The organism is Fundidesulfovibrio butyratiphilus (genome assembly GCF_054657235.1).
In genome coordinates this window covers 507,829-620,088 of record NZ_BAAHXA010000001.1, presented here as the reverse complement: position 1 = coordinate 620,088, position 112,260 = coordinate 507,829, and the positions used below count along the sequence as shown (strand labels likewise).

Genomic DNA, 112,260 nt, shown 5'->3' with positions numbered 1-112,260 from the left:
AAGATCAACTGCAGCGCCATCCCCGAAAACCTTCTTGAATCCGAATTGTTCGGCTACGAGCCGGGCGCTTTCACCGGGGCGAACAAGGACGGTCGCATAGGCCTTCTGGAAATGGCCCACAAGGGCACGGTCTTTCTGGACGAGATCGGCGAGATTCCCCTGACGCTTCAGGCCAAGCTGTTGCGCTTTATCCAGCAGAAGGAATTCTACCGCGTGGGCGGCAAGAAGCTGCGCAAGGTGGATGTGCGCATCGTCGCGGCCACCAATTGCAGTCTGGAGGAAATGGTTCGAAAAAAGACTTTTCGATCCGATCTCTACTATCGGTTGAACGTGCTCAAGCTGGTGATTCCGCCCTTGCGCAAGCGCCCGGAGGACATCATCCCCCTGTCGCAGCACTTCGTGGACAAATTCAACGAGCGGCACAAGCTCAGCCGCCAGCTTTCGCCGGAAGTTCTGCGCGGGCTCCTGGAATACGACTGGCCGGGCAACGTGCGCGAGCTGGAAAACCTGATGGAGCGCCTCATCATCATAAGCGACAAGTCCCTGATCGGCCCGGAGCATCTGCCCGAGTGCATGACCCTGAGACTGCAAGGCAAAACCCCGGAGTCCCACAGCGCGGAAATGACCTACCGCCAGGCTCGCGACGCCTTTGAACGCCGCTACTGGATACGGGCCATGCGCAAGTACGGTTCGTGTCGGCGGGCCGCGGCGGCGCTTGGCGTGGACCACTCCACCGTGGTGAAAAAATTGACCCGCTACGACATCTCGTCCGAACTGGCCGAAAGCGCCGCGAAAGACGCGAAAAAGGCCCGGGCCTGAACGCGAGCGCGCCCCGCCCGGGCTTTTCCCGAACGGGGCGCTTCGGCGTCGGCCGCATGGTCTGGCCGATCGGGCCGGGATGGGACCGCGCCCGTCAGGCCTTTACGCCCTCCACCAGATAGACCGGATCGCTGATTCCCCTTGTGGCCAGAAAGTGCCGGTCGTCGTTGGGACGCCGCCAGTTGCGGGCCGAGGTGGTGGCCAGTTCCGTAAAGCCCTCCCGGTCGAGGAGCTGCTTCACCAGCCCCAGGCGTTCGAACTCGTGCAGGTCCGGCCAGAGGGCTACGACCTTGGCGGGAAACCATCGGTTGGAAAACCCGATCAGCATCCTTCCCCCCGGAACCAGCACCCGGCGGCATTCGGCCAGCACGGCCCGGGGGTCGGTCAGGTACTCGAAGGAAAGGCTCATCACCACGGCGTCGAAACTGCCGTCCGCGAAGTCCAGCTCGGACTTGGCGTTCAGGTCGTGCTCCACCCGCCTGGAAAGCGCGGGATTGGCCGCCATTTCGTCCCGGTTCAGGCCCAGGCCGATCACCCGGAGCTTCATGTCGAACGGCAGATGGGACTGGTAGCCGCTCATGATGTCGAGCACCCTGTCCCCGGGAGACAGGCTTTCCCCGTAGAATTGCCTGAACAGGCTCGACGCCTGCGCGTCCACATGGCCAACCAGGCGGGGGGACTGGTAGAAGGAGGCGTCGTCCCGGCAGTCGTGACGGCACAACGCGCCGGGATGGAAAAAGTCCGTGTCCCGATTCGGCGCGCGAACCTGCATGCCCGGACCGTAATCGCACACCTCCTCCAGCCAGTGGGAAAGCCGTCCGCCGGTTTCGCTGGGCTTGGCCCTGGCTTCCAGAACCGTGGCCCGCAGGGTGAACGCGCGCGAAGCCATGGGGTGGTTGCCGTCGAGAAGCAGGGTGTTCCGATGCTTGTCCACCACGCGCACGGGGCGCATGTCCTGGGGATAGACATCGCCGATCCCGCGGAACATCCCCCTGGGGTAGTAGCGTCCCACCCTCGGGCCGGCCATGATCAAGTCGGGCCGTGGCGGAGAAAAGGTCTTGGCCTTCACCTCCCGGAGCAGGCCCTTGTCGTGTTCGGGAAAGACCTTCCCGCGTTGAAAGTGCATTTCGACCTCCTCGCCGGGCGCCAGCCCTATGAGCTTTTCACCGAGGGAATCCGGCAGGATGTCCCGCCAGAAATTGACCCTTTGGGCCAGAAAAGCCTCTCGATGCCTGGCTCCAGGGCTCTTCCAGGAAAGCTCGAAGCGGATGGACGCCAGGGAGTTGGGACGGATACGCGCCAAAGGACCCTTCTTTGCTCACCCTGAATTGGGTTCAAAGGTTTCGGCCCCCTTGCGGGCCGTTCGCCGAGATGGCCTGTCGGGTAAGGAATGTGCATCATGACAGTTGTGACTACTCAATAATAATTCTTAGTGTCGGCCGAAGGATTGTCAACGCCGATAGGTCGAATGGGTTTAATAGAAAATTTCTATCAATAAGGACTAATGCCCACACGCAATGCGCGTTTTGAAAAAACCGTTCTTTCTGTCGGGAGGTTGCGTCAAGCTCGCCTGCGCGCTGGCCGTGACGGGTTGCGGCAAAGAAACACGCGGGGCGCATTCTTTTCCGGGAGCCTGTACCGAAATCGACAGCCCGGGCGTCCATTGCGCCACGCACGGTTCAGATCAGACGCCCCTGTTCCTGGGACTGCCGGGCGTCTCGCCAGCCCAGCAGGGAGGGCGAGTTCGGATCGTGGGCGCGTCGGTTGGCCGCGCTGCGGGACGGGGAGGCGGTGGCGTAGCAGTAGACGCAACCGGCGGTGCAGGCGTCGTACATGCCGATGTCCACGCTTCGGGCGCACAGGCACGCTTTGCGCTGATGGGGGTCTTTGCCTCGGTCCGGGGGCTTGCCGAACAGACGGCGGATGAGGTCGGCGTCCACGCAGGCGGCGGGTTCGAACCCGAACCGGTCCAGGCCGTAGTCGCTGGCGCAACTGGAGGGGATCATGCCGTGGGACCGGGCCTGATCGGCCATGAAGGCCAAGAGATCGGTCAGTTCGGCCTCGCCCGGGGCCAGGAGGTCCACTCCGGCCTGGGTCAGGCGTTTTCGCGTCTTGCGATACGGTTCGAACAGACTCACGGTCACCCGCCGCGTGGCGCCGGACAAGGTGCGGCACAGGTGGGCGAATCGTTCGCGGTGCAGGGCGGGCGGGGTCAGCGTGCTGAAAACCAACGGGTCGTAGCGCCACAGCACCCGGTCCGGTCCCAACGCATGGGCCGGGCCAGAAAGGCGGACACCGCCTTGTCGGCTTCCAGGCCGGCCGGATGCAGGGCTCTGGGGTAGTCGAGCAGCGTGAACTGGACGTACGAATCCAGTCCCAGGTCCGCCAGTTCGTCCAGGTGGGGCAGCAAGGGTCGGGGGTCGCGGGTCCAGAAGACCACGGCGTCCACGTCCGAAGGAAGGAGACTGACGCGGCTGGCGCGTCTGGCGTCGAAGGGGTTGACCGACACGGCGTATCCGGCCCGGGCTCGGTTCAGGAACCACCGGGCGTACTGGGCCGGAATGTCGGCGCGCCGCGAGGCGCTCACGATCATCGCAGGACGACGGGCAGGCGTCCTCGCAGGGGAATTTCGCCCTTCAGGCCCTTGGCCAGGGCCTCCACCGAGACCGGCGCGTCGCCGTAGGTGGCCACGGCCACCGGAGCGCTGGGAAACAGCGGGATGTCGTAGGGAGCGCCCAGGGCCACGTGGATGACGTCTTGCTGTTTGACCGCCAAAATGGCCCGCACCAGGGCCTGTTGGGCCGGGTTTCGCAGAGCGTCGTAGGTTATGGCCACAATCTTGTCGGCCTTGGCCGCGGCCTGGGCGACCCGGCGGATGTCGTCGGCTCCGGGCTTGGCCGGCAGAAGCATGAGCTTGGCCCCGGGCAGGGAGGCCAGGGGCTCGGTGGGGGCGTTGTCGTTGCGTCTGGGCCAGACGACGAGCACCTCGCCCTTGGACGCGAGGGGCAGCATACGGCGGGTGTCGCGCACCAGGGTGATGGAATCCTCGGCGATCCGGCGGGCGGCCTGGAGATTGTCGGCATTGCCGGCCAGAAAGGCGGACTCGGCAGACAGGTCGGGAATGGCCTTGGCGTCCAGGATGCCATAGGCCTTTTTCACCGTGAGGATGCGGCGCACGGCGTCGTTGATCCGCTCGACGGGCAACTCGCCGGATTGCACCGCGGCGGTAAGGCGGGCGATGGCCGCCAGTTGTTCGGCGGGTTCGTGTCCCACGTCGGCGCCGAACAGCAGGACGTCGGCTCCGGCCTTGGCCGCCAGGACCGAGGCTTCCACGGTGCCCACGGTCTTGTCCAGCGCGCCCATGCCCATGGAGTCGGTGACGATGAGTCCGTCGAAGCGCAGCTTTTTGCGAAGCGTTCCGTCCAGGATCTTGCTCGACAGGGTGGCGGGCGTCGCGGGGGTGGAGTCCAGGGCCGGGGTTTCCACGTGGGCGGTCATCACCGCCGGGGCGTGGGCCGCGAAGGAGGCCTGAAAGGGCGGAAAGTCCACCCGCTCCAGGGTGCGCATGTCGTGGGGGTTGACCGGCAGGCCCACGTGGGAGTCCACGCTGGTGTCGCCGTGGCCGGGAAAGTGCTTGGGCGTGCAGATCACCTTGGCGCGCACGTATTCTTCGGTCATGGCCGCCACCATGCGCGAGACCAGGGCCGGATCGGAGCCGAAGGACCGTATGGAGATGATCGGATTCTTGGGATTGACGTTGACGTCGGCCACCGGAGCGAAATTCGTGTTCACGCCCAGGGCCTTGAGCTCCTGGGCGGTGATGCGGGCCATGGTCCGGGCGTGCTCGCGGTTGCCGGTGGCGGCCACGGCCATCTGGCTGGGAAACAGGGTCACGCCCTGGCGCAGGCGCACCACGGGGCCGCCCTCCTGGTCGATGCCCACGAAAAGCCCGACCTTCTGGGGCGTGGAGGCGGCCACGGCCTGGGCCGCGGCGCAAAGCTTGGCCGTGGAGGCCGCGTCGGACGGGTTGCCCGCTCCGGTATAGAGGATAACGCCGCCCACCTTGTGTGTGGCGATCATGGCCTTGAGTTCCGGGGAGACTTCCGGGCCCTTGAAGAAGACCATGAGCATCTGGCCGATCTTTTCTTCCAGGGTCATTTTGGAAACCAAACGCTCAATGTCCGGGTCGGCCGCCAGGGCGTGGCGACAGGGAACGACCAGGGAGACCAGGGCGACAGTCAGGAAAAGGAAAAGAGCTTTGCGCATGGGGCCTTGTACACGAGGATCGCGGGAAGCGGAATGCCCTGGGGGCAGGCTTCTTCGTTCAATCCTTCCGGTTGGGGTCAGGTTCGGGCGGAGCGCAACGAGCCCAGGAACAGGCCCGCGCCGCCCGCGATAAGCAACAGGATGCTTAGGAGGTCGAGCATGGACATGCCCACGAAGCTGAATCGCACGGAGACGATGAGCCCCACGCAGATGGCCGTCAGGCTGCCCATGGCCAGGAGCCAACCCAGCGGACTTTTGGCCTTGAAAAAGATCATGGCCACGCCCAGGCAGAAGGGCAGGAGCAAGGCGCCGCCGGTCAGCCGCATGGGGCCGTATCGCAACAGCGTGTAATCGAAGCCGAAGACGTTGTAGACATGGACGGAACTCAAAAACAGATACACTCCGCCGAGCATCATGGCGAGTCCGAGAAAGAAGTGACCCACCCCGCCGGGGGTTCCCCCGGCTCCGCGCATGGCCATAGGTTCCTCGCTTGTGGACAGTGTTCGGCCCGGTCCGGGTGTTATCCGGGCGAGCGCTTTTGTAGGGCAGGCCGGTTCCGGGCGCAAGCGTGTCGCGTCGCTGCGTCGGTGGTCTTTCGCTTCGCGGGGGGACGCGGGGAAAGGGCGCGGGAGGTTCTCTCCGCAAAACGGAGTGCCGGCGCGCAAGAGGGCCGCCGGTGGCCGTTAGCAGCCTTTTGAAAAATCCTTGCTGGCTGCGTTGCTGCGAAAAATTCAACTCCTCAACGGATGCCAACTCCGCTTCGGGATTGACTTTTTCTTGCGCCTTGCCAGCATGTTTTTTGAACAGGCTGCAAGAATCGACTTTTTGGGCGGGCTGTTAGGGCATCCGTTCCCGAGTTCGCCCTGCGGGGAGGCTGTGCCGGGCGCTATTGTTTTGAAATAGGCACGTATTTTGCTTGTATCCCGGCGTACCAGCAACAGCGGAGGAGCCCATGGCCATCGATCCCTGGATATACGCATCGGGAGCCCCACCCGCAGCCAGTTCGCCGCCTTATCGCGCGAAGAAGAACGTCCAGTCCCAACAGGGGTTTGCGACATTCCTTCGCTCCAGTCTGGACCAGGCCGTTGCCGTGCGTTCCGCGTCGCGAACCTCCGTCAAGGACCAGACGTCTTCAGGGCCGCACATTGTGCGGGGCCAAGTGGATTTGGCGGCGCGACCGGTGTTTTCGACCGAAACGCAAGGCGCGCAATCCAAGGTGGGGGAGGCGTCTGTTGCCGACCAGGCCGCTTCGACCGACGCGCAAGGCTCGCAATCCAAGGCGAGGGAGACGCCTGTTGCCGAACAAGCCGTTTCAACCGGCTCCGAACAGCAGGCCGCAAAGGGCACGGCTCCGTTTACCGCCGAAGAGGAGTCGGTGTTGCGCGCGGTGGCGGCCTTGCAGGCAAGAAGCGTCAAGAGTTCGTCGACAAAGCCGCATGTCCGGACCGCGGCAAAGACCGTGGACGACACGGAGCAATCTGCGGCAACGGAGGAGGCGAGCGATTCGGGGCCCACGGTGGCCAACCTGGACGAGTTGGCCAAGCACGCCAAGTCCCAGGTGGGAAAGCGTTACATTTTGGGCGGTTCCAGCCCCAAGAGCGGGTTTGATTGCTCGGGCTTCACAAACTGGGTCTATAGCGAGTCCGGGGTGGACATCGCCCGCAATTCGCGCGCCCAGTTCCAGGAGGGAACCCCGGTTTCCCGAGACAAGTTGCAAAAGGGCGATCTGGTGTTTTTTGGAAAGAAGCGCGTGCACCATGTGGGGCTTTACCTGGGAGATGGGCAATTTATCCATTCCACGTCCTCGGGCGGCACGGTGCGCATCAGTTCGCTCGACAATCCGGTCTGGAGCCGCAGCTACGCCGGCGCCAGGCGGGTGGTGGTCCAGTCCGCCGGGCGGGACGGCCAAAAGCAGGGCTGAAGTCGTCAGATGTGACCGCGAGGCGGAGGGCCTGGCCGGCGAAGGCGTGACAGGCGCTGCGTGGTTTTGTCTCCCGGGAACAGGGTCCGTGCTTGCGGACCTGGGTTATGTTTTCTCCTGATCTCTCTCTTCCCAAACAATTTTGAGTGGTTGCCTTGAAAACTGGTTTCACGGAGTGGGACGGGATCGATTTTATATTGACATTGAAAATCATTTTCAATTAATCAGGCTTTGCCTGGGGCGAAACGCCCTGGAGTACAGCGAAAAGAAAGGTGTCCCCATGTGCGCAGCATTGGTCGGCGGTATGGACAGACTCAAGAGGGAATACATAAACACGGCAAAGGATCAAGGAATTACTCTGAAAGTTTTCACCGGACAGGAGAGCAACATTTCCCAACGCCTGGGTGGAGTGGACATGGTCATTGTCTTCACCAACAAAGTGTCACATGAGGCCAAGAAAAAAGCCTTCAAGCTCGCCAAGACGAACAACATCCCCCTTCAGCTTTTGCATGCCTGCGGCGTGTCGACTCTCTCGGAACATTTGCGGGAGGTCGCTTTGGTCGAAAATTCTCCCGTGACCCCTTCTGGAAGGAGATCCTGATATGTGCGCTTGCAAAGCCATCAGCGTCTACAACAAACGTGGAATGGAAGCCTTCCGGCAGGGCCGCATTGACGACGCCCTGAACGACTTGGAGGAAGCGATCCGCCTGGCCGCCATGCGGGGTGGTCCCATGCATGTGGCCAAGATTCGCAACAACCTGGCGCTGGTGCTCCAGGCTTCGGGCCGGCGCGAACAGGCGCGCCAGGAGCTTGGGACGGCCCTGATCGAGGTTGAAGGCCGGATCGGTCGCAACAACAAGCTTTATGACGTCATTTCCCGGAACATGGCCGCAGTGTCCAGTCGGGCGGCCTAGCAGCCTGTTGAAAAAGTCGATTCTTGCAGTCTGTTCAAAAAACGTGCTGGCAAGGCGCGCAAAAAAGTCAATCTCGAAGCGTCGTTGGCATCCGTTGAGGGTTTGAGTTTTTCGCAGCAACGCAGCCAGCAAAGATTTTTCAACGGGCTGCTAGCCGCCGGTTCCTAAAGCCGGCGGACACGGCGCGAACGTGGGCCGAGTCAAGGGGAAATTCCCATGCCGTGCGGGTTTGACTCGCGCGAGACGACGCCGACAGCGAGGATTTTGCAACTGACGGTTCGCTCCGAGCCTCCGTGCACAGGAATGGCCAGCATGTCGCCGAAAGGGACCAGGCAGGCGGACACGCAATCCGTCTGCCTGTCCTGCGTGCGACCGGCCTATCGGTCACAGTATTGTTATTTTCACGCATGCAACAGTCCGTTTTGACATGAAGAATTCTTGGTGTTACAAGATTAAATAATTGTGTGACTGCGTGATGATTGACGTCAAACCAGGCGTCACGAGGGGTGAAAGTTTCTTCCGTCCGTGAGCGCAAGGCTCATGTCATCCGTCCCGTCAGGAGGCGGATGCGCATGCGATGGCAAAGGCCCGGATTTGAGGGTTGGAGTAAAGCTTAATTATGCTGAAGTGTTGCAAATGACCTGTGTTTTCCCATTTCTGTAGGGGATTGCGATGGGGTTGCGAACAATTGACATTTTAGTAAATTTTAAGCATTGTCCGCCCAACAGGGAATGAGATGACCCAAAAAACGGATTCCGCTGGCCATATGAGGGCGAAAGGCGGAGCAAAACTTGAGAGGAGTACTCTGGCGATGAAACGTATTCTGGCTTTGGCGACCTTGTGTATGACCCTATTCGCCGTTACGGCGCAGGCCGCCACCGAGGTCAAAATGACCGGTGACGCCCGCATCCATGCCAACTATTTTTCAAACCTCTTTTACACCGGCTGGAACTCCACCGGCACGCAGACCGCCGATGATTTCGTCATCTGGCAGCGTTTTCGCCTGCGCACCGACTTCATTGCCAACGAAAGCCTGAAATTCCGTCTGGGCATCCGCGTCAACGACATCGCCTGGGGCAACAACACCATGACCGTGGATAACCCGGCCGTGTCCATCGACGTGTACCAGTGCTACCTGCAGTTCAAATGGCCCGGCACCGACGTGCAGTTCACCGTCGGCCTGACCCCCGTTGACCTGCCCGTGTCGTCCGCCGACCTCTTCGGCGCCAACCCGGTCCTCGGCGGCACCCAGGCGGCCATGGCCATGTTCGACGCCCCCATCATGGGCGAGACCGTGCAGGTGGCCGGCGGCTATCTGCGTCTCATGAAGAACAACACCCTGTTCCAGAACACCACCACCACCCAGTACGGCACCCTCGACGCCTTCTTCCTGACCGTGCCCATCTCGGTCGACGGCTTCAAGGCCACCCCCTGGGCCATGCTCGGCGTGCTCGGACGTGACGCCGCCCTGCAGAACGTCGGCGTGGGCAGCAACTTCCCCAGCAACGAAAGCCTGGGCACCAACATGATGGCCGTCATGCCCTATTCCGGCGCCACCACCTACTCCAACCAGTACAACACCTACTGGTGGGTCGGCACCACCCTGGCCGTCACCGTGCTTGATCCCTTCAAGTTCTACGCCGACGTGATCTACGGTTCCGGCGCCAACGGCGACAGAAGCTCCTCCAAGCGTTCCGGCTTCTTTTTCGACGTGGCCGCCGAATACACCGGCTTCGACATGCTGACTCCCCAGCTCGCCTTCTGGTACTCCACCGGTGAAGACAGCTCCGTGACCAACGGTTCCGAGCGCATGCCGGTCATGGTCACCAACTGGGGTCCCTCGACCTCCTTCCTGTTCAACACCAGCCAGGAATTCGCCTACGGGTTCATGGCCACCAACCCCATGGGCAGCATGGGCTTTAGCGTGTCCCTCAACAACATCAGCTTCATCAAAGACCTCACTCATCGTTTGACCTTCACCTACGCCCACGGCACCAACTCCGCCTCGGGTCTGCGCAAGGCCAACCTGATCTCGGGTGTGGGCAACTACCTGCAGATGGGTCGTGACCTGACCGAGAACGAATACACCCTCGGCGTCAACTTCGACCACACCTACGCCATCTACGAAAACCTGTCGGCCATCGTCGAAACCGGCTGGGCTCACGGCGATTTCCAGAGCTCCGTGTGGGGCCGCCGTTTCACCAACCGCGCCCAGGACGGCGACGCCTGGAAGGTGGCTTTCGGCCTGGTCTACAAGTTCTAACCGTTTCGTTTCCAATGCAGTCAAGGCGTCCGTCTTTTGGCGGACGCCTTTTTTCTTGCACACGCCGCCTTGGCCCACGCCCTGGCGTGCCGATGCGAACAGGGACCGCGTTTTTCCCCGCAACCGGCGGCGGCCGCTGTTTACTCGTCCATCGCCTCGGCGTAAAAGCCCCCATGTCGAAACATGACGTTGTCGTTCTGGGGGCCGGAGCTTCCGGACTCTTTTGCGCCTTGCATGCCTCCTGGCGCGGGCTGGACGTGGCCGTGGTGGACCATGGACCCGCGACCGCCAGAAAACTGCGCATAACCGGCGGGGGCCGTTGCAACTTCGGCAACGTCAAGGTGGAGCCCGAGCACTATCTGGGCGAAAACCCGAACTTTGTTCGCTCCGCCCTGGCCCGTTTCGGCCAGGCCGGCTTCCTGGACTTTCTCTCGACGTACGGGCTCACCCATTACGAGGAGCCAAACGGCAAACTCTTCTGCACCCAGGGGGCGTGCGCGGTGGCCGACCTTTTGGAAAGCCAGTGCCGCTCCTCGGGGGTGGTCTTTCATCTGGGGCGTGCGCTGGACAGCGTGGAGCGCGGCCAGGAGTACCGACTGGTCCTGTCCGACGGCTTGCGCCTGAGCGCCTCGCGTCTGGTGATCGCCTGCGGGGGACCGGCGTGGCCCCAGATCGGGGCCACGGATCTGATGGCGCGTTTGGCCGGACAGTTCGGCTTGCGCATGGTGGCCTTTCGGCCCGTGCTGGTGCCCCTGACCATGGGGAAACAGTGGCCCTTCGCCGCCCTGACCGGAATTTCCCTGCCGGTGACGTTCCGCTCGGGGGGCAAATCCTTTGCCGAGGATCTGCTTTTCACCCACCAGGGCCTCAGCGGCCCGGCCGCGCTGCAGGCTTCGTGTCGCTGGAAGCCGGGCCAGTCCTTGGATTTCGATCTGCTGCCGGGTCGCGATCTTCCGGCCGCGCTTCGCGAGCGGGCTTCCGGTCGAACGCTGGTCAAGACCGCGCTTGCCCGACTGTTGCCGGCTCGATTGGCGGAGCTGGTATTGCCCGCCGATCTGGCGGACAGGCCCGTGGCCCAACTGCGCAAGGAGGAATCGGCTCGCCTGTCCCACTTGGTTGCGAACTGGCGGGTGTTGCCTTCGGGAACGGCGGGCTTGAAAAAGGCCGAAGCCGTGGCGGGAGGGGCGGACACGTCCCGAATTTCTTCGAAGACCATGGAAGTCAAAGACTCGCCCGGCCTTTTCATCCTGGGGGAAGCCCTGGACGTGGCCGGACAATTGGGCGGCTACAATCTGCATTGGGCCTTCGCCTCGGCCCAGGCGGCGGCCGAAGCGCTGTAACCGCGAGGGGACACGGTTGGTCGGGAGAAACGAGCGTAGAAAGAGGCGCGAAGCCCGCGCGCGTGCGGCCAAGCCTGGCCAACCGGATACGGACGGGTCGGTCCCTTACTTTTTGCCTTTTTTCGGGTGCGTGGACGAGTCGGCTTTTTCTTCTTCGTCCTTGAAGAGCTTGGCGCGTTTTTTCTCGAAGCTCACGGCGGTACGCAAGGCGGCCAGGGCCATGGCCGTTATGCTCACGATGAGCACGAGTCCCTTCTGCACCTGCCATTTCTGACTCTCCAGCACCCCGGCCAGCCACGTCTGCCCGGTCCTTTGCGACAGGTAGATGATGGCCGGCACGGCCACCAGCGACAGGGCCAGGCCGATGATTTCGAGCCACATGAAGGTCTTGCCCAGAAGCAGCACGAACAAGGTGGAGTCGCGCACGATGCGAAGTGTCACCAGGCGCGCCTTGAGGACCGCTATGGCCGCTTCCACTTCGTCCACGTAGTCCTGGCACTTGCGGAAATTGGCCGGCACCTGGAGTGAGGTGGTACGCATCCAGTTGAGTTTTGTGGCGCAGGCGTTGAAGTCCTTGTTGAACTCCCGCAGCAGCTTGCCGAAGGGAAACCAAGCCGCTTCCTTGTGGATGGTTTTGAGTTCGTCGTAGAGTCTCGTGAGGGTGTTACCCAGGGTCTTGCTGTCCTTTTCCACGGCCTTGCGCAAGTCGGCTTGCAGCAGGTCGTATTCGTTCACCACCCGTTTGAAACAGACGAAATTATCAATTTTTGCCAGATCGGCCAGGACCTTGGACCGTTCCAGGGCATCGGTCAGAAAGGGATGCCCGTCGCGGAACCAGCTCTTGAGGTGTTCCGGCAGGGCGGGGATAGCCTGGGCTTTTTCCTGGGCCGCGGCCTTGGCTTCCTCCCAGGGTTTCCAGAGCGCGCCCAGAATGTGGATGCGTCCGCGTTCCAGCTCCGGATCCATAAGCACGCGGTTGAAGAAGTGGGGGGAATCGTCCACCAGGTCGAGAAATTCCGACAGACCCTGATCGGTGAATCCCATTTTTACGAGGCACACGCCCTGACGATAGGCCGGCTCCACCCATTTGGAGCTTTCGTTTCTGGCCTGGCGGTAGAGATTCATGGCCTGCTGCAATTCGCCCCGCACTTCCAGGGATCGGCCTTCCAGAAAGGCCAGATAGGCCCGTTGCAAGGGGGAGTAGGCCACGCGTCCGGCTTCCTGCCAAAAGTAGATGGCCCGGTCCCAGTCGTTTTGCTCCAGGGAGAGAAATCCCTGCAGGGTGCGCGGCTGGAAGCTGCGGCCCATGGTGTTCAGGGCCTGGGCCAGTTCGGATTCCACCGTGGTCCAGTCGGTCTGGCGCATGGCGGTCAGCCCGGACCAGAGGTATTCGCCTTCGTCGCGCGAGGCCAAGTCGGTAAGCCCGCCGGGCAGGGTCTTGCCCCGGCTGCGCCAGATGCGGTCCAGGGCGCGCAGTTGGCAGGGATAGGTGATTTCAAAGAGCGCGCGCAGCACGGCCCCTTGCCAGTCCTTGCCTCCGAGTTTGGCGGTCACCGTCTGGGCGGAGCCGTCGGCAAGGGCCACGTTGAGCTCCTGCGCCGACTGTTCGAGGGCCTTCATCTCGGCCAAGCCGAGGGTTTCCCATACGCCGTCGTCCATGTCGGCCAGGGTCTTGGAAGGGCAGTCCTTGGGTGTGTGGTTGGCCAGGCCGCAATAGAAGCAGGGAATGTTGGGGCCGGCCAGCAGGTTGGGGGGCAGCTTGAAGGGCACTTCGCCCTGGCTGACCTGCTCGTCGTCCGTATCCAGGCCCACGTTGCACCAGTCGTCCAGGGTCTGCACGCTGTGCGAGGTGCGCACGTCGTTGATGCGAAATCCCTTGCCCAGGTAGAGCGCGGAACGGAAACTCATGTGCGGCAGGTCGGGAGCGAGCTGTCGCCAGTCGAGGTTTATGCGCTTGGGCAGGTCCTTGTTGAAGGTGTAGCCCTTCTTGAGCACGCAGGCCATGATGGTGGGCCAGTACTTCTTGCCCGACTCCGGGTTGCGCAGTTGGTTCTCCAGAAGGAGCACGTCCTTGCAGAAGGTGCGCAGGGAACGCAACGAGTCCAGGGTGAAGATGAGATATCCCTCGTGGGCGATGTACTTGAGGGCCTGGCGCTCGATGAGGGTTTGCATCTCGGAAAACACCGACCGCCATCCATCGGCGGTGTTCTTGTCCAGGGGGTCGCCCAGGGGACGCAACACGAAATACCAGGCCAGGGGCGAGTCCTGGGAAAGCGTCAGGTCGGCCTGCAGCAGGGAGAACTCCGTCCGGACCATGCCCGGAGGCGGAGTGACGGGCTTGAGGCTCAAGCCCGTGAGCCCGCCCACCAGATTGTTGAACTGGGGATGGATGTAGATTTCCATGTCCTGGGCGGGGTCGGCCTCCTGGGCGGTCAGGTCGCCAGCCACGGACAGGGTGGTTTCGTACTTGTAGCCCACCATGAGCGAAGCCGGAAAGGCTTCGATGAACGTGGGGAGCTTGTTCATGCGCGCGTAGCTGGAAAGCCGACCCAGGGCGCGCATGCCCTCTTCGCCGAAGAAAAACCACAAGCTCTGGCTGCTGTCCTTCGCCATGGAGAACCCGCCGAACTCGTTGAAAATCTGGCTGATGACCGCCGAGGCTTTGCCTTCCCAGACCACCCAGACGCCAATGCCCGAGCCGACCAGTTTGGGCTGGCTTACGCCGGGCAATCTTTCCAACAGCTGGGAAAGCTTGTACATGGTATGTCCTCGTCAGCATGTGGCGAAAGCCCGGAGAGCAGTCGCCCGGTCGCCTCGGCCAAAGCCGGGCGCGTATGGTTTACGGTCGTTCGTGCCAGCGGACCAATCCCGGTCCGCACGGCCCGCCACGGCGCGGGTCGCATCGTCAAGGCCCCTCAGGAGGCCGCCATGGACATTACCCAAGCCATCAAACAACTCAAGGCCCAACCCGGCTTCACCGAAAAAGTGGGCATGGTTTTGGCCCACAACGGAGTCGTGCGGGGCAGGCTCCGGTCCGGGACCGGTCAGGTCACCCGGCTGGACGTCGAAGTCGACCAGGACAAGGTGCGCGCCATCTGTCGGGAGCTTTCCGCCAGGCCCGGCGTGTTCAGCGTGACGGCCGAAGCCCTGTCCGGCACGTTCGTTCCGGGCGACGACCTGCTGTTTATCGTCGTGGCCGGCGACATTCGCGAAACCGTTGCTCCCATATTGGTGGAAGCCCTGGGACGCATCAAGAGCGAAGCCATCACCAAACGCGAACATCTGGCGCAAGGCTAGCCTGGCGTCCACGAAGGACGTGCGCAGATGTCCTTCGTGGACGATACCGTGAAATTGTTTATCCTTTGGGCGCGATGTTGGCCAGGGCCAGGGCCAGGGCCTGTTCCACCATGTCGCCCACTCGCTGCGCCTCTTCGGGTTTGCCGTGCAACACACAGCCCCTGCGGTAGATGCGGGCCTTTTCCTCGATCGCCCGCGCGGTCTGCACTCGACGTTCGTGCGGGAGATCGTCCCGGCCAAGCAGTTTCAGGAGGGCTCGCACCCGAAACAGGTCCTGCCCCACCATCATGTGCGAAAGTTGGTCCTGGCGTCCGCCTTCCTTCACGGTGAGGGCCTCGTCCAACAGGCCCACCTCGTGGCGGGGCAGGGTCCGAAGCCAGAGGTCGTAGTCTTCGCATGCGGGCAGGGTCTCGTCGAAGCCGCCCACCTCGTCCAGGAAGGCGCGGGTGAACATGACGCACGAGGGACTGACCAGACATATGGAAAGCGCTCGTTCGAAAAAGTCGCCGTCGGCTTTGGCGTGCTTGGCCATGGGATTGACCCGCCTGCCGCCGCGCATCCAGATTTCCTGGGTCTGGCAGATGGCGTAGCCGTGGGCGCGCATGAACGCCAACTGTCGTTCGATCTTGGTCGGCAAAAAGTGGTCGTCGGAGTCCAGAAGGGCCAGGTAGTCGCCCCTGGCCAGGGCCAGCCCCGCGTTTCTGGCCGCCGAGACCCCCCGATTGTCCTGGCGCGTCACCTTCAGGCGCGGGTCCGCCATGGCCGCGAGCACGGCCGGCGTGTCGTCGCTGGAACCGTCGTCCACCACCAAGCATTCCAGGTCGCGGTGGGTTTGTTTCAGGACGCTGGCCACCGCGCGGCCCACCATGCCGGCCCGGTTGTACGTGGGGATGACGACGGACACGAGCATGGAACCCGTATAGCGCGAGCCGCCGCGCTTGTCAGGAGGGGGAGGGGACGTTTCGGAGCGGGCGGCCAGGCCCGGGGAGAGAGCGACACGGCGCCCTTCCCGCGCCGGGCGATTTTTCTCTCTCGCCGGGCGTTTGCCAGGAGAGGCCGCGCGCGTCTTGTCACTTCGGTGGCCGCGTGGCACAAACCGACCATGGCGCACGCGACGTTTTCGTGCGCAGGCCGGCCAGGTGGTCGGTCCAACCTCTTTTCGAGCCGTCCATGACCGTTCATCTCGATTCAGATCGCTTTTATCGTCAAAGTCTGCGCCCGGGGACGGGAGAGACCGCCTTTCAGGTGGTGGTGGAGCAGTCCGACCTGTGGATCGTGGCCAAACGCGATCTTTCCCGGGATGTGGCCCGCTTTTTGACCGACATACGCGGGGGGCTCAAGAACTACCTGCTGCTTCATCCCGAATTCGTCCGGTCCCTGGTGCCGGTGGATGTGGCGGACGACGCTCCGGCCCTGGTGCGCGCCATGGCCCGCGCGGCCAGGGCCTGCAATGTGGGCCCCATGGCGGCGGTGGCCGGGGCCGTGGCCCAGGCCGTGGCCGACCGTTTTGCTTCCGAGTCGCCGGACATTGTGGTGGAAAACGGTGGCGACGTGTTCCTGCACTCCACGCGCGAGCGTCTGGTGGCGCTGCTGGCCGCCCCGGTGCAGGGGGCCAGGCTCGCGCTCAAGGTGCATCCAGACGGCTGCCCGGCGGCGCTGTGCGGTTCTTCGGCCCGGATAGGGCCATCGCTTTCCTTCGGCTCTGCGGATTTGGTCACGGTGCTGGCCTCGGACGGGGCCTTGGCGGACGCCGCCGCCACGACCCTGGGCAACCTGGCCGCCGGCCCCGAGAGCCTGCCCCTGGTGGTGGAGCGCGCCAAGAGCCTGGCCCGCTCCGGGGTGCGCGGGGTGTTCGCCCAGGTGGGCGGGCGACTGGCCGTGTGGGGCGAGATGGAGCTGGCCGCGCTGGAGTGAGTCTCCAGGCGTCACGTTGTCCCGGGGAGCTCCTGGCGCGCCGTTTGGAACGGTCGGCGGGCGAGCGCCCTGGTCACCGGATTGTGCCTACTGGTTCGTTGGTTTCCGAAGGCGTATGTCTGTGCCTTCGGCCTCACCCGCCAGAGGGCTTGTTTCGGGCCGGAAAACCGCATCCCGGTCCGCCCGGGACAAGGAGATCTCCATGCTCAAACGCCGCACCTTTTTGCACCTCTGTTCGGTTCTTTCCCTGTTGCCGGCCGCGCCCCTGGCCGTGAAGACCGCTTGGGCCGCCGCGTTGCCCCGGCCGAACGTCCCGGAACCGCGTTTTTTCCGCATGTCCCTGGGGGATTTCGAATTCACCGCCCTGTGCGACGGCTACGTGCCCATTGCGCCATCGGTGCTCAAGGACGCCTCCCCGGAGGGTATCGCCGCGCTGCTCAACGCCAGCTTCCAGGACCCGACCCGGCCCGTGCCGACCTCTGTCAACGCCTTTCTGGTCAACACGGGAACCAACCTCGTGCTTGTGGACGCGGGGGCGGGCTCCACCGTCTTCGGGGACAAGGCCGGCCACCTGGGGCAGGCCATCGCGGCCAGCGGATACAGGCCCGAGGATGTCGACACCGTGCTCGTCACGCATATGCACTCCGATCACGTGTTCGGCCTGACGGACGCCGCCGGAAAGCCCGTTCTGCCCGGGGCCACCGTGTGGGTGTCCGAGGCTGAAGCGGGCTACTGGCTCAGTGACGAACAAGCGGCCAAGGTTCCTGAAGCCAAGCGGGTTTCCTTCGTCAAGGCCAGGCAAGCCGTGGCGCCTTACCAGGCGGCCGGGCGGTTCAAGGTCTTTTCGCCCTCGCACCCCCTGTTGCCCGGCGTGGAGGCCCGCCCCCTGCCCGGACACACGCCGGGCCACTGCGGATACCTGTTCCATTCCCAGGGGCAAAAGCTCCTGGCCTGGGGAGACGTGGTGCATTTTCATGCCGCCCAGTTCGCCAAACCGTCCATAACCATCGATTTCGACGTGGATACCAAGGCGGCCGCAGCCACGCGAGCCAAGCTTTTCGCCGAGCTCGCGCGCGAGGGCCTGCTGGTGGCCGGAGCGCACTTGCCGTTCCCGGGCCTGGGGCGAGTGGCCGTCCACGGCAAGCGGTATGCGTTCGTTCCCGTGGAGCATCCCGCCGCTTTGGCCGGATTGGCCCGGTCCTGATTCGCGCTCCGTCCGCTTCCCTGCGACAAAACAAACGGCCGGCTCCCCCTTTCGGGAGGAGTCGGCCGTTTGCGTGCGTCTGCGTCGGCCGACGCAAACGTGTCCCGCGGCGTTCGGGCATCAGAATCTGTCGACCTGCGGGCGAAGGCCTTTCGACGGGATCGTCGAGGCTTTCCGGCAGGGAGGTCTGCGGGCTTCAGGCCGAGCACGCCTCTTTCGCCCGGTATCCCGCGTAGCCCCCGGCCTGGGATACGGCGCGGACGGCGGACAACAGCGCCCGGTCGCGTCCGGGCGCGGCCACGAGAGAAAGACCGAACGGCGCGCCTTCCAGGCTGGCGCAGGGAATGTGCGCCTGGGGCGCTCCCAGAAGTCCCGCCAGGCAGGTGAGGCGCAGGTAGGCGATGCGTCCGGCGTTTTTTTCGTCGGGCGAGGCCCCCTTGAGGGGCGCGGGGCCCAGGGTGGTGGGCAGGCAGAGCACGGCCGTGGGATTTTCGGCAAAGGGCGTATGGCCCAGAAACTCGCGCCACAGTTCCTGCCCGCGCGCTTCGTCCCGGTCGGTGAGAGTCTGCACCCAGGCCAGGCGCTCGGCGATGTCTTGTCCGAAGGCCGGATGGGTGGACCGCACCCAGGCCCCGTGATTTCGGGCGATTTCCCGGCCCTGCACCAGGCGAAAGGCCTCGCGTCCCAGGTCGAGAAGGTCGGTTCCCACCGTGATTGGGTTCGAATGGGCGAACAGGTCGGACAGGACGCCAAAAACCGGCTCCAGGGCGGAACGGGCCTGGGAGGGGGCCAGGGCAAAAAGATTTTCGGCGACGAGCAGGTTTTCCAGCGGCGGCGCCGAGGCGTCCGGGGGCAACAGTTGGTCGCCGGCCAGGGACAGCAGATCGGCCGTGCGGGCGAACCAGCCCACGGTGTCGAAGCTCTGGGCCAAGGGAAAGACCCCGTCCCGGGGAATGGCCCCATGCGTGGTGCGGATGCCGAAGAGTCCGCAAAAAGCGGCCGGAACGCGCACCGAGCCGCCGGTGTCCGAACCCAGCCCGATGTCGGCCAGCCCCTGGGCCACGGCCGAGGCCGAACCGCTGCTCGATCCGCCGGGGATGCGTTGCGGTGCTGCCGGATTGAGGGGAGTGCCGTAGTGATGGTTTTCGCCCATGATGCTGAAGGCGAATTCGTCGGTCACGGTCTTGCCCACAATGGTCGCGCCGGCGCGCGACAGGCGCTCCACGGCCCAGGCGTGGTTCGTTGCCGGAGACTGGGCCGCCAGCCAATCGGGATTGCCCGCCCCCGTGCGTCGACCGGCCACGTCAAAGATGTCTTTGACGGCCAGGGTCAGGCCGGAAAGCGTACCCACGCTGGACGGCTCCAGGCGGAACCGCTCTCCGGGGACGAAGGGATCGTTGGAGGGGCTGGGGGTGGACATGGCGTGCTCCCTTTTCGCAACGGCGTTGCCTGGTCCCGGTCGTGGGGGACAAAGGGCGCGAACCCGGTGGCCGCTGAAGCCCTCTCCGGGTTCGTCAACCCGATGGCGCGAGCCCTCGGCTCAACCCCCGGGCTTTTCTCCCGCGCGGCCCTGTTGGGCGGCCATCGGCCCGAGGCTGTCCCGGATCGTCCGGGTTATTCCGGCCGGGGCTTGATCTCCATCACCGTGCTGGACGGACACGTGTCGCAGGAATGGCAGACCTCGCACCCGCCCCGGTAGGGGTAGGGGGTGAACACGGCGTAGTTGCGGTTCATGCTGCCGGACTCGTTCCATTCCAGGCCGAGCTTCTTGAACTTTTTCTTGGCTTCCCGATCCGGGGTGGGCATGGGCACGCAGCCACCGGCCAGCTCCGGCATGAGTGTCTGGGCCGCGCTCATGACCAGGGTGATGGCCAGGTTGTGGAAGGCGAAACCGTGATGGGTGTTCTCCTCGAACGCCTGCTGCACCTGGTTTTCGGTGTCCTCGTCCAGGTAGACCAGGAGGAAACCGTCGTCGCCGTCCGTGCGGGTGGGTTCCATCCGATAGGCCTGAAGCTCTCTGGTCCAGTCGGTCCAGTAGCGCTCGATAAGTTCCATCAGGTCGTGGTCGACCCTGGTCAACCCACTGATTTCCATGAAATATTCCAAGTCGAAGCTGGGTTCGACGGTCATTTTCTCCAGGCGCATCTTTTCCTTGCCCACGAAACACTCCTTGGCGGTTGGTGGCCGGCTCATAGCCTGTTTGCGACGTGTCGGCAACCTGGGGCGGTGGCGGGGCGTCGGACAAGAAAATCCCCCGGAACGGGCGGGCCGGTCCGGGGGACATCGAGTTCAAGTAGTTCTTGAAAGGCTACAGGCCCAGCTTTTCCCGCTTTTTCTGCCCCTGAATGAGGTGGCGCTTGCTGGCGGAGAGTTCGGACTTGCGCAGCCGGATGGAGAGCGGGGTCACTTCCACCATTTCGTCCTCGCGCACAAAGTGGATGGCGCGTTCCAGGGTCATGGGCCGGACCGGGGTGAGGATGATGTTTTCGTCCTTGCCCGAGGCGCGCATGTTGGTGAGCTTTTTTTCCTTGGTGGGGTTGACGTCCAGGTCGTTGTCGCGATTGTGTTCGCCCACCACCATGCCCTCGTAGACCGGATCGCCGGGCTTGACGAAGAGTTCGCCGCGCGGCTCCAGGTGAAACAGGCCGTAGGCCACGCCCGCGCCGGGGCGGTCTGCTACCAGCGAGCCGGTGAACCGGGTGGGAAAGTCGCCCCGGTAGGCCTCGTAGCCTTCCAGGAGCGAGTTCATGATGCCCGTGCCCTTGGTGTCGGTGAGAAACTCGTCCCGGTAGCCGATGAGCCCGCGCGAGGGCACGGAAAATTCCATGCGCACGCGGCCCTTTCCGTTGTTGACCATGTTGATCATTCGGCCCTTGCGGATGGAAAGCTTTTCGGCCACCACGCCGAGGAAGGTCTCGTCGCAGTCCACGAAAACGCGTTCGATGGGCTCCAGGCGCTGGCCGTCCTTGATCTTGTAGATGACCTCGGGCCGACCCACGGAGAGTTCGAAGCCCTCGCGGCGCATGGTCTCCACCAGGATGGCCATCTGGAATTCGCCCCGTCCCTTGACCACGAAGCTGTCCTGGTCCGAACTCTGCTCCACCTTGATGGCCACGTTGGCCAGGGATTCGCGTTCCAGGCGTTCGAGAATCTTGCGCGACTGCACGTTTTTGCCTTCGCGTCCGGCCAGAGGGGAGGTGTTGATGGCGAATTTCATGGACACCGTGGGCTCGTCCACCCGGATGCGGGGCAGGGCCACGGGAAATTCGGCGTTGCAGATGGTGTCGCCTATGGTCACGTCGTCCAGGCCGGAAAGCACGATGATATCGCCGGGATTGGCCTGGTCGGTCTCGGTGAAACTCGGTCCCTGGTAGGCCTGCAGGCGGGTGACGCGCAGGGGGACGGGCTTGCCGTCCTCGCCCACGCGGACCAGGCTTTCGTTCTGATGCGCCGATCCGTTGACCACACGGCCGATGGCCAGGCGGCCCAGAAAGTCGGAATAGCCCAGGTCGGCCACCAACATCTGGAAGGGCGCGTCGGGATCGTAGCGCGGAGCCGGCACGTGGGCCATGATGGCCTCGAAAAGCGGCCCCAGGTTCACGCCGGGAGTCTCCAGGCTGCCCGAGGCCACGCCCTGGCGGCCAATGGCGTAGAGCACGGGGAATTCGAGTTGTTCCTCGCTGGCGTCCAGGTCGATGAAGAGGTCGTAGATCTCGTCGAGCACTTCCTGGGGGCGGGCGTCCTTGCGGTCGATCTTGTTGACCACCACAAGGATGGACAGGCCGCGTTCCAGGGCTTTTTTGAGCACGAACCGGGTCTGGGGCAGGGGGCCTTCCGAGGCGTCCACCAGGAGCACGGCGCCGTCGGCCATGGCCAGGGAGCGTTCCACCTCGCCGCCGAAGTCGGCGTGGCCGGGGGTGTCGATGATGTTGATCTTCGCTCCGCCCCAGCGCACGGCGCAGTTTTTGGCCGCGATGGTGATGCCGCGTTCGCGTTCCAGGTCCATGGAGTCCATGAGGCGCTCCTCGACTTCCTGGTTTTCGCGGAATGTGCCGGACTGGCGGAACATGGCGTCCACCAGGGTGGTCTTGCCGTGGTCGACGTGGGCGATGATGGCGATGTTGCGGATATCTTCGTTTGATGCTGTTTTCATGGGGAGGTGTTCTCTTTGCTGGATGAACTGGGAGCCACTCCATACGGCCGGGAAGCCGCACAGGCAAGGCCAAAGTAGTCCCTTTTTCGGCCGCCACGCAATCGCCATGAAAGATGACGGCATCTTGGACTTGCGGATCAACCGACTTTTCGAACCTCAGACAAACCCTCACGAGGAGGCCCTATGCGGCCACGCGAAGTTGTCGAGCATTTCGTCGAGGCCTTCAAGCGAGCGGACGTGCCCGGGCTCATGCGCCTTTATGCCGAACAGGCGGTCAACCACCAGGTAGCCAACCGGCCGGTGGAGGGGAAGGCGGCCATAGAGGCCATGTTTCGCGAGGAGTTCGCCCGGGCGGACATGACCTGTCAGGTGGAAAACGTGTTCGAGGACGGCGAGTGGGCCATTTGGGAATGGAAGGACCCGTTGGGTCTGCGCGGTTGCGGGTTCTTTCACGTGGTGGACGGCCGGATCGTCTTGCAGAGCGGCTATTGGGACATGTTGAGCTTTCTCCGTCAGCACGGCTGCCCCTTCCGCTCCGGTGATCGGGCGTCGATCGTTTGCGCTCGGCGCGACAACGGCCTGATCCGGTCTATGGGCTGCGGGCCGATTCGTTGGTAAGGATGCGCTTCAATCGGTGCGCCTTTCGCGCCCGGTGAATCCGGCTGGACAGGCCGGACAGCCGGGGAGCGCCAAGGCACCCTGGCGGCATTCGGCCGATTCCACGGCAAGGGGGGCGGCTTGAACCGTTATGCGGTCGCCACGCGCCGGAACGCGAACAAGAAAAAAGCGGAACCCGAAGGTTCCGCTTTTCTTTCATTATAAAAAGCGTCCGGACTACACGCAGCCGGTGGGCTTGGGCAGGCCAGCCATCTTACAAGCTCCCTTGCCGGGGCCAGAGGGGAACAGCTCATAGATGTGTTTCAGCTTGTAGCCCGTGACCTTGGAAAGGATGCGCACCATGGGGGCGATGCCGTTCTTGCGGTAGTAGTCCTGCAGGAACTCGATGATCTTCTTGTGCTCGTCGTCGAGCTCTTTGATGCCTTCGGATTCCTTAACGTATTCGACCCACTCGGGGCTCCAGTCCTCAAACCGCTGCAGAAAGCCGTCTTCGTCGATTTCGAAGGTATTGCCCTTGAATTCAATCGTGGCCATTCTCCATCCTCCTTGGCTTTACTTGGAGCATCTCTTCAATGCTGCGTGAGATGTTGGACACAGCCCTCCACAAGGAGGGCGCCGATTCAAAACTACCGGTCCGCTAAAATCCGTCTTTGTAGGATTAGGACGGAGACTACCATACCGGAAAAAACCTGCTGAGACAAGATGACATGCCAGTGTCGTTTCACTACGCCACAAGTAACGAATAATTACTCGTCTCTGGCCTGTGTTGTCAAGCCTTTTCGGGGCTTAGCGCCCCCAGAGCCAGCTCCTCGAGTTGGGTGCGAACAAAATCCAGATCCGGGTCCAACTCCAAGGCTTTGCTCAAAAATTCCACGGCCAAGGGCGTGTTGCCCAGGCGCTTGTGACAAAGCCCCAGGTTGGCCAGATCCATGACCGAGCCCGAATCCAGGCGAAGCGCCAATTCGAAATCGCCCGCCGCCCGGGCGTAGTCTCCGGTCTTGAATCGGGCCACGCCGCGCAGGTTGTAGTACTCCTTCACGTCGGCGCTGTGGGCGATGGCCCGGTCCAGAACGTCGAGCGTTTCCGCCCATCGTTCCTGCCGGCTGAGGGAGTAGGCCTGGTAGAAGGCCGCCAGCCCCTTGTCCTCGGCGTCTTGTTGCAGGGGCTCGGCCTGGGCGAACAGATCGAGGGCGGAGTCCAGATCTTCCAGGCGCAGGGACAGCAGCCCCTGGTGAAAGGGCAAATAGGGGGCGTCGGGAAGCATTTCGCGCAGGGTGTCCAGGCCGGCCAGGGCCTCGCCTGGGTCGGACTCTTCGGCCAGCATGCGGCCCACGAACAGCCCCAGGCTGGCCCGCGCAGAACGCTCGCGAAAGGCCAAGCCCGGCGCGAAGCTGTAGTTGGCCGCCACGCCCAGTTCCCGGTTGGTGGTTTCCACCGTGTACAGGGTGTGCCCCTTGGCCGAGAGCCCGCGGGCCAGGTTCAGGAGTTCGTCCAGGATGTCCCCCTGTTCCAGATCGGGCAGGCGGTCCAGCGACACTGCGGGGCCACGGGTCAGCCAGGCGGTTTCCTCGACGTTTTGAAATTTGCGCAGGCCCGAGGCTTCATAGTTGCTGCCGGTTTCGAAGTCGCCGGCCAGTTGGGCCACCTCGGTCAGGGCTCTGACCGCCGCCTTGACCGGCGAAGCCGCCGTGCCAGCCGTGAACACGATTTCGGACCGCTCGGGAAAGGTCGCCGGGTCGTAGGCCAAGGCGGCCACCGTAGGCGCGGGCATGCCCAGGCTGAAATCCTTGAGCCAGAGCTTTACGCCGTTGCGTCCGAAGGCCTCGACCAATTCGGACAGCACGGGGTCGGCGCGGTCTTCGATCGCGAGGGTGGGCAATTCGGGTTCGTCGCGGTCCACCAGGGCGCTGACGTGCCGCTCCACGAGTTCGCAGGCCCCCTGCAGGATGGACTCCTCCAGGCAATTGCCGGCTGAAGCCCCGTTGAATTCGTTGAGCTTTTTGAACCAGTCCAGCGGGACCATGACCTCCCGGCCGTCATGTACGCGCATGGCCGGACAGAAGCGCCAGGCCACCAGGTCCATGACGGCCTCGGCCTTGGCCGGGGCCAGGGGATCGTGGACCGAAAGCAGGATCTCTTCGATGGGGATCACCCGCCCGGGCCAGAGTTTTTGGGCCTGGCTCCAGGTGGCCAGGGTGAAACGGCTTTCGTCTGCCCAGAAGGTGAAAAAACTGTAGCGCTCGGCCAGCTCCATCAAACCCGAGGCTTCGGCCTGGGCCGGGGACGCGCCTTTGCCCATTTGCTTGCGCGTGGGCATGTACTGCCTGGCCTTGGGACCGCAGACGCTCAGGTACACGGGGATGCCCAGGCGACCGGTGTCGGTGCGGCGCAATTCTTCGAGGATGCCGCCCTGGTCGTCGAACAGGGCCTTGACCTTGGCCACGGTGTCCGCCGGGGAGCAGAACTTGTCCGAATCGGAGGTGTAGCCCTTGGGCGTGGAACGCAAGGGACGCATCAGGCGGATTTCCTCAAACGGTAGATGGCGCTGCGGCGCTCCACGCCATCCTCGTCGGTACGCGAGGTCTCCATGCGTCCGATGGAGAACCGCGGCTTGGCCAGGGACATGAAGGCGTCGGGCCGACGGGAGTCGTCGCAACTGAGCAGCACCTGGGCGTTCGGGGTGTCTTCTAAATGGGCGTCGAGAAAGTCGAGCAGGCCGGCATGGGTGTGCGGCAGGTACAGGGCTTCGGACGCGGCCACCGTTTCGAAGCGCTGGCCCAGTCGGTCCACGGTGAAGTCCGTGACCTGGGCCGTGGCCCGGTCGGCCAGGCCGTTTTTCAGGATGGCCGCCTTGATGAAAAGGGCGGCTTCGGGCTCGATGTCGGTGATGACGGTGCGCACGCCGCGCATGGCGGCGGCCAGTCCGCAAAGGCCCACTCCGGCTCCGACCTCGAGCAGGGAGGCTGGAGCGGGGCGCATCTTGGCCAGGAGCACGGCCATGGGCAGGGAAGCCGGCCAGAGCTTGGCCCAAAAGGGCAGGCTCAAGGGGTGGTCGTTGTCGGACGAGGCGGCCAGCCGATCGACATAGGCGGCCATGTCCTCGATCTGGAGGACGTCGATTTCCATGTCGGCCAGGCGCACGGTCTCGAAAACGACGGGATGACGCGCCCCGGCCGCGGCCAGCAGACTGTCGAGACTCGCCGTCGGATCAGCCAGCAGGGCCGTGAAAACAGGGGAGCCGTTCATGCGAATCCTCGAAAAAAGGCCGACCCCGAAGGGATCGGCCTTTGTGCGCGGTGGAGCGGGAGACGGGATTTGAACCCGCGACTTCAACCTTGGCAAGGTTGCACTCTACCACTGAGTTACTCCCGCGCTGGTGGAGGCGGCACCCGGATTTGAACCGGGGAATGGAGGTTTTGCAGACCTCTGCCTTACCACTTGGCTATGCCGCCCCGCCTGAAAAAACAAAGCCTAGTTCAAGCCGCCGACGCTGTCAACGTGGTCGACCTGGAATGAAAAATCCCCCGGATACGAAGGGGGAGTGGAGCGGGAGACGGGATTTGAACCCGCGACTTCAACCTTGGCAAGGTTGCACTCTACCACTGAGTTACTCCCGCTCAGTGCGAGAGGCGCTTTTAAAGGGCTTGGAGCGCGATGTCAAGCGTGGTCGTCATTTTTTTTTATTTTCTCCCTTCCGGGGACTTTGCCGTTTTAAGGAATAGGCGCGGACCATGCGGGGAAGTCCGTCGCGATCTCTTTACCTCGGGACGCAAATCTATTAGAGGGATTGACTTTTACCGGATACCACAAGGGCAGCCCGTGAGTTGCCGGAGGCATAATGGAACAGAAAGACCTGGATTTCTTCCGTCAGTACCTCAACGACGCGCTCCAGGATATTTTCAAGAAAGGCGAGGAAACCATCGAGGACATGACCGACACCGTGGAGGTCTACGCCGACCCGGCGGACCGGGCCACGGCCGAGTCCGACCGCGCCTTCACCTTGCGTCTGCGCGACCGCGAGCGCAAGCTCATTCGCAAGATTCAGGAAGCCATCGAGCGCATCGAAGACGGTTCCTACGGCATCTGCGAGGAGTGCGGCGAAGATATCGGCGTGGCCCGCCTCAAGGCCCGGCCGGTCACCACCCTGTGCATCAAGTGCAAGGCCCGCCAGGAGGCCGAGGAAAACCTGCGCGGGGAATAACCCGCTCCAATGGACGCCGCCTTTTTTCGTTTCCTTGGGCCGGAGATTGGCCGCCTGCTGGGCGGCGCCCGGTTCGAGACCGTGTATTGCCCGGCCCCGGGCTTTTGGACCCTGGCCTTTTCTCCACCCGTCACCGTCGATCTTGATCCGGAAAGCGCGCCTTGCGCGTTCGTTCTTCTGAGAGCCCATCCGCAAAAGGGGGCTCTGTTCCTCTCGTCGGTAAAGCCGGCCAACCCCCCGGCCCCGCCCATGCGGGCCATGTGGCTGCGTAAGCGCCTGCGCTCGCGCCGGGTCTGCGGCCATGTCTGCGATTGGCGCAAACGGACCCTGGCCCTGGAGCTTTGCGGGGGAGGGTGGTTGCTGCTCTCCATGGAGTCCGATCCCGACGTGACGGACGCCTTGCCCGAGGATTTCGGGCATTTCGACGCCTGGCCTTCGCCCGAGGACCTGTTGGCCGACCCCGCCGCGCCGCGCAGTCTGCGCCGGGCGCTGGAACGCGAGGACGAGCCGGATCGGCCTCGGGCCTTGGCATCCTTCCTGTCCGGCCGGGCGGCCGGGTTTTATCTGCCCCAATCCGAAAAACAACCGGTCTCGCCCCTGCCCTGGCCCGAGGGGCGCGAATGTGTGCGCTATCCCTCGGCGCTTCAGGCCGCTTCGGCCCACGGAGACTGGGCTTTTTTTTCGGCCCTGGCCCCGGCCGTCCAGGACGAGGCCAAGCTTCGGGCGCGCGCGGACAGACGACTCAAGACCCTGGACGCCGACGCCAAGCGCCTGGAAGGCCTGGTGGCCCGTCAGGCCTGGGGGGAGGCCATCGCGGCCAATCTTTCGGGGCTCGACGGCCGGGCCAAGGTGGAACGGCTCGAACTGGATCATCCGGAACTCGGACACATGGACTTGGCGCTCGACCCCTCCCGCACGGTGGTGGAGAACATGGAGCGGTTTTTTCGCCAGGCGGCCAAGGGGCGGCGCGGACTCGGCCACGTGGATCGGCTGCGGGCCGATGTCCTGGAGGGGCGTCTGCCTCCGCCCCGGTCCCGGGTCGGCCATGCGGGAGACGCCCGCATGCGCGGCGCAGAAAAAAAGTGTTCCGACAAAAAAGGAAAATCCGGGAAAGGAAAGGATATCCCCCTGCGCCGGTTTCGTACGAGCGACGGGTTTGCGGTCCTGCGCGGTCGAAACGCCGCCGCCAACCACCGTCTTCTTTCGGAGGTGGCCAGGCCCTACGACTACTGGTTCCACGCCCGGGGCGGACCCGGGGCGCACGTGATTTTGCGCCGCGACAATCCCGGCGCGTCCGTGCCCGAGCGCAGCATGGAGGAAGCCGCTGCCCTGGCCGGACTGGCCAGTTGGCAGGCCGGCGCGGCCAAGGCCGAGGTCATTTGGGCCGAGGCCGGAGCCGTGCGCAAGATCAAGGGCGCCCCCCTGGGGCAGGTGCGCCTGGATGCGGCCAGCACAATTTTGGCGGTGCTGGAGCCGGACCTGGAAGAGCGCTTGAGCGAGGATTGACGCCCCTTCGCGCCCCGAATACCCGGTTTGATCGAAGCGGCCGATGGCCGTTTTGTGTTACAAAAACGTTGCAACTGGGAATCGTACGGGGTTGTCAATTCAGAATTGACATTTTCGGAAACTCCTTTCAATCTGTCCTCGCGATGTAGACTTCCCCTTCCGAGGATTCCCATGACAAAATTGTCTTCAAGCGTTGTGTTGGCAGCGACCGCTGCCCTTGTGGTCGCGGTGATGACCTTGTTCGTCTGGTTTTCTCTTGATCCGGCGGACTTTTCCGGCCTTGATCCGCAGGTCGCCGGCAGTCTGGCCGGCGTGCGTTCCGCCGTGGGGTGGCTGGGGCCGCTGGGCGCGATCGTTTTGCTGGTCGGGGGCTGGTTGGCCGTGCTTCGGGACGGCCGGGCGGCCAAAGCGTTGGCCGAACGGGCCCGCGCGGCCGCGGGTTCCGGCCGGACACACCCGGAGCCGGTCGGGAGCGCGCAGGACCTGGAAGCGGCCGTCGACGCCCTGGCCCTGGCCCTGGACGAATCCCGCGAAGCCTTTGCCCGGGCCGATCAACGGGCCAAGTCCTGCACGGCCGACGCCGAGAGCGCCAAGGCCCTGGCTCTGGCCACCCGGACCCGGGCGGAAACGGGCAGCCGGCAGGGGATGCTGGGCGCGGCCGGCACCTTGAAGACCGCCGTGGATCAGATCCAGGGCGTGGCCGACGAACTCGGCGGCGAGGTGGAGAACACCGCGGCCGGAGCCGGACGACTGGCCGACATGGTGGCCCAGACCGTGACCGCCATCGAGCAATTGGACCAGGGCGTGCTGGAAGCGGCCAGAAACGCGGGTCAGGCGGCGAATCTGGCGGCCCAGGCCAAGGAGCGCGCCGAACATGGGGCCACGGTGGTGGAAGGCGTGGTGGACGCCGTGGCCAGCGCCTACCGGCACACCATGGATCTCAAGGGGTCGCTCGAACAGTTGGGAAGCAAAACCGAGTCCATCGGCCAGATCATGACCGTGATTTCCGACATCGCGGATCAGACCAACCTGCTGGCCTTGAACGCGGCCATCGAGGCCGCGCGGGCCGGCGAGGCCGGACGCGGTTTCGCGGTGGTGGCCGACGAGGTGCGCAAATTGGCCGAAAAGACCATGAGCGCCACCCGGGACGTGGCCCAGGTGATAAACGCCATTCAGGCCGAATCGCGCCAGGCCCTCACCGGCATGGACCAGACCGCCGCCCAGGTGGAGCGGGCCACGGGGCAGGCCCGGGAATCCGGCCAGGCCCTGACCGATATCGTGAATTTCGTGGACAAGACCGCCGACCAGGTGCGCGCCATCGCCGCGGCGGCCGAGGAACAGTCCTCGGCCAGCACCCAGATCGGGCGCACCGTGGAGGACGTCCAGACCGTCTCGGGACGGACGCTTTCCGGCATGGACCAATGCGAGGACAGCCTGCGTCGACTCTTCGGCCAATTGTCCACCCTTGCCAACCTGCAGGGCGTGTTTACCATGCTGGGACAGGGCGCCGCCCAGGACCTCATCGACGAACTGGCGCACAGCGACGACCTGCTTTCCCTGGACAGAAGCCGTATCGAGTCCAGGTTGCGACGGGTCATGGCCGGCACGCCGTTTTTGGAATTGGCGTACATGACCGACGCGACCGGCGTGCAGATCATCGACAACATCGCTCCCGCCGGGTTCGCGGCGGCCTATGGCGATTCGGGCTTCGGCAAGAGCTGGGGCACGCGCCCCTGGTTTTTGGGGGCCATGAAAAAGAAAGACATTTTCATTTCCGAGATGTATACGGGGGTCGCGTCACAAAGTCCCTGCATCACCGTGAGCGCCCCTGTGGCGGGTAAAGACGGAAAAATCCTTGGCGTTCTTGGCCTGGACGTCAAGCTGGGAAAATGACGGCCATGAATGCCGACCCCCAAAGCCTACGAACGAAAACTCGAATTCGACGACGCCACCTTGGCGCGCGACCTGTTCGGTCCGCATAACGCCAATCTGGCCTTCATCGCCGAAAAGACCGGCGTACGCCTGAACAGCCGGGGCAATGCCCTGCGCCTGAGCGCGCCCAGCGAGACCTCCCTGACCCAGGTGGCCGACCTCCTGGTGGAGCTCTACGGCATGCTCAAGAAGGGGTTGCCGGTCTATCCGCGCGACATCGAGCCGGCCCTGGCCAAGCTGGGCAAGCCCGGCGGCGAGGAAATGGCCGGGCTTTTCGAGTCCGAGGTGTTCGTGGTTTCGCCCAAGAAAACCATTACCGCCCGCACTCCGGCCCAGCGGAAATATCTGAGCGCCATCCGCGCTTCCGACCTGACCTTCGGCATCGGACCGGCAGGAACGGGCAAGACCTATCTGGCCGTGGCCATGGCCGTGGCGGACCTGCTGGCTCGGCGCGTCAAACGCATCGTGCTCACCCGTCCGGCCGTGGAGGCCGGCGAGAAGCTCGGTTTTCTTCCCGGTGACCTGATGGAAAAGGTCAATCCCTATCTGCGCCCCCTGTACGATGCCCTGCACGACATGCTCACCTTTCAAAGGGTGGGCGAAATGCTGGCCGAAGGTGTGGTGGAGGTGGCTCCCCTGGCCTTTATGCGCGGTCGCACCCTGAACGACGCTTTCATCATTTTGGACGAAGCCCAGAACACCACTCCCGAGCAGATGAAGATGTTCTTGACGCGGCTGGGGTTCGGGTCCAAAGCGGTGGTTACGGGCGACGTGACCCAGATCGATTTGCCTCACGGCGCGCCCTCCGGTCTTTTGCACGCCCGGGCCGTCTTGTCCGATGTAGATGGACTGCGGTTCGTAACTTTCAGCGAGGAGGACGTCATCCGCCACCCCTTGGTGGGGCGGATCGTGCAAGCCTATGAAAGGGCTCCTGTGTCGACTCAGAAAATCGCCTAACTGCAAACAGTTGGCCCCTGGACAGCAACTTCCGCCCCCGCCTCCCGTGAGTTGGGGGTTGGCGGTGTTTCTTGGGGTCATTGTCTGTTCGGGCCTGCTTTCCGCCGTGAAGGTGGACCCCGGCGTGCGCGTGTTCCTGGCCGGGGAAATCGCCACCATGGATGTGGTCGCCGACCAGAGCATGCGCATCGAGGACCGCGAGGCCACCCTGCGCAAGCGCGAGCAGGTGGGCGAAACCCTGCCCCCGGTCTACGACCTGAGTCCCGACGTTTTCGAGAACTTGAAGAAAAACGTCACCGACGTGCTGACCCTGGTACGCAAACCCGATGAAGATCTGGAAAAACTGCGCCTGTCTCTCTCGGAAGACCTGAACGCGGAAATCGGCCGGGACACCATTCTGGTCTGGCGCACCCAGGACTTTCAGGAACTGGTGCTCCACAACCTGCTTCCCTGGCTGAGCGAAGCCTATTCCCGGGGCGTTATCGCCAATTTGGCCCAGCTCGGCAATTACAAGAATGGCCTGCTCCTGCGCGAGCTGCCCACGGGCATGGAAACCCTGCATCTGGAGGCGCGCGACCTGCGCGACCTGGACCAGATCAAGGACGACCTCGACCAGATGCTCAAGCGCGAATACCGAAAGCCCATTCGCGTCCGTAAGGCGGTCTTCATACTGGTCGCGCCCTTTTTGCACGGCAATGTCGTGTACAACAAGGAAACCACCCTGGCCCGCAAGCGCGAGATCATGGCCGCGGTGGAGCCTTCGTATTACGTGGTGAAAAAGGGCGAAATGATCGTACGCCAAGGCGAACGTGTTTCGCCCGAGCAGCAGGTCAAGTTGCAGGCCCTGCATTCCCAGCGTTCCCGGGTGGTCAATCCCTTCGCCGTGCCCGGGCTCATCTTGTTCTCCGCCCTTTTCCTGGTCATGCTGCACTTCGCCCCCGAGGCCAAGAAGGGACTGCGTTCCGTGGGAGAACGCGACTGGCTGATGCTTTCGGTGTTGACCGGACTTTTCATGCTGCTGGGCAAATTCGTGGAGTTGGCGCACGCCACGGATTCGTACCTTCCGCCCCTTCTGCGTTCGGGTTTCATGGCCTACGGACTGCCCGTGGCCGGAGCGGCCGGAGTGCTGGCCATGTTCCTGCCCCGGGGCTTGTGTTCGTTTTCCGTGCTGCTCCTTTCCTTCCTGGTCACCAACGAGGTGGGCGGCGGGCTGCATCTGTTTGTCTACTACATTCTGGTCGGTTTCGTGTACGTCAACATCATCAAGGCCACGGAAAACCGACATGACGTTTTGCGTTCGATCTTTCCCCTGGCCGGACTGTTGCTCATCAGCTGGCTGTCCGTGAACCTCATGGATTTTCGCGGGCTGGACGCCCTGCTGGCCGGCGGCGTCTACGTGCTCATAAACGCCGTGTGTTCGCTGTTGCTCGTTCTGGGCCTGAGCCCCATCTTCGAAATGCTCTTCGGCTATTCCTCGCGTTTTCGCCTCATGGAACTCATGAGCCTGGAACAGCCCCTGTTGCAGGACCTCATGGTCAAGGCGCCCGGCACCTACCACCACGCCCTCATCGTTTCGAACATGGTGGAAGCCGGAGCCCGCGCCATCGGGGCCAACGCCCTCCTGGCCCGGGTGGCCGCCCTGTACCACGACATCGGAAAGCTCAAGAACCCTCAGTATTTCATTGAGAATCTTTTCGGCAAGGAGAACAAGCACAACAAGCTTTCACCTTCCATGAGCGCGCTCATTCTCATCTCTCACGTGAAAAAGGGCGTGGAGCTGGCCCGGGAGCACAAGCTCGGCCAGGATATCGCCGATCTCATCGGCCAGCACCACGGGACGACCCTGATCGCCTATTTCTACCACAAGGCCCAGGAATTGGCCGAGAGCAAGGGCGAGGAGCCCGTGCGCGAGGACGAGTTCCGCTATCCCGGACCCAAGCCCCAGACCAAGGAAGCCGGACTCATCCTCTTGGCCGACGCCATCGAAGCGTCGAGCCGCACCTTGGTGGACCCCACCCCCAGCCGCATCAAGGGGCACATCCAGACCATCGTACGCAAGATCTACACCGAGGGGCAGCTCGACGAGTCCGAACTGACGCTCCGCGACCTGACCCAGCTCTCCGAGACCTTCCACCGCATTCTGACCGGCATCTTCCATCATCGCATCGAATATCCCAATCTCGACAAGCCCAAAAACGCCAAGGACGGCCCGGTTCCCCTGCCGGAGAAGGCCGCGTGATCTTTGTGGAGCCCGGGGCTGGACTGTGTCCGGCCCTGCCGCTGTCGCGTCGGGAAATGACGGTTTTTCTGGTCAGGCTGCTCGGCGCGCTGGGTCTGGAAGGGGCCTCGGTGGAACTGCGTCTGGTGGACGATGCGGCCATGGCCCGGCTGAACCGGGATTTTCTCGGCCTGCCCGGACCCACGAACGTCTTGTCCTTTCCCGCGGAAGACGCCCGGGACCCCGCCTTTCTGGGAGAAATAGCCCTGAGCGTGGACACGCTCTTGCGCGAATCCCGCCTCTACGGACAACCCCCCGAAGAACACCTGGCCCGCCTGCTGGCTCATGGCCTGCTGCATCTGGCCGGGCACGACCATGGTCCGGTCATGGACGAACTCACCGACATGGCCGTGGAGGCCATGCGCTCAGCCTGAGATCAACACGGAAATATTTTGGACCGGAAGGGCAGGCGTCCCGGACGGGGAGACGCCGCTCGGATAGGGCGGGAGGAGGGGGAGAGGGACGCCTGGCGTCGCCGCCTTCCCCCTCGCTGGAGGTTTTCCCCCGGGAGGCGAAAACGTCAGACCGCGGGTTCCGCCTTCACTTCGGGACCGGCCAATCCCGTCAGAAGCTCCATGGCCTTGGGCTCCAGGTCGGCCAGGGTTTCGAGCGCCCCGGCGGCCTCGTCCAGGCAGGCCTGGTCGCGGGTTTCGTGGGCCTGGTCCAGGGCGTTCGCCGCGCGGGTCCAGAGTTCGGCGCTTTGGGCGAACATCTCTCGGGCCTGGTCCACGCGTTCATCTGCCAGGATGGGGCGGCACTGGTCCAGAAAATCCCGATACAACTGCCGGAAGAGCGATCCGCCCGTTCCGCCGCGCTCCATGAGCAGGGCCGTGCGCCTGAGGTGGTCACTTTCGGGCGGACAGTGGGCGAACCACTCCCGCATGTGGGCGGCGGCCTTGAGCAGGCCCGGACGACCGAAATTGCGCGTGGGCGGGCTGAGATAGTCGCGGGCGTTGTCGGCCAGGGCCTGGGACAACACGTCCGCGCGGGTGTCGGCGTTGGGAATGAAGTCCGGCGTCATCTCGAAGGTGCAGGAGAGATTGCGCGAACTCATGACGCCGGGGGCGTTGCGGGCCTCGGCCAGGCTTTCCAGGCTTGTTTTCTGCAAGCCGCCCTGTTGCACGGTCTCGGCCAGGTAGGCGGTGGTGTCGTCCAGGCCGTGGACGCAAACGTAATGGGCCGGGAAGTGAAAAGATTGGTTGAAATATTCCAGATAGTAGCTGTCGAGCTTGACGCCCACCGGCCGGCCTCGGCCCAGGTTGCGCACGAGGTTGGCGAAGGCCCGCTTGGGCGAGGGGGTCTGCTCTTCCGCCAGGCGAAGCCCCAGGGCCTTGGCGATGTTTCGGCTCACGCAGTTGGGCAGAATGCGCCCGCCCACGAAGGGGAACTCCAATTCCTGTTGGTCCCAGTAGATAAAGGCCAAACCGCGCCCCAAGCCGAAGAGCATGGGTTCGGTCAGGTGGATGTCCAGACGGGCGAGCAGGTTGCCGGAAGTGGTGGTTTCGCAATGCTGGCCTTGATAGGGGGTGAAATCGGAAACGAACATGGGGTGCTTGAATCCTTGGGTTGCGGATGCTTTGGGGAATGTACGGCCCTCGGGCCGGCGGAACGCCGCGGACATTGGCGGCGAAAGACGCGACGGCTCAGGTGGGGTCACCATGAACTTTTGGGGCTAAATAGCGCTTGCCGGCCTTGTCCGCAAGAAGCCGAAGGACCGCTCCGGGCGTCCGGGGCGGGCGACGCCCCCTGAAGACGGAGATCGACGAGCCGTTTTCCGGTCTTCCATGGTCCCCGGTATCGCGCGTTGCTTCCCCCTGGGACTGCCGACGAAATTCCCATGGTTTTGCCCACGCCTTCCGAATGCCCCGTATGGGCTTTACAACGCCTTCGCTAGAGAATAACAAATTGCTTTTTTCGAGCAATTCGACATCACTCTTCCGGGGGGACCGCCATGCCAAAGAAATTTCTCGTCATTGAAGACATAGACAAGCCCCTGCTCGGGAGCGTGGTCGCACGGGCTCTCGAAATGAAACGGACCAAACAGCGCTCCGACCTGCTCGCGGGCAGGAATATCGCCCTCGTGTTCGAAAAGCACTCCACCCGGACGCGGGTTTCCTTCGAAATCGCCGTGCGTCAATTGGGCGGAGGCGTGGTCTACATGACCCAGCACGATTCCCAGCTCGGCCGCGACGAACCCGTGGAAGACACCATCCGGGTGCTGTCGCGTTACGTCGACGGAGTGGTCATGCGGACCTTCGAGCACTCCAAGCTCGAACGCATGTGGAAACTGTCGTCGATCCCCATCATCAACGCCCTTTCCGACGATTATCACCCCTGCCAGGTGATGGGCGACATCATGACCATGGTGGAATACGGCCCGAAACTGGCCGACGCCAAGATCGCCTGGATCGGCGACGGCAACAACGTCGCCCATTCCTGGATCGAGGCGGCCTCCTGCTTCCCCTTCGAGCTGGCCCTGGCCTGCCCCGAAGGCTACGATCCCAAGCCGGAGATCGTGCGCCAGGCCATGAATCAGGGCGCGCGCATCACCTTGACCCGCGATCCGGCCGAGGCCCTGGCCCGGGCCAATTACGTCTATACCGACGTGTGGGCCTCCATGGGCCAGGAAGACCAGGCCCAGGATCGCATGGCGGTCTTTCGTCCCTACCAGGTGGATGCGGCCGCCATGGCCTTGGCCGCTCCCGGAGCCAAGTTCATGCATTGCCTGCCCGCACACCAGGGTGAGGAAGTCACCACCGAGGTGTTCGAGTCCGAGGCGTCGATCGTCTGGGACGAGGCGGAAAATCGTTTGCACATCCAGAAAGCCATCCTCGAGTGGGTGTACGGCGACCTGGACTACTCGAAATACTGTCTGGCCTAGGGCCGGCGCGGAGAAGACGAAACCATGAGCGCGATCAAGAAAGTTGTGCTGGCCTATTCCGGCGGCCTGGACACCTCCGTCATCCTCAAGTGGATCAAGAAAACCTACCAGTGCGAGGTCATCACCATGACCGCCGACCTGGGCCAGGAAGAAGAACTCGACGGTCTCGAGGAAAAAGCCCTGAACACCGGGGCGACCAAGGCCTACATAGACGACCTGCGCGAGGAGTTCGCCCGCGACTTCGTGTTTCCCGTGCTGCGCGCCGGGGCGGTGTACGAAGGGCGCTACCTCCTGGGCACGTCCATCGCCAGGCCCTGCATCGGCAAGCGCATGGTGGAGATCGCCCTGGCCGAGGGCGCCCAGGCCGTGGCCCACGGCGCCACGGGCAAGGGCAACGACCAGGTGCGCTTCGAACTGGCCGCCATGGCCCTGGCCCCCCAGCTCAAGACCATCGCCCCCTGGCGCGAGTGGGACTTCAAGGGCCGGGCCGACCTCATGGCCTTCGCCAAGGAGAACGGCATCCCCGTGCCCGTCACCAAGGAAAAGCCCTATAGCTGCGACCGCAACCTCATGCATCTTTCCTTCGAGGGCGGCGAACTCGAAGATCCCTGGAACGAGCCCGGCCCCCACAGCCATTTGCTGTGCCGCCGCCCCGAGGACGCGCCGGACGCTCCCCAGTACGTCACCATCGACTTCGAGGCGGGCAACCCGGTGGCCGTGGACGGCGAGCGGCTTTCCCCGGCCGCGCTCATCAAGGCGCTCAACACCCTGGGCGGAACCCACGGCGTGGGCCGGCTGGACATGGTGGAAAACCGCTTTGTGGGCATGAAGTCGCGCGGGGTCTACGAGACTCCGGGATGCACCATCCTGCATGCGGCCCACCGCGACCTGGAAGGCATCACCCTGGATCGCGAGGTCATGCACCTGCGCGACATGCTCATTCCTCGCTACGCCGAAATGGTCTATTACGGTTTCTGGTTCGCGCCCGAACGCGAAGCCATCCAGGCCCTGGTGGACAAAAGCCAGGAGCGGGTCAACGGAACCGTGCGGGTGAAGCTCTACAAGGGCCAGGCCACTCCGGTGGCGCGCAAGTCGCCCAATTCGCTCTACAACGCCGAACTCGTCACCTTCGAGGAAGATTCGGTCTACGACCAGTCCGACGCGGCCGGGTTCATCAAGCTCCAGGGCCTGCGCCTGCGCGGCTACAAGAAACTCTAGTTTTCTCTTCGTAACACGGCAATATCTTCATCCCCTTCGCCAACTCCGCGAAGCGACATAAAGTTTTTGAAGGAGGGTCCAGGGGGGAAACTTTTTGAAAAAAGTTTCCCCCCTGGCCGCCGGAGGCTCTCCATGTCTTCATCTTCCTCTTCCTCTTCCAAACCCTGGGGTGGCCGCTTCACCGAGCCCACCTCGAAAATCGTGGAGCGCTACACGGGTTCCGTGCGCTTCGACAAGGCCCTCTACCGGCAAGACATCGCCGGATCCAAGGCGCACGCGCGCATGCTGGCCCGCCAGGGCGTGATCGGCGACGACGAGGCGCAGACCATCGTCCAGGGCCTGGACGCCGTGCTGGGCGAGATCGAGTCCGGGGCTTTCGTGTGGAAGGAAGAACTCGAAGACGTGCACATGAATATCGAGTCGCGCCTGACCGAACTGGTCGGCGACGCCGGGCGCAAGCTGCACACGGGCCGGTCGCGCAACGATCAGGTCTGCCTGGACTTCCGTCTTTTTGTCAGCGCACGCCTGGAGACCTGGAGCGACCTTCTGGCCGATCTGGTGGCCGTGTTGACGCAACGCGCCGGGGAGCACGTTCACACCCTCCTGCCCGGCTACACCCACATGCAGCCGGCCCAGCCCGTGAGCCTGGGGCACCATCTGCTGGCCTACGCCTGGATGTTTCGCCGCGATCACGAGCGCTGCCGCGACGCTCTCAAGCGTTCGGCCGTGTCGCCGCTGGGCGCGGCCGCCCTGGCCGGCACCACCTTTCCCCTGGATCCGGCCTCGGTGGCCGAAGAGCTCGGACTTCGCGGCGTCTTCGCCAACAGCCTCGACGCGGTGTCCGACCGCGACTTCGTGCTGGAGGCCCTCTTCGTGGGCGCCACGGTCATGACCCATCTTTCCCGCCTGTGCGAAGAGCTGGTGCTGTGGGCCAATCCGAATTTCGGCTACGTGGCCCTGCCCGACGCCTTCGCCACGGGCAGCTCCATCATGCCCCAGAAGAAGAATCCCGACGTGGCCGAGCTCATGCGAGGCAAGACCGGCCGGGCCTACGGGGCACTTTTCGCCCTCATGACCATCGTCAAGGGCTTGCCGCTGGCCTATAACCGGGACATGCAGGAGGACAAGGAACCCTTCTTCGACTCGGATCGAACCGTGAGCGACTCGCTGGCCATTATGGCCGAGATGATGCGGGCCATGGGATTTCGGCCGGAACGCATGCGCCTGGCGCTCAAGCTGGGGTTTCTGAACGCCACCGAGCTGGCGGACTACCTGGCGGCCAAGGGCGTTCCCTTTCGGGAGGCCCATCATGTGGCCGGTTCGGCTGTGGCCGCTGCCGAGGCCAAGGGAGTGGGTCTGGAAGAGTTGAGCTTGGACGAACTGCGCGCGCTGTCGCCGGCCATTGATCGGGACGTGTTCGAAGTGTTGGCCTACGAGACGGCCATGCGCAGACGAAACACCCCCGGCGGCACCGCTCCCGAGCGAGTGGTGGAACAGATTTCGGCCCTTGAGGCCTGGCTGACCGATGGGGGAGCGCGGCGGATCGGATGATCGTTTGCGAAAGCTCCGGGGCGGACCCGGAATATGTCTCCACGTTCGGCAACGGCCGGTTCACGGGGCGATCCGACACCAGCCTGGACAAGGGCGGCTCGGGCCAGGGATTTCGTCCGCACGAGCTTCTGGAGGCGGCGCTGGGCGATTGCATGGCCATTACCGCGCGCATGTACGCCAAAAAGTACGGTTTGGCCTTGGAGTCGGTGAAAGTCACCGTGGAAGTGGACCGCTCCCGGACCGGTCGGTCGGAGTTCGTCTGTTCCGTGGAGCTCACCGGCGACCTGACCGAGCGCGAGCGGGCCAAGATCGTGCGCGCGGCCGAAAATTGCCCGGTGCGCAAGACCCTTTCCGCGGAGATCGGTTTTCGAAAGGCTTGACCGCCAGGGACGGCCTGCCACAAGGGGATTGCGCTTTCCCGGAGACGCATGGCGTCAGGAAGGGGAGGGCCTCGCCGCCCCGGTCGGCGGTTTTTTCTCGGAAAACGGGATTATGTTTTTCGGGGCAGGCAATAATTCAAATCCATCACGTGTAGCGGGTATGTTCGGCCGCTTTCCCGTTTTGTGGGACCGCTTCGTCCACCAAACCGAACGGGCGGACGTCTGTTTCGCGGGTTGTTTGCCTTCTGGTCGCCTCGCCTGCTTGGCCAAAGCGGTTCCCGGGAATCGGTGACGCAGGTTTTGTAAAACATCGACGGGAAAAGCTCGCGGAAAAGAAAAAACAATGGAAGAGTACGAAAAAAAATGGCGGAAGCGTATAGGAGTCGAACCTACCGGCGGGTATGAGCCGCCCAACGGTTTTGAAGACCGCGCGCCACACCGGTGACGAGACGCTTCCATCCGAGTTTTCCAGCATAGCCGCTTGCGGGCGCGAGTTCAACACCTCACTCATGGACAGGGGGCTTCGGCCTGTGTTACCTGTCCCAGGCCGGGCCAAGCCCGACGGAGGAACGCCACATTGAACAACTTTACCAAGAATCTGACCATTTGGGCGGTCATCTGTCTGGTGATGATCGTCCTTTTCAACCTCCTCAACCAGCAGCCCGCCCAGCACGCCAAACTGGCGTATTCCGACTTCCTGGCCAAGGTGGGCCAGGGCCAGGTTCAGGCGGTGAAGATTCAAGGCTCAAAAATCGAAGGCGTGGGCTCGGACAACCAGCGCTTTACCACCTACGCGCCAAACGACCCCAACCTCGTGCACACGCTCATCGCCAACAAGGTGCAGGTGCGCGCCGAACCGGAAGAGGAATCTCCCTGGTACATGAACCTGTTCGTGTCCTGGTTTCCCATGCTGCTCCTCATCGGGGTGTGGATATTCTTCATGCGTCAGATGCAGGGCGGAGGCGGCAAGGCCATGTCGTTTGGCCGTTCGCGCGCCAGACTCATCAACCAGGACCAGACCCGCGTCACCTTCCAGGACGTGGCCGGGGTGGATGAAGCCAAGGAAGAGCTGTCGGAAATCGTGCAGTTTCTTTCCGACCCCAAGAAGTTCACCCGTCTGGGAGGTCGCATCCCCAAAGGCGTTCTCCTGGTGGGGTCGCCGGGCACGGGCAAGACGCTCCTGGCCCGGGCCGTTGCCGGCGAGGCCGGGGTGCCGTTCTTTTCCATCTCGGGTTCCGACTTCGTGGAGATGTTCGTGGGCGTGGGCGCGGCCCGCGTGCGCGACCTGTTCGTGCAAGGCAAGAAAAACGCCCCCTGCCTGATCTTCATCGACGAAATCGACGCCGTTGGCCGCCAGCGCGGCGCCGGCCTGGGCGGCGGACACGACGAACGCGAACAGACCCTCAACCAACTGCTCGTCGAAATGGACGGCTTCGAGTCCAACGAGGGGGTCATCCTCATCGCGGCCACCAACCGACCGGATGTCCTGGACCCGGCGCTTCTGCGCCCGGGCCGTTTCGACCGCCAGGTGGTGGTGCCCACGCCGGACGTGCGCGGGCGCAAACGCATTCTCGAAGTTCACACCCGCCGCTCGCCGCTGGCCTCGGGCGTGGACCTGGAAATTCTGGCCAAGGGCACGCCGGGCTTTTCCGGGGCGGACCTGGAAAACCTGGTCAACGAAGCCGCCCTCCAGGCCGCCAAGTTGGGCAAGGACCGCGTGTCCATGGACGATTTCGAGCAGGCCAAGGACAAGGTGCTCATGGGCAAGGAGCGGCGCAGCCTCATCCTTTCCGACGAAGAAAAGCGCACCACGGCCTACCATGAAGGCGGTCACGCCCTGGTGGCCAAGCTCCTCAAGGACTCCGACCCCATCCACAAGGTGTCCATCATTCCGCGCGGGCGGGCGCTTGGCATCACCATGCAGCTGCCCGAGGACGACCGGCACACCTATTCGAAAAAATACCTGCTCAACTCCATCGTCATGCTGTTGGGCGGCCGGGTGGCCGAAGAATTGGTGCTCGACCAACTGACCACCGGAGCGGGCAACGACATCGAACGCGCCACGGACATGGCCCGCAAGATGGTCTGCAAGTGGGGCATGAGCGAAAAGCTGGGACCGCTCTCCTACGGCGAACGCGACGAGGAGATTTTCCTTGGACGCGAACTCGTGCATCACAAGAACTTCAGCGAAGACACCGCGCGTCAGATCGATTCCGAGGTGCGCCGTATCGTGGAAGAATCCCACGCCAGGGCCAAGCAGCTCCTGGGCGACAACCTCGAGATTCTGCACGGTATCGCCAAGGCCCTGCTTGAACGCGAGACCATAAGCGGCGCTGACATCGATCGCATCATGCGCGGCGAGCCCCTGCCCGAGCCCGAGGGAAACGGAGGCGGGGCCGCGCCCCAGGAAAGCCCGGCCCCTGGACAAACGGACGGACAGGCCCCAGTGGATTCCGCTTCGGCAACGTCCGCAGACCCGGCCCAGGACGACCAAGCCTCGGAAAAGGCCGCCAACTCGGCTCCGGCGGAGCAGGCCCAGGAAAAAACCGACGCCGCGCCAGACGCAAAAAACCAGGATTCCCCGGAGGGAAAGGCCTAGGCCGATGAGCGCCGAGCATACATGGATACTTGCCGGGGGGCGGGCGCTTGAGCTCGCCCCCTTTGTCGTCATGGGCATTGTGAACGTGACGCCGGACTCTTTTTCCGACGGAGGAAAACACGACGCTCCGGGGGCCGCCGTTGTTCACGCCCGCGCCCTGTTCGACCAGGGTGCGACCATCCTGGACGTGGGAGGAGAATCCACCCGACCCTTCGCCCCGCCCGTGAGCCAGGAAGAGGAAACCAACCGCGTGTCGCCTGTCCTGCGCGAACTCTCCGGCGCGTTGCCGGACGCGTGTCTTTCCGTGGACACCTACAAGGCCGAAACGGCCAGCAAGGCCCTTGAGGCCGGGGCGCACATCGTAAACGACGTCTCGGCCTGCGCCTTCGATCCGGCCTTGCTGGACGTGGTGGCGCAGCACAAGCCGGGCTACGTGCTCATGCATTCGCAGGGGCGGCCCGAGACCATGCAGGTCGAACCCCGCTACGCGGACGTGGTGGAAGATGTGGCCGCCTTTTTCGAATCCGGGCTCGCCATGCTGGTCAACGCCGGACTGCCGGAGGACCGGGTGGTCCTGGATCCCGGCATCGGTTTCGGCAAGACCCTGGAGCACAACCTGGCCCTGCTGGCCGGGTTGGGACGGTTTCTCGGCCTGGGGCGGCCGGTGCTCATGGGGCTTTCGCGCAAATCCCTCTTTGGACAGTTGCTCGGCCTGGAAACCGGTCGACGCGACCCCGCCACCCAGGTGGCCACGGCCCTCGCCTGGGAGCGGGGAGCCCTTGTGCATAGGGTACACGACGTGGCCGGCGCCGTGGCGGCCCTGACCCTGGCCCGGGCCATGGCCGGAGGTCGGGCCTGACCGGGGGGCGGCCGCTGCGTGGGCGTTCGCATGCCCGAGGGGATAGAACGCTTCCGGTTATCGCGTCCGAGGTCCGTCTCGTGGCTGACGCATGCCGCGTCGCGCTTGCAAAAGCTGCAAAACCGATTAAGGAAGCCCGTGTCCTGACAGGAAACCGTCCGAAGCTTGGGCCGGCGCCTTCCTGCCCAGCCCCGCCGGACCGGGAGCGTAGCGCGCACGACAGCACGCGCATGCTGACCGCCATCGCCGAGGTCAGCCACAGACCATGACCTGGAATACCATCCTCGACTATTTGGCCCGCGCTCCCCTTTCCTGGCGGGAGGTGCTCGACATCGCCCTGGTGGGGTTCATCTTCTACCGGTTGATCCTCATGGTGCGGGGCACGCGGGCGGTGTCGGTCATCCACGGAATCGTGGTGGTGCTTGTGGCCTACTACCTTTCCGGGGAGTTCGGGCTCTTTACCCTGCACTGGTTGTTGACCAACTTCCTCAGTTCCTTTTTCCTGGTGTTGGTCATTTTGTTTCAGGCCGACATTCGCAAAGGGCTTTCCGAAGTGGGGCTTCGCTGGTTCGGGGGGAACAAGCGCGTCGGCGTGGCCGCTGAAACCGTGGAAAAACTCGTGGCCGCCCTTCGCATACTGGCCGACAGGCGCACCGGCGCACTGGTGGTGCTGGAACGCGGCGTGCCCCTGGGCGATTTGGCCGCCAAGGGGGTGGAAATGACCGCGCCCGTCAACGCCGACGTGCTGCTCACCCTGTTCAACACCCAGAGCCCCCTGCACGACGGGGCGGTGCTGGTGCAGTCGGGCCAGGTGTCTTCCGTGGCCTGCATTCTGCCGTTGGCCGCGCATCACGCCTTGGCCGCCAACATGGGCACCCGCCACAGAGCGGCCGTCGGGGTGACCGAAGAGACCGACGCCTTGGCCCTTGTGGTTTCCGAAGAGAAGGGCGTGGTCAGCGTCGCCGAGGGAGGTCAGCTTTCCGACCCCCTGGACGACGAGGCCCTGCGGAAGCTGCTTCTGACCAAATGGGCGGGGAAACTGTGAACAGCAACTGGTTCTATCGGGCGTTGGCCCTTTTTCTCGCCGTGTTTTGCTGGTATCTGGTCACCGGGCGCGAGCGCGTGGACAGCTGGGTGCGGGTGAAGGTGGAAATGACCGGACTGCCCGACTCGCTGATGTTGCGCGGGACCTTGCGCGACCACATCGACGTCTTGCTGCGCGGCCCCAAGGGGCTGGTGCGCAAGGTTGAGCCCGGCAGCCTGATTTATACCGTTGACGCCAGACAGGTGACCGCCGGAGTGAACACCGTCGTGGTCGAGCCGGGCAAGCTGCCTGTGGCCAAGCTCTTCGAGGTGGTGGAGGTGCGGCCGCAAAGCCTGGAACTGGTGGTGGAAAAGCGCGGGGCGCGCGCCGTCCCGGTTCGTCTGGTCTTCAAGGACGGCCTGGCGCGCGACTACAAGCTCACCGCCACGGTGGAGCCGCAAACCGTCACCGTGACCGGCCCCGAATCGGTGGTGCAGGGCGTGCGCGAGGCGCCCACCCAGCCGCTGGGGCTTCCGTCCGACCCTTCCGGGCACTTCGACGCCCCGGTCAGCCTGGTCCTGCCGGAGCAGACCGAAGCCCAGCCGCGTACGGTGAAGGCCCAAGTCACCTACCAGCAACTCACGCGCGAAACCTCTGTGGAAGTCCCGTTGCGGGTGTTGTACGCCGGACGCAAGCGGGTGAACGCCACGCCGGATTCGGTCACGTTGCGTATCAAGGCCCCGCTCCTCATGTTGCGCGAGGGGGGCTGGCGCGGGCTTTTCGACGCCTATCTCGAAGTGCCGGCCGAAGCCCCAGCCGGGCGCCAGGAAAAGGGCTACCGCGTGACGCTTCCCCAGGGATTCGAACTTCTCGAGGCCAAGCCGGAAAAGGCCACGATAGTGATAAAATGACACAGGAGCCTCAATGAACAAACGCCTTTTCGGAACCGACGGCCTGCGCGGCCAGGTAAATATCTACCCCATGACACCCGAGGTGGCGTTGCGCCTCGGCCTGGCCGCGGGCAACCATTTCCGCAACGGCAGGGGCCGTCATCGGGTGCTCATCGGCAAGGACACCCGACTGTCGGGCTACATTTACGAATACGCCCTGGCCTCGGGGTTCTGCGCCTCCGGCATGGATGTCTTTCTAGTGGGGCCTTTGCCCACGCCGGCCATTTCGTTTCTCACCCGCAGCATGCGCGCCGACGTGGGGGTGGTGATTTCGGCCTCCCACAATCCCTACATGGATAACGGCATCAAGTTCTTCGACCGCCACGGGTTCAAGTTGCCCGATGAAACCGAAGACGCCATCGCCGCCCGGGTGACGGAAAATACCTGCCAATGGGATTTCCCCGCCCCCGAGGAAGTGGGCCGGGCCTTCAAGGTGTCGGACAGTCCGGGGCGGTACAACGTCTATCTCAAGGGCACGATTTCGTCGGACCTCAAGTTCGACGGGCTCAAGATCGTCATGGACTGCGCCAACGGCGCGGCCTACCGCGTTTCCCCGCTGGTGTTCGAGGAACTCGGCGCCAAGGTGATCAGTCTCGGCGTGGAGCCGGACGGCATGAACATCAACCGCAAGGTGGGGTCGCTCTATCCCGAAGTGGCGGCGCGCGCGGTGCGTGACGCCGGGGCGGACATCGGCATCGCCCTGGACGGCGACGCCGACCGGGTGATCGTGGTGGACGAGAAGGGCAACGTGCTCGACGGCGACCAACTCATGGCCATCTTCGCCCTGGACATGATGGAGCGGGGGGAATTGCCCGGCAACATGCTGGTGGCCACGGTGATGAGCAACATGGCGCTCCAGGTGTTCATGGACGAGCGCGGCGGCCAGCTCGTGCGCACTCCCGTGGGCGACCGCTACGTGTTCGAGCGCATGCAAATCGAAGGGGCCATGCTCGGAGGCGAGCAGTCCGGGCACATCATTTTCAAGAAGCATGCGACCACCGGCGACGGCACCCTGGCGGCGCTTCAGCTCATTCGGATCATGCTGGAGCGGGGCCGGCCCCTTTCCGAATTGGCGCACCTGCTCGAACCCTATCCGCAGGAACTCATCAACGTCCACGTGGAGCGCAAGATCCCCTTCGACCAGGTTCCGGCCGTGCTCAAGACCGTGGCGGCCTGCGAGCAGGCCCTGGAGGGCAAGGGCAGGGTGCTTCTGCGCTACTCCGGCACCGAGGCCGTGGCCCGGGTCATGGTGGAAGGCCGGGACCAGCAACAGGTGCGCCGCCTGGCCGAGGAGTTGGCCGGCTGCCTCAAGGACCACCTGCGCTGAGGAAGTGGCGTACTGGACATTTCCGGCAATTCGTCTCATAAAGCGGTTTGGACGAAATTTTCGTCCTGGTATTCCTCGACAAGGAGAGGGACATGGAAATCAAGAAAGTCGTCATTCCGGTCGCGGGCTGGGGCACGGGATCCCTGCCGGCTACCAAGAACGTTCCCAAGGAAATGCTGCCCATCTACAACAAACCGGTGGTGCAGTACGTGGTCGAGGAAGCCCAGGCGGCGGGATGCACCGACGTGGTGCTGGTCACCAACCGCAACAAGGTCATTATCGAAGACCACTTCGACTACAACCTTGCGCTGGAAGACCTGCTGAAACGCACGGGCAAGAAGGACAAGCTTGAGATGGTGCGTCGGACCGCCGAAATGGTCAATATCATCTCGGTGCGCCAGAAACAGCACCTGGGCCTTGGACACGCCGTGCTTTGCGCCAAGGAGGTGGTCAAGGGCGAACCCTTCGCGGTCATGGTGGGCGACGACCTCATGTTCGGCATGGAGCCGGGCATCAAGCAGCTTATCGCCGTGGCCCAGGCCGAACATATGCCCGTGGTGGGCGTGATGCAGGTGCCGGCGGATAAGGTGTCGAGCTACGGCATCATCGACGCCGAAGAAATCGCCCCCTCGCTCTACCGGGTCAAGGACCTGGTGGAAAAGCCCAAACCCAGCCAGGCGCCCTCGAAACTGGCCATGGTGGGCCGCTACGTGCTCTTCCCGGACATCTTCGAACATCTCGAAGCCCTGAAGCCCAACGAAGCCGGCGAATACCACCTCACCGACGCCCTGCGCGGCCTGGCCAAGAACGGACGCCTGCTGGCGGTGAAAATTCGCGGCCAGCGTTTCGACTCCGGTGACTGGGTGGAGTATCTGACCGCCAACATTTACTTCGCCTTGCAGGACGAAGGACTGCGCTATCCGCTGATTGCCAGGCTCAAAGAGCTTCTTCCCGACGGATAATTCTTCGCGCGGGGGCCGCCCAGGCGGCCCCTCGCGTGGCGCAAACCCGGAATCCGGCGGCTTCTTCCCCACAGGCGGTTTCGCGAACCCCTGGTCCGGGTTTCCGGCAGACAGACAAAGGCCGCCCGGACGTTTCGCGCCTCTTTATGGCCTTCGGGCCAACCCGCGCTTCGCAATCCCTCCCAAGGATCGGTTCTCCATGAACGCCGTCAAGGCCGTGCTGCTCTCGCCGCCGTTCGGCGTGCTCACCTACAGTGTGCCCGCCCTGTTTTCCGGCTGGGACCTGCCGCCCGGACTGCGCGTGGCCGTGCCCGTGGGCGGCTCGCTTCGCGCGGCGGTGCTGGCCGGACGGGACGAACGCCCTCCCGAGGGGGTCTCGCTCAAGGATATTCTCTGGCCCCTTGAGCGCTCGCCCCTGCTTTCGCCCGACTATGTGGCCATGGCCGAAAACCTGGCCGCTCGCCAGTCAATCTTCCTGGGCCAAGTGCTTTCCTCGCTCGTGCCGGCCGGGCTGCGCACGGCCAGGGCGCATCTGACCTGGAGGAGCGGCGGCCGGCGCGTCAAGTTGGGATTGGGTCAGCTGTCCGGCCTGGAGGAGGGGCGTCTGGCCGAACTGGCCTTGGCCTGGCGCGCGGGAGAGGTCGAGCTGGCCTTCGCCGCCATGGACCGGGATTTGGCCTACCGGCTGGGAGTGGACCCGCCCTGGCCGGTGCGTCCCGCGGCCAAGGCCCAGACCGGGGTGCTGGAATGTTTGTTCGCCCGTGGTCCCATGACCGCCAAGGCCCTGCGCGAGGCCCTGGGACCCTCCGCCGCCCAGGCCCTGGTCAAGCTGGAGGCCAAGGGGTGTGTGCTGCTCGGTCCAGCTCCCGACGATCCCGAGGAAACGCCGGAGATCCAACCGCCGGGCGCGCCCCCTCCGCTGACGGACGAGCAGCGCCTGGCCCTGGAGGAAATGTCGCCCCTGGTGGGGCATGGACAAACCCGGCTGGTGCATGGCGTCACGGGCAGCGGCAAGACCCGGCTCTACTTCGAGCTGGCCGCCAAGTGCCTGGAACAGGGGCGTTCCGCGTTGCTCTTGGCCCCGGAAGTGGCCTTGGCCCAGGCGCTACGTTCCCGGGCCCGGGCCTGGTTCGGGTTCGATCCGGTCTTTTCCCACGGCTACCAGACGCCGGCCAAGCGGGAGCGGACCTTTCGCGAGATGGGACGGGAGCGGGGACCGCGTTTGATCGTGGGCACTCGCTCGGCGCTTTTTCTGCCCGTGTCCAACCTGGGCCTCATTGTGCTCGACGAGGAGCACGACGCCTCGTTCAAGCAGGACGAGCGCATGAACTACCAGGCCAAGGAAGTGGCCTACTTTCGAGCCATGCGCGAAAAGGCCCTGCTGGTCCTGGGGTCGGCCACGCCGGACGTGAAGACTTACCACGCGGCCCGCGAAGGGCTGTTGCCCGTGTCCGTGCTGGCCAAGCGCGCCGGTCCCGGCCGGCTGCCCGACATCGAACTGGTGAACGTGGCCGACAAGGACAAGGCCGTGCTTCTGCGCTTTGACGGCCAGCGCGACCGGGCCGGGCTTCTGGTCGAACGCAGTCTCAGGGAACTGCGCGAAACCGTGGACCGGGGCGAACAGGCCATCATCCTGCTTAACCGTCGGGGCTTTGCCCCGGTGCTCTACTGCCTGGACTGCGAAACCATCGTGGGTTGTCCCAATTGCCAGGTGTCGCTCACCTACCACAAGGCGCGCGAGCGTCTGGTTTGCCACTACTGCGGCTTGTCGCAACCGTTTCCCCGGCCGTGCGCCTCGTGCGGGTCCACGAGTTTCCTCCCCATGGGCGAAGGAACGGAAATGCTGGCCGACCAACTGACTGCGGCCCTTCCGCCGGAGGTCGCCCTTGCCCGGCTCGACCGCGACGCCGCCCGTCGCGCCGAACGGGCCGAGGCCATTCTCGACGACTTCGCCAAGGGCCGCACCCAGGTCCTGGTGGGCACGCAGATGTTGTCCAAGGGGCACGACTTTCCCCAGGTGACCTTGGTCATCGCGGCCGATGCGGACCTGGGGCTGAACCTACCCGACTACCGGGCCCGGGAGCGCGCCTTTCAGATGCTCGTGCAGGTGGCGGGCCGGGCCGGACGGGGAGAGCGCCCCGGCAAGGTGCTCATCCAGACCCGCACCCTTCAGGACCCCTTCTGGGAATACGTGCGCCAGGCCGACTACCGAGGCTTTTTCGAGGACGAGTTGGCCAGGCGGCGCAAATACGGTTATCCCCCGTTCGTCAAACTCGGATTGGTCCGGGCCAGCTATCCCCGCGACTGGGAGTGCGGACCCGAAGTCCTGTCCGCCCTGGCCAAGGACCTGCGCGGCGTGCCGGGCGTACGCGTCCTGGGTCCGGCTCCGGCCCCGATTCCCCTGGTGCGAAACCGGCTGCGCTTCCACTGTCTGCTCAAGGCCCAGGATTGGCCCGCCATCCGCCAAGCCTACGCCAAGGCCGTCCATGGGGCCAAAGGGCCGGGCAAGCTGCGTTTGGCCTTGGACCTGGACCCCGTGGACATGTTGTAGACGTCCGTGTTGGGTTCAACTGCATGCAATGATTGTTTTTGTCCTGGAAAAACAGCGGCATGTTTTTCCAGGATGCGGCACTAGAACCGCACCAGGACTTTTTTCGCTCCCCGACTGCCCGCCCGTTCGAACGCCTCCGTCACCTGGCAGAAAGGCAGGGTGGCCTCGATCAGGCCGGTAGGGTCCACCAGACCTTCGGCCAGGGCATGCAACGCCAAGGCGATGTCTCCGCAACGCGACCCCATCAGGGTAATTTCGTCCACCACCACACGGGCCATGTTCAGGCCGGTTTTGGCTTCGGTTGTGGTTTTGCACACCACGGTTCCCTCGGGCCGCACCAGGTTCAGGGCGGCTTCCAGGCCTTCCGGGCGTCCGGTGGCCTCCACCACGATGTCGTACGTTCTTGGCGCCTGGGCAGGGTCATGCAGGGCCGTGGTCACGCCGAATCGCTCGGCCAGGGAGAGCTTTTCCGGGTGGCGACCGTAGAGGGTGATGTTCGGATTGTGGTGGCGAAGCCCCAGGGCGACGAGCAGGCCCAGCTTGCCGTCCCCCAATACGGCCAGGCGGTGTCGGGCGGTGAGGTGGAGCTGTTGCCCCACCTCCAGCGCGGCCGCCAGGGGCTCGGCGAATACGGCCTTTTCGTCGGCAAGGTTGTCGGGGATCGGGCGCAGGTTGCCCACCGGCAGGGTAAAATGGGTGGCGAACACGCCGTCTTTGCCCAGAATACCCAGTGTGGTGCGGTCCGGGCAGTGCCTGGCGTCGCCGGCGCGGCACAGGGGACACTTTCCGCAGCCCAGATTGATGTCCCCCGCCACGCGTCGGCCTTCCAGAGCGGGATGGTCCGGGGCCTTTTCCACCACGGCGACGAACTCGTGGCCCGGGATGCCGGTGAAGTTGTAGTAGCCTTTGAGCAGTTCCAGATCGGTATTGCACACTCCGGCCAAAACGGTGCGCAACAGGGCTTCTCCGGGACCGGGGACGGGCAGGGGACGCTCTTCGAGGCGAAGCGTCTTGTCGCGGATGACGGCGGCGAGCATGAAAGACTCCTTGGCGAGGTGGAACGGGGCAAGGCCAAACGCGGCCGGCGCCATGCGGGCCGGATCGCCGGAAGCTATCGTTTCGCGATCCCCGCCGCAAGGCGCGGTCGCTGGCGCGCTGCGGGGGACGGCCTCGCGACGCCGGCGGGAGTGAAGCCCCGCGGGTGGAAACCTGGCGCGCGGCCGGCCGGGAAAACGGACCGAACGGCCCGTTCCTGGCCATTGACCCGGACGGCGATTCGTTGCATCCAAGGACGGTGAACGCCATGAACCGCATGTCTCGTCCGACGCGTTTGCTCGGGCAGATTTTTTTTGTCCCTCGCGACCCGTTGCGCTCGGCGCTTGCCAGCCGGACGCGTCCGGGCCGTCTGGCGCAAGGATTCGCCGCCCACGTCGCGAACGGTTTGTCCCGGGCCTGCCTATGAGCGAGGAAATCCTGAACGAAACCGCCTCCGGCCCGGCCCGGCTCGACCAGTTCTGGACCGTGGCCCTGGCCCCGCGCGAAGTGGCCCGGGCCAGGATTCAGGAATGGATCAAGGACGGCTTGGCCACGGTGGAGGGGGACGTGGTGCGCAAACCCTCGCACAAGCTGCGCGGGGGCGAGTTCCTTGGCTTGACCATTCCGCGCGTCTCCAGCCTGGCCGGTCCCGAGGCGGGCAGCCTGGCGCTGGCGTACCGCGACGAGCATCTGCTTGTTTGCGACAAGCCGGCCGGACTTACGGTGCACCCCGCGCCGAGTTGCCCGGAGGGGACCCTGGTCAACCGGCTGCTCCACCATTTTCCCCAACTGGGTTCCCTGGCCGGAGAGCGGCCAGGCATCGTGCATCGCATCGACAAGGACACTTCGGGGCTTCTCGTTGTGGCCCTGACGGAACCCGTGCGCCTGCGCCTGGCCCAGGCCTTTGCCAAACGCCAGGTGAGCAAGACATATCTGGCCCTGGTGCACGGAGTCCCCGCGAAAGCGAGCGCGACCCTGACCGGCCCCATCGGCCGCGACCCCAAGCACAAGACGCGCATGGCCGTGTTGGCGGGCGGGCGTCCCGCGCAAAGCACCTACCGGGTGGTCTGGACAAGCCCGGATCGCACGGCCAGCCTGCTCGAAGTCGGCATCGCCACGGGGCGCACCCATCAGATACGCGTTCACATGGCGGCCGAGGGCCATCCTCTGTTGGGCGACGCGCTCTACGGTCCGGCCGAACACGCCAGGCTCAAAAGGGAACGCCCCGTGTTGGCCAAGCTTCTCGGGCGCCAGATGCTCCATGCCTGGAAACTGGCCTTCACCCATCCGGTCACCGGTGAGGAGTTGGCCTTCACCTGTCCCGCGCCCAGGGACTTCTGGCGCGTTCCCCTGGTCATGGGGCGCACCCTGGGCAAGGTGGGCATCGTGGGACTGCCCGGCTGCGGAAAGAGCGCGGTTCTGGCCGAGTTTGGTCGCCGGGGATATCCCACCTGGAGCGCCGACGCCTGCATCGCCGAACTGTACCAGCCCGGCCGCGACGGCTGGGACTTGTTGCGTCGTCGCTACGGGGAGCGCTTCACCCCGCGCGACGACGCCCCGGTGGACAAGGTGGTCCTTTTGGCCGCCATGCGGGCCTCGGACAATTTCCGGCGCGAGGTCATGGAGCTTCTCTATCCCCCCGCGCTGGAGAATCTGCGCGCCTTCTGGCGCGAGCACGCCGGGGACCGCGTGGCATTCGCCGAGGTGCCCATGCTTTTGGAAGCCGGCTGGCTGACCGGAGGCGCGGTGGATTTCGCCATCGGCGTGGGCTGTCCCCAGGACGTGCGCCACGCTCGTCTGAAAACCCGAGGCTGGGACCAGGCCACCATCGATCTGGTGGACGGATGGCAGTGGACCTGGGAGAAAAAACGCGCCGCCTGTCGCTACGGCCTGGACAATTCCGGCACCCTGGAAGACCTGCGCGCCGCAGTCAGCGCGCTGGCCGACACCTTGCGCCGCGAGCGCATCGCGCCCGTGCGCGCCCTGCTGGAGTCATGGCGCGCGGGGGGGCTGGTCGCCGCGCGTCCAGACGTCGAGGCCGAAGGCTGAGGCGGGTTTTGTGATTCCCCTCAAGGACAACATTCCCCGCATTCACCATCCCCTGGTCGTGTGGGCGATCTTTTTCTGCAATCTGGCGGCGTTTCTTTTCGAGGAGGTTCTGCCCCAGGACCAACTGTCCACCCTGATCCAGCTCTACGGCGTGGTGCCGGCCAGACTCCTGGACGCCCAGTACGCCGCCCGGGCGGGCTATCCCGCCGGAGGGCTGGACACTCTGATCACCTACATGTTTCTGCACGGGGGATGGATGCACTTCCTCTTGAACATGTGGGTGTTTTGGATTTTCGCCGACAACGTGGAAGACGCCCTGGGCAAGGTGCGCTTCGTCGTCTTCTACCTGACGTGCGGCGTGCTGGCCGCCGGGTTGCACGTGCTGTTCAACCCCGGTTCCACCACGCCGGTGGTGGGAGCCTCGGGAGCCATCGCCGGGGTGATGGGAGGATACTTTCGGCTTTTTCCGCACGCCCGGGTGGTGGTGCTTGTTCCCATTATCATCATTCCGTGGATTATCGAGGTCCCGTCCCTGGTCTTTCTGGGTATCTGGTTCCTTATCCAGATCCTTTCCGGACTCACGGACACCGGAGACGGCGGAGGCGTCGCCTGGTGGGCCCATGTGGGCGGCTTTCTTTGCGGTCTGGCGCTTGTGCGCTTTTTGGGAGCGCGCGACTGCCGATACTGCTACCTGCCGGAGAACCGCTCCTATCGGCGTCTTTGAGACAAACGGTCCCTGGACAAATCCCCATCGGTGCTTATTTCAAGAATCCCTTACAGATGCGGCCCCTGAGGGCTTCACGATCCGCGCACATACGAGGACGACATGCTTTCCATTCAAAACCTGCACGTGAACATCGGCGACCGGGAAGTGCTCAAGGGCATCAACCTGGAAATCAAAGACAACGAGACGTTCGTTTTGTTCGGTCCCAACGGGTCGGGCAAGACCACTCTGCTCATGACCCTCATGGGCTTCGGCAACTACACCATCACCAAAGGGACCATCACCTTCCGCGGTCATGACATCACCAACGCCCCCATCTACGAACGGGCCCGGTTGGGAATCGGCATGTCGTTTCAGCGTCCGCCCACCATCCACGGTCTGAAGACCCGCGACCTGGTTCGCATGGCCGCCCAGGGAACGCCCGTGGACGTGGACGCCCTGGCCGCCAAGGTGAATATGACCGACTTTCTCGAGCGCGACATCAACGCCGGCTTTTCCGGCGGCGAGATCAAGCGCTCGGAACTCTTGCAGCTCATGGCCCAGCGTCCGCGCCTGGTGCTTTTCGACGAGCCCGAATCCGGGGTGGATTTGGAAAACATGAAGCTCATCGGCAATACCGTGCGCCAACTGCTGGGCGGTCCCTGCGGCGACACGACGGAACTCAGCCGGCGCCAAATCCGCTGCGCCCGTAACACCGCCGGCCTCATCATCACCCACACCGGCTACATCCTCGAATACCTCAACGCCGACCGGGGACAGGTGATGTACGAAGGCAAGCTCTGCTGCGAGTCCAATCCCCGCGACATACTCGACCACATCAGCCGCCACGGCTACCAGGAATGCCTGCGCTGCCTGGCCTAATCGGAGCATATTCAGCCATGAAACCCATCGACCTTTCCGAATTCGACTTCAAGGCCCCGGCTCCCAAGACCGTGGACGACCTGAAAACCCTGGACGAGGTGGACAAGCAGGAACTGCTCATGTCCGGCGTGGACGTGTCCGACCAGTCGGTGAGCGGCTCGTTCATGCAGATCGACCATGGCGCCGTGCATTGCCAGTCCAAGCGCGCGGGCCTGGAGCTCATGGACATCAAGGCCGCCCTGGCCAAGTACGACGGCCTGAAGGACTATTATTGGACCCTGCTCGATCCCGACAAGGACGAATTCACCCGCGCCACCGCCGACAATCTGCACGGCGGATATTTCATCCGCACCGAGAAAGGGGCCAAGATCACCGAGCCGGTGCAGTCCTGTCTTTTCATCAAGGGCGACATGGTGGGGCAGAACATCCACAATATTGTCATTGTGGAAGAGGACTCGGAACTGCACATTCTCACCGGGTGTTCCGTGGCCCATGGGTCCAAGGGCGCGGCCCATATGGGCGTTTCCGAATTTTTCGTGAAGAAGAACGCCAAGCTCACCTTCACCATGATCCACAACTGGGCCGAGAACAGCGTGGTGCGCCCGCGGACGGCCGGCGTGGTGGATGAGGGCGGCGTGTTCCAGAACAATTACGTTCTGCTCAAGCCCGTGAAAGACCTGCAGAGCTATCCCACCATCACCTTGGCGGGAAAGGGATCGGTCGCCCGGTTCAATTCCGTCATGGTGGCGCCTCCCGGTTCCCATGTGGACAGCGGAACACGCATTATTCTGGCCGCTCCCGACACCAGGGGGGAGTCCATCGCCCGCACCATCACCACCGGCGGCACCATTATCGCCCGGGGACACATCGTGGGCGACTCCGTGCCCGCGCGCGGACACCTGGAATGCAAGGGCCTTATCCTGGGCGGCGGCCTCATCCACGCCATTCCCGAGCTGGAAGCCACCAAGGACGGCGTGGAACTCTCCCACGAAGCCGCCGTGGGCAAAATCGCCCAGGAGGAGATCGAATACCTCATGGCCAGGGGCCTGGACGAGGAAGAAGCCACCTCCACCATCGTGCGTGGCTTTCTCAACGTCGACATCATGGGGTTGCCCGAGAAACTGCGCAAGGTCATCGAGGAAACCATCGACGAGACCGGCAAGGACATGTTTTAACAGGGCAAATACAAGACGATATAAAGCGAGCGCAAGGGGGGAGGGGACGTTTGTTCGAAAACGTTTCCTTCCCCTTTGATTTTTTTATTCTTCCTTCCGCGTTCTTCTCTCCTGCTCGCCTTGCCATACGACGTCCGCAATGGTAGCGGCGAATTTATGCCAGGATACAAGGGACATGTGGCTGGGGCGTTGGCCGTCACCGGGGCGGCTCTGGGAGGGGCGTACTGGCTCGGGGTGTACAGGCCCGAGCCCAAAACCATGGCGGTGCTGGCGGTGCTGGCGGTGCTGGGAGCGCTCTTTCCCGATGTGGACACCAGCTCGAAAGGCCGGCACATCTATTACGGGGCCGCTTTGGTGGCCGACGTTGTTCTGATTCTCAAAAATCAATACCGCTATGCGGCGCTTCTGGGGTTTTGCGCCCTATTGCCGGCCATTGGCTCGCACAGGGGGTGGACCCACACCTGGTGGGCCGGACTCATCATCCCCAGTCCGGTCATTCTGGTTCCCATGATGCTTTTGCACATGCCGTGGCCGGGTTTGGTGCCCTATTACGTCGCCGCGGTGTTGGGGTATTATTCCCACCTGCTGCTTGACGGCCAGTTCACATGACGAGCGCTTCGGCGATAAGGCGGGGTGCTAGAACAAAAGAATCAGGCTGAGCAGGATGGCCATGGCCGTGACCATGCTCACCAGCAGTCCGATAAGCAGCGTGTCGGGCAGGGAGGTATAGGTCAGGTCCAGGGTGCTGATCTGGCGGCGAATGGTGAAAAAACGCCAAGCGGCCAGCACCAGGACCACCGAGCCGGTGATGAACGAGGACACCCCCAGGATGCGGGATTCGGCCAGGATTTTGTGCGAAATGGTGGCGTTGCCGAGCAGGTTCATGGCTTCGCGGAGCACGAAATCGAAGCGCAGGGCCACGAAGCTGAAGACGAAAAAGGCCACGGCCGTACGGCACCAGGCCAGAAAGGTTCGCTCGTTGGCCAGGTGGTTGCGCTGCACCGCGAGGAGGGTGGTGGCGTCCCGGGGCAGGTCGGGGCACGTGGACTTTGCGCGGGTCATCGCCGGTATTCGAAAAGGTCGGAGGTGTCCACGCCGTCCAGGTGAAAGAGAAACGGCGTGCAGGTCCCGGAACGGATCACCCGAACGCTTCCCTTGAACCGGACCCCGGGCCGTATGCCGTACCGCTTGAGAAAGTCCGGTCCGGGATCGGCCCCGCTGGTCAGGACCAGGGGGTGGGCGCGTCCCAGGAGGTGGGCCACGTCCGGGGCGCGCCGTTTCGTCTTGAAGGTGAAGAGCGTCCGGTAGGGCCGATAGGGCGGGCTGCCGAAAGCCTCACTTGGCGGGACCGGTTTCACCGACACGACAGTGAACACGGCGGGAACGTCGTCGTACGTGCAGGGACCGCCCACCCGATGCGGTTGAGCCTGCGTTTCCAGTGACGCAACAAGCAACAGCGCAAGAAAACAGCAGACTGAAACAATTGGCTTTTTCATGGCATTTTCTCCGCTAACCCAGCACCAGACGCAGATAGAGGTCGCCCTTCCAGGGGCCGATGCGCCGGCCCAATCCTTTGAGGCGGATGGGCTGGCCCAGGGTGTAGTCCTTGGGCAGGGTGAACTCCACGGTGCGTTGCTCGCTGGAAAGCCCCATGGCGATGCCCACCCGGAGTTTGGAGCCGGGCAGCAGGCTTGTCGGCGGCACCTGCACGGTCTGTTCGTCGTCGAGTTGGCGTTTGAGCGCCGAAGCCACTGATCCGAGAAATCCGCCCGAGAGATTGAGCGACCATTTGGAGTCGCCCACGCTCACGCCCAGGTTGCGTTCGGTCTTGACCTGGCCGGCCGCCTTGCCCTTGCGCAGTTCGTTGTAGATGTCGTCGAACACCTGCCTGGCGAAGGGGTCCTTCAGGATGTCCTGCAAGACGTCTTCGCGGCGGAAATAGTACGATGTCTTGGCCGAGTCCTGTCGGGAGGCCTTTTTGTAGGCGGCCTTGGCCTTTTTCCAGTCGCCTTCGCCGGGTGTTTTTTCCGGTTCCGGGGGGGGCTTGGCCTTGTCCTTGGGCGGCGGCTTGGCCCGCTCCTCGGCGAGCACCTGGCGCAACAGCAGGTAGGCCTCGTTGAGTTTCTGGAAGCGGCGCTTGGCCAGGTGGTCCCCGGCGTTCAAGTCCGGGTGGTGACGAAACGCCTGTTGCCTGTAGCCCTTCTTGACGTCTTCGAGCGTGGCGGAGGGAGCGACGCCGAGAATGCGGTAGGCGTCGGCCAGGTTCATGGTTCGGGTTTCCCGGGAATCGGGACGCCGTGAATGCGCAGGGCGCTCGGGGCGTCGTCGTCCCCGTCGTGGACCAGATCGTTTTCCCGAAGGTAGGCGATCCCCTGGCGCACGAATTCCTCGAAGCCGGCCTCGGGGTTCACGCCGGGACAGTATTCCTGGATCATGGTCCAGCTCTCCCGGTCCAGCAGGTTGCCCCGGAAGAACGGCCAGGCCCGGCAGATGTCGGGGCGGGCGGGATGCACGCCGCAGCCCTGGTCAAAGAACACGCACGCGCCCTGGTCGTTGCAGGCGAGTTGGATCTTGGCGCCGGAGCGCAGGGCGTAGGTGGCGAGAAACCGCTCCAGGTCCAGGCCCAGGTGGGCGGCCAACCGGGCCTGATCCCTGGCGGTGAGCACGATGCCGCCCTCGCCGCTGCAACAGTGGCCGCACCGCTGACAGACGAAGGCCTTCAATGCGGCGGTCATGGTCGGCCTCAGTTGGAAAAAAGTCTGCGATGCTCCACCATGAGGCACCGGTCCTCGATGACGGTCATGGCGGTGGGGGAAAGAAGCTGCCGGGCCTCGTAGCTGTAGATGCCGCTTTGCATCCAGAAAACCTTGGGCAACGTGCCCAGGGCCAGAACTTCCTTGGCGTGGGCCGGACAGAACTCCGAAGCGCGGAACAGGTCGACCACGTCGATGGGATGGGGAACGTCGCCCAGGCTGGGATAGGTGGGCAGGCCCCAGATGTTCTTGCGCACGGGATGCACGGGGTAGACCATGAATCCGGCCGAGATGAGGTAACGCCCCACCATGTCGACGGCGCTGCCGGGTTTGTCCTTTGCGCCGACCACGGCGATGGACCGGCACTGGCTGAGGGTCGTTTTCAGGTCTTGGTCACTGAAGAGCATACGGCGTCACCTTTTTGTTTACAGTCGAATTCGTTGCGTTCTATAGGCGCTGATACCGCTTGGCAAAGTCTTACTAACCGGAAAAACCGCCTGGCCTCAAGCGGAACCTGCCGGGATTCGGGGGTCTTCGCGTCTTTCCCGGATTCGGGCGTGGCCGCGGCCGCGGCCGGGCCGGCGAATCGGGGTCGGACTGGAAAAGGTGAAGTTTCGGACGTTCCGCAAAGGCTCGGCCGTTTTCGGCCGATCGCCGCAAGGCTCAAGAAGCCAACGCACGCACAAGGAGGCTCGAAATGTTCGAATCCATCGCGGTGCTGCCGGCCGAGGAAATGGCCGTCAGGCACGCCAAATGCCGTGACTTCCTGGCGAAAGTCGCCCCAGAAGCCCAGGGCCTCTTCGTCTTTTCCCGCATCGGCATCTACTATCTCACCGGATCGCTCGGCAACGGCGTTTTCTGGCTCCCGCTGGAAGGCGAGCCCGTCTACATGGCCCGCAAGGGAGCAGAGCGGGCCCGGCTGGAATCGCCCCTGGCCAACATCGTGTCCTACCGTTCGTATGGGGACATCGCCAAGATTTTCGCCCAGTTCGGTCAGTCCCTGCCCCAGGTGGCCGCCGCCGAGATGAGCGGATTGCCCTGGTCCATGGCCGGCATGTTCCAGTCCAAGCTGTCGGGGGTGCGTTTCGTGCCCGGCGACATGGTGCTCAGCCGGGCCCAGGCCCTCAAGAGTCCCTGGGAGCTGGAGCGCATGCGCCTGTGCGGCGAGCGGCACCGTCAGGCCATGGAGGAACGCCTGCCCGAACTGATCAAGCCGGGCATGAGCGAACTCGATATCGCCATTCTCATTTCGGACCTGTTTCTCAAGATGGGCCACTACGGCATGTTGCGCATGGCCGGACACGGGGAAGAGAGCTACATCGGACAGGTCAGCGTGGGCGATTCCGGCAACTACCCTCTGGTGAACAACATGACCCTGGGACTGCGGGGCATGCATCCATCCGCGCCGTTCATGGGCTACGCCGGCCGGGTGTGGAAGCCCAAGCATCTGCTCACCCTGGACGTGGGCTTCGTGGTCGAGGGCTACAACACCGACAAGACCCAGGTGTACTGGTCCGGTCCCGAGGCCTCCATTCCCGATGCGGTGCGAAAGGCCCAGGACACCTGCTTCGCCGTGATGAGCCACGTGGCCGAGAACATGAAACCGGGCGCCATACCGTCCCAACTGTGGGCCTGGGCCGTGGAGCACATGGACAAGGCCGGCTATATGGAGGGCTTCATGGGGCTTGGCGGCAACAAGGCCCCCTTCCTGGGGCACGGCATCGGCCTGGTGATCGACGCCTGGCCGGTCATCGCCAAGGGATTCGACGAGCCCCTGCAGGAGGGAATGGTCATGGCCGTGGAACCCAAGATCGGCGTGCCGGACGTGGGCCTGTTGGGCGTGGAGAACACCTTCGAAGTCACGCCTGCGGGTGGGCGCTCCCTGACCGGCATGCGGGCCGGATTTCTCTGCATCGAATAAAGCGGACGCTGTGATGCGAAAACGGGGAGCGCAGGGCGCTCCCCGCCTTGTGTGTGGCCGCATTTCGTCCGCTGGGCCGACGGCGGTTCTTGCTCGTGTTTGCCTCAAGGCAAAGAGGCGAAGAGGCCTTCAGGGACGCGACGCTAGGGCGTGTCTCCCTGGGGGGGCGCGGTCATGGCGTCCATCAGGCTCACGGTCAGGCGCACGAAATCGGCTTCGGTGATGATGCCCACCAGCTTGCCGTCTTCCACCACGGGCAGGCAGCCGTACTTGTGGTCGAGCAGCAACTGGGCCGCCTGACGGAGTTTGGCGTCCGGCGGCAGGGTGACCACGTCGGTGCGCATGACCTCGCGCAGGGGAATGGTCGCCGCCAATTCGTCCTGAACGTTCTGTTCGATCTCCGACAGGATCGACACGGCCAGCGACAAGAGGTCACGATGCGTGATGAGGCCGATGAACGCTCCCTCGCCGTTGACGATGGGGACATGGCGCACCCGGGCCATCTCCATGATCTGCTTGGCCGTGTACAGCGAATCGGATTCGAGCAGGGTGAAGAGCTGCGTGCTCATGAGGTCGCGTACGGTGAGCATGGACGGACCCTCCCGGGTATGATTTCAGGCATTGCACATCCGATCGTCTTTTCTGTCAAGAAAATTGCCGGGTATGGCCAACTTTCATCGGCCAAGGCGAGTCCATGCGGGCTTTTCGGCCCCGAAACGGAAGCTTTTCATAGGGTTGCCCCGCGTTGCGCGTTCAATGGGCCCGCGTCGCCGCCGGATCGCCAAGCCCGACTCGGGCGTTGACTTGGGGGGAGAAATTTGTTTGTGCTCCCAAACCGCTGGCCTAACGGAGGAAACCGTTTTATCTTGAAAGAAACCGATGGGGGGGGCATGCTGGGCCAAGCATGGGGCAAAGTCGACATCGATCCCAGACGCAGCCGGGAACGCATGGTGCGCGAACAACTCGTGAGCCGGGACATCACGTCGAACGCGGTGCTCGCCGCCATGCGTAAGACGCCCCGCCACCTCTTTGTGGAGCCGGCCCTGAGGCCCAACGCCTACGAGGATCATCCCCTTCCCATAGGATTCGGACAGACCATTTCCCAGCCCTACGTGGTCGCCTGGATGACCGAACTGCTCGACGTGCATCCGGGCATGAAGGTGCTGGAGATCGGAACCGGTTCAGGATATCAGACGGCCATCCTGGCCGAGATGGGCGCGGCGGTCTACAGTGTGGAGCGCATAGCCGAGCTTCACGCCATCGCCAAGGAGCGCCTGGCCTCCATGGGATACGGCCGGGTGTGGTGCAAACTCGACGACGGCACCCTGGGTTGGCCGGAAGAGGCCCCCTTCGACCGCATTCTGGCCGCCGCGGGCGGTCCGGTCATACCAGGGCCGCTTTTGGCCCAGTTGGGAGACCCCGGCATCCTGGTCATGCCCGTGGGGACGCGCCAGGGCCAACACCTGGAAGTGGCCCGCAAACGGGGCGGACAGGTTTCGGTGGAGCGCCTGGGCGGAGTGAAGTTCGTCGATCTCGTGGGCCGTTTCGGCTGGCGGCAGACCTAACGTGAAGGAAGTATGATGAAAATCACGCTCAAGAACAAGAAAAAGACCCCCACGGAGGCTCCCTCCAGCTGCGCCAGCTGTTCCCAGGCTTCCTCCTGCAAGACCAAAAACCCCAACGATTGCTCCGAGTCCAAGCAAAAGCTTCAAGACGAGCGCATTCGCAACACCTTGTCCAAGATCACCTACAAGCTTTTCGTCATGAGCGGCAAGGGTGGCGTGGGCAAGAGCTCCATCGCGGTCAACCTGGCCACGGCCCTGGCCGGCATGGGACGCAAGGTCGGCATACTCGACGTGGACCTGCACGGACCCAACGTGCCGAGGATGCTTGGCATTTCTGGAAACCTGGACGCCACGGAAAAGGGCGAAGTCATTCCGAAGTGCTTCGACGAAAACCTGTGCGCGGTGTCGGTGGAGTCGCTTCTGCGCGATCCCGACCAGGCCGTGCTTTGGCGCGGTCCCATGAAAAGCTCGGCCATTCGCCAGTTCATCAGCCAGGTCACCTGGGGCGATCTCGATTATCTGGTGATCGACTCCCCTCCGGGAACGGGCGACGAACACATGACCGTGTTGCGCACCATTCCCGACGCCCTGTGCGTGGTGGTCACCACCCCGCAGGAAGTCTCCCTGGCCGACGTGCGCAAGGCGCTCAATTTTCTGCAGTACGCCAAGGCCAACGTGCTCGGCCTGGTGGAAAACATGAGCGGGTTGGTCTGCCCCCACTGCGGCAAGGAAATCGAACTGTTCAAGAAGGGCGGCGGCAAGGAACTGGCCGAAAAGTACGGCATCGAATTCCTCGGGGCCGTGCCGCTCGATCCCCTTACCGTGGTCGCCGGCGACATGGGCAAGCCCGTGGTGCTCATGGAGACGGATTCTCCCGTGAAAAAGGCCCTCGTGTCCCTGGCCCAAGCCATCGACACGGCCGCCAAGTCGAGTCTTGAGGCGCACGCCTCGATCAGGTCCTGATCGAAAGTCCGCCGGGCGCGCCGTGACGAGCGCGTCCCGGCGGACAACCGGCCGCGGCCAGCAGGCGGCGGCCACACCGAAGCCGGAGTCGCCAATTCATGAATCTGCCCACCATGCTCACCCTGGTCCGCGTCGCGGTGACGCCTATTCTGGTGCTCATGCTCTATTGGCCGGGACCGTGGATGTGTTTTTTCGCCATGCTGCTTTTCATCGCGGCGTCGGTGACGGACATTTTCGACGGCATGCTGGCCCGGCGCATGGGGCTGGTCACCAACCTGGGCAAATTTCTCGACCCCCTGGCCGACAAACTGCTCATCTGCTCGGTGCTCATCATGCTCGTGCGGCTGGACTGGGTGGAGGCGTGGGTGGCCGTGGCCATCATCGGCCGGGAAATGGCGGTGACCGGGCTTCGCGCCGTGGCGGCGGACGAGGGCCTGGTGATCGCGGCGGACAGATACGGCAAGCTCAAGACCATCATCCAGATCGTGGCCTTGTGCCCGATCATGTTGCACTATCCGTTCTGGAAAATTGATCCGGCCCCGGTGGGCACGTCGCTTTTGTACGTGGCCTTGATCCTCGCCCTGGGCTCGGGGTTCAATTATTTTCGGGGGTTTTTCAAGCGGTGGGGCAAGACGGCCGGCTGACGCCCGGGCACTGACGGCATGGCAAGCAATCGTTGCCAAGCGCCCTCAAGTGCCGTATGCTGGCAACGAAAAGACGACTGAACTGAAACAACCCCTACATGTCCGGGCCAACATGTCCATGAAGCAGGTGGAATCAGCCGCGCTCTGCGCGCGAATCGTCAATTGTCTCCAGACGATACTGGAACTCGAACCCGTGTTGCGCCGCATGGAGTTGGGTCACTTCTTGTTGGACGAGTTTCAAGCGCTCAAAGTTTTTTTGAATGATGTCAATAAAATAGAACTCGACGAGCATGACGTGTCCCGCATCGAGAGCGTAACGGAACTTTTTCTTCAGGAACTCAGCGAGCCCATGACCATCTTCGGCTCCGACAACGCCAGCACGGTCACTTTGCAGTAGCCATGCTGTTCCGGCGACTTCTCCTTGCCCTTGTCATCTTCTGCAACCTTATCCTCGTCTACAATCTCATATGGAGCGACAAGGGCGTCTTCGCCTATCTCGACCTCAAGGGTCACCAGAAGGAGCTCAAGGCCCGCTTGGACACCTTGGGTAGCCGGTCCCTGGATGTTAGCCAGGAAATCCGCTGGCTCAAGTCCGACCGGGCCTTCACGGAAAAAATGACCAGATCGCACGGCAATTACCTGAAAGACAACGAAATCATCTACATCTTCCCTGGCGACGGATCAGGAGAAGGCGGCGTGGGCGATGACATCAAAAATTGAACTGTACCGTGAAGTGTTGACGTTGGAGCCCGCCTCGCGCGTGTTCTTTCCTCTGGCCAACATGCTGGCCGAACAGGGACAAACCGCCGAGGCCATGGATGTTCTGCGGCGCGGCGTGGCGCACCACCCTGACCACCTCGAAGCCCGGTTTCTGCTCGTGGAACTGCTCACGCGCCAGAGCCGACGGGAAGAGGCGCTCGACGCGTTCGAGGGGCTTTCCTTTCTGCTGGCCAAATACCCCAGCGTGCTCTCCCTTTGGGCCGAAAAAGGGGTGGGGCTCTCCGGCGACGCTTCCCTGGCCTTGCGGTTCCTGGCCCAGTCGCTTGGCGATCCCGCAATGACCCTAGCCGGGGTTCTGAGCCGGGGCCTGGAAAGCCTGGCCGGCGACGCCCGGAACGATTCGGTCCAGGGTGGCGCGGCTGGTGAGGCGTCCGTCCCGGACATCGCGACCGGGAAACAGGCGGACGAATCCCGGACCACCGAGCCCGAACGACCAGCGTCGCCTCCCGAAACGACCGACTCGGGACCGTCCGGCGACTTCAGTCTGCGCGGAGCCGACGAGGTCCTGGCCTTGGCCCAACGCATCGAGGCGCTGGAAAAACGCGCCCCCCGCGAAGATCTCCCCCCGGAATGCGCTTCCCAGACCAATGCGCAGGTAAAAACCCGCACCATGGCCGATCTTCTGGCCAAGCACGGGGATCTGGCTTCGGCCCTGGACATCTACGAAGAACTTTTGCCGCTAGCTTCCTCCGAACTCGAGCGCGAAGAACTTTCCGCCCGCATCCAGGAACTCAAGAACGAGGCGCAGTCGGGAAGACCGGCCGCAAAGCCGATCGAGGTCGAAAAACCCCGAGCGAAGCTGGTGAGCATGCTCGAAGCCCTGGCCAACCGGCTCGACGCGCGAGCCACGGCCTGAACGGTTTCGTCCGTGGGCCGCGTTTGCCTCGGCTCGCGCGTCACGAAATCATGCCGCCAAAAGCCTCTCAACCCCGCCGCGAACCACCGCAACACGAAGGATCAACCCTATGATCAAACGCGTTTTTCCGGCTCTCCTGGCCTGCGTCCTGCTTGCGGCGACCGGCTGCGACACCATGAAATCCACGTGGAAGTCCACCAGGAAGCTCTATAAGGAATACGTCAACGTCGATCCCACCATCGACCTCAAGTCCGAGGTGGACGAAGATCCCACGGTGCTCAAACTGGCCACGCTGTTCGCCCCGGTGGACGAAAAAATCGAATTCATGCTCCGGGGGCTTTCCGGCCAGGAATCGCCGCCCAGCCGCGAATGGTGCGAGGCCTTCATGACCGCCAATCCCTGGTTGACGGGGCTGGCGGTGCTGAGTCCTTCCGGAGCCGAGAGCATCAAGTTGCCTTCGTTCACCCTCAAGCGGGTGGATTACTCCCCGATGATGGATTTCGAAGCCATCTACAAACAACGCAAGATGGCCGGTTACGTGGAAGCGGGGGATCTGGGCTCTGAAGTGCTGGTGGGACAGCCGCTGTATTCGAACAACGAGTTCGCCGGCGTACTGGTGGTCAATTTCGATCCGGCCGCGCTTGCCAAGTTCGCTCCCGACCCGGACAATCTCATCATCGTCTCTTCGACCGGGGCGGCCCTGTGGGGCGGCAAGGACCCCGCTACGGCCCAGGCCCTGGCCAAGCGCGACTGGAAGAAGATTCTCGCCGGCAACGTGTCCGGCGACATGCGCGAAGGAGGACGCACCTACCTCTGGCAGACCCGGTATCTGGCCCATATCCAGCTCGTTTATATCGTGGCCCAGGTCCCGCCCAAGCCGAAAAAGTTGTTTTCGTCACCGAAGCCCGCCCCGGAAGCGGCGCCGGCCGCCGAGGCGGCTCCCGCGCCAGCGCCCCAATCGGCTCCCGCCTCGGCCCAGTAGAACGTTCTCTCCCAGGAGCCTGACATGCCTCAAGTCACCGTCACGGAACACCTGCTTTTGCATCAGAAGGAATCTCCCGCCGCCACCGGGCGATACACGCGCCTGCTCAACGACCTGATATTGGCCGCCAAGATCATCTCGCGCGAGGTGAACAAGGCCGGCCTGGTGGATGTCCTCGGCTTCACCGGCGATATAAACGTGCAGAACGAACAGGTGCGCAAGCTCGACGTCTACGCCAATTCGGTGCTCATCCACCGCATGGAGCGCGCCGGGGTGCTGTGCGCCATCGCGTCCGAGGAAAACGCGGATATTATTCAGATTCCGAGCCAGTTTCCCAAGGGCGACTACATCGTCATCTTCGACCCGTTGGACGGGTCCACCAATATCGACGTCAACGTCAACGTGGGCACGATCTTTTCGATCTTTCGCCGCGAACCTGGCGATCCGGACCGCAACGCCACCCTCACGGACGTTTTGCAGAAGGGAGCCAGACAGGTGGCGGCCGGCTATTTTCTCTACGGCACCTCCACCATGATGGTCTATTCCACGGGACGCGGCGTGCACGGCTTCACCCTGGACCCGGGCGTGGGAGAGTTTCTGCTTTCGCACCCAGACATCAAGATTCCCGAACGGGGCCGCATCTATTCGGTCAACGAAGGCAACTCCCCCTACTGGGACGCGGCCACCACAGAGGTGGTCAACTACTTCAAGAGCCCGAAAAACGACCGGGGCGCGCCCTATTCGTCGCGCTACATCGGTTCCCTGGTGGCCGATTTCCACCGCAACCTGCTCTACGGGGGCATTTTCCTCTATCCGGCCGACAACCAGGACCCCAAAAAGCCCCGCGGCAAGCTGCGTCTGATGTGTGAGGCCAATCCCCTGGCGTTTCTCTGCGAACAGGCCGGCGGAGCCGCCTCGGACGGCGAAACGCGCATCCTCGACATCGAGCCCTCCGAACTCCACCAACGCGTGCCGTTGTTCCTCGGCAGCAAAAAGGACGTGGAGAAGGTGTGCGAGATCTACAAGCGCCATAAGGAATGATCTGTCTGGGGGTTGAAACCTCCTGCGACGAGACCGCCGTGGCGTTGGTGTCCGACGGCGTGCTGCTCGGGCAGCGTCTGATCAGCCAGGACGAGGCGCACGCCCTGTTCGGGGGTGTGGTGCCGGAGTTGGCCTCGCGCGAGCATCTGCGCAAGGCTTACGCCCTGGTCAGCGGACTGCTGGCCGATACCGGCGTCACCGCGCGCGACCTGGACGTCGTGGCCGTGGCCAGGGGACCGGGGCTTTTGGGCAGTCTGCTGGTGGGGGTCAACCTGGCCAAGGGACTGGCCTTGGGCGGCGGGGCGCGTCTGGTCGGGGTCAACCATCTGCACGCCCACCTCATGGCCGCCGGGCTGGAACGGCCCCTTCCCCTGCCGGCGCTGGGACTGCTCGTTTCCGGCGGGCACACGCACCTGTATCGCATGGCCGGGGCCATGGAGTTCGAACTCCTGGGCACCACCCTGGACGACGCCGCGGGCGAAGCCCTGGACAAGGCGGCCAAGGCCGTGAACCTGCCCTATCCGGGAGGGCGCGAGCTGGACCTCCTGGGGCGCGGGGTCGAACCCGACAGGTCAATGTTTCCCGTTCCCTACGTGCAAAACGACAATCTCGATTTCAGCTTCAGCGGCTTGAAGACCGCAGTGATCAAGCATGTGCGCTCCCACCCCGACCTGCGTCTGGAGACCCTGCCGGACGCCCGCGCCATGGCCACGCCCGAGTTGGCGCGGTTCTGCGCCTCGGTGAACCATGCCGTCGTGGAAGCTTTGCGGGTGAAAACCCGGCGCGCGCTGCAACGATTTCCCCAACTGAAGACTCTTGTTGTGGCGGGGGGGGTGGCCGCCAATTCCATGTTGCGCCGCTCCATGGCCGAGTTGGCCGACGCGCTCGCCGTGGAACTGGTGCTGCCCAGCCCGGCCCTGTGCACGGACAACGCGTCCATGATCGCCTTCTTGGGGGAACGGTTGGCCCGGCAAGGCTGCCGTCACGGCCTGGACATGGAGGCCATTCCCAGAGGTCGCGCGGTCCCTCGGGATTACATCCTCGACCCGGCGATCTGAACGGTCCCGGCGGCGCGCCGAAAGACGGGTGAAGCACTTGTCGGTTGACACCGCGCAACACTGGCAATACTCTACAACATGGTGCGCGGAGCACGTCGGTCGACTTGGCCGGCGTCCGTTTCCGGCCTGTTCATCACGACTTACCACAAGGAGAACTCCTCATGGCCATCCAAATTACCGACGCGAATTTCGAAGAAGAAATCCTCAAATGCGACCTTCCCGTGCTGGTTGATTTCTGGGCTCCGTGGTGCGGTCCCTGCCGGGCCATGGGACCGGTCATCGACGAATTGGCGGGCGAGTACACCGGCCAGCTCAAGGTGACCAAGATGAACGTGGACGAAAACCCCGCCACCCCGAGCAAGTACGGCATTCGCGCCATCCCGACCCTGATTCTGTTCAAGAACGGCGAAGTGCTCGAGCAGATCACCGGCGCGGTTTCCAAATCTTCCATCAAGGACATCATCAGCCAAAAGGCCCTGTAATCCATGGAGTCTTTCGACGCGGTTGTGGTGGGAGGCGGGCCGGCAGGGCTCACTGCCGCCTTGTATTTGGTCAGGAGCGACCTCAAGGTCGCTCTGATCGAAAAGCTTGCGCCGGGCGGACAGGTTCTCATGACCCATCTGATCGAGAACTATCCCGGCTTTCCCGAAGGTATCGAGGGATGGAAACTGGCCGATATCTTTGCCAAACACCTCGATGGCTATCAGTTGGAAAGAATCAATGACGAGGTCGTGCGCATCGAGCCCAGCGAAGGCGCGCACAGGCTTCTCGTGGGAGACCGATGGATCACCGCCAAGGCGGTGATCATCTGTTCCGGCGCCCGTTACAAACGGGTGGGACTGACCGGCGAAAAGAGACTTGTGGGCAAGGGCGTGTCGTACTGCGCCCTGTGCGACGGCAATTTCTTCAGGGATCAGGTCGTCGCCGTTGTGGGCGGCGGAAATTCCGCCCTGGAGGAGTCGCTGTATCTTGCCCGCCTGGTCAAAAAACTCTACCTCATCCATCGCCGTGACGATTTTCGCGGCCAACGCTGTTTTCAGGACCGGTGCGAAGTCGCTCCCAACATCGAAATCCTGCGCAGCAGCGTGGTTGAGGAAATAGTCGGCGCCGACAAGGTTGAGGCCGTGATGGTGAAGAACTTGAAAACCGGCGCGGTGAAACGTCTGGACGTGGACGGCGTGTTCATCTTCATCGGTTTCGAGCCGCAGGCGGGATTCTTTCCCGAAGGAGCGGACGTGGACAAGCTCGGCTTCATCGTCACCGATCAGGACTATCGCACCACCGTTCCGGGGATCTACGCCGCCGGCGACGTACGTTCCAAGAACGTGCGACAGGTCGCCACGGCCGTGGGCGATGGAGCGGGGGCGGCCAGTTCGGTCATCAGCTACCTGGAGACGCTCGGAACCCATTCGAGCTAAGGGCCATCAAAACCACATGGACAGAAGAACTTTTTGGCGCGCCACCGCCGCGGTCATGCTTATGTTCGGACTCTCGGGATGCGGATTCATCGATTATTATTTTCTTCCGCCCCCTGAAGATACCGCCCAGGAACTCTGGGAAGCCGGCCGCGAGGCCATGAAAGAAAAGAAGTATGGTCAAGCGCAAGAGCTCTTCACCAAACTCAAGGACCGTTACCCCTTCAGCCCCTATACTCCGGACGGCCTGGTGGCGTTGGGCGACGCCTTCTTCATGGACGAAAAGTACATTCAGGCGGCGGACAGCTACAAGGAATTCGAGTCGCTGCATCCGCGTCACGAGCAGATTCCCTATGTGCTCTATCAGATAGGCGTGTCCACGTTCAAGCGGCTGGAGTCCATCGACATGCCCCAGGACGGCCTGGAGGAAGCCATTCAGTACTTCACGCTGCTGGGTGAGGCCTATCCGCAGACCACATGGGGCAAGCAGGCCCCGGCCTGGATCATCAAGTGTCGCACGCGCATGGCGGAACACGAAATCTTCATCGCCGACTTCTACTGGAACACCGATCGCTTCGGCGCGGCCTGGAAACGTTACATGTACGTCTGCGAGAAGTTCAAGGATCTGCCGACGATTTTCAAATACGCCAAGGAACGAGCCGAACTGTCCTACCTGGCCTATCAGAAGACGCTCTCCACCAAAGAGCGACGCGAAGCCCAAGGCACCTGGCACAAGTTCCTCAAATGGCTTTAACCCTACAGGCGGCCTTCGGGCCGCCTTTTTCATCCCATGTGTTCTGAAAGCGCCGTTTTGTCGATCCCGCTGGAGCGGTACGAACATCGTCGCGTAAGCGACGCGGTTTTCGCGCGGGCCTACGCCCGATTGGGCGACGCCCGGCGCGCTCTGCTCAAGCAGGCCATTGCCCGCCTCTACGCCCTGCGCCAGGCCGAGCCGCATCATCCGGCCACTCTGGCCCGGACCCTGCCGGGCGCGCTCAACCACACGCGCCGAATTCGGCCAAGGGAACGGTTCGTCCTGGTTCTGGACCCGGAGGCCGCTTCTTTGGCCCAACTGTTGGCCGCACTCATGCCGGCGGTGGTGCGGCGCGTACCGTACCTGGCGGTGCTCAGGCCCCGTTCCGGCACGGCCTGGCCCCAGGCCCAGCTCACCGCCTTGGAATTGTGCGGGATCGAAAACGTGTTCTCTCCGACCAAGGACGAGTTCGCCGCCATGTTGCGCGAGCTTTTCGAGCCGCGCGGAGCTTGCGGCATGGCGTGCCTTGGCGGGGAGACCTTCCTGCGACGGGTGCGAAAGGCGGCGGGCTCGCCGGGAGAACGCGACATCCACTGGTTCGACGCCAGGCCCAAGCTGGGCCTCTGGGCCGGAGACGACGCCCCGTGGAACCCGGACGCTTTGCGCCTGGCTCATCCCGACGCGGAGATCCGGGTCTTCGGCGGCCCGCTGGACGGCTTCGCCACCGAACCGGGCGGGCTTGCGGCCATGAGCGCCGCCGGCCTGGACGCGGCCTTTGTCCCCCTCGGGGTGGAACCGGTCCGGGCTCCCCTGGTTCTTGCACCCGGACTCGAAATGTTCTGGCATTTTCCCGACGCGGCCCTGGCGCTCTATGAAGCGCGTAGCGAAACCTTCCAGCCGGATCCGGTTTGAACATGGCAGCTTCCCACGCCCCCAAGCGCGGCCTGGCCGCGCTACGCAACATCGGCATCATTGCCCACATCGACGCCGGCAAGACCACCCTGACCGAGCGCATCCTGTTTTACGCGGGCAAAATTCATCGCATGGGCGAGGTGCACGAAGGCACCGCCACCATGGACTATCTTCCCGAAGAACAGGAGCGCGGCATCACCATAACGTCCGCCTGCACCACCTGTTTCTGGGAGGGGCATCAGATCAACGTCATCGACACGCCCGGTCACGTGGACTTCACCATCGAGGTGGAGCGCTCCTTGCGCGTGCTGGACGGGGCCGTGGGCGTGTTCTGCGCCGTTTCCGGGGTTGAGCCCCAGTCCGAGACGGTCTGGCGGCAGTCTGAAGCCTACAAGGTGCCCAAGCTGGCCTTCGTCAACAAGATGGACCGTCCGGGAGCGGATTTCGAGGCCGTGTTGGAGTCCATGCGCCAGCGCCTGGGGGCCAATCCCGTGGCCGTGCAGGTTCCGGTGGGGCAGGGCGCCGATTTCGCCGGCGTGGTTGACCTGGTGGCCATGGAACGGCTCTCGTTTCGCGCCGAAGGCCTTGGGGCCGTGGTGGAGCGCGCTCCCCTGAGCCCGGAAGAGGCGGACTTGGCCGCTCCCTGGCGCGAAAAGCTGCTGGAAAGCCTGGCCGAACAGGACGACGCCCTCATGGAAGCCTATCTGGGCGGGGAGGATATCCCTCGCGAGGCCGTGTCCCGGGCCCTGCGCCAAGCCACCTTGTCCCGGACCCTGGTGCCGGTGCTGGCCGGATCGGCCCTGCGCAACATGGGCGTGCAGCCGCTCGTGGACGCGGTGTGCGACTATCTGCCCAGCCCCGCCGACGTGGGACCGGTGACCGGTCTCGACCCCAAGGGCAAGGAACCCGTGTCCTTGCCGCCCGACCCCAAGTCCCCGCCGTGCGCCCTGGTGTTCAAGGTCATCATGGAGGCCGGGCGCAGGCTGGCTCTGACCCGCATCTACAGCGGCACCCTGGCCGAAGGGCAGGAGGTGCTCAACGTCGCCCAGAACAAAAGTGAGCGCGTGGGACGCATCTACCGCCTGCACGCCGACCAGAAGGAGCAACTGCCCAAGGCCGGTCCGGGCGAGATCGTGGCCCTGGCCGGCATGCGCCTGCCCCGCACCGGCGACACCTTGGCCGACAAGGCCCATCCGATACTGCTTGAAAGCATCGCCTCGTACAAGCCGGTGCTTTCCCTGGCGCTCGAACCCAGAAATGCCGAGGAGCTGGAAAAACTCAAGGACGCCCTGGAACGCATCCTGCTCGAAGACCCCACCCTGCAAAGCGTCAGCGACGACGAGACCGGTCAGCTTGTGGTTTCGGGCATGGGGGAGTTGCACCTGGAAGTGGTGCTGGAGCGCATCCGCCGCGAGCACGGGCTGAGCCCGCGTTCGGGCAAGCCGCAGGTGGTTTGCCAGGAAACCGTGACCGCCCAAGCCTCGGGAACGGGCGAGTTCGCGCGCGAGCTGGGCGGGCAGGCCCACTACGGCAAGGTGGAGGTGAGCGTGGAGCCGTTGGCCCGCGAGCGCGGCACGGACATCGTGTTCACCTTCGACCAGACCGGCTGGCCCAAGGCCTGGCTGGACGCCGTGGCCGAAGGGTTGGCCGACGGACTGAACTCCGGGCCCATGCAGGGGTTTCCCGTGCAGGACGTGCGGGTGCGGGTGACCGCGCTCGGGCGTATGGACGGCCAGTCGTCCCCGGTGGGATACCGCATGGCCGCGGCCATGGCCCTGAAGAACGCTTTGCGCGCCGCCGGGCCTCGGCTGCTCGAACCGCTCATGGTTCTTGAAATCAGCGCGCCGGACGAATACGTGGGCGAGGTCATCGGCCTGTTGGGGACCAAGGGGGCCAAGATCGAAAACCTTTTCGACAGGGCCGGGCAAAAGGTTGTCCAGGCCTTGACCCCCCTGTCGCGGCTGTTCGGCTTTTCCACGCAACTGCGTTCCGCCACCCAGGGGCGGGCGGGCATGGTCATGAAGTTCGCCCGTTTCGACCTGATCGCCTGATCGGTTCCGGCATGCGCATTCTCGGCGGAGAGTTCAAGGGGCGCGACCTGCCCACGCTGGACGCCAAAGGCTGTCGCCCGGCCATGGCCAAGGTGCGCAAGTCCCTGTTCGACATGCTGGCCGCGCGGCGGGGGGCTTTGCGGGGAGCACGCGTGCTCGACGTGTTCGCCGGCACGGGAGGCCTCGGCCTGGAGGCGGTCAGCCGGGGAGCGGCCTTCGCCGCCTTCGTGGAGCGCGACCGGGCCCTGGCCAGGCGCATTGCCGACAACTGCCGCCGGCTGGGACTTTCGCCCGCGCGTTTCGCCGTCCACAACCAGGACGCCCTCAAGCTGCTGGTCAAACAGCCCGATCATGGATACGATATCGTATTCGTCGATCCGCCCTACGGACAAGACCTGCTCGCTCCGGTCCTCGCTCTTCTGGCCGAGCGGGGATGGCTTGGTCCCGGCGCAATGGTGACGGCTGAAGTCGAGGCCCGTCTGGTCGTGACGGACTGGCCCGCGCTTCTCGAACTCGAACTCGACCGGACCTACGGCCAAACCAGGATATACGTATGGACAATCAAGGCAAGCTCGCCATCTATCCCGGAACCTTCGACCCCCTGACCATGGGGCACGTGAGCCTGGTGCGCCGCGCTCTCAAGGTTTTTGACCGGGTGGTGGTGGCGGTGGCCAACGACACCCCGAAAAATCCTCTCTACACCCTGGAAGAGCGGGTGGACATCGTGGGCGAAGTGTTTCGCGACGAGCCCCGGGTGATCGCGGAAGGGTTTCACGGCCTTTTGGTGGACTATGTGCGCGAGCGCAAGGCCCATGTGGTGATTCGGGGTATGCGTGCCGTGTCGGACTTCGACGCCGAATTCCAGATGGCCCTCATGAACCGGCGTCTCGAACCCGAAATCGAGACCATCTTTTTCATGACGGACTTCTGCTGGCTTTTCATAAGCTCCACCGTCATCAAACAGGTGGTTTTGGCCGGCGGCGACGTGACCGGCCTGGTGCCTGACGAAGTGCGCAGACGGTTGGAAGAAAAATGCCGGGCGCTCAACATCGTCAAGAAGTGACCGGACGGGCGCTGTGCCTGCTCGGCCCCACAGGGGCGGGCAAGACCGGCGCGGCCCTGGCTTTGGCCGAGGCCTTTGCCGGAAGCGTGGTCAATTTCGACTCCCGCCAGGTCTACCGGGGCCTGGGCGTGACCACGGCCCAGCCTTCGCCGGACGAGGCGGCGCGCTGTCCTCATCTGCTCTACGGTTTTCTCGACTGTTCGCAGGCCATGTCCGCCGGAGCCTTTGCGGAAAGGGCCGAAAAGACCCTGGCCGAGGTATGGAGCGCCGGACGCCTTCCTATTCTGGTGGGAGGGACGGGACTGTACCTGCGCGCCCTCACCGGCGGGCTTTCGGCCATTCCCGCCACGCCGGAAGCCCTGCGTCGGCAACTGCTCGAAGCCTGGAACGCGGCCGAGCCGGGAGCCATGCACGCCGCCCTGACCGAAGTCGATCCAGCCTATGCGGCCAGAATCCACGCCAACGACCGCCAGCGCGTCCTGCGCGCCCTGGAGGTTTTTCACTCCACGGGCCGGCCTTTTTCCGCCTGGCACGCCGATCCGGGGCGTTCCCTGGTGGCCCGCCCGCTGAAAATCGGCCTGCGATTGGACAAGACCGTACACGAGGCGGCCCTGGAGCGGCGCATCGACGCCATGCTTCAAGCCGGGGCTCTGGAAGAAATCCGCCAGGCCATGGCGTCCTGTCCCGGCCCGGAGGCGCCCGGCCTCACGGGTATCGGCTGCGCCGAGCTGGCGGCCTGTCTTCGGGGAGAACTCTCCCTGGACCAAGCCAAATCCTTGTGGCTCAAGAACACCAAAGCCTACGCCAAGCGTCAGCTCACCTGGTTCAACAAGGAGCCGGGCGTGCATTGGTTCGTCCCCGACCAGGTGGAGGCCATCACGGAATTGGCCCGGGACTGGCTCACGTCCTGATCGGCCGGATTCCGGGACCGGGCGTTTTCGTGCCGAAAGCGCTTTCCCCCGCGTTCGGCTGGGAGCGCGGGCGTCGAACCGTTGCGAGGGTTCTCGCGGCGGACAGGCGTTTTGAACCGGAGACGGAAAACGTTCCGGCCCGCTCGGGTCACGCCACGGGTTGAACGTCTGGCCGGCGACGGGTATATGCCCCCTATGCCGAAGCGAGTTCCGCCATTTCTCCTCACCCGGCGCAAAGCGTTGGGCCTTCTGGCGTTCACCCCCCTGGGGGTTGCCGCCGGCGCGACCCTGTGGCCGGCGCTGGCCGCCACGTCCGGACAGGACCTGGCCGCCAGCGGCCAGACGCTTCTGGCTTCCGGCAATACGGCCGAGGCCGTGGGCGTGCTTCGCGAGGCGGCCAAGGCCGACCCGGCCAATCCCTGGGTCTGGAACCTGCTCGGTCGGGCGTATGCCACCCTTGGGAACGTCAACGAGGCGGTTCGGGCCTTTCGCTCGGCCCTGCGTGTCGATCCCGGGGACGGCTATTCCCGCATGATGCTGGACAGGATCTCCCAGCACCCTTTGCCCGCGCCGAAAGCCAAGCCCGCCACGCAAGCCAGGCCCGGAGCCCGCAAGCGCCTCTCTGCGCTGGAGGAGCAGGCCCAGGCCGAGCGGCAGGCGTTTCTTTCCGGGCAGTCCGGTCACGGGGAGCCCCTTGTGGTGCTCGACCCCGGACACGGCGGCCTGGATCCGGGATTTTCAGGCCCGGAGGTCCCCGGACAGGGCGGTCTGACGGAAAAGACCGTGACGCTCGACCTGGCCAAACGCGCCGCCAAGGCGTTGGAAGGTCAGGGCGTTCACGCCGTCCTCACCCGCGAAGACGACTACGCCGTGCCCCTGTGGGCGCGGGCGGCCATGGCCGCGCTTCACGGCGCGGACGCTTTTGTTTCCCTGCATGCAACCGCCGTGGAGTCCGCGAAGGAAGAAGCGGTGGTCTATCGCCACGCCAAGGAGGCCCGGGGACCTTTGGCCCAGACGGTGGCTTCGCTGGAAAACGGCGTCATCCGTTTCGAGCGTCAGGCCGCGCCCACGGCGACAAGCGCGGGGATCGGCGACCTCCTGGGCGGATGGAAAAACGCTCGCCTGGCCGTGGAAAGCGCCAATCTGGCGGAACGACTTGCCGCCGCGTTCAAGGCTCCTTCGCCGGTGGGCAGGGCTTCGAGCGGCGGAGCTCCGCTCGAACTGTTGGGCATGGTCCAGGCGCCTGCCGTGTTGGTGGAATGCGGATTCCTTTCCTCGCCCGCGCAGGCGGCGGCCCTTTCCCGCGCGCAGTACCGGGAGGAACTGGCCCAGGCCTTGGCTCGGGCGCTTGTCCAGGCCTTGGCCCGCTCTCCGGTCGGAGTTGAGGGAGCCCCAGCCCGGGAGGCGGATCATGACGCCGGCTCCTGAATTTGGACCGCGACAGGGCAACTGGACAATCCCCAATCTGCTCACGGCCTTGCGCATCGTGTTCACGCCGGTGTTTGTGGTCTTTTTCCTCAACGGCCGATACGTCCTGGCGCTGACGGTGTTTTTCGTCTGCGGCTTGACCGACGCCCTGGACGGATTTTTGGCCCGGGTGCTCGATCAGCGTTCCAGGCTCGGAGCCATGCTCGATCCCCTGGCGGACAAGGCCCTGCTCGTCACGTCCTACGTGTGCCTGACCCATGCCGGATGGGTGCCGCTTTGGCTGGGCGTGGCCGTGGTGAGTCGCGACGCCGTCATTTTGGGGGGATTGGCCCTGTTGACCGTCTCCGGCCGGGACATGCGCGGCTCCATCCGACCGAGCGTTCCGGGCAAGTGCTGCACGGCCTTGCAGATGGCCACCGTTCTCGCCGCATTCGCGGTACGCCTGACCGGCGGGGCCGGCTCCCTGCTGCTGGTCCTGGTCTGGTTGACCGGGCTTTTCACGGCGTTTTCCGGATTGGACTACGTGCTCAGGGGCATTCGACTTTTCTTCGCCGGAACGGACGGTCCGAACGACAGGGGAAGCGCCCGCTAGGGCTGCGGCCGGGAGACGGACGCGGGCGCGTCAGGGGATTTACCCGCGGCCGGTCTTGTCGCGCAATTTGGCCACGGTCCGCCCCAACAGGCGTCCCATGTCGGGCAAACGCTTGCCGCCGAAGAGAACCAAAACGATGAGGACGATGACGAGTATGCTGCCTATGCTCAAGGGAAACGCTCCATGGGGGGAAAGTGGTGGGTCTTGTTCCTAGCCGCCGGTTGTGGAGCGGTCAAGTCCGGGGAGGCGGGACTTGAGCGGCCCCGTGCTGCGCCTTCCGGGCGTGAACTGCCGACACTATGCGTACGGGCGCTGTCTTTACGAGGAACACCTCAACCCCGGGTACGACCAGAGCGTGCGGTGCGAGGCCCTTGCCCGCCTCGTGTCCGCCTACGATGACTTCCTGCGCCGGTGTGAAGCCCTGGGGCTTTCGGAAAAACGGGTCGCCGAGCTTTTGAACGAGCGTCTCGCCTCCCTGGGCGGCCAAGAAACGTGTTGTCATGCCGGCCCGCGGGGTGCTACCAATTTGTTGGAGGGTTGCGAGCACTCTTGCCAGGATGTTTGCCTGCTCAAGATGCCTCGCTGTCCAGGGCAATGCCCGAACTACGTCCTGCAACGAACGAAACCGCGGGGATAGCCCGGGTGCCACAAGATTTCCAAGTCGACGACGCCTTTGTGTTGCTTTGTGTTCCCACATTACGGCCTAGACAGGACCTGGACCGGTTCGCGCCCAGCTTGCGCTTTCTCGATCCGGGCCTCAAGGGACCAACCGGTCCGTACTACCGCCCGGACGACCTGCCTTTAAACGAGGACCAGGTGGCCGCGCTGATGGCCCGTTACGCCATGCTGGCCCGCGAGGTACGCTCTCCCGGAGAGTTGGACGGCTTGCGCCAGGGCGTATACGACGACTTCCACGCGAACACGTCGTTCGCCATCCGCGATCAGTTGGCCAAAGCCGCCTCCGGGGACGACGAGCGGGCCGAAGCCCTGCGCCAAGCCCGTATCCGCGCCCAGACCCTGGTCTGTCTGTCCCTGACCCTCGAAGAGGAAGCCGCCGCCCTGAACGCGTTGACGGCCAAACTCGACGCCCAGTGGCAGGCCTTTGAAAAAAGCCTGGACCTGGGCGACGAAACCCTGGCCGAAGCGTTGGGCGAAGTGGATCCTCCCCTGGGCGGAGTGAATCCCGTGGCCTTGTCCGGCGCGGGGCCGAACGTCCCGGCGTCCACCGTGGTGGAGGCGGTCTTGGCGCTTGTGCCGCCTGAAGTGGGACTTTTTAGCGACGACGCTGAATTGCGGGCGGCCTGGGAGGAGTTCGGGGCCGAGTTTTTGCCCTGCGACAGCCCCGGTCTGCTCAAGGCCCGCGTCCCGGGCTTTCGTTTGGCCCTGTCTCGGCGCGCCTCTTCCGATAGACCCTGGCTGGACGCCCCCCGCGACGTCTACGTACCCAAAGACTAGCGAGGAAGCCCCAATGGTTCAGACTTCCCCCCTGGCCGATTCGGAACCCTTTCAGGGTCTCAAGGGCCTTATTTTCGACTGCGACGGCGTGATGGTGAATTCGCTGGACGCCAACCGCATGTACTACAATCGCATCCGCGAGCACCTGGGCATGCTTTCCATGACTCCCGAAGAAGAAGAGTACGTGCACATGCACGCGGTGCTGGAGTCCATTGCCCATATCGTGCCGCGCGACCGTTTGGCCGAAGCCGAGGCCTTTCGCAAGACCATCCCCTATCGGGACATGCTCGAATATACGTTCCTCGAACCCGGATTGGAGCATTGTCTCACGGACTTGCGGGATCACGGCTATCTGTTGGCGGTCAACACCAATCGCACGGACTCCATGGAGGCCCTGCTCGAGGAATTCGAACTGACGAAGTTCTTTTTCCCCGTGATCACCTCCGCCAAGGTGAGCCACCCCAAGCCCAATCCCGAAGGGGTGAGCAAGATCCTGCGCGCCTGGGACGTGCGTCGCCAGGAGGTGGCCTATCTGGGCGACTCGTCCCTGGACGAGCGCACCGCCCGTGCGGCCGGGGTGCGCTTCTGGGCGTACAAGAATCCGAAATTGAGCGCCCAGGTGCACGTGACGGATTTCGACAGCCTGCGGCTCTGTCTGCAAAAGGCCCGCCAGCCGGGATGATCCGGGCAAAAAGCGCTTGCTTCGCCCTGGGGCTTGTGACAATCTGGCGATGCTATCAACGTATGGATAACGCAGGCTTAGTGAGGTCTTATGCCTTTGTTTTCTTCCCTGTTCGGCGCCTTGATGGGCATAGTCGGCATCGTCTTGAACCTGTACTTTTGGGTAGTTATTGTGGCCACCCTGCTCACTTGGGTGCGCCCTGACCCGTACAATCCCATTGTGCGTTTTTTGCGCGCCATCACGGAACCCGTTTTCTACCGCGTGCGCAGGCTTATGCCCTTTGTCATGATCGGAGGATTCGACCTTTCTCCCATCGTGGTGTTGTTGCTCATTCAATTCGTGCAGATGTTTTTGACCTATTTCACCGGCGCCATGATTGGCCGGACCATGATCATGCATTAGGTATTGCGGGGGGCGCGTGACGATCTCCAAGATCGATTTGCTCAACAAGCGACTGGGCCGCTGCATGCGCGGGTACTGCCCGGAAGAGGTGGACCTGCTCATTCACGAGGTGGCCGAGGCCCTTGGCGAGGCGGCGGACGAGAACAGAAGACTTCTCGAACGTCTGGCCGAGCTTGATCGCGCCATGCAGGCCGCGGCCGGGGAGCGCTCCCCTTCGGCCCAGGCTTTGGCGGCCGGACGCAGAATCGTGGAGGAACTCCAGGAGGGCGCGCGGCGCGAGGCCAGGCAGGTCGTGGAGGATGCCAGGGCGCAAGCCGAACGCATTCTCACCGACGCCAATCTGCTCAAGGTCAAGGTGCTCGAAGAGACGGCCGGATTGCGGGCCCAGAAGGCCGCTTTGGAAAAGGCCTTGCGAGACGTGATCGAAGCGCATTTTCGGCTGCTCGAATCCGCAAGCCCCGCCGAATACGCCCAGGACGAAAGTCGAGATTTCATCTTCGCGGAAGGCCTGGGCGACATGCGGGGCGGCGGACAGTCCGGCGGACAGGGGAGGGGAACGTGAGCGGTGAGACCCCTCCCATTTACGTTCAGGCCGCGAAAAACGGCGACTGGCTCATGCAGGTGTGGGTCCAGCCCGGGGCCAAGGCCGACGAGGCCGCCCAGGTGCAAGACGGCAGGCTCAAAGTGCGCCTTCGCGCGCCCGCCGTGGAAAACAAGGCCAACCAAGCCTTGATTGTATTTTTGGCGAAGCTGCTCGGGGTGTCCAAGTCCAACCTGGAGTTGACTTCCGGGCAGTCCAGCCGCAAGAAAACCGTTCGCGTGCGGCCCGGCGGACATCCGGCCTGGCCTTTTCGCGACGCTTCGCCAACAGATTTCAACCGCTAAGTAAGGAGCGAAGGCCATGGAGCAGCGCGATAAGGAGCTCATTGTCAAGTATCTCGATGAGGACGCCGAACTCAAGGTCCTTCTGGACGAACATAAGAATTTCGAGAAGCTCATCGAGAAACTGGAAAGCAAGCCCTATCTCAACCCCACCGAAGACAAGGAAGTCAAGGAGCTCAAGAAGAAAAAGCTTGCCGGCAAGACTCGTATCGAAACTATCCTGGCTAATTACCGCAAAATGGAGGCTAAGTAGGACATGGAAATGACTGGGGCCCAAATCCTCCTCGAGTCGCTCAAGCGCGAGGGGGTAGACGTCATCTTCGGCTTTCCTGGTGGAGCAGTGATCGATATTTACGATCAGATCCCCCAGTATCCCTCCCTCAAACACGTGTTGGTGCGTCATGAACAGGGCGCTATCCACATGGCCGACGGCTACGCCCGGGCCACCGGACGGGTAGGGGTATGCCTGGTAACGTCCGGCCCCGGCGCGACCAACACCGTTACCGGCATCGCCACGGCCTACATGGATTCGATTCCGGTGGTCATTTTCACCGGTCAGGTGCCCACCGCCCTCATCGGCAACGACGCCTTTCAGGAAGTGGACATCGTGGGCATCACCCGTCCGTGCACCAAGCACAACTTCCTGGTGAAGGATGTCAGCACCCTGGCCAAGACCATCAAGGAAGCCTTCTATCTGGCCCGCTCGGGCAGGCCCGGCCCCGTGTTGGTGGACCTGCCCAAGGACGTGCAGCAGGCGCTCACGACCTACAGCTATCCCAAAAAGGTGACCACCCGCGGCTACAACCCGCACTACGAGCCCAATGCCAAACAGGTGCACAAGGTGGCCGAGATGCTGGCCGAGGCCAAACAGCCCCTGATCTACGCCGGGGGCGGCGTCGTCAGCTCCCAGGCCGCGACGGAGCTCACATGGCTGGCCAAGAGCTTCGACATTCCGGTCACGGCCACGCTGATGGGCCTGGGATGCTTCCCCGGCGACAACCCGCTGTGGCTGGGCATGCTGGGCATGCATGGCACGTATACGGCCAACTACGCCATGGCCAACGCGGACCTTATTCTGGCTGTGGGCGCGCGCTTCGATGACCGGGTGACCGGCAAGGTGAGCGAATTCGCCCGGCAGGCCACCATGGTCCATATCGACATCGACCCCACGTCGATCCAGAAAAACGTGCGCGTGGACGTGCCCATCGTGGCCGACTGCCGTCAGTTCCTGGCCGCGTTGCGCGAAGAGTTGACCCCCAGGGCCGAATCCCGCGAAGGCTTTGCCGACACCTCCAAATGGCTCGAACAACTGGGCAAATGGACTAGCGAGCATCCGCTGGAGTACAGGCCCGCCGCCAAGGACGGACCGCTCAAGCCCCAGGCCGTGATCGAGGCCGTGCAGAAGCTCACCAAGGGCGACGCCATCGTGGCCACCGAAGTGGGACAGCATCAGATGTGGGTGGCCCAGTTCTACAAGTTCAAGCACCCGCGCACGCTGCTCAGCTCGGGCGGACTCGGCACCATGGGCTACGGATTCCCGGCGTCCCTGGGCGCACAGGCGGCCTTTCCCGACAAGCTGGTCATCAACTTTGCCGGCGATGGTTCCATTCAGATGAACATCCAGGAGTTGGCCACGGCGGTGTGCTACAACCTGCCGGTGAAGGTCATCATCCTGAACAACGGCTACCTGGGCATGGTGCGCCAGTGGCAGGAGCTCTTCTACGGCCGCAACTACTGCAGCACCTGCCTGGACGTGGCGCCCGACTTCGTGAAGCTGGCCGACGCCTACGGAGCGGCGGGCTTTCGCATCCAGAAGGCGGAAGAGCTTGAACCGACGCTCAAGAAGGCCTTCGAGACTCCAAGGCCCTGCATCATCGACGTGGTGGTGGACCCTGAGGAGAACGTCTATCCCATGGTTCCAGCCGGAAAACCCATCACCGAAATGCTGCTCGTCTAAGGAGGACAAACGTGCGCCATCTTCTCTCCGTACTCGTCGAGAACGAACCCGGCGTGTTGTCGCGGGTGTCCGGGCTCTTCAGCGGCAGGGGATTCAACATCGAAACGTTGAACGTGGCCCCTACTCTCGAAGAGGGGCTCTCGATCATGACCATAACCACCTCGGGCGATGATCAGATCATCGAACAGATCATCAAACAGCTGCGCAAGCTGGTGACCGTGCTCAAAGTGGTGGACCTCTCCGAGATCAAAAGCGTCGAACGCGAAATGATTCTCATCAAGGTCAACGCTGAGGACGGAAAACGCGCCGAGATTTTGCGTATCGTGGACGTCTTCCGCTGCAAGGTCGTCGACGTGGGCTTCGACGAGTTGACCATCGAGGTGACGGGCACCCAGGACAAGCTGAACGCCCTGATCAACCTCCTGACTCGCTTCGGCATCAAGGAAGTGGCCCGGACAGGCGCCGTGGCCCTGCGCAGGAGCATGCAATAGACTAGCGCGCCTGATCGAGGGCGCGTGCGTAAGAACGATATACCACGGTGGCCCTGGGGCCGGGCTTCGGCCCGCTCCGGGGCCATCCGTTCGCCGGACGGACGCCCGCCCGGAATTCCAAAAGGAGCTCACATGAAGATTTTCTACGATCAGGATGCCGACCTCGGTCTGCTCAAAGACAAAACCGTGGCCATCATCGGCTACGGCTCCCAGGGCCATGCCCACGCCCAGAACCTGCGCGATTCCGGCGTGAAGGTCATCATCGGTCAGCGCCCTGGCGGACCCAACTGGAAGCTGGCCAAGGAGCACGGCTTCGAGCCCATGAGCGCCGATGAGGCCGCCGCCAAGGCCGACATCATCATGATCCTCACCCAGGATCAGCTTCAGGCCGACATCTACCACAAGCAGGTGCTGCCCGGCCTCAAGGCCGGCAAGGCCCTGGCTTTCGGACACGGTTTCAACATCCACTTCAACCAGATCATTCCCCCGGCCGACGTGGACGTCATCATGATCGCCCCCAAGGGACCCGGCCACATGGTGCGCCGCGTCTACACCGAAGGCTCGGGCGTGCCCTGCCTGGTGGCCGTCAATCAGGACGCCTCGGGCCAGGCCCTGCAGGTGGCCCTGGCCTATGCCAAGGGCATCGGCGGCACCCGCTCCGGCGTGCTGCAGACCACCTTCCGCGAAGAGACCGAGACCGACCTCTTCGGCGAGCAGGCCGTTCTGTGCGGTGGCGCGTGCGAACTCATGAAGGCCGGTTTCGAGACGCTGGTGAACGCCGGCTACCAGCCCGAGATCGCCTATTTCGAGTGCCTGCATGAGCTCAAGCTCATCGTCGACCTCATCTACGAGGGCGGCATGGCCAAGATGCGGTACTCCATCTCCGATACCGCCGAATACGGCGACTACACCCGCGGTCCCCGCATCGTCACCGAGGAGACCCGCAAGGAGATGAAGAAAATCCTGCACGAAATCCAGACCGGCCAGTTCGCCAAGGAGTTCATCCTGGAGAACAAGGCCGGCGGCCGGGCGAATTTCCTGGCCCTGCGCCGCATTAACGCCGAGCACCAGGTCGAACAGGTGGGCGCCAAGCTGCGCGGCATGATGAGCTGGCTGAAAAAATAGTTCCTTTTCCCAAAACAATACGGGCCGGCCTTCTAGACGGATGGCCGGCCTTTTTTTATTGTCAGCCCGTTACGTCCATCCGGCGGGAGGAGTGTTGCAAAACGTGAGTCATCGTCGAGTTCGGGGGCTCCCCTCAATGTGGTTGTTGCGTCGCCTCGTCGCCGCGCTGCTCATCAGCGCGATTCTGGCCGGTCAGGCCTTTGCCCAGGACAGACGCGACGGCCATTACTGGCGCAACGTGCCCGAATCGGAAAAGCTCGACCTCATCCTGGGCATCTTCGACGGCATGCTCCTGACCGAGAGCATCGTGCAGACGGTGCTCAAACGCGACTACACCCTGTGCACCGATCTGATCGAAAGCATCATGCGCCAGACCGACAGTTACATGGCCGATCTTTCCGTCACGCAGATCGCCCAGCGGTTGGACGAGTTTTACGAAGATCCGGTCAACCGCAACATTCCCATTTTCTGGAGTGTGTGGGTTGTGGCCCGGCAGAGCAAGAACGACAAGACCGTCAACAAGCTTATCCGCGAGTTGCGCAAGGCCTACAAATGACCGCACTCAACGTCCGGTGGACGTCGACATTGGAAGTCGGCGAGCCCGATATCGACGAGCAGCATCAGATGCTCTTCCAGATGATTCTCGATCTGGAGGAAAAAATTGAGGGCAAGCAGTTCGAACAGGGCGCGCTCGACGCGCTTCAAGGCATGCGGATCTATGCGGCCACCCACTTCGCGCACGAAGAGGAGTTGATGGCCTTGGGCAAATTTTCCGATCTGCCCCGCCACAAAAGTATGCATGCCGAGTTCATCGGGGAAATCGACCAACTGGAAAAAGACGCCCGGCAAAGCGGGGAGTGGGCTTCCCTGGACGTTTTCGCCTATTTGGTGGCCTGGCTCTCCGAACACATCCTGCAGGAAGACACCGACTTTTTCCGTCGATCCTAGCGCTCCGCCTCCTGGTTTCCCGGCGTCATGTCACGCTGCCTGCACCCTGCCGTTCGTTCTCCCGCGTGCCGTTTTCGCACCGCTTCGCCATGTTGCGCAGGGCTCGCCTTACCGGATTCTTTCGCCCGGCGTGGATGATCGCCCCGTTCTCCCTCGTATCATGGGATAACAAGGGGCACGATATGGAAAGAAACGAAATCGAAACGATGCGCCAAGCCACGATGACCTACTATCGCGGCGAAAGCGTCCGTCTGGAGCGTCAGGCCCTCGAAACCCTGCGCCTGGCCGGACGATGCCTGGAATGGGCCGAAAACATTCGCTTTTTGCCAGATGACGGCGTGATGCACGTCTACGATGTCATGGAACGCGGCAAGCGCCGCCAAGCCCGGGACATGGCCCGCATGGCCCTGGAAACCGCTCTGGACGAGGCGAACACCTAGTGTGACGGCCACGAAACGAGTGGACGCTTGTTTTGTGGATACTTCCTGGAACGTATTGTTTTTCTTCTTGAAAAGCACAGGCATGTTTTTCAAGGACGCCGCACGGGAGCGCCAAGACCGTTCACGCGCAGGTCGCTCGGAGAGGGTCGCGGTAGGACCCTCTCCGCACGCCTGTTCGACCAGACCGCACCGGTCGGCCTTTGCGAAGTCCGTGAAGTGAATGTCCGAGGCGAGGGCGCGGGGGTCGGGTGCTTCCGCGGATGCCGCGTCCTGAAACGGCCTGTCCCCGTGCGCCCCGTCTCCCCGCATTCCGTGGACGCCGCATCCGGGCGTCCCTGGTTTCTCGCCCGGCGCTGTCGTCTCAGCGGGGCGGCAAGTCCCGGAAGGCCGTCGCTCCGGTTAGGCTCGAAGCGCGGAGCACGCCGAGCGCGACCGCCCGGCTGAAACAGTCCGCCGCCGCGCGTCCCACTTCGTTGAGTCCACTCGCCCAGGGCACGGGAAAGGCTCCGTCGGCTTCGGGCAGGGAAACCTCACCCGTTGCCAGGCAGAAGATGGTATCGCCGTCGAACATGGTATGCGCCGGGCGAATAGCCCTGGCGAGGCCGTCCTGGGCCATTTGGGCCACTTTTTTGGCCTGGGCCTTGGTCAACTTGGCGTTGGTGGCCACCACGCCGATGGTGGTGTTGCGTCCGGCCTGGGCAACGGGCGAGCCGGGAAGGCGCACGGCCCGGTCCGCCAGGTCGCCGAGTTCGCCGTCCACTTGGAGCCGGGCTTCCCAGAGACGTCCGTCGGCAGGGTTCACCACCTCACCCAAGGAATTGACCGCCGCCAAGGCCGCCACAATCAGGCCTCCGGGCAGGGTTTCGCTGGCTGAGCCCAGGCCCCCCTTTATTGAGCCCGCGCGCGCCCCGGTTCCGGCCCCGACGTTTCCCAAGGGGACGGGGTCGGCGTTGGCCGATGCGCAGGCCGAATAGCCCCACTCCGGCCCCACGGGCGGGACAAAGGCTGGGCCTCGTCCCAGATCGAAAAGACAGGCTCCCGGAACGATGGGGGCCACGTGTCCGGCCTCCAGCGGAAAGCCCAGCCCCTTTTCGGCCAGCCACCGCACCACGCCGTCGGCGGCGCTCAGTCCGTGGACCGATCCTCCGGCCAGCAGGATGGCCTGCACCTTTTCCACCAGGTTGAGAGGATCGAGCAGGTCGGTTTCCCGGGTTCCGGGAGCGGAGCCGCGTACGTCCACGCCAGCCACGGCTCCCTTTGGACACAGGATTACGGTCACGCCGCTGACGTCGGCAAGCGCGGTATGATGGCCGACCAGCAGGCCGGTCACGTCGGTCAAGGAATTGTTCGGTCCCGACCCGGCGGTCCGGGCGGGCGCGGGGATGATGTCGGACATGGAACGTCTCTCCTTTGCCTGTCTGTGCCGTCCACGCGCCGTGTTTGGCAAGAGGCGGCGGGCGCCTTTTCGGGGGGAATCGTCGTGCTGTCGGACTCAGAGGAGTTCGACAAGAATGAAACCTGGACGGGTTTCAGGCCAACGAGTGACAAATCTGTAGTCAACACCTTGAAAACACAAAGAATGATGCATTTTCCGCAGGAGTGGGGTAGAGGTGGACGCAATACATTCTTACCAAGGAGAAGCCTATGACCAAGGCGACATGGGAAAAAGTGTTCGAGTATGCTTCCATGCCCGTGCATGGAACCCTTTCGCGCAAGTTGCGGAAAGGACTCTGCATTCAGATTGGCGAGGGCAAGGTGTACGAGCAGGCGACCCTGTTTTTGGGGGAAGAATTTTTGCGCATTACGGAAAAAAATGGAAAGGTACAGATAAATACCTACTACGACTGGGAAAAGATAACGAGCGTGCGCACCTTGGGCGAAACGGAAGACTGACGTCTTTGCAGGCGCCTCGGGCCAATTTGCCTGAGCGCGCATTTTTTGGAAGGAATTCAGGCCGTTTTCTCGTACGAGAAAACGGCCTTTCCTGTCTTGGTTCCGTGCGCATGGCCTTCGAGCCCATGCGATGGCGCTGAAACCGGACGGCGGCGCGGGGGCTCGGCTCGGGAAGGGGTCGTGAAACGCAAAGCTTCCTGGGGAGCAAGCATTGCGTGTTGTCCTTTTCCTGTAAGGAATTATATGCACTTACCGCATTGAGTTTTGTTTTTTCAAACTTATTTTCTTTTGTTGATACAGATAAAGGAATGCCTATCCTGACAAACACGCGCACTCCCGTCAGCGCGGTCTTTTCCTCCGCGCGGCGGGTGCTTTACTCCTGTTCGCAACGTCTTGTATTCCTTTGGCGCGTGCTGATTCGGTTTACGCTTTCTGTACGGTGTTTCGGTTCCTTTGTACGCGAAATTGTGTCAAACAACTAATACTTATAACTTGATATTCTAGGTGATGGTTGGTATGCTCCTTTCGATGAACATTCGGGGGGAATGATGATTACCGCAAGAGACGCCACCTGTATCGAGAGATTGGCTCCAGTAGCCCAGTTGTTGGAGTTGATGGGACAGTACTCCCACGAGGGAGTGCGTTCATCGGACGTGTATTCGTCCATGGCCAAGGATGTCTGGCGAGTCTACCTGTATCTCAGCGCCAGATTCAGCGACGAAATGATGGGCGGCGCATTTGAAACCCATGATGAGGACTATTTTCGGGAAATGAAATCGCGGGTGGAAAAGTCAGTGGACGAGATATGAGCGTAGCCTGTCGCATGGCGAAACGGTTGGGCTGACCGGCATGCCGGAACGCCGTTCCGGTTCGAAGCCGCTGGCCAACAAAAGTCTGCTCCCCGAGAGGCGGCGTTCACCGCAAACGGTATTTGACTGTATTTCCAGCCATATCCATTTCAGTCGGAACAATTGACAATCGCTCGCCGCTCGGCCAGAAAATGCAATCGAGAGCCTTTCGTCGAGCGATTTTTGAAAGCCGCCGGGGGGACGGAATGCGATCCTGAAACGTCTCGGCAGGGGAGACCATGATGAACGCCATGAGCCTTGTTCCCGCGGGGGAAGCCATTCCGACGCCCTGGGGATGGTTCGAAGCCTTGTCGCTTCTCACTTTTTCCCTGCATCTTCTGCTCGTCAACGCGGTTCTTGGCGGAGCCTGCGTTGTCCTGGCCAGCCGTTTCCGGGGCCTGGCCCGGGCGGACGATCTGTCCGGGGGCCTGCCGACCGCCATGGGGCTGGCGGTCAACCTGGGAGTACCGCCCTTGTTGTTTCTCCAGGTGCTTTACGGACGGTTTCTCTATCCGACCAGCGTGCTCACGGCCTGGTTTTGGGTGAGCGTGGCCGGGTTGGCCATGGCCGCGTATTTTCTGCTCTACGCCAACGCCTGGCGGGTGAAACGTCGGGCTCCCCGTTCGAGCGTCGCCCTGGTCGTGGCCTGCGTCCTGTTGCTGGCCGTGAGCTTCATCATGACCAACGTGATGACCCTCATGATAGCTCCCCAGGCCTGGACGCGCTATTTCGACAATCCCGGCGGCTGGCTGCTCAATCTGAGCGATCCCACCTTCGCGCCCAGGTGGTTGCATTTCCTGCTGGCCTCCGTGGCCGTGGGCGGGCTTGTTGCGGCCTTGTTCAACGTTGGAGCCTGCGGGGCCAGCGACCCCTCGGCAGGCGAAAGGCGCGCGTTCGGCATGCGGTGGTTCACGCACGCCAGTCTGGCGCAACTGGCCGTGGGCGCGTGGTTTCTCGTGTCCCTGCCGCGTGAGGCGATGCTTCTCTTCATGGGCCGCTCCGGTGCGCATACCGCCGTGTTCCTCCTCGCGTTGGCCGGTGTGGGGCTCCTGCTTTGGTTCGCCTTTCACGCCAGGGCGATGGCCACGGCCGTCACACTCGCGCCGGTGACTCTCCTCATGGTCGGACTGCGCGAGATGGTGAAGGCGGCCTGCGTGACCCGGGATTTTTCCCCGGACCGGTTGGAGGTCACCGGCCAGTACGGTCCCATGGTCTGGTTTTTCCTCAGCCTGGGCGTCAGCCTGTGGCTCATGGCCTATACGGTGAGACTCTATCGCAAGGCCCGGGGAGGACGCTAGACCATGAACTATCCCGTTTGGCAACTCGGTTACGCCGGCGGAGGACTGCTCATCGCGTGGGTGGCCACCCTGCATGTGTTCGTGGCCCATTTCGCCGTGGGCGGCGGACTGTTTCTCGTCCTGACCGAGTTGGCCGCCCGTCGTCGGCGGAGCCCGGCCCTGGTCGCGTACGTGAAGGCCCATACCCGGTTCTTTCTCGTTTTGACCATGGTGTTCGGCGCGCTCTCCGGGGTGGGCATCTGGTTGGTCATCTCGGCCCTTTCGCCTGGGGCCGCATCCACGCTCATCCACAATTTCGTCTGGGGCTGGGCCACGGAATGGGTGTTCTTTCTCGGAGAGGTTGTAGCCCTCCTGGTCTACCACTACGGTTTCGACACAATGGACCCGCGCGACCACATGCGGGTGGGATGGATCTACGCCTTGTTCGCCTGGCTCTCGCTTGTGGTCATCACGGGCATCATCGGCGTCATGCTCACTCCGGGACGTTGGTTGGAAACCCGCGACTTTTGGGACGGCTTCTTCAGTCCAAGCTTCTGGCCGGCCGTGGCCATTCGCACCGGCTTCGCGACCATGCTGGCCGGGGTGTTCGGGTTCCTGACCGCCGTGCGCGTGACGGACGAACCGGCCAGGCGGTTCGTCAGGCGTCGCTGCGCTGCCTGGGCCGCCTTGTCCGTCCCGCTGATTCTGCTTTTCGGCTGGTGGTACCTGAAGAGTCTTGGGCCTGGACAGTACGACTTCATTGTCGGACGCTCGGCCGAGATCACCCCGTACTTCCGGGCCATGCCCTTCCTGGGGGGAGGAGTGCTGCTTCTGGCCCTGGCGCTGGGCCTGGTTGGGAATCTGCCGAAGGGCGCGGGCGCCATCTTGTCCGGGGTTTTGGTTCTGACGGCATTGGGCTTTCTGGGCGGGTTCGAGTTTATTCGCGAGGCCGGGCGCAAGCCCTGGCTCATCCCGGGGCATACCTGGGCCAACGGGGTGCGTCCGGATCAGGTTTCGGACCGTCAGGCTCCGTTTTTGCCCGGGACCGCCTGGGCCAGAAACAAGACCGTGACCCCGGCCAACCTGCTGGATGCCGGACGGGAACTCTTTGCCTTCCAATGCCTGTCCTGCCACAGTGTGGGCGGGCCCATGAACGACATCCGGCGTCGCACCGCCCCTCTCGGGGTGGTCGGCATCACGGCCTATTTGACGGGGCAGGGCAAGCTGTTTTCCTCCATGCCGCCCTTTCTGGGAAGCGCGGACGAACGGCTCGCCCTGGCCTCGTATTTGACCGCCACGGTGAACGGCAAATCCCTGGAGCCGGCTCCTCCCGTGGTCGTCAAGCCACTGCAGGACTCGGCGTCGCCTTTCGACCCGGACACGGATCAGTACGTGCTTCTGGCCTGGAACACCTTGGGGATGAAGTGCATTTCCGACTGTGACGGTTTCTTCTCCCTGTTGCCGCCGGGCAATGCGCTGGAAGCGGTGCTCATCCGCCGCGATCCGCTTCCCCAGATGGTCAGTCAGGACGTGAGCTTGACCTACGAGGCCCAGCCGGGTTTTTCCCAGCCGGCCCGGCAGGTGGCCTTCTGGAAGCACGCCAAGTCCCTGGTGGGCAAGGATTTGCCGGAAAACGTTTCCCCCGTCGGTCGTAAAACCAGCGGGGCCATGGCCTTCAACGCCTCGTCCAAGGTCTTCGAAGCCGTGGGCATACCGGTGGTCCCGTACACCGACTCGGGCGAGGTCAATCCCTATCCGCTCTTTACCGTGGTGGCCCGGGACGCCTCCGGCAAGGAATTGGCCCGCACCCAGGCCGTGGCTCCGGTGAGTTCGGAGATGGGCTGCCACACCTGCCACGGAGGAACCTGGCGGGTGGGGGGCGTCACCGGGCTTTCCGACGCCACGGCCCAGGGCGTGCTGGCCGTGCACGACCGGCGCAACAAGACCGATCTCGTGGCCCGGGCCAAGGCGGGGGGACCGGTACTCTGCCAGAGTTGCCATCCCGATCCGTTGCTGAACGCCACGGGTCGTGGCGAGCTTCTCAATCTGCCGGCGGCCATTCACGGATTTCACGCCAACTACCTGGGCGGACTCGGGGACGACGCGTGCGCTTCATGCCATCCCGACAGTCCCACGGGGGTCACGCGCTGTCTGCGCGACAACCACGCGGCCAAGGGGCTGGGGTGTTCGCGCTGCCACGGGTTTCTGGAAGACCACGCCCTGTCGCTGTTGAACGCGGAAAAGGCGGCCGGAAAGCCCTCCGCGTCCTGGCTGATGGCCAATCTCGCTCCCCGCCTGGTCAAGGACGCGGCCTCCGTCGCGCCGCGCCAGCCCTGGCGGCAGGAGCCCGACTGCATGACCTGCCACAAGGACTACCAACTCCCGGACCTCAAGGCGTCCTCCGCGTTCAATGCCTGGACCTCGGGGCCGGACGGGCTTTACCGCAACCGCAAGGAAGAAACCGGCAACGTGCCCTGCGCGGCCTGCCACGGCGCGCCGCACGCCACCTATCCGGCGCATAACGCCTACGGGGCCAACCGCGATACCCTCCAGCCCTTGCAGTACATGGGGACGCCCGGCGTCCTGGGTTCGAAGAAGCGTTGTGACGTGTGCCATACCATGGAGATGGAGGGCGACGTCCACCATGCGAACATCGTGCGATAGGCACGGCCGTGGGGCGCGTCGGGAGAAGACGGCGAGGGGGATGGACGATGTCGCGGCGGGCGACGGCAACGCAAAAAATGGGGTCAGGCGGTGATCGGCGTAAAGATTTGGAGTGGCGGACGGTGTGGGAACACGGGCGAACGGGCAGGGGGCCTCGTGAAACGGGCGGAAAAGGACGAAAGCTGGGGGCCGAGGCGGCTTTTGGGCTGCGCCCGGCGCGTTTGCCGGCAAGTGTCCGCGCGCCTGGCGTTGGTTCTGGTTCTTCTGGTGTTCGTCGTATGCGCCTGTTCCACCGCGCGTCCGCCCGAACAGGCCCGTGACATGGCCTACGAGATGGCGGCCTCGGCCGGCATGTCTGCCCTGACCCTGGACGATGCGGGTTTCGCCCTGGCGGCCTTTCTCAAGAACGGCCCAGGAGAGGACCTGATTGTCTACATCGAAGGCGACGGGCACGCTTGGGCCAACCGGCGCACCCCGTCCGCCGACCCCACCCCGCGCGAGCTTCTGGTGCTGCGACTGGCCGCGCTGGACCCGGCCTCCAAGGTGCTGTACCTGGCCCGCCCCTGCCAGTTCAACCGGGGCGGCCCGGCCGGATGTTCACCCGAGCTCTGGACCAATGCGCGCTACAGCCAGACCGTGGTGTCCTCGCTCAATCGCGCGCTCGACCAGGCCAAGTCCCTTGCCGGGGCGACCCGGCTGCATCTGGTGGGATATTCCGGCGGTGGCGCGCTGGCCGTGCTTGTGGCGGCGCAGCGAGGGGATGTCGCGGACATCCTCACCGTGGCCGCCAATCTCGACACCCTGGCCTGGACCGCCCATCACGGCATCTCGCCGCTTGCCGGCTCGCTCAACCCGGCGGACAAGGCGCGCCGGGTGGAGGCCATTCCCCAGACGCACCTGTGCGGCAACCAGGATCAGGTCGTGCCGCCTTTTCTCTGTCAGCGCTACCTGGCGCGCATGGGGCGGCCTTCGACGGCTCGCTGTCTGGTGATGAACGGAGTGAACCACACCCAAGGCCTGGAGTCCCGCTGGACCGAGCTCCTGGCCGCTCATAGGCGTTTTGTCGAGGAAGGGACGCATTGAATCGGGTCCTGCGGCGCCCCCGTCAGACGCCCCGGACGATCACGCCCGGAAAAGCGTGATCGAACAGGAAATAGGCAACTGCCCGCGGCGGGCCTCCAACTCCGGGCTCACAGACCGAGCTGAGCCAGAAGGTCGTCCACGGTCCCCTGGGAAACGCCCTCCTGGGGGCCCTTGAGTTCGCTGATTTTTTCTTCGGCTTCGGCTTCGATCTGGTCCAGATCCTTTTCGGGCGTTTCGTTGTGGGCTTTGATCTTGAGGCCGGTGGAAAGATAGAGGTCGAGCACGATCTGTTCGACGTTCTTGATGGCCCCGATGATGCGCTTGATGCGCTGTCCCGTCAGGTCCTGAAAGGACAACGTGGTCATGATGGTCATCAGGTCTTCGTTGAGCAGGTCGCTTTGGGCGCGCAGGTCGGAAAGCTGCTCCTTGGTGACCCCGCCGGACTTGAGGCTGTGCAGGATCTTGTTGACCTTGGCCTGCATGTCCAACTGCTTTTCCACGATATCCATGATTTCGCCGGTGGCGGCCTCGGTGGTGGAGAGAATCTGGTCCAACTGGCTGGCCGCTTCGCTGAAGAGCTGGTCGGCGCGTTTTTTTTCTTTGGTCATGTCGGAGGAGCTTTCGTCCTGGCGGGCGGAAGACAACTCTTTGTAGATCGACTGCAGGCCTTGGCGCATGTCTTCGTTTATGCGCTTGTAGAATTCACTTTGAAGAAGCGATCGCGTCAGGGATTTGGAAAGTTCCTGCTCCACTGCCTGGGTGATGCTTTGTTTGAGCGTCTCGGTCATTTCGCTCACGATCTTTTCCATCACCTGATCCCACAGGGCGTCCTTGGCTGGGGTCATCGGCTTACCTCACGACCATTTTTTGCAGCGCAGTTCGTCGCGCTGGGTTTGAAAAACGAACTGGACAATGGATTCCAGGTCCCTGTCGCGTATCTTGACAAAATCCAGAGCCCAAACGACCTGGCCTTCCGGAGTCGTCTCCATGCGCACCACCTTGGCCACGGCCGAGGCCATGCGCACGGGCAACTGGGTGAGCACGATCACCACTTCCACGTGCTCGTTTTCCTCGAACCGCTCCTCGCAGACGAGCTTGACCCCGGCCCCGGAGATTTCCAACACCTCGGCCGTAAAGGGAAAGTCTTCCTGCATGGTGTCGTAGGAATGCAGACCGATGAGCAGATCGAGCTTGCGGTCCAGATTCATGAGGGCGTCGACCAGGGCTTCGGCCAGGCCGGCGTTTTTGAGCTCGGACGAAGTGACCGAGGAACTCGTGATGGGAGCCTCGCGAAAAACCTGGGGCAGGGTCGGAGAAACCTGGCGGCGAAGCCGGGCGCGAAGCCGGGTGGGTATGCGCAGAAAGGTGCGCTGTTCGTCGTTCACGGGCCACCTCCGACGGGGCTGGTGTCGTGTCAGCGAGGACGGACCAATCCAGCCGCAAGACGCATGGCTTCGCGGCGGTCCCGAAGAACGCCGTGGACGCGCCTTGCGGCAAGGGGCGCGGGGGGGCGTCGTCGGAAAAGGCGTCCGTAGTCCGGGGCGTCGGTCGTCCTAGAGGACGCCGTTTTCCAGCATGGTCTCCATGGCCTTGACCGGGCAGAGTTTCACGCACAGGCCGCAGGCCGTGCACTTGGCGGAATCGAAGCGCACCTTCCAGGTCGTCCGGTCCAGCTTGAGCGCTCCCGGCTGGCACAGGGCCGTACACACGCCGCAGTGCATGCAGGCTTCTTCGTCCCGGCGCACCTTCTGGGCCACCGGGGAGGTCTTTACCCCGTGGGAGGACAGGAACCGTTGCGCCTCGACCCAGGACTGTTCGCGTCCCTTGATTTCCAGGATCATCTCCCCGATCTGGCGGGGGTTGATGTGGGCTTTCAAGATGTTGAAGCACAGATCGTGCAGCCGGATCAGGTCGCACACGATGGGCTTGCCCGATGTTTCGGGTGGAAAGGTCAAGTGCGCGATAATGCGCACTTCTTTTTCGTCAGGCATGATCGTTCCTAAGGCTTATAAGAAGGTTTTCGCCCGCTTGGCTTCGGCGGAATCGGGATATTTCTTGATCAGATCGTGGTACACGATGCGGGCCGCGTCTTTTTTGCCCAGCTTCGAAAAGGCCATGCCCTGCTTGAGCATGGCCGAGGGGGCCTTGTTGCTCTTGGGAAATTTTTCGATGACTTCCTGGTAGTTGAGAACGGCCTGGGGCATGTCGTTTTTGGCGAAGTAGCACTCGCCCCGCCAGAAGTAGGCGTTGGAAGCCAGGCTGTGCTTGGGGTAGGCCTTGGCCAGATCGCCCCACAGGGTGGCGGCCTGGTCGTAGTTCTTGGCCTGGTAGGCCTGCATGGCCTTGCCGTAGATGGCTTCGGCCGCGTCGGCCTGGGGCGCCGCCGGGGCGGGGGCCGGTTTGGCCGGAGCCTGTTGGGCCTGCGGGGCGGGAGCCTGGGCGGCCGGGGCCTGCCCGGCGGGAGCGCCCTGCGGGGCCGCCGGAGCCTGCCCGGGAGCCGGAGCGCCCTGCTGGGCCGCAGCCTGTTGGCCGTCGACTTCCAGGCCCAACTGCGAGGCCATCTGGCGCTGGTTGGCTTCCAGCTTGGCGATGCGGCGCGAAAGTTCGGCCAGGCTGGTGCTGCCCCCGGAACCGTCGCCTTCGGTGAGGGCCCGGATCTGGCTGTTCAGCTCTTCCGTTTCAACGCTTTGGCGCTGGACTTGGCTTTTCAGACCGTCCACCTCGGCCACAAGATTGGCCTGGGCCTGGACCTCGGGCGGAATGGGTTTGCCCTTGATCTGGGAGTCCGAGCGTCCCGACGGCCCGGAATCCATGGAGCCGCATCCGGTCAGACCGGTCAGGCAGGCCAGGAGCAACACGGAGACGAAACGAGTTTTCATACCGCTTTTATTCCTCTTTTGGCGCCAACCAGAAAATAGACGACTCCGCCCAGGACCGGCACGAATACGGCCAGGCAGAGCCAGACCATTTTTTCCTGGAGCGTGGGGAAGTTTCTGTAAAAGGCGTGGTAGATGGCCGCGAAATTGAAAAAAGCGAAAAAAACCACCAGGCCCAGCAGCCAGGCGGGATAGGAGCTAAGCAGTGCAGTGATGCTCATAATCCGTTCCCCGTAGCCCTGTGCGTGGCAAATGGCAAGTTTCAGCGGCCCTTTCTCGAACCGGGCTTGGAGCGAACGTAAAACGACAGGATCAATGCGAAAGATCCCAGGGTAATGCCGATATCGGCCACGTTGAACGCCGGCCAGGAAAACGAGCCGATGGAGAACTCCAGAAAATCGGTGACTTCGCCCAGGCGCACCCGGTCGATCAGGTTGCCCACCGCTCCGCCCAGGATCAGTCCCAGGGCCACGATGAACAACGTGTCGCCAGGGGCGGACTTGGAGAGCAGGTTCACCACCAAAACGATGGCCAACGCCGTGGTGGCGATGAAAAAATACGTCTGCCAGGCGATGTCGGCCCGGTTGAGAAACCCGAAGGCCGCGCCCTTGTTCAGGGTGTGCACAAGATTGAAAAAGTCCGGTATGACCTTGACCTGACCCCACAGCGGGATATGTTCGCGTATCAGGATCTTGGTGGCTTGGTCGAGCACGGCGATCACGGCGGCCAGGCTTCCGGCCAGAACGTATTGGGGCTTCACGCGTTCCTCCGTGAGGATGTCGGCTTTTTTTCGCGCATGGCTGGCCATCCCTTTCGATGATAGCGGGGCTGTTGTCAATGCGTTCACGTCGCTCGCGCGCGCTCGCGCGGCAGCTTTCGGAGCTGGACGGCCGTGGTTTTCGCCCCGCTGGCGCGGCCCGGGGCGAACGCGGCGGTGCGTCGTTGCGCGCCCCCCGGCGCAAACATCTTGCGACCAGGTGACGAATCGTTTAGACCACGCGCGGGCGAAGGCTCTTCGTCCGTCGTGCGCGCAGGCGCATCCAACCATTTAATCCCAATCATTTCACCATGCCCAAACGCACCGATCTCAAGAAAATCATGATCATAGGCTCAGGCCCCATCGTCATCGGCCAGGCCTGCGAATTCGACTACTCCGGTTCCCAGGCCGCCAAGGCCCTCAAGGAAGAAGGCTACGAGGTGGTGCTGGTCAATTCCAATCCGGCCACCATCATGACCGATCCGGAACTGGCCGACCGTACCTACGTGGAGCCCATCGAACCGGACATGGTGGCCAAGATCCTGCGCCGAGAGCTTCCCGACGCCCTGTTGCCCACCCTGGGCGGGCAGACCGGGCTCAACACCGCCGTGGCCCTGGCCGAATCGGGCATCCTGGACGAGCTCGGGGTCGAGCTCATCGGCGCCAACCTTGCGGTCATCAAGAAGGCCGAGAGCCGCCAGGAGTTCCGCGAGGCCATGGTCAAGATCGGGCTCAAGGTGCCGGGCAGCGGCATCTGCCGTTCCATGGACGACGTGCGGGCCTGGGGCCGCAAATTGCCCTTTCCCATCATCGTGCGTCCGGCCTTCACCCTGGGCGGTTCGGGCGGCGGCGTGGCCTATAACATGGAAGACCTGGAAGCCATCGCCTCGCGCGGCTTGGCCCTTTCCATGAAGCACGAAGTGATGCTTGAGGAATCGGTCCTGGGCTGGAAGGAATTCGAACTCGAAGTGATGCGCGACGTGGCGGACAACTGCGTCATCATCTGCTCCATAGAAAATATCGATCCCATGGGCGTGCACACGGGCGATTCCATCACCGTGGCCCCGGCCCAGACGCTCACCGACGACGAATACCAGAAAATGCGCGACGCGGCCCTGGCCATCATGCGCGAGATCGGCGTGGAGACCGGCGGGTCCAACGTGCAGTTCGCCATCAACCCGGAAAACGGGGACATGGTGATCATCGAGATGAACCCCCGGGTGTCGCGCTCCTCGGCCCTGGCCTCCAAGGCCACGGGTTTTCCCATCGCCAAGATCGCGGCCAAGCTGGCCGTAGGCTACACCCTGGACGAGATACCCAACGACATCACCCGCGAGACCATGGCCTCGTTCGAGCCCACCATCGACTATTGCGTGGTGAAGATCCCCCGGTTCACCTTTGAAAAATTTCCCGGCGCCGAAGACTATCTCACCACCTCCATGAAGAGCGTGGGCGAAGCCATGAGCATCGGCCGCACCTTCAAGGAAGCCCTGCAGAAGGGGTTGCGCTCCCTGGAGACGGGCATGCCCGGCCTTTCCAAAGAGTTCGAAAAGTGCGCCTGGGACAAGGACGCCATCCTGGCCAGCCTGCGCAAGCCCAACTCGCGCCGCCTCTACGACGTGCGCAGCGCCTATCTGTGCGGCATGAGCGAAGACGAAATTTACGAGGCCACGCGCATTGACCCCTGGTTCCTGCGCCAGATCAAGGAAATCGTGGACATGGAAGGCGAACTCTACGCCTTCGCCCTGCAGAACGCGCTTCGCGCCGACAATCCGGCCATGTCTCCCATGCTGCGCCAGGCCAAGGTCTACGGATTTTCCGACAGGCAGTTGGCCGCGCTGTGGAAAAAGTCCGAACAGGACATCCGCACCCTGCGCAAGGCCTGCGGGGTGGAGCCCACCTACTATCTGGTGGACACCTGCGCGGCCGAGTTCGAGGCCTACACGCCGTATTACTATTCCACCTATGAGCCCGGCCGCGAGGTCGACGTGTCGGACCGCAAGAAGGTGGTGATCCTGGGCGGCGGTCCCAACCGCATCGGCCAGGGCATCGAGTTCGACTACTGCTGCGTGCACGCCTCCTACGCGTTGCGCGAGTTGGGGGTGGAGTCCATCATGGTCAACTCCAACCCCGAAACCGTGTCCACGGACTACGACACCTCCGACCGCCTCTATTTCGAGCCCCTGACCTTCGAGGACGTGATGAACATCCTCGAACACGAGAATCCCATGGGCGTGGTGGTGCAGTTCGGCGGACAGACCCCGCTCAACCTGGCCGTGCCGCTCATGCGGGCCGGTGTGCCCATTCTGGGCACCTCGCCCGACGCCATCGACCGCGCCGAAGACCGCGAACGCTTCCAGGCCCTGCTCAACAAGCTGGACCTGCGCCAGCCGCCAAACGGCACGGCCTTCTCCGTCGAGGAGGCCAAGGCCGCGGCCGCGCGCATCACCTACCCCGTGGTGGTTCGGCCCTCGTACGTGCTGGGCGGACGGGCCATGGAAGTGGTCTACGACGAGGAGGGCCTGGCCGACTACTTCAAGCGTTCGGTGGTGGTCACTCCCCAGCATCCCATCCTCATCGACAAATTCCTGGAAAACGCCACCGAAGTGGATGTGGACGCCCTGTGCGACGGAACCGACACCTACGTGGCCGGCATCATGGAGCACATCGAAGAAGCGGGCATCCACTCCGGCGATTCGGCCTGCGTGCTGCCCCCCCACACGCTGGACCCGGCCGTCATCGCCGACATCGAACGCCAGACCAAGGCCCTGGCCGAGGAACTCGGGGTCATCGGCCTGATGAACATTCAGTTCGCGGTCAAGGACGGCGTGGTCTTCATTCTCGAAGTCAACCCCCGGGCCTCGCGCACCGCGCCCTTCGTGAGCAAGGCCACGGGTGTGCCCCTGGCCAAGCTGGCCACCAAGATCATGATGGGGGCCAAGCTCAAGGACCTGGACCCCTGGTCCAAGCGCAAGTCCGGATACCTGGCCGTCAAGGAGTCGGTGTTCCCCTTCAACCGCTTCCCCGGCGTTGACGTGCTGCTCGGACCGGAAATGCGCTCCACCGGCGAGGTCATGGGCGTGGACACCAGCTTCGGCCTGGCCTTCATGAAGAGCCAAGTGGCCGCGGGCCAAAAGCTGCCCACCTCGGGCACGGTGTTCATCTCGGTCAACGACGCGGACAAGAAGGCCATTCTGCCCGTGGCCCGCATGTTCAAGGACCTGGGATTTTCCATCATGGCCACCGGCGGCACCGCCTCCTTCCTGAGCGAGCACGGCGTGGAGACGCGCAAGGTGCTCAAGGTCTACGAGGGACGGCCCAACGCCGTGGACCACGTGAAGAACGGAGACATTCACCTCATGGTCAACACCATCTCCGGCAAGAAGACCGTGCGGGATTCGTCCCAACTGCGCCAGACCACGCTTCTCTACGGCGTGCCCTACACCACCACGGTGGCCGGGGCCCGGGCCATGGTCCAGGCCATCGGCGAGCTGGTCGGGCAGGGGCTTGGCGTCAAGAGTCTGCAAGAGTATTATGCCTAGCCGTGGGCGCACACGGTGAATTTGCGAGCGGGTCCGTCCGGTTGAAAATGACCGAACGGACCCGCTCACGGTTTTTCCCCTACGACAAGACGCTTTCGGTTTGAGCCAACAGGCGTCGGACACCAATTCGGCGAAGCCTAGCGAGTGGAGTCATGAAAAAAGAATATTGTGGTCTTTTCGGCATTTATGGCCACCCCGAGGCGGCCCGCATGGCCTATTTCGGCCTCTACGCCCTGCAGCACAGGGGGCAGGAAAGCGCGGGGATCGTCACCTGGGACGGCGAAAAGACCCGCGAACAGCGGGGCATGGGCCTGGTGGCCGACGTGTTCAGCGAACGCCACCTGGGCAAGGAGCTCAAGGGACGCATCGCCGTGGGGCATGTGCGCTACTCCACCACCGGGGCCTCGTTGCTGCGCAACGCCCAGCCCTTCATGGTGCGTTTCGCCAATTACCGCTTGGCCATCGCCCACAACGGCAACCTGGTCAACACCCTGGAGCTTCGGGCCGAACTGGAGGCCAGCGGCTCCATCTTCCAGACCACCATGGACTCCGAGGTGTTTGTCCACCTCATTGCCAAGGCCTTGAACGGCGGCACCATCGAAGAGGCCATCATCACCGCCTGCAACAAGGTCAAGGGTTCGTATTCGCTTATCATTCTGGCCAATGACAAGCTCATCGCCGTGCGCGACCCCCACGGGGTCAGGCCCCTTTCCATCGGACGGCTGGACGACAACTATCTCTTCGCCTCCGAGACCTGCGCCTTCGACCTGCTGGAGGCCGAATATCTGCGCAACGTCGAACCGGGCGAAATGGTGGTCATCCAGGACAAGTACCTGACCAGCTACCGCCTGTGCCCGCCGGCCCAGGTGCGGCGCTGCATCTTCGAACTGGTGTACTTCGCCCGTCCCGACTCGGTGGTGTTCGGCGAGACCGTGTACCGGGCCAGAAAGACCATGGGCAAGGTGCTGGCCCAGGAAGCCCCGGTGGAGGCCGACTACGTCATGCCCTTTCCCGATTCCGGCATCTATTCGGCCGTGGGGTACGCCCAGGAGTCCGAACTGCCCTTCGAGATGGCCATGATCCGCAACCACTACGTGGGGCGCACCTTCATTCAGCCCTCGCAGGACATGCGCGATTTTTCCGTGCGCGTGAAGCTCAACCCCGTGCGCGACATGATCAAGAACAAGCGCATCCTCATCGTGGAAGACTCCATCGTGCGCGGCACCACCATCCGCACCCGGGTGAAGAAGCTGCGCGAGCTGGGAGCGCGCGAGATCCACATGCGGGTGAGTTGTCCGCCCATTCGCTTCCCCTGTTTCTACGGCATCGACTTCTCGTCCAAGGGCGAGCTGATCGCGGCCAACAACTCGGTGGAGAACATCGCCCGGTATATCGGCCTCGACAGCCTGCACTACCTCTCGGTCGAGGGCCTGCTCCAGGCCGTGGAAGCGGACATGGCGGACCCCAAGTACTGTCTGGCCTGTTTCAACGGCGATTACGTGATTCCGCCCTGCTCGGAAGGCGGCAAGCTCTGCCTGGACGACAACCGCGCCCTCAGCTGGTAGGGGCGGGTGCTTCGGGGCGTCAGGGACAAGGCCGTCTCCCGGGCGGCCTCCGTCGCCTTGCGGCTCAAATTCAGGCGCTGGTGCGACATGCTCAAGATCGATATCGACTCCGCGGCCAAGGTGCTGGTGCTCGAAGGCCAACCCAAGGGCGAGACCCAGCCCTTGCGCATCGAGCTGACCGGCTACAAGCTGGAAACCGTGGGCCAAAAGGCCGTGCTCACCTGGGAGCGCCTCACCGTGAGCCGGGAATGGCTCACCGAACTGGCCAAGGTGGCCTTGCCCGGCAACCGGCTGGAACTGCCTGCCGGGACGCCGGTGGAGCTCCTGCGCGCTTTTGTCTGAGGTCGCGCCCTGCGGGCGCGGCCGTCCCGATGGCGTTGCCGGTCCTTGTCTCCGGGGCCTGACGGTCGCGGGGGACGCGTTGGCGTGCGGTCGGGAAACGTTTCGCTTCATCTCCAGCAAAAGCCCCTCGTGACGGGCCAGTCCTGTGCGCGGCGTCCCGACATGCGCCAACCCGTGGTCCAAAACGCGATGCGCTTCCGGCCACGGCTGGAAGCCCGGCTCTTGGTCCCGCTGCGGAAACGTGTATATTGCCCGCAAGCGTCCCCGCAAAGGAGGCCGTGACCGGGTTTGCTCGCCGACGCACGCGGCTGCCCTTCGGCGCGGTGGGGCGCTGTACGTATTTCCGTCGAGCGTGGCGCGCGCGGCCGCTTCCCTGGAGCGCGCGGCGTCGTCCGGCTCGGCCTCAAGCGAACGCCTCACCCCCTGGAGACGCCCGTGAAACTCGCCTGGACCACCTACACAGGAGATCCCGCAACTTTGCCGCCCACCTATGAGCGCGTGCTCGTTCTGGTGGGCGATTACAAGGACCTTGCCGTGCTCTATCGCCCCATGGAGTCGGGTAGCCCGCCGTTTTGGCATTCCGGCCAGGGCTATACCCGCGACCTGGAAGTGGGACAACGCTGGCTGCGCTGGCCCGCGCCCGAAATCATGGAAGCCGTGGGAGACGCGGTGAAAGGCCTCAGGGAAGTGCGCGTGCTGACGGAAAACGCCGCGGAGCCCGGACGGGCTCTGACGGAAGTCCGCCGCATCGCCGCCGAACGGCTGGACGCCCTGGATGCCGTCGGCACGGCCGGTGGGCGGAACTGAGCCTTACGATCCTTTCCGATTGACGCTGGCGCGTGACGACCCCGGTTGGGTCCTTTGTGTTCGAACAGGGCATACGTCCGTTCGACGGGGCTTTTGTTTTGTCCGGCCATTGGAGGAAGCGCGGCGCGTTTCGGGACGACCGCTTCTGTATCGACCCCTCTCTGGCACGGTCCTTGCCGGTAACGGGCGGGCGGGAGAGCGTTTTTTCCCGCCCCGAACCCGTAAACGCGAGGTTTCCGCCATGACCCGCAGACAATTGTTCCGCAACACGCCGCGACGCCGGGCGTCGCGCATTTCCGAGGCCGATCGGGCGCGGTCGCGACAGAGGAAGCGGCCGTGTGGTTCGAGACAGAAATGTCATTCAATTTTGTGCGTCACCTTCGAATTCCCCTACAATTCCGTAATCGGCAGAACGGGCTTTCGCCTTCTCGCGCCGGTTGAGGGAGGCCTTTCGTGAAGCGTCTCGACGAGTTGATCTTTTCCTTGAGCGCCGATCAGGAGGCGTCCAAGGCCCTTCCCGAGCATACGGACCTGTTGCTCTACGCTCCGTGTCCGGTGAAGCTTTTGGTCAAGGAACGCATCGAGGACATCCAGCGTCAGGAGAGCCTGGCCGGACGGGATCTCACGATCCAGATTCCCATGGGCTGCACCTCCGTGGACCCGTACGATCCGGTGTGCCGAATGACCGATGCGGACAAACTGCCCGACATCATCGCCTCCATTGGATTCGGCGACTTCTGGAAGCGCGATTTCGCGGCCCGGTTTCTCGATAAGGGGATCATGGGCGCGGTCTTGCCCGAGAAAATAAGCCCCCTCTACAGCGAGGCCGGACTGATCGACCCCAAGGGGCGCTACACGGTCTACGGCTCCACGCCCTACATCTTTCTGGTGGACGAAAGGCGCTTGGGCAAGCGTCCGGCGCCACGGGTCTGGGCCGACCTGCTCGATCCCATGTATGCGGGCGAGATCATCATGTGCGGCGACGGCGACGACATGGCCGACGCCGTGGTGCTCAACATGTACAAGGACTTCGGCATGGAGGGCTTGAAGAGCCTGGCCGGCGCGGCCAAGGGGCTCATGCACTCCTCCACCATGGTGACCGTGGCCGGCACGGGCGACAAACGGGCCGGCGCGGTGTTCATCATCCCCTGTTTTTTCGCCCTGAGCGTCAAGCTGCCGAGCCATTTGCGCGTGGTCTGGCCCGAGGACGGCGCATCGGCCAGCCCCTTGTACTTTATCGCCAAGAAAAGCGAACAGGAACGGCTGCGCCCTCTCATCGACTTTTTTGTGCACGACTTTTCCCGGCTGGGCAGTTCGAGCTGGTTCGCCCCCCTGGACGGGTCGGTGCCCTCGGCCCTTCCCAAAGAGGCGCGGCTCAAATGGGTCGGGTGGGACTTCATCGAACAACACGACGTCAACACCTTGCGCGACCAGTTGAACGCCACCTTCCGCCTGTTGGTCCAGGAGCGGCGATGAAGCTCGTCACCGTGGCCGGACCGCCCTCGTGCGGCAAGACGTCCGTGGTGTCTAGGACCTGCGCCCACCTGGCCGCCGAAGGACTGAACTGCGCGGTGGTGAAGTTCGACTGCCTGCAGACCCGCGACGACGACCTGTACCGGGCGGCCGGACTGCCCGTGACTGTGGCCCTGTCCGGCGGACTGTGCCCGGACCACTTTCTGGCCACCAACCTGGAGGAGGCCCACGCCTGGGCCAAGGACACCGGGGCCGACCTGTGCGTCATCGAGACGGCGGGGCTGTGCAACCGGTGCTCGCCGCACATTCGCGGGGTGCTGGGGCTTTGCGTCATCGACAACCTCATGGGCGTGGACGCGCCGGAAAAGATCGGTCCCATGTTGCGTCTGGCCGACGTGGTGGCCGTGACCAAGGGCGACCTGGTGAGCCAGGCTGAGCGAGAAGTGTACCGCTACCGCATCCGCCAGATGAACGGGAGGGCCGTTATCCGCCATGTGAACGGGCTGACGGGCCAGGGCTTGGCGGGGCTTGCCGCCATTGTGGCCCGGGCCCCGGGAGTGGACAGCGTGGAAGAGATGAAGCTGCGCTTTTCCATGCCCGCCGCTGTGTGTTCGTATTGCCTTTCCGAAACACGTCTTGGCCAACGCTACCAGAAGGGAAACGTGAAAAAGGCCAGATTTGGGGAGAAACGTGCTGGAGTCGCTTGATTTGACCGCGCTGGAAAGTTTGACCGTGACGGCCGGGCGGGACAAGTCCGGCCGGCCGGAAGCGGCCGACACGGTGTTGCGTCCCGGAGAGATCACGGCCTTGCTCGGGGCCACCGGGTCGGGCAAGAGCCGCTTTCTGGCGGACATCGAATCCCTGGCCTGGGGAGACACGCCCACGGGTCGTTCCGTCCTGCTCAACGGCCTGGCCCCGGACGCGGACTTGCGCTTCGACCTGCAAGGGCGTCTGGTGGCCCAACTCACCCAGAACATGAACTTCGTACTGGATATGAACGTGCGCGATTTCGTGGTCACCCACGCCATGAGCCGGGAGGTTTCCGACCCGGAAGGCACGGCCGACCGGGTGCTGGACGCGGCGAACGCCCTGGCGGGCGAGCCTTTCGGACCCGCGACCCAGTTGACCCAGCTTTCCGGCGGACAGTCGCGCGCGCTCATGATCGCGGATACGGCGCTTTTGAGCTACGCCCCGGTGCTTTTGATAGACGAAATCGAAAATGCCGGAGTGGACAAGCGCAAGGCTGTTGACTTGCTTCTGAGCAGCGATAAGATTGTGGTTATCGCCACACACGATCCGGTGCTGGCCCTGGGGGCCGACCGGAGACTGGTTTTCGAACACGGGGCCGTGCGTAAAGTGCAACAGCGCACGCCCAAGGAAGAACGCCTGCTGGCCAGACTGGAAAGCCTGGAGCGGGAATTTTCCGACGTACGCCAAAAGCTGCGTCTGGGGCGGGAGTTGGAATAAAGGCAAAGACCAAACGGTCCCGGCGAAAACGCCAGGGACGTTCCGGCCGGCCGACTTCGCTTCGCGCCGGCCTTTTTTCTTCCTTGGCTACGCGCACACGTTTCGCCCACGCGAACCGCTCCGTCCACGGCTCGATGTTTCCGGGGCGAAGCGGTCGCGCTTTGGCGCTCGGCCCGGCTTTGCTCCGACCCGCCTCGACGGCTGGACATCTCAAGCACAAGGAGGACAAGACGACATGGACATCACATCGGCTCGTTTGATCTATTTTTCCCCCACGAAAACCACGCAAAAGGTTCTGGACGGTATCGCGCGGGGGCTTGGCTTTTCCTCCGTCGAGCATGTCGACCTGACCGACCCGGAAGCCGCCCGCAAGGAATACGCGCCGATACGGGGTGAACTGGCCGTTCTGGCCACGCCTGTCTACGGCGGAAGGGTTCCGGGAATCGCCGCCGCCCGGCTGCAACGCCTCCAGGGCGAAAACGCTCCGGCGGTCGTGGTGGTCGTGTACGGCAACCGGGCCTATGAAGACGCCCTGCTGGAGCTTCGCGACCTGGCCCGGGCTTCGGGATTCAAGCCCGTGGCCGCCGCGGCCTTTATCGCCCAGCATTCGTATTCCAGCGATGCCACCCCCGTGGCGGTGGGTCGGCCGGACGCCGGGGACATGAGCCTGGCCGAGGCGTTCGGGAAGAATGTCGCCGCCAAGCTGCAAGGCCTTCAGGACCTGGACGCCGCGGAGACCATCGCCGTGCCCGGGAACTTTCCGTACAAGGAGCGCAAGGTCATGCCGGTCGTGGCTCCGGTCACCTACGAGGAAACGTGCACCAAGTGCGGGGAGTGCGTGCCCGTCTGTCCCACCGAGGCCGTCACCTGCGACGACGACGGCGTGAAAACCGACGCCACCCTGTGCATACGGTGCATGGCCTGCGTGCGGGCCTGTCCCACGGGCGCCAGGGTCATGGAGGCCCCCCACATCCTGCAGGCGGCCCAGTGGCTCACCACCAACTGCCGGGAGCCCAAAGCGCCTGAAACCTACCTGTAGCGCGGCGCTGGCGAAACGGGCGGGGACTGTTTCGTGGATAACGCGTTGAATTCTCCGTCGTGTTTTTGAAAAACCGCCACCGGTTTTTCAAAGACGCGACACGAGTGGGCTCGAAAGGCGGGGCGGCCATGCTGTCCCGCCGGCCCACGGCGGCCTCCGCTTCGGCGAACGGTGTTTCTTGCGAGAAGGAGGATGAGACATGGATATCGATGCGGTTCAGTTGATCTACTTTTCCCCTACGCACACCACAAAACAGGTCCTGGAGGCTGTCGCGCGAGGACTCGGATTTTCGTCCGTCGGCCATGTGGACCTGACCGGACCGGAAAGCGCCCGGCGCGACTACGAACCCGTTCGCGGGGAACTGGCCGTCCTGGCCGCCCCGGTCTACGGGGGGCGGCTTCCCGTGGACGCCGCGGCCCGACTTCGCCGCGTTCGGGGTGAGAACGCCTTGGCCGTTGTGGTCGTGGTCTACGGCAACAGGGCCTACGAAGACGCCCTACTGGAGCTTCGCGACCTGGCCCTGGAGACGGGGTTTACGCCCGTGGCCGCCGGGGCCTTCATCGGCGAGCATTCCTATTCACGGGACGCCCTGCCCGTGGCCGTGGGGCGTCCCGACAGCGAGGATCTCAACCGGGCCGAAGCCTTCGGCAAGGCGATTGGCGACAAGCTGAAGAGCATGGGCTCTCTGGACGCCGTGGAGCCCATCGGTGTGCCCGGGCAGTTTCCCTACCATGCATTGAACATTCTGCAGAACATAGCGCCCTCCACCGACCAGGAAACCTGCACCCTGTGCGAGGAGTGCGCTTCGGTCTGTCCCACGGCGGCCATCACTTTCGACGGCGTCGTGACGACCGACCCCGGCGCGTGCATTCGCTGTTGCGCCTGCGTGCGGGCCTGTCCCGTGGGGGCCAGGACCCTGGACGACCCGCGCGTCATGAAACTGGTGCACTGGCTCAACGCCAACTGTCAGGAGCGCAAAGCGCCCGAAACCTACCTGTAGCGCGGCGACGAACGCGAGAGCCCGCCGGAGGATGACTTCCGGCGGGCTCTCGATACATGGGTTTTCGTCCTCGCAAACCCAGGCCTTGCGGCCGGGGGAGGACGGGGGATCAGGCTTTTTCCAGCCCCATCCATTTGCCGGTCATCACCGGTTTGAAGTCGTGCATGCGGGCGAGCAGGGTGGCCGCGTCGGTGTCGAAGAGCAGGTTGTCCCGGTGTTGCGGCTTGAGAAAGCCCTGATCCACCATGTGCGACACGAATCCAGCCAATTGATCGTAGTATCCCGCGATGTTGAGAAACCCCACCGGTTTGGGGTGCAGTCCCAGTTGGCCCCAGGTGGCCACCTCGAAGATTTCCTCCAGAGTGCCCATCCCGCCGGGCATGGCGATGAAGCCGTCGGAAAGCGCGGCCATCTTCGCCTTGCGCTGGTGCATGGAGTCCACCTCGTGCAGGCTGGCGAGTCCGGGCATGGCCAGTTCCTTGTCCTTGAGAAAGCGGGGCAGGACGCCCTCCACCCGGCCGCCGGCGGCCAGGACCGCGCCGGCCAGAACGCCCATGAGGCCGTTCTTGGCCCCGCCGTAGATCAGGGTCAGGCCCCGCTCGGCCAGGAGCCGTCCCAGGGACTGGGCCGTCTGGGCGTACACGGGAGAGGTCCCCAGGTTGGAGCCCAAGAAAACGCAGACGCTGTTCACCGCAGATCAGCCTCCACCAAGGGGGCGTGCTGGCTGAGGTCGAAAAAGCCCCGCGCCGGGAACCCCAAGGGATAGTTGGGAATCTTGTCGAAGTTGATGAACCCCATATCCTTGCCTTCGGTCAGGTCGGAAAGGGCGGCGATGCCCATGGGCACGGGCAGGTCGATGGGACAGGAGCGAATGGCCGACAATTTGCCCGCGTAACGCTCCTTGAGATAGTTCACCAACTGGTCTCGTTCGTCGACGGTGAAGGACTCCATCACCAGTTTGCGCCCGGAATAGAGGTTGTCGTCGAAGTCGGGATGGATGGGGTCGCCGATGAGGTAATCCCAGTCGTAAATATCCTCTTCTTCCTGGGTCCATTCGGGGCGGAAGAGATGGACTTCAACGTCCCGGCGTCCCTTGAACGACTTGATGACGATGGAAATGGACCAGACTCTGTCGATGACCAGGGAGCCGTCGTCCGGTACGATTTCGATATCCATAAGTGGCCTCCGCACGTATTGTTTTATGGCCTGCAAGACCGTACATTGACCGCGCTCCAGCAGCGGTGGGAGAACGCGTGACTACATCCGACGAAATGCATTCCTTTTCCGGCGGCCCCTTCAAGCTGGTCAGCCCGTACGTGCCTCAAGGAGACCAGCCCGCGGCCATAGCCGAACTGGTGGCCAACCTGGATGCCGGAGTCGGCAGCCAGGTGTTGCTCGGCGCCACCGGCACGGGCAAGACCTACGCCATGGCCCAGGTCATCGCCCGCACGGGGCGTCCGGCCCTGGTGATGGCCCCCAACAAGACTCTGGCGGCCCAACTCTACAACGAGTTCCGGGGACTTTTCCCGCAAAACGCCGTCGAATATTTCGTGAGCTATTACGACTACTACCAGCCGGAAGCCTACCTGCCCCGCACCGATACATACATCGAGAAGGACTCCTCCATCAACGAGGATATCGATAAGCTTCGCCATGCGGCCACCCACTCCCTGCTCACCAGGCGCGATGTGGTGATCGTGGCTTCGGTCTCGTGCATTTACGGCCTGGGTTCGCCGGAATATTACGCCAAAATGGTGTTGTCCCTCACGGTGGGGCAACGCATAAGCCTTGAACAAGTAATCGAGAAGCTCGTGGAAATCCAGTACGAAAGAAACGACTACGATTTCCATCGAGGCGTTTTTCGCGTGCGCGGAGACATTCTGGAGGTCATTCCCGCCTACAGTCGGGAGCGCGCCCTGCGCCTGGAGTTTTTCGGCGACGAGCTCGACGCCATGACCGAGACCGATCCCCTGACCGGCGAGGTGCTGGGTCGGGTGGAAAAGACCCTGGTCTTCCCCAACAGCCACTACGTCTCGGACCGCGACAATCTGGTTCGGGCCATGAACGACATCCGGGACGAGCTGCGCGAGCGCCTTGTTTTCTACAAGGAAAACAATCGCCTGGTCGAAGCCCAACGCCTGGAGCAACGCACCCTCTACGACCTGGAAACCATAGAGGAGCTGGGCTACTGCAACGGCATAGAAAACTATTCCCGCCATCTGGACGGGCGCAGGGCCGGCGAGCCCCCCGCCACGTTGCTCGACTATTTTCCCAAGGATTTCATTCTGTTCGTGGACGAGTCCCACATTACCGTGCCCCAGGTGGCCGGCATGTTCAACGGCGACTTTTCGCGCAAGTCCACGCTGGTGGACTTCGGCTTTCGACTGCCTTCGGCCCTGGACAACCGGCCGCTCAATTTCGACGAGTTCCAGGCCCGCATCGGACAGGCCGTCTACGTTTCGGCCACGCCCGGACCCTGGGAGCTCGACCGGGCCCAAGGCCTGGTGGTGGAGCAGATCATCCGTCCCACAGGCCTGGTGGACCCCGAAGTGGAGGTGCGCCCCACCAAGGGACAGATGGACGACCTGATGGCCGAATGCAAAAAACGCGTCGCGGTCGGCGGCAGGGTGCTGGTCACCACGCTCACCAAGCGCATGGCCGAGGAGCTGACCGCCTACCTCAACGAACACGGGGTGGTGTCGCGCTATCTGCATTCGGACATCGACACCCTGGAGCGGGTGGCCATCATCCAGGCGCTGCGGGCCGGGGAGTTCTCCGTGCTCGTGGGCATCAACCTGCTGCGCGAGGGGCTCGACATTCCCGAGGTGTCCCTGGTGGCCATTCTCGATGCCGATCGGGAGGGCTTCTTGCGCTCCACGCGCTCGCTCATCCAGACCTTCGGCCGGGCGGCCCGCAACGTGGAAGGCCGAGTGGTGCTCTACGCCGACCAGGTGACCCGGTCCATGAAGGAAGCCATGGGCGAGACCGCGCGTCGCCGGGCCAAGCAGCAGGCCCACAACCTGGAGCACGGCATAACCCCGGTCAGCGTCGTCAAGGAGATGGACAACATCCTCGACGCCATCTACACCCAGGCCAAGTCGGAAAAGTCCCCCAAGAGACGGGAGGCCAGCTTCGTGGAGCGGATCATGGACCAGGTCATGAGCGACGAAGACGCGGACAAGGCCGTCAAGCGTCTGGAGCGCGAGATGCGCGCCGCCGCCAAGGACCTGGCGTTCGAACGGGCGGCCGAATTGCGCGACGCCATCGCCGCGCTCAAGACCAGGCGCGACGCCGGAGGTGAGGCGTGAGGATCGCATGGGTGCACGGGCGCACGGCCCGGCTCAAGCGGCGCTTCGGCGTGCTGTGGCCGGTGGTGGCCGGCGTGGGGGCCATGAGCCTGGTGTTTTGCATCGGCGTCATCGGCCTCATGTGGCTGGAGGGCTGGGACTTCATCGACAGCGTGTACATGGTGGTGACCACGCTCTCCACCGTGGGATACGGCGAAGTGCACAAGCTCGACACGTCGGGCCGCATACTCATGATGTTCGTCATCATGACCGGCGTGGGCAGCTTCTTTTATTTGGCCGGCGTTTTCGTGCAACTGCTCGTGGACGGGCATATCCAAAACATCTTCGGGAGGCGGTGGATGCAACGCACCATCGGCAAAATGTCCGGGCACATCATCATCTGCGGTTACGGGCGCATCGGGTCCATCGCGGCCGGCGAGATCATGGCCGAAGAGGTGGAAGTGGTGGTGGTGGAAAAAGATCCGGTCATCGTGGAGGAACTGGTGCGCGAACGCGTGCTGCACGTGGCCGGCGACGCCA

At 63.6% G+C, this 112,260-nt stretch carries 111 protein-coding genes, 4 tRNA genes and 1 pseudogene (2 of these 116 cut by a window edge); 81 read left to right on the top strand and 35 right to left on the bottom strand.

Features of this window, described 5'->3' with window-relative positions:
- A protein-coding gene (locus ACYQ01_RS03165; RefSeq protein WP_459932379.1) for a sigma-54 interaction domain-containing protein crosses the window boundary here: on the top strand, positions 1–819 show its 3' end. It extends 873 nt beyond the left edge of the window; the window shows 819 of its 1,692 coding nt (coding positions 874–1,692); its start codon lies beyond the left edge, outside the window; its stop codon occupies positions 817–819.
- Between the two features lie 94 nt (positions 820–913).
- Here the strand turns inward: ACYQ01_RS03165 and ACYQ01_RS03160 are convergent, their stop codons facing one another.
- The 5 genes from ACYQ01_RS03160 to ACYQ01_RS03140 form a co-directional block, all read right to left on the bottom strand.
- Complete coding sequence (locus ACYQ01_RS03160) at positions 914–2,122, bottom strand: methyltransferase domain-containing protein (protein WP_459932378.1); 1,209 nt, start codon at positions 2,120–2,122, stop codon at positions 914–916.
- Positions 2,123–2,498: 376 nt separating this feature from the next.
- The gene (locus ACYQ01_RS03155; protein WP_459932377.1) at positions 2,499–3,071 is read right to left on the bottom strand and encodes a DUF1848 family protein; all 573 of its coding nucleotides are present in this window, start codon (positions 3,069–3,071) and stop codon (positions 2,499–2,501) included.
- Positions 3,032–3,406, bottom strand: a complete 375-nt coding sequence (locus ACYQ01_RS03150) for a DUF1848 family protein (RefSeq protein ID WP_459932376.1) — start codon at positions 3,404–3,406, stop codon at positions 3,032–3,034. Before ACYQ01_RS03150 ends, ACYQ01_RS03155 begins: the two co-directional genes overlap by 40 nt.
- A gap of 2 nt (positions 3,407–3,408) precedes the next feature.
- Positions 3,409–5,085, bottom strand: a complete 1,677-nt coding sequence (locus ACYQ01_RS03145; RefSeq protein WP_459932375.1) for a glycoside hydrolase family 3 protein — start codon at positions 5,083–5,085, stop codon at positions 3,409–3,411.
- A gap of 77 nt (positions 5,086–5,162) precedes the next feature.
- Positions 5,163–5,564, bottom strand: coding sequence for a hypothetical protein (locus tag ACYQ01_RS03140; protein ID WP_459932374.1), 402 nt, complete (start codon positions 5,562–5,564; stop codon positions 5,163–5,165).
- A gap of 473 nt (positions 5,565–6,037) precedes the next feature.
- Here ACYQ01_RS03140 and ACYQ01_RS03135 point away from each other — a divergent pair, with 473 nt between their 5' ends.
- The 5 genes from ACYQ01_RS03135 (at position 6,038) to ACYQ01_RS03115 (ending at position 11,523) form a co-directional block, all read left to right on the top strand.
- Positions 6,038–7,006 (top strand): C40 family peptidase, encoded by a 969-nt coding sequence (locus ACYQ01_RS03135; protein ID WP_459932373.1) that lies wholly within the window; start codon positions 6,038–6,040, stop codon positions 7,004–7,006.
- A gap of 280 nt (positions 7,007–7,286) precedes the next feature.
- On the top strand, positions 7,287–7,607 hold the full coding sequence (locus tag ACYQ01_RS03130; protein ID WP_459932372.1) for a DUF2325 domain-containing protein: 321 nt from the start codon (positions 7,287–7,289) through the stop codon (positions 7,605–7,607).
- Between the two features lies 1 nt (position 7,608).
- Positions 7,609–7,920, top strand: coding sequence for a tetratricopeptide repeat protein (locus ACYQ01_RS03125; protein WP_459932371.1), 312 nt, complete (start codon positions 7,609–7,611; stop codon positions 7,918–7,920).
- Positions 7,921–8,686: 766 nt separating this feature from the next.
- Positions 8,687–10,183: an outer membrane homotrimeric porin gene (locus ACYQ01_RS03120; protein ID WP_459932370.1), complete on the top strand. Its 1,497-nt coding sequence runs from the start codon at positions 8,687–8,689 to the stop codon at positions 10,181–10,183.
- A gap of 173 nt (positions 10,184–10,356) precedes the next feature.
- On the top strand, positions 10,357–11,523 hold the full coding sequence (locus ACYQ01_RS03115) for a BaiN/RdsA family NAD(P)/FAD-dependent oxidoreductase (RefSeq protein ID WP_459932369.1): 1,167 nt from the start codon (positions 10,357–10,359) through the stop codon (positions 11,521–11,523).
- A 105-nt stretch (positions 11,524–11,628) separates the two neighbouring features.
- Here the strand turns inward: ACYQ01_RS03115 and ACYQ01_RS03110 are convergent, their stop codons facing one another.
- Complete coding sequence (locus ACYQ01_RS03110; RefSeq protein WP_459932368.1) at positions 11,629–14,283, bottom strand: tetratricopeptide repeat protein; 2,655 nt, start codon at positions 14,281–14,283, stop codon at positions 11,629–11,631.
- A gap of 168 nt (positions 14,284–14,451) precedes the next feature.
- On the opposite strand from ACYQ01_RS03110, the gene ACYQ01_RS03105 reads away from it, so the two are divergent.
- Complete coding sequence (locus tag ACYQ01_RS03105; protein ID WP_459932367.1) at positions 14,452–14,820, top strand: molybdenum cofactor biosynthesis protein MoaE; 369 nt, start codon at positions 14,452–14,454, stop codon at positions 14,818–14,820.
- Between the two features lie 58 nt (positions 14,821–14,878).
- Here ACYQ01_RS03105 and ACYQ01_RS03100 read toward each other — a convergent pair whose 3' ends face one another.
- The gene (locus ACYQ01_RS03100) at positions 14,879–15,730 is read right to left on the bottom strand and encodes a glycosyltransferase family 2 protein (protein ID WP_459932366.1); all 852 of its coding nucleotides are present in this window, start codon (positions 15,728–15,730) and stop codon (positions 14,879–14,881) included.
- Positions 15,731–15,990: 260 nt separating this feature from the next.
- Here ACYQ01_RS03100 and ACYQ01_RS03095 point away from each other — a divergent pair, with 260 nt between their 5' ends.
- Positions 15,991–16,734, top strand: coding sequence for a UPF0280 family protein (locus tag ACYQ01_RS03095; protein WP_459932365.1), 744 nt, complete (start codon positions 15,991–15,993; stop codon positions 16,732–16,734).
- A 202-nt stretch (positions 16,735–16,936) separates the two neighbouring features.
- The gene (locus ACYQ01_RS03090; protein ID WP_459932364.1) at positions 16,937–17,938 is read left to right on the top strand and encodes an MBL fold metallo-hydrolase; all 1,002 of its coding nucleotides are present in this window, start codon (positions 16,937–16,939) and stop codon (positions 17,936–17,938) included.
- A 196-nt stretch (positions 17,939–18,134) separates the two neighbouring features.
- On the opposite strand, the gene ACYQ01_RS03085 is transcribed toward ACYQ01_RS03090, so the two are convergent.
- The 3 genes from ACYQ01_RS03085 to typA form a co-directional block, all read right to left on the bottom strand.
- A complete protein-coding gene (locus ACYQ01_RS03085; protein ID WP_459932363.1) occupies positions 18,135–19,358 on the bottom strand; it encodes an amidase in 1,224 nt (407 codons plus the stop codon).
- A 194-nt stretch (positions 19,359–19,552) separates the two neighbouring features.
- A complete protein-coding gene (locus tag ACYQ01_RS03080; protein WP_459932362.1) occupies positions 19,553–20,098 on the bottom strand; it encodes a hypothetical protein in 546 nt (181 codons plus the stop codon).
- 148 nt (positions 20,099–20,246) lie between these two features.
- A complete protein-coding gene (gene typA / locus ACYQ01_RS03075; RefSeq protein ID WP_459932361.1) occupies positions 20,247–22,091 on the bottom strand; it encodes a translational GTPase TypA in 1,845 nt (614 codons plus the stop codon).
- Between the two features lie 183 nt (positions 22,092–22,274).
- Here typA and ACYQ01_RS03070 point away from each other — a divergent pair, with 183 nt between their 5' ends.
- Positions 22,275–22,709, top strand: a complete 435-nt coding sequence (locus ACYQ01_RS03070) for a nuclear transport factor 2 family protein (protein WP_459932360.1) — start codon at positions 22,275–22,277, stop codon at positions 22,707–22,709.
- A gap of 216 nt (positions 22,710–22,925) precedes the next feature.
- Here the strand turns inward: ACYQ01_RS03070 and ACYQ01_RS03065 are convergent, their stop codons facing one another.
- The 6 genes from ACYQ01_RS03065 to ACYQ01_RS03040 form a co-directional block, all read right to left on the bottom strand.
- Positions 22,926–23,243, bottom strand: coding sequence for a TusE/DsrC/DsvC family sulfur relay protein (locus ACYQ01_RS03065; RefSeq protein ID WP_459932359.1), 318 nt, complete (start codon positions 23,241–23,243; stop codon positions 22,926–22,928).
- 235 nt (positions 23,244–23,478) lie between these two features.
- Positions 23,479–25,224, bottom strand: coding sequence for a YcaO-like family protein (locus ACYQ01_RS03060; protein ID WP_459932358.1), 1,746 nt, complete (start codon positions 25,222–25,224; stop codon positions 23,479–23,481).
- Positions 25,224–25,955: a class I SAM-dependent methyltransferase gene (locus tag ACYQ01_RS03055; protein WP_459932357.1), complete on the bottom strand. Its 732-nt coding sequence runs from the start codon at positions 25,953–25,955 to the stop codon at positions 25,224–25,226. The genes ACYQ01_RS03060 and ACYQ01_RS03055 overlap by 1 nt, the downstream gene beginning before the upstream one ends.
- A gap of 51 nt (positions 25,956–26,006) precedes the next feature.
- A tRNA-Gly gene (locus tag ACYQ01_RS03050) sits at positions 26,007–26,081 on the bottom strand.
- Between the two features lie 5 nt (positions 26,082–26,086).
- Positions 26,087–26,161, bottom strand: a tRNA-Cys gene (locus ACYQ01_RS03045).
- Between the two features lie 90 nt (positions 26,162–26,251).
- Positions 26,252–26,326 (bottom strand) — tRNA-Gly (locus tag ACYQ01_RS03040).
- A 221-nt stretch (positions 26,327–26,547) separates the two neighbouring features.
- Here ACYQ01_RS03040 and dksA point away from each other — a divergent pair.
- The 7 genes and pseudogenes from dksA to ybeY all read left to right on the top strand — a co-directional run bounded on the left by dksA (position 26,548) and on the right by ybeY (position 33,957).
- Entirely contained in the window at positions 26,548–26,910 is a 363-nt protein-coding gene (dksA, locus tag ACYQ01_RS03035; RefSeq protein WP_459932356.1) for an RNA polymerase-binding protein DksA, read from the top strand.
- 9 nt (positions 26,911–26,919) lie between these two features.
- A complete protein-coding gene (locus ACYQ01_RS03030) occupies positions 26,920–28,416 on the top strand; it encodes an NFACT RNA binding domain-containing protein (protein WP_459932355.1) in 1,497 nt (498 codons plus the stop codon).
- A gap of 171 nt (positions 28,417–28,587) precedes the next feature.
- Positions 28,588–29,748 (top strand): annotated as a pseudogene (locus tag ACYQ01_RS03025) (methyl-accepting chemotaxis protein); the annotation flags it as partial.
- An 81-nt stretch (positions 29,749–29,829) separates the two neighbouring features.
- Positions 29,830–30,309, top strand: a complete 480-nt coding sequence (locus ACYQ01_RS03020) for a PDC sensor domain-containing protein (RefSeq protein ID WP_459933880.1) — start codon at positions 29,830–29,832, stop codon at positions 30,307–30,309.
- Positions 30,310–30,318: 9 nt separating this feature from the next.
- Positions 30,319–31,305, top strand: a complete 987-nt coding sequence (locus ACYQ01_RS03015) for a PhoH family protein (RefSeq protein WP_459932354.1) — start codon at positions 30,319–30,321, stop codon at positions 31,303–31,305.
- 64 nt (positions 31,306–31,369) lie between these two features.
- Positions 31,370–33,544 carry an HD family phosphohydrolase gene (locus tag ACYQ01_RS03010; RefSeq protein WP_459933879.1) on the top strand — a complete coding sequence of 725 codons (2,175 nt, stop codon included), beginning with the start codon at positions 31,370–31,372 and terminating at the stop codon, positions 33,542–33,544.
- Between the two features lie 56 nt (positions 33,545–33,600).
- Entirely contained in the window at positions 33,601–33,957 is a 357-nt protein-coding gene (gene ybeY, locus ACYQ01_RS03005) for an rRNA maturation RNase YbeY (protein WP_459933878.1), read from the top strand.
- A gap of 146 nt (positions 33,958–34,103) precedes the next feature.
- On the opposite strand, the gene ACYQ01_RS03000 is transcribed toward ybeY, so the two are convergent.
- Positions 34,104–35,129, bottom strand: a complete 1,026-nt coding sequence (locus ACYQ01_RS03000; protein WP_459932353.1) for a BtrH N-terminal domain-containing protein — start codon at positions 35,127–35,129, stop codon at positions 34,104–34,106.
- A gap of 405 nt (positions 35,130–35,534) precedes the next feature.
- On the opposite strand from ACYQ01_RS03000, the gene argF reads away from it, so the two are divergent.
- The 4 genes from argF (at position 35,535) to ACYQ01_RS02980 (ending at position 39,613) form a co-directional block, all read left to right on the top strand.
- Positions 35,535–36,464, top strand: coding sequence for an ornithine carbamoyltransferase (gene argF, locus ACYQ01_RS02995; protein WP_459932352.1), 930 nt, complete (start codon positions 35,535–35,537; stop codon positions 36,462–36,464).
- 24 nt (positions 36,465–36,488) lie between these two features.
- Positions 36,489–37,682 (top strand): argininosuccinate synthase, encoded by a 1,194-nt coding sequence (locus ACYQ01_RS02990; RefSeq protein ID WP_459932351.1) that lies wholly within the window; start codon positions 36,489–36,491, stop codon positions 37,680–37,682.
- A gap of 132 nt (positions 37,683–37,814) precedes the next feature.
- A complete protein-coding gene (gene argH, locus ACYQ01_RS02985; RefSeq protein WP_459932350.1) occupies positions 37,815–39,233 on the top strand; it encodes an argininosuccinate lyase in 1,419 nt (472 codons plus the stop codon).
- On the top strand, positions 39,230–39,613 hold the full coding sequence (locus ACYQ01_RS02980) for an OsmC family protein (protein WP_459932349.1): 384 nt from the start codon (positions 39,230–39,232) through the stop codon (positions 39,611–39,613). The genes argH and ACYQ01_RS02980 overlap by 4 nt, the downstream gene beginning before the upstream one ends.
- A 364-nt stretch (positions 39,614–39,977) precedes the next feature.
- Here ACYQ01_RS02980 and ACYQ01_RS02975 read toward each other — a convergent pair.
- Positions 39,978–40,070: transfer RNA gene (locus tag ACYQ01_RS02975), tRNA-Sec, on the bottom strand.
- Between the two features lie 120 nt (positions 40,071–40,190).
- Between ACYQ01_RS02975 and ftsH the strand changes: the two genes are divergently transcribed.
- The 7 genes from ftsH (at position 40,191) to priA (ending at position 49,885) form a co-directional block, all read left to right on the top strand.
- Entirely contained in the window at positions 40,191–42,212 is a 2,022-nt protein-coding gene (gene ftsH, locus ACYQ01_RS02970; protein ID WP_459932348.1) for an ATP-dependent zinc metalloprotease FtsH, read from the top strand.
- 4 nt (positions 42,213–42,216) lie between these two features.
- On the top strand, positions 42,217–43,071 hold the full coding sequence (gene folP, locus ACYQ01_RS02965; RefSeq protein ID WP_459932347.1) for a dihydropteroate synthase: 855 nt from the start codon (positions 42,217–42,219) through the stop codon (positions 43,069–43,071).
- A gap of 265 nt (positions 43,072–43,336) precedes the next feature.
- Positions 43,337–44,116 (top strand): diadenylate cyclase CdaA, encoded by a 780-nt coding sequence (gene cdaA / locus ACYQ01_RS02960; RefSeq protein ID WP_459932346.1) that lies wholly within the window; start codon positions 43,337–43,339, stop codon positions 44,114–44,116.
- Positions 44,113–45,006: a CdaR family protein gene (locus ACYQ01_RS02955; RefSeq protein WP_459932345.1), complete on the top strand. Its 894-nt coding sequence runs from the start codon at positions 44,113–44,115 to the stop codon at positions 45,004–45,006. Before cdaA ends, ACYQ01_RS02955 begins: the two co-directional genes overlap by 4 nt.
- A gap of 13 nt (positions 45,007–45,019) precedes the next feature.
- Positions 45,020–46,372 (top strand): phosphoglucosamine mutase, encoded by a 1,353-nt coding sequence (glmM, locus tag ACYQ01_RS02950; protein WP_459932344.1) that lies wholly within the window; start codon positions 45,020–45,022, stop codon positions 46,370–46,372.
- Positions 46,373–46,464: 92 nt separating this feature from the next.
- Positions 46,465–47,334: a UTP--glucose-1-phosphate uridylyltransferase gene (locus tag ACYQ01_RS02945; protein ID WP_459932343.1), complete on the top strand. Its 870-nt coding sequence runs from the start codon at positions 46,465–46,467 to the stop codon at positions 47,332–47,334.
- Positions 47,335–47,533: 199 nt separating this feature from the next.
- Positions 47,534–49,885, top strand: a complete 2,352-nt coding sequence (priA, locus tag ACYQ01_RS02940; protein WP_459932342.1) for a replication restart helicase PriA — start codon at positions 47,534–47,536, stop codon at positions 49,883–49,885.
- Between the two features lie 80 nt (positions 49,886–49,965).
- Here the strand turns inward: priA and ACYQ01_RS02935 are convergent, their stop codons facing one another.
- On the bottom strand, positions 49,966–50,922 hold the full coding sequence (locus ACYQ01_RS02935) for an MDR/zinc-dependent alcohol dehydrogenase-like family protein (RefSeq protein WP_459932341.1): 957 nt from the start codon (positions 50,920–50,922) through the stop codon (positions 49,966–49,968).
- A 421-nt stretch (positions 50,923–51,343) separates the two neighbouring features.
- On the opposite strand from ACYQ01_RS02935, the gene ACYQ01_RS02930 reads away from it, so the two are divergent.
- From ACYQ01_RS02930 to ACYQ01_RS02910, 5 genes are all read left to right on the top strand, one after another.
- Entirely contained in the window at positions 51,344–52,969 is a 1,626-nt protein-coding gene (locus ACYQ01_RS02930; protein ID WP_459932340.1) for a dephospho-CoA kinase, read from the top strand.
- A 10-nt stretch (positions 52,970–52,979) separates the two neighbouring features.
- Positions 52,980–53,693: a rhomboid family intramembrane serine protease gene (locus tag ACYQ01_RS02925; protein WP_459932339.1), complete on the top strand. Its 714-nt coding sequence runs from the start codon at positions 52,980–52,982 to the stop codon at positions 53,691–53,693.
- A gap of 102 nt (positions 53,694–53,795) precedes the next feature.
- Positions 53,796–54,554, top strand: a complete 759-nt coding sequence (locus ACYQ01_RS02920) for an ABC transporter ATP-binding protein (protein ID WP_459932338.1) — start codon at positions 53,796–53,798, stop codon at positions 54,552–54,554.
- 17 nt (positions 54,555–54,571) lie between these two features.
- The gene (locus ACYQ01_RS02915; RefSeq protein WP_459932337.1) at positions 54,572–55,729 is read left to right on the top strand and encodes a SufB/SufD family protein; all 1,158 of its coding nucleotides are present in this window, start codon (positions 54,572–54,574) and stop codon (positions 55,727–55,729) included.
- 156 nt (positions 55,730–55,885) lie between these two features.
- Positions 55,886–56,338: a metal-dependent hydrolase gene (locus tag ACYQ01_RS02910; RefSeq protein WP_459932336.1), complete on the top strand. Its 453-nt coding sequence runs from the start codon at positions 55,886–55,888 to the stop codon at positions 56,336–56,338.
- Between the two features lie 27 nt (positions 56,339–56,365).
- Here the strand turns inward: ACYQ01_RS02910 and ACYQ01_RS02905 are convergent, their stop codons facing one another.
- The 5 genes from ACYQ01_RS02905 to ACYQ01_RS02885 are packed head-to-tail and all read right to left on the bottom strand — an operon-like array spanning position 56,366 to position 58,889.
- On the bottom strand, positions 56,366–56,791 hold the full coding sequence (locus ACYQ01_RS02905; protein ID WP_459932335.1) for a YidH family protein: 426 nt from the start codon (positions 56,789–56,791) through the stop codon (positions 56,366–56,368).
- Entirely contained in the window at positions 56,788–57,225 is a 438-nt protein-coding gene (locus tag ACYQ01_RS02900; protein WP_459932334.1) for a hypothetical protein, read from the bottom strand. Before ACYQ01_RS02900 ends, ACYQ01_RS02905 begins: the two co-directional genes overlap by 4 nt.
- Before the next feature lie 13 nt (positions 57,226–57,238).
- Positions 57,239–57,997, bottom strand: coding sequence for a J domain-containing protein (locus ACYQ01_RS02895; RefSeq protein ID WP_459932333.1), 759 nt, complete (start codon positions 57,995–57,997; stop codon positions 57,239–57,241).
- Positions 57,994–58,464 (bottom strand): YkgJ family cysteine cluster protein, encoded by a 471-nt coding sequence (locus ACYQ01_RS02890; protein WP_459932332.1) that lies wholly within the window; start codon positions 58,462–58,464, stop codon positions 57,994–57,996. The genes ACYQ01_RS02895 and ACYQ01_RS02890 overlap by 4 nt, the downstream gene beginning before the upstream one ends.
- Positions 58,465–58,472: 8 nt before the next feature.
- On the bottom strand, positions 58,473–58,889 hold the full coding sequence (locus tag ACYQ01_RS02885) for a CoA-binding protein (protein WP_459932331.1): 417 nt from the start codon (positions 58,887–58,889) through the stop codon (positions 58,473–58,475).
- A gap of 290 nt (positions 58,890–59,179) precedes the next feature.
- On the opposite strand from ACYQ01_RS02885, the gene ACYQ01_RS02880 reads away from it, so the two are divergent.
- A complete protein-coding gene (locus ACYQ01_RS02880) occupies positions 59,180–60,403 on the top strand; it encodes a M24 family metallopeptidase (RefSeq protein ID WP_459932330.1) in 1,224 nt (407 codons plus the stop codon).
- A gap of 143 nt (positions 60,404–60,546) precedes the next feature.
- On the opposite strand, the gene ACYQ01_RS02875 is transcribed toward ACYQ01_RS02880, so the two are convergent.
- The gene (locus tag ACYQ01_RS02875) at positions 60,547–60,993 is read right to left on the bottom strand and encodes a CBS domain-containing protein (RefSeq protein ID WP_459932329.1); all 447 of its coding nucleotides are present in this window, start codon (positions 60,991–60,993) and stop codon (positions 60,547–60,549) included.
- Between the two features lie 300 nt (positions 60,994–61,293).
- Between ACYQ01_RS02875 and ACYQ01_RS02870 the strand changes: the two genes are divergently transcribed.
- The 19 genes from ACYQ01_RS02870 to ACYQ01_RS02780 all read left to right on the top strand — a co-directional run bounded on the left by ACYQ01_RS02870 (position 61,294) and on the right by ACYQ01_RS02780 (position 77,418).
- A complete protein-coding gene (locus ACYQ01_RS02870; RefSeq protein ID WP_459933877.1) occupies positions 61,294–61,968 on the top strand; it encodes a protein-L-isoaspartate(D-aspartate) O-methyltransferase in 675 nt (224 codons plus the stop codon).
- Positions 61,969–61,980: 12 nt separating this feature from the next.
- Positions 61,981–62,931, top strand: a complete 951-nt coding sequence (locus ACYQ01_RS02865; RefSeq protein ID WP_459932328.1) for an Mrp/NBP35 family ATP-binding protein — start codon at positions 61,981–61,983, stop codon at positions 62,929–62,931.
- Between the two features lie 98 nt (positions 62,932–63,029).
- Complete coding sequence (gene pgsA, locus ACYQ01_RS02860; protein ID WP_459932327.1) at positions 63,030–63,575, top strand: CDP-diacylglycerol--glycerol-3-phosphate 3-phosphatidyltransferase; 546 nt, start codon at positions 63,030–63,032, stop codon at positions 63,573–63,575.
- Between the two features lie 112 nt (positions 63,576–63,687).
- Positions 63,688–63,972 (top strand): hypothetical protein, encoded by a 285-nt coding sequence (locus ACYQ01_RS02855; RefSeq protein WP_459932326.1) that lies wholly within the window; start codon positions 63,688–63,690, stop codon positions 63,970–63,972.
- A 2-nt stretch (positions 63,973–63,974) separates the two neighbouring features.
- Positions 63,975–64,295: an FtsB family cell division protein gene (locus tag ACYQ01_RS02850; RefSeq protein WP_459932325.1), complete on the top strand. Its 321-nt coding sequence runs from the start codon at positions 63,975–63,977 to the stop codon at positions 64,293–64,295.
- Positions 64,279–65,211 carry a tetratricopeptide repeat protein gene (locus tag ACYQ01_RS02845; protein ID WP_459932324.1) on the top strand — a complete coding sequence of 311 codons (933 nt, stop codon included), beginning with the start codon at positions 64,279–64,281 and terminating at the stop codon, positions 65,209–65,211. Before ACYQ01_RS02850 ends, ACYQ01_RS02845 begins: the two co-directional genes overlap by 17 nt.
- A 109-nt stretch (positions 65,212–65,320) precedes the next feature.
- Complete coding sequence (locus tag ACYQ01_RS02840) at positions 65,321–66,193, top strand: hypothetical protein (RefSeq protein ID WP_459932323.1); 873 nt, start codon at positions 65,321–65,323, stop codon at positions 66,191–66,193.
- A gap of 24 nt (positions 66,194–66,217) precedes the next feature.
- A complete protein-coding gene (fbp, locus tag ACYQ01_RS02835) occupies positions 66,218–67,234 on the top strand; it encodes a class 1 fructose-bisphosphatase (RefSeq protein ID WP_459932322.1) in 1,017 nt (338 codons plus the stop codon).
- Positions 67,231–68,292, top strand: a complete 1,062-nt coding sequence (gene tsaD / locus ACYQ01_RS02830) for a tRNA (adenosine(37)-N6)-threonylcarbamoyltransferase complex transferase subunit TsaD (RefSeq protein ID WP_459932321.1) — start codon at positions 67,231–67,233, stop codon at positions 68,290–68,292. Before fbp ends, tsaD begins: the two co-directional genes overlap by 4 nt.
- Before the next feature lie 161 nt (positions 68,293–68,453).
- Positions 68,454–68,774: a thioredoxin gene (gene trxA / locus ACYQ01_RS02825; RefSeq protein WP_459932320.1), complete on the top strand. Its 321-nt coding sequence runs from the start codon at positions 68,454–68,456 to the stop codon at positions 68,772–68,774.
- Positions 68,775–68,777: 3 nt separating this feature from the next.
- On the top strand, positions 68,778–69,710 hold the full coding sequence (trxB, locus tag ACYQ01_RS02820; protein ID WP_459932319.1) for a thioredoxin-disulfide reductase: 933 nt from the start codon (positions 68,778–68,780) through the stop codon (positions 69,708–69,710).
- A gap of 16 nt (positions 69,711–69,726) precedes the next feature.
- Positions 69,727–70,461 (top strand): outer membrane protein assembly factor BamD, encoded by a 735-nt coding sequence (locus tag ACYQ01_RS02815; RefSeq protein WP_459932318.1) that lies wholly within the window; start codon positions 69,727–69,729, stop codon positions 70,459–70,461.
- 57 nt (positions 70,462–70,518) lie between these two features.
- Complete coding sequence (locus tag ACYQ01_RS02810; RefSeq protein WP_459932317.1) at positions 70,519–71,373, top strand: hypothetical protein; 855 nt, start codon at positions 70,519–70,521, stop codon at positions 71,371–71,373.
- Positions 71,374–71,375: 2 nt separating this feature from the next.
- Positions 71,376–73,424: an elongation factor G gene (gene fusA, locus ACYQ01_RS02805; RefSeq protein ID WP_459932316.1), complete on the top strand. Its 2,049-nt coding sequence runs from the start codon at positions 71,376–71,378 to the stop codon at positions 73,422–73,424.
- An 11-nt stretch (positions 73,425–73,435) separates the two neighbouring features.
- Positions 73,436–74,029, top strand: coding sequence for a 16S rRNA (guanine(966)-N(2))-methyltransferase RsmD (rsmD, locus tag ACYQ01_RS02800; protein WP_459932315.1), 594 nt, complete (start codon positions 73,436–73,438; stop codon positions 74,027–74,029).
- On the top strand, positions 73,978–74,487 hold the full coding sequence (coaD, locus tag ACYQ01_RS02795) for a pantetheine-phosphate adenylyltransferase (RefSeq protein ID WP_459932314.1): 510 nt from the start codon (positions 73,978–73,980) through the stop codon (positions 74,485–74,487). Before rsmD ends, coaD begins: the two co-directional genes overlap by 52 nt.
- Complete coding sequence (gene miaA / locus ACYQ01_RS02790; protein ID WP_459932313.1) at positions 74,457–75,398, top strand: tRNA (adenosine(37)-N6)-dimethylallyltransferase MiaA; 942 nt, start codon at positions 74,457–74,459, stop codon at positions 75,396–75,398. Before coaD ends, miaA begins: the two co-directional genes overlap by 31 nt.
- Positions 75,399–75,638: 240 nt before the next feature.
- A complete protein-coding gene (locus tag ACYQ01_RS02785) occupies positions 75,639–76,826 on the top strand; it encodes an N-acetylmuramoyl-L-alanine amidase (protein WP_459932312.1) in 1,188 nt (395 codons plus the stop codon).
- Complete coding sequence (locus ACYQ01_RS02780; RefSeq protein WP_459932311.1) at positions 76,810–77,418, top strand: CDP-alcohol phosphatidyltransferase family protein; 609 nt, start codon at positions 76,810–76,812, stop codon at positions 77,416–77,418. Before ACYQ01_RS02785 ends, ACYQ01_RS02780 begins: the two co-directional genes overlap by 17 nt.
- Positions 77,419–77,457: 39 nt before the next feature.
- Here ACYQ01_RS02780 and ACYQ01_RS02775 read toward each other — a convergent pair whose 3' ends face one another.
- The gene (locus ACYQ01_RS02775; RefSeq protein WP_459932310.1) at positions 77,458–77,589 is read right to left on the bottom strand and encodes a twin-arginine translocase TatA/TatE family subunit; all 132 of its coding nucleotides are present in this window, start codon (positions 77,587–77,589) and stop codon (positions 77,458–77,460) included.
- A gap of 471 nt (positions 77,590–78,060) precedes the next feature.
- On the opposite strand from ACYQ01_RS02775, the gene ACYQ01_RS02770 reads away from it, so the two are divergent.
- The 12 genes from ACYQ01_RS02770 to ACYQ01_RS02715 all read left to right on the top strand — a co-directional run bounded on the left by ACYQ01_RS02770 (position 78,061) and on the right by ACYQ01_RS02715 (position 85,800).
- Complete coding sequence (locus ACYQ01_RS02770; protein ID WP_459932309.1) at positions 78,061–78,873, top strand: hypothetical protein; 813 nt, start codon at positions 78,061–78,063, stop codon at positions 78,871–78,873.
- 13 nt (positions 78,874–78,886) lie between these two features.
- Positions 78,887–79,555, top strand: a complete 669-nt coding sequence (locus ACYQ01_RS02765; RefSeq protein ID WP_459932308.1) for an HAD family hydrolase — start codon at positions 78,887–78,889, stop codon at positions 79,553–79,555.
- A gap of 90 nt (positions 79,556–79,645) precedes the next feature.
- Positions 79,646–79,957 (top strand): YggT family protein, encoded by a 312-nt coding sequence (locus tag ACYQ01_RS02760; RefSeq protein WP_459932307.1) that lies wholly within the window; start codon positions 79,646–79,648, stop codon positions 79,955–79,957.
- 16 nt (positions 79,958–79,973) lie between these two features.
- Positions 79,974–80,519 carry a DivIVA domain-containing protein gene (locus tag ACYQ01_RS02755; protein WP_459932306.1) on the top strand — a complete coding sequence of 182 codons (546 nt, stop codon included), beginning with the start codon at positions 79,974–79,976 and terminating at the stop codon, positions 80,517–80,519.
- Positions 80,516–80,842, top strand: coding sequence for a DUF167 domain-containing protein (locus ACYQ01_RS02750; protein ID WP_459932305.1), 327 nt, complete (start codon positions 80,516–80,518; stop codon positions 80,840–80,842). The genes ACYQ01_RS02755 and ACYQ01_RS02750 overlap by 4 nt, the downstream gene beginning before the upstream one ends.
- A gap of 16 nt (positions 80,843–80,858) precedes the next feature.
- Complete coding sequence (locus ACYQ01_RS02745) at positions 80,859–81,092, top strand: DUF465 domain-containing protein (RefSeq protein WP_459932304.1); 234 nt, start codon at positions 80,859–80,861, stop codon at positions 81,090–81,092.
- Between the two features lie 3 nt (positions 81,093–81,095).
- On the top strand, positions 81,096–82,796 hold the full coding sequence (gene ilvB, locus ACYQ01_RS02740) for a biosynthetic-type acetolactate synthase large subunit (protein WP_459932303.1): 1,701 nt from the start codon (positions 81,096–81,098) through the stop codon (positions 82,794–82,796).
- A gap of 11 nt (positions 82,797–82,807) precedes the next feature.
- Positions 82,808–83,287, top strand: a complete 480-nt coding sequence (gene ilvN / locus ACYQ01_RS02735) for an acetolactate synthase small subunit (RefSeq protein ID WP_459932302.1) — start codon at positions 82,808–82,810, stop codon at positions 83,285–83,287.
- Positions 83,288–83,419: 132 nt separating this feature from the next.
- Positions 83,420–84,412: a ketol-acid reductoisomerase gene (gene ilvC, locus ACYQ01_RS02730; RefSeq protein WP_459932301.1), complete on the top strand. Its 993-nt coding sequence runs from the start codon at positions 83,420–83,422 to the stop codon at positions 84,410–84,412.
- A 136-nt stretch (positions 84,413–84,548) separates the two neighbouring features.
- On the top strand, positions 84,549–84,968 hold the full coding sequence (locus ACYQ01_RS02725; RefSeq protein WP_459932300.1) for a hypothetical protein: 420 nt from the start codon (positions 84,549–84,551) through the stop codon (positions 84,966–84,968).
- Positions 84,965–85,360 (top strand): bacteriohemerythrin, encoded by a 396-nt coding sequence (locus ACYQ01_RS02720; RefSeq protein WP_459932299.1) that lies wholly within the window; start codon positions 84,965–84,967, stop codon positions 85,358–85,360. Before ACYQ01_RS02725 ends, ACYQ01_RS02720 begins: the two co-directional genes overlap by 4 nt.
- 182 nt (positions 85,361–85,542) lie before the next feature.
- The gene (locus ACYQ01_RS02715) at positions 85,543–85,800 is read left to right on the top strand and encodes a hypothetical protein (RefSeq protein WP_459932298.1); all 258 of its coding nucleotides are present in this window, start codon (positions 85,543–85,545) and stop codon (positions 85,798–85,800) included.
- A 361-nt stretch (positions 85,801–86,161) separates the two neighbouring features.
- Here the strand turns inward: ACYQ01_RS02715 and ACYQ01_RS02710 are convergent, their stop codons facing one another.
- Positions 86,162–87,196 carry a P1 family peptidase gene (locus tag ACYQ01_RS02710; protein ID WP_459932297.1) on the bottom strand — a complete coding sequence of 345 codons (1,035 nt, stop codon included), beginning with the start codon at positions 87,194–87,196 and terminating at the stop codon, positions 86,162–86,164.
- A gap of 248 nt (positions 87,197–87,444) precedes the next feature.
- On the opposite strand from ACYQ01_RS02710, the gene ACYQ01_RS02705 reads away from it, so the two are divergent.
- From ACYQ01_RS02705 to ACYQ01_RS02685, 5 genes are all read left to right on the top strand, one after another.
- Positions 87,445–87,693 carry a hypothetical protein gene (locus ACYQ01_RS02705; protein ID WP_459932296.1) on the top strand — a complete coding sequence of 83 codons (249 nt, stop codon included), beginning with the start codon at positions 87,445–87,447 and terminating at the stop codon, positions 87,691–87,693.
- A gap of 548 nt (positions 87,694–88,241) precedes the next feature.
- Positions 88,242–88,502, top strand: coding sequence for a hypothetical protein (locus ACYQ01_RS02700; RefSeq protein ID WP_459932295.1), 261 nt, complete (start codon positions 88,242–88,244; stop codon positions 88,500–88,502).
- 290 nt (positions 88,503–88,792) lie between these two features.
- The gene (locus ACYQ01_RS02695) at positions 88,793–89,839 is read left to right on the top strand and encodes a hypothetical protein (RefSeq protein ID WP_459932294.1); all 1,047 of its coding nucleotides are present in this window, start codon (positions 88,793–88,795) and stop codon (positions 89,837–89,839) included.
- Between the two features lie 3 nt (positions 89,840–89,842).
- Positions 89,843–92,482, top strand: coding sequence for a cytochrome C (locus ACYQ01_RS02690; RefSeq protein ID WP_459932293.1), 2,640 nt, complete (start codon positions 89,843–89,845; stop codon positions 92,480–92,482).
- Between the two features lie 156 nt (positions 92,483–92,638).
- Positions 92,639–93,565, top strand: coding sequence for an alpha/beta hydrolase (locus ACYQ01_RS02685; protein WP_459932292.1), 927 nt, complete (start codon positions 92,639–92,641; stop codon positions 93,563–93,565).
- 107 nt (positions 93,566–93,672) lie between these two features.
- Here ACYQ01_RS02685 and ACYQ01_RS02680 read toward each other — a convergent pair whose 3' ends face one another.
- From ACYQ01_RS02680 to lspA, 6 genes are all read right to left on the bottom strand, one after another.
- Positions 93,673–94,410: a protein phosphatase CheZ gene (locus tag ACYQ01_RS02680; RefSeq protein WP_459932291.1), complete on the bottom strand. Its 738-nt coding sequence runs from the start codon at positions 94,408–94,410 to the stop codon at positions 93,673–93,675.
- A 9-nt stretch (positions 94,411–94,419) separates the two neighbouring features.
- A complete protein-coding gene (locus tag ACYQ01_RS02675; protein WP_459932290.1) occupies positions 94,420–94,950 on the bottom strand; it encodes a PilZ domain-containing protein in 531 nt (176 codons plus the stop codon).
- 168 nt (positions 94,951–95,118) lie between these two features.
- Entirely contained in the window at positions 95,119–95,556 is a 438-nt protein-coding gene (locus tag ACYQ01_RS02670) for an NIL domain-containing protein (protein ID WP_459932289.1), read from the bottom strand.
- A gap of 15 nt (positions 95,557–95,571) precedes the next feature.
- Positions 95,572–96,444: a tol-pal system protein YbgF gene (ybgF, locus tag ACYQ01_RS02665; RefSeq protein WP_459932288.1), complete on the bottom strand. Its 873-nt coding sequence runs from the start codon at positions 96,442–96,444 to the stop codon at positions 95,572–95,574.
- Entirely contained in the window at positions 96,441–96,662 is a 222-nt protein-coding gene (locus tag ACYQ01_RS02660; RefSeq protein WP_459932287.1) for a PLDc N-terminal domain-containing protein, read from the bottom strand. The genes ybgF and ACYQ01_RS02660 overlap by 4 nt, the downstream gene beginning before the upstream one ends.
- A 41-nt stretch (positions 96,663–96,703) precedes the next feature.
- Positions 96,704–97,201 (bottom strand): signal peptidase II, encoded by a 498-nt coding sequence (gene lspA / locus ACYQ01_RS02655; RefSeq protein WP_459932286.1) that lies wholly within the window; start codon positions 97,199–97,201, stop codon positions 96,704–96,706.
- Positions 97,202–97,509: 308 nt separating this feature from the next.
- Between lspA and carB the strand changes: the two genes are divergently transcribed.
- The 9 genes from carB (at position 97,510) to ACYQ01_RS02610 (ending at position 108,433) form a co-directional block, all read left to right on the top strand.
- Positions 97,510–100,740, top strand: a complete 3,231-nt coding sequence (gene carB / locus ACYQ01_RS02650; protein WP_459932285.1) for a carbamoyl-phosphate synthase large subunit — start codon at positions 97,510–97,512, stop codon at positions 100,738–100,740.
- A gap of 152 nt (positions 100,741–100,892) precedes the next feature.
- Positions 100,893–102,305 carry an amidophosphoribosyltransferase gene (purF, locus tag ACYQ01_RS02645; RefSeq protein ID WP_459932284.1) on the top strand — a complete coding sequence of 471 codons (1,413 nt, stop codon included), beginning with the start codon at positions 100,893–100,895 and terminating at the stop codon, positions 102,303–102,305.
- An 87-nt stretch (positions 102,306–102,392) separates the two neighbouring features.
- Positions 102,393–102,647: a hypothetical protein gene (locus ACYQ01_RS02640; RefSeq protein ID WP_459932283.1), complete on the top strand. Its 255-nt coding sequence runs from the start codon at positions 102,393–102,395 to the stop codon at positions 102,645–102,647.
- Between the two features lie 435 nt (positions 102,648–103,082).
- Positions 103,083–103,454: a hypothetical protein gene (locus tag ACYQ01_RS02635; RefSeq protein ID WP_459932282.1), complete on the top strand. Its 372-nt coding sequence runs from the start codon at positions 103,083–103,085 to the stop codon at positions 103,452–103,454.
- Positions 103,455–103,907: 453 nt separating this feature from the next.
- A complete protein-coding gene (locus ACYQ01_RS02630) occupies positions 103,908–104,930 on the top strand; it encodes an ABC transporter substrate-binding protein (RefSeq protein ID WP_459932281.1) in 1,023 nt (340 codons plus the stop codon).
- Complete coding sequence (locus ACYQ01_RS02625; RefSeq protein WP_459932280.1) at positions 104,927–105,634, top strand: GTP-binding protein; 708 nt, start codon at positions 104,927–104,929, stop codon at positions 105,632–105,634. Before ACYQ01_RS02630 ends, ACYQ01_RS02625 begins: the two co-directional genes overlap by 4 nt.
- A complete protein-coding gene (locus ACYQ01_RS02620; RefSeq protein ID WP_459932279.1) occupies positions 105,618–106,394 on the top strand; it encodes an ATP-binding cassette domain-containing protein in 777 nt (258 codons plus the stop codon). Before ACYQ01_RS02625 ends, ACYQ01_RS02620 begins: the two co-directional genes overlap by 17 nt.
- 235 nt (positions 106,395–106,629) lie before the next feature.
- Positions 106,630–107,433, top strand: coding sequence for a 4Fe-4S binding protein (locus ACYQ01_RS02615; protein WP_459932278.1), 804 nt, complete (start codon positions 106,630–106,632; stop codon positions 107,431–107,433).
- A 199-nt stretch (positions 107,434–107,632) separates the two neighbouring features.
- Positions 107,633–108,433: a 4Fe-4S binding protein gene (locus tag ACYQ01_RS02610; RefSeq protein ID WP_459932277.1), complete on the top strand. Its 801-nt coding sequence runs from the start codon at positions 107,633–107,635 to the stop codon at positions 108,431–108,433.
- A 109-nt stretch (positions 108,434–108,542) separates the two neighbouring features.
- On the opposite strand, the gene ACYQ01_RS02605 is transcribed toward ACYQ01_RS02610, so the two are convergent.
- Entirely contained in the window at positions 108,543–109,124 is a 582-nt protein-coding gene (locus ACYQ01_RS02605) for an LOG family protein (RefSeq protein ID WP_459932276.1), read from the bottom strand.
- On the bottom strand, positions 109,121–109,609 hold the full coding sequence (locus ACYQ01_RS02600; RefSeq protein ID WP_459932275.1) for a hypothetical protein: 489 nt from the start codon (positions 109,607–109,609) through the stop codon (positions 109,121–109,123). The genes ACYQ01_RS02605 and ACYQ01_RS02600 overlap by 4 nt, the downstream gene beginning before the upstream one ends.
- Positions 109,610–109,704: 95 nt before the next feature.
- Here ACYQ01_RS02600 and uvrB point away from each other — a divergent pair, with 95 nt between their 5' ends.
- Together uvrB and ACYQ01_RS02590 are read left to right on the top strand one after the other, a co-directional pair.
- The gene (gene uvrB, locus ACYQ01_RS02595; RefSeq protein WP_459933876.1) at positions 109,705–111,741 is read left to right on the top strand and encodes an excinuclease ABC subunit UvrB; all 2,037 of its coding nucleotides are present in this window, start codon (positions 109,705–109,707) and stop codon (positions 111,739–111,741) included.
- Positions 111,738–112,260, top strand: the 5' portion of a protein-coding gene (locus tag ACYQ01_RS02590; RefSeq protein ID WP_459932274.1) for a potassium channel family protein. The gene runs 521 nt beyond the window's last position; 523 of the gene's 1,044 nt are visible here — the first part of the coding sequence; it begins with the start codon at positions 111,738–111,740; its stop codon lies off the right edge, out of view. Before uvrB ends, ACYQ01_RS02590 begins: the two co-directional genes overlap by 4 nt.

Coding starts and splice junctions, on each gene's coding strand:
- fbp (WP_459932322.1), top strand. CDS start 66,218: ATGCCTCAAGTCACCGTCACGGAACACCTGCTTTTGCATCAGAAGGAA.
- ACYQ01_RS02670 (WP_459932289.1), bottom strand. CDS start 95,556: ATGCCTGACGAAAAAGAAGTGCGCATTATCGCGCACTTGACCTTTCCA.
- miaA (WP_459932313.1), top strand. CDS start 74,457: ATGCCGGGCGCTCAACATCGTCAAGAAGTGACCGGACGGGCGCTGTGC.
- ACYQ01_RS03020 (WP_459933880.1), top strand. CDS start 29,830: ATGGACCAATGCGAGGACAGCCTGCGTCGACTCTTCGGCCAATTGTCC.
- argH (WP_459932350.1), top strand. CDS start 37,815: ATGTCTTCATCTTCCTCTTCCTCTTCCAAACCCTGGGGTGGCCGCTTC.
- ACYQ01_RS02890 (WP_459932332.1), bottom strand. CDS start 58,464: ATGACCGCCGCATTGAAGGCCTTCGTCTGTCAGCGGTGCGGCCACTGT.
- ACYQ01_RS02895 (WP_459932333.1), bottom strand. CDS start 57,997: ATGAACCTGGCCGACGCCTACCGCATTCTCGGCGTCGCTCCCTCCGCC.
- ACYQ01_RS03015 (WP_459932354.1), top strand. CDS start 30,319: ATGCCGACCCCCAAAGCCTACGAACGAAAACTCGAATTCGACGACGCC.
- coaD (WP_459932314.1), top strand. CDS start 73,978: ATGGACAATCAAGGCAAGCTCGCCATCTATCCCGGAACCTTCGACCCC.
- ACYQ01_RS02900 (WP_459932334.1), bottom strand. CDS start 57,225: ATGAAAAAGCCAATTGTTTCAGTCTGCTGTTTTCTTGCGCTGTTGCTT.
- cdaA (WP_459932346.1), top strand. CDS start 43,337: ATGACCTGGAATACCATCCTCGACTATTTGGCCCGCGCTCCCCTTTCC.
- ACYQ01_RS03110 (WP_459932368.1), bottom strand. CDS start 14,283: ATGTACAAGCTTTCCCAGCTGTTGGAAAGATTGCCCGGCGTAAGCCAG.
- trxB (WP_459932319.1), top strand. CDS start 68,778: ATGGAGTCTTTCGACGCGGTTGTGGTGGGAGGCGGGCCGGCAGGGCTC.
- ACYQ01_RS02610 (WP_459932277.1), top strand. CDS start 107,633: ATGGATATCGATGCGGTTCAGTTGATCTACTTTTCCCCTACGCACACC.
- ACYQ01_RS03130 (WP_459932372.1), top strand. CDS start 7,287: ATGTGCGCAGCATTGGTCGGCGGTATGGACAGACTCAAGAGGGAATAC.
- ybeY (WP_459933878.1), top strand. CDS start 33,601: ATGACGGTTTTTCTGGTCAGGCTGCTCGGCGCGCTGGGTCTGGAAGGG.
- carB (WP_459932285.1), top strand. CDS start 97,510: ATGCCCAAACGCACCGATCTCAAGAAAATCATGATCATAGGCTCAGGC.
- ACYQ01_RS02845 (WP_459932324.1), top strand. CDS start 64,279: ATGACATCAAAAATTGAACTGTACCGTGAAGTGTTGACGTTGGAGCCC.
- ACYQ01_RS02600 (WP_459932275.1), bottom strand. CDS start 109,609: ATGGATATCGAAATCGTACCGGACGACGGCTCCCTGGTCATCGACAGA.
- ybgF (WP_459932288.1), bottom strand. CDS start 96,444: ATGAAAACTCGTTTCGTCTCCGTGTTGCTCCTGGCCTGCCTGACCGGT.
- ACYQ01_RS02765 (WP_459932308.1), top strand. CDS start 78,887: ATGGTTCAGACTTCCCCCCTGGCCGATTCGGAACCCTTTCAGGGTCTC.
- ACYQ01_RS02640 (WP_459932283.1), top strand. CDS start 102,393: ATGCTCAAGATCGATATCGACTCCGCGGCCAAGGTGCTGGTGCTCGAA.
- ACYQ01_RS02745 (WP_459932304.1), top strand. CDS start 80,859: ATGGAGCAGCGCGATAAGGAGCTCATTGTCAAGTATCTCGATGAGGAC.
- ACYQ01_RS03090 (WP_459932364.1), top strand. CDS start 16,937: ATGCTCAAACGCCGCACCTTTTTGCACCTCTGTTCGGTTCTTTCCCTG.
- ACYQ01_RS02615 (WP_459932278.1), top strand. CDS start 106,630: ATGGACATCACATCGGCTCGTTTGATCTATTTTTCCCCCACGAAAACC.
- pgsA (WP_459932327.1), top strand. CDS start 63,030: ATGAATCTGCCCACCATGCTCACCCTGGTCCGCGTCGCGGTGACGCCT.
- ACYQ01_RS03030 (WP_459932355.1), top strand. CDS start 26,920: ATGGACGCCGCCTTTTTTCGTTTCCTTGGGCCGGAGATTGGCCGCCTG.
- ACYQ01_RS02710 (WP_459932297.1), bottom strand. CDS start 87,196: ATGTCCGACATCATCCCCGCGCCCGCCCGGACCGCCGGGTCGGGACCG.
- ACYQ01_RS03115 (WP_459932369.1), top strand. CDS start 10,357: ATGTCGAAACATGACGTTGTCGTTCTGGGGGCCGGAGCTTCCGGACTC.
- fusA (WP_459932316.1), top strand. CDS start 71,376: ATGGCAGCTTCCCACGCCCCCAAGCGCGGCCTGGCCGCGCTACGCAAC.
- ACYQ01_RS02880 (WP_459932330.1), top strand. CDS start 59,180: ATGTTCGAATCCATCGCGGTGCTGCCGGCCGAGGAAATGGCCGTCAGG.
- typA (WP_459932361.1), bottom strand. CDS start 22,091: ATGAAAACAGCATCAAACGAAGATATCCGCAACATCGCCATCATCGCC.
- dksA (WP_459932356.1), top strand. CDS start 26,548: ATGGAACAGAAAGACCTGGATTTCTTCCGTCAGTACCTCAACGACGCG.
- ACYQ01_RS02850 (WP_459932325.1), top strand. CDS start 63,975: ATGCTGTTCCGGCGACTTCTCCTTGCCCTTGTCATCTTCTGCAACCTT.
- ilvC (WP_459932301.1), top strand. CDS start 83,420: ATGAAGATTTTCTACGATCAGGATGCCGACCTCGGTCTGCTCAAAGAC.
- ACYQ01_RS02920 (WP_459932338.1), top strand. CDS start 53,796: ATGCTTTCCATTCAAAACCTGCACGTGAACATCGGCGACCGGGAAGTG.
- ACYQ01_RS02990 (WP_459932351.1), top strand. CDS start 36,489: ATGAGCGCGATCAAGAAAGTTGTGCTGGCCTATTCCGGCGGCCTGGAC.
- ACYQ01_RS02930 (WP_459932340.1), top strand. CDS start 51,344: ATGAGCGAGGAAATCCTGAACGAAACCGCCTCCGGCCCGGCCCGGCTC.
- ACYQ01_RS02715 (WP_459932298.1), top strand. CDS start 85,543: ATGGAAAGAAACGAAATCGAAACGATGCGCCAAGCCACGATGACCTAC.
- ACYQ01_RS02780 (WP_459932311.1), top strand. CDS start 76,810: ATGACGCCGGCTCCTGAATTTGGACCGCGACAGGGCAACTGGACAATC.
- ACYQ01_RS03100 (WP_459932366.1), bottom strand. CDS start 15,730: ATGCTCGTGTCCGTCGTCATCCCCACGTACAACCGGGCCGGCATGGTG.
- ACYQ01_RS02815 (WP_459932318.1), top strand. CDS start 69,727: ATGGACAGAAGAACTTTTTGGCGCGCCACCGCCGCGGTCATGCTTATG.
- ACYQ01_RS03060 (WP_459932358.1), bottom strand. CDS start 25,224: ATGCGTCCCTTGCGTTCCACGCCCAAGGGCTACACCTCCGATTCGGAC.
- ACYQ01_RS03135 (WP_459932373.1), top strand. CDS start 6,038: ATGGCCATCGATCCCTGGATATACGCATCGGGAGCCCCACCCGCAGCC.
- ACYQ01_RS02695 (WP_459932294.1), top strand. CDS start 88,793: ATGAGCCTTGTTCCCGCGGGGGAAGCCATTCCGACGCCCTGGGGATGG.
- ACYQ01_RS03085 (WP_459932363.1), bottom strand. CDS start 19,358: ATGTCCACCCCCAGCCCCTCCAACGATCCCTTCGTCCCCGGAGAGCGG.
- ACYQ01_RS02700 (WP_459932295.1), top strand. CDS start 88,242: ATGATTACCGCAAGAGACGCCACCTGTATCGAGAGATTGGCTCCAGTA.
- argF (WP_459932352.1), top strand. CDS start 35,535: ATGCCAAAGAAATTTCTCGTCATTGAAGACATAGACAAGCCCCTGCTC.
- ACYQ01_RS02910 (WP_459932336.1), top strand. CDS start 55,886: ATGCCAGGATACAAGGGACATGTGGCTGGGGCGTTGGCCGTCACCGGG.
- ACYQ01_RS03095 (WP_459932365.1), top strand. CDS start 15,991: ATGACCGTTCATCTCGATTCAGATCGCTTTTATCGTCAAAGTCTGCGC.
- ACYQ01_RS02980 (WP_459932349.1), top strand. CDS start 39,230: ATGATCGTTTGCGAAAGCTCCGGGGCGGACCCGGAATATGTCTCCACG.
- ACYQ01_RS02945 (WP_459932343.1), top strand. CDS start 46,465: ATGGAAATCAAGAAAGTCGTCATTCCGGTCGCGGGCTGGGGCACGGGA.
- ACYQ01_RS03055 (WP_459932357.1), bottom strand. CDS start 25,955: ATGAACGGCTCCCCTGTTTTCACGGCCCTGCTGGCTGATCCGACGGCG.
- ACYQ01_RS03000 (WP_459932353.1), bottom strand. CDS start 35,129: ATGTTCGTTTCCGATTTCACCCCCTATCAAGGCCAGCATTGCGAAACC.
- ACYQ01_RS02690 (WP_459932293.1), top strand. CDS start 89,843: ATGAACTATCCCGTTTGGCAACTCGGTTACGCCGGCGGAGGACTGCTC.
- priA (WP_459932342.1), top strand. CDS start 47,534: ATGAACGCCGTCAAGGCCGTGCTGCTCTCGCCGCCGTTCGGCGTGCTC.
- ACYQ01_RS02705 (WP_459932296.1), top strand. CDS start 87,445: ATGACCAAGGCGACATGGGAAAAAGTGTTCGAGTATGCTTCCATGCCC.
- ACYQ01_RS02680 (WP_459932291.1), bottom strand. CDS start 94,410: ATGACCCCAGCCAAGGACGCCCTGTGGGATCAGGTGATGGAAAAGATC.
- ACYQ01_RS03105 (WP_459932367.1), top strand. CDS start 14,452: ATGGACATTACCCAAGCCATCAAACAACTCAAGGCCCAACCCGGCTTC.
- ACYQ01_RS03145 (WP_459932375.1), bottom strand. CDS start 5,085: ATGCGCAAAGCTCTTTTCCTTTTCCTGACTGTCGCCCTGGTCTCCCTG.
- glmM (WP_459932344.1), top strand. CDS start 45,020: ATGAACAAACGCCTTTTCGGAACCGACGGCCTGCGCGGCCAGGTAAAT.
- rsmD (WP_459932315.1), top strand. CDS start 73,436: ATGCGCATTCTCGGCGGAGAGTTCAAGGGGCGCGACCTGCCCACGCTG.
- ACYQ01_RS02905 (WP_459932335.1), bottom strand. CDS start 56,791: ATGACCCGCGCAAAGTCCACGTGCCCCGACCTGCCCCGGGACGCCACC.
- ACYQ01_RS02885 (WP_459932331.1), bottom strand. CDS start 58,889: ATGCTCTTCAGTGACCAAGACCTGAAAACGACCCTCAGCCAGTGCCGG.
- ACYQ01_RS02760 (WP_459932307.1), top strand. CDS start 79,646: ATGCCTTTGTTTTCTTCCCTGTTCGGCGCCTTGATGGGCATAGTCGGC.
- ilvB (WP_459932303.1), top strand. CDS start 81,096: ATGGAAATGACTGGGGCCCAAATCCTCCTCGAGTCGCTCAAGCGCGAG.
- ACYQ01_RS02660 (WP_459932287.1), bottom strand. CDS start 96,662: ATGAGCATCACTGCACTGCTTAGCTCCTATCCCGCCTGGCTGCTGGGC.
- ACYQ01_RS03070 (WP_459932360.1), top strand. CDS start 22,275: ATGCGGCCACGCGAAGTTGTCGAGCATTTCGTCGAGGCCTTCAAGCGA.
- ACYQ01_RS02720 (WP_459932299.1), top strand. CDS start 84,965: ATGACCGCACTCAACGTCCGGTGGACGTCGACATTGGAAGTCGGCGAG.
- trxA (WP_459932320.1), top strand. CDS start 68,454: ATGGCCATCCAAATTACCGACGCGAATTTCGAAGAAGAAATCCTCAAA.
- folP (WP_459932347.1), top strand. CDS start 42,217: ATGAGCGCCGAGCATACATGGATACTTGCCGGGGGGCGGGCGCTTGAG.
- ACYQ01_RS03125 (WP_459932371.1), top strand. CDS start 7,609: ATGTGCGCTTGCAAAGCCATCAGCGTCTACAACAAACGTGGAATGGAA.
- tsaD (WP_459932321.1), top strand. CDS start 67,231: ATGATCTGTCTGGGGGTTGAAACCTCCTGCGACGAGACCGCCGTGGCG.
- uvrB (WP_459933876.1), top strand. CDS start 109,705: ATGCATTCCTTTTCCGGCGGCCCCTTCAAGCTGGTCAGCCCGTACGTG.
- ACYQ01_RS02725 (WP_459932300.1), top strand. CDS start 84,549: ATGTGGTTGTTGCGTCGCCTCGTCGCCGCGCTGCTCATCAGCGCGATT.
- purF (WP_459932284.1), top strand. CDS start 100,893: ATGAAAAAAGAATATTGTGGTCTTTTCGGCATTTATGGCCACCCCGAG.
- ACYQ01_RS02935 (WP_459932341.1), bottom strand. CDS start 50,922: ATGCTCGCCGCCGTCATCCGCGACAAGACGCTTCGCCTCGAAGAGCGT.
- ACYQ01_RS03065 (WP_459932359.1), bottom strand. CDS start 23,243: ATGGCCACGATTGAATTCAAGGGCAATACCTTCGAAATCGACGAAGAC.
- ACYQ01_RS03140 (WP_459932374.1), bottom strand. CDS start 5,564: ATGGCCATGCGCGGAGCCGGGGGAACCCCCGGCGGGGTGGGTCACTTC.
- ACYQ01_RS03120 (WP_459932370.1), top strand. CDS start 8,687: ATGAGGGCGAAAGGCGGAGCAAAACTTGAGAGGAGTACTCTGGCGATG.
- ACYQ01_RS02870 (WP_459933877.1), top strand. CDS start 61,294: ATGCTGGGCCAAGCATGGGGCAAAGTCGACATCGATCCCAGACGCAGC.
- ACYQ01_RS02865 (WP_459932328.1), top strand. CDS start 61,981: ATGATGAAAATCACGCTCAAGAACAAGAAAAAGACCCCCACGGAGGCT.
- ACYQ01_RS02915 (WP_459932337.1), top strand. CDS start 54,572: ATGAAACCCATCGACCTTTCCGAATTCGACTTCAAGGCCCCGGCTCCC.
- ACYQ01_RS02855 (WP_459932326.1), top strand. CDS start 63,688: ATGTCCATGAAGCAGGTGGAATCAGCCGCGCTCTGCGCGCGAATCGTC.
- ACYQ01_RS02875 (WP_459932329.1), bottom strand. CDS start 60,993: ATGCTCACCGTACGCGACCTCATGAGCACGCAGCTCTTCACCCTGCTC.
- ACYQ01_RS02625 (WP_459932280.1), top strand. CDS start 104,927: ATGAAGCTCGTCACCGTGGCCGGACCGCCCTCGTGCGGCAAGACGTCC.
- ACYQ01_RS02840 (WP_459932323.1), top strand. CDS start 65,321: ATGATCAAACGCGTTTTTCCGGCTCTCCTGGCCTGCGTCCTGCTTGCG.